This is a genomic window from Kitasatospora sp. NPDC004723, from assembly GCF_040609255.1.
In the GTDB taxonomy this organism is placed as follows: domain Bacteria; phylum Actinomycetota; class Actinomycetes; order Streptomycetales; family Streptomycetaceae; genus Kitasatospora.
In genome coordinates this window covers 225,649-340,991 of sequence record NZ_JBEXJT010000002.1, presented here as the reverse complement: position 1 = coordinate 340,991, position 115,343 = coordinate 225,649, and the positions used below count along the sequence as shown (strand labels likewise).

Annotated in this window: 53 protein-coding genes, 3 pseudogenes and 2 riboswitches (2 of these 58 only partly in view); of the genes and pseudogenes, 22 read left to right on the top strand and 34 right to left on the bottom strand. The window is 74.3% G+C overall.

Going from position 1 to position 115,343, the window contains the following annotated elements; translation table 11 throughout:
• The 16 genes from ABZW10_RS04335 to ABZW10_RS04260 form a co-directional block, all read right to left on the bottom strand.
• Positions 1-14,133 carry the 5' portion of a type I polyketide synthase gene (locus ABZW10_RS04335; protein WP_355359655.1) on the bottom strand. It extends 750 nt beyond the left edge of the window, so only the first 14,133 of its 14,883 coding nucleotides appear in the window; it begins with the start codon at positions 14,131-14,133; its stop codon lies beyond the left edge, outside the window.
• 65 nt (positions 14,134-14,198) lie between these two features.
• Positions 14,199-25,025 (bottom strand): type I polyketide synthase, encoded by a 10,827-nt coding sequence (locus ABZW10_RS04330; protein WP_355359652.1) that lies wholly within the window; start codon positions 25,023-25,025, stop codon positions 14,199-14,201.
• A gap of 90 nt (positions 25,026-25,115) precedes the next feature.
• Entirely contained in the window at positions 25,116-48,182 is a 23,067-nt protein-coding gene (locus ABZW10_RS04325; protein WP_355359649.1) for a type I polyketide synthase, read from the bottom strand.
• Positions 48,183-48,281: 99 nt separating this feature from the next.
• Complete coding sequence (locus tag ABZW10_RS04320) at positions 48,282-49,886, bottom strand: GMC oxidoreductase (RefSeq protein WP_355359925.1); 1,605 nt, start codon at positions 49,884-49,886, stop codon at positions 48,282-48,284.
• A gap of 120 nt (positions 49,887-50,006) precedes the next feature.
• Positions 50,007-50,207, bottom strand: coding sequence for a ferredoxin (locus ABZW10_RS04315; RefSeq protein ID WP_355359646.1), 201 nt, complete (start codon positions 50,205-50,207; stop codon positions 50,007-50,009).
• Between the two features lie 8 nt (positions 50,208-50,215).
• A complete protein-coding gene (locus ABZW10_RS04310; protein ID WP_355359643.1) occupies positions 50,216-51,310 on the bottom strand; it encodes a cytochrome P450 in 1,095 nt (364 codons plus the stop codon).
• A gap of 492 nt (positions 51,311-51,802) precedes the next feature.
• A complete protein-coding gene (locus ABZW10_RS04305) occupies positions 51,803-54,541 on the bottom strand; it encodes an AAA family ATPase (protein ID WP_355359640.1) in 2,739 nt (912 codons plus the stop codon).
• The gene (locus tag ABZW10_RS04300) at positions 54,513-57,452 is read right to left on the bottom strand and encodes an AAA family ATPase (protein ID WP_355359637.1); all 2,940 of its coding nucleotides are present in this window, start codon (positions 57,450-57,452) and stop codon (positions 54,513-54,515) included. The genes ABZW10_RS04305 and ABZW10_RS04300 overlap by 29 nt, the downstream gene beginning before the upstream one ends.
• Before the next feature lie 9 nt (positions 57,453-57,461).
• The gene (locus ABZW10_RS04295) at positions 57,462-60,338 is read right to left on the bottom strand and encodes a LuxR C-terminal-related transcriptional regulator (protein WP_355359923.1); all 2,877 of its coding nucleotides are present in this window, start codon (positions 60,336-60,338) and stop codon (positions 57,462-57,464) included.
• 447 nt (positions 60,339-60,785) lie between these two features.
• Positions 60,786-61,565 carry a GntR family transcriptional regulator gene (locus ABZW10_RS04290; protein WP_355359634.1) on the bottom strand — a complete coding sequence of 260 codons (780 nt, stop codon included), beginning with the start codon at positions 61,563-61,565 and terminating at the stop codon, positions 60,786-60,788.
• A gap of 180 nt (positions 61,566-61,745) precedes the next feature.
• The gene (locus ABZW10_RS04285; protein WP_355359631.1) at positions 61,746-62,543 is read right to left on the bottom strand and encodes a sulfite exporter TauE/SafE family protein; all 798 of its coding nucleotides are present in this window, start codon (positions 62,541-62,543) and stop codon (positions 61,746-61,748) included.
• Positions 62,540-63,964, bottom strand: a complete 1,425-nt coding sequence (locus ABZW10_RS04280) for an MBL fold metallo-hydrolase (protein WP_355359628.1) — start codon at positions 63,962-63,964, stop codon at positions 62,540-62,542. The genes ABZW10_RS04285 and ABZW10_RS04280 overlap by 4 nt, the downstream gene beginning before the upstream one ends.
• Positions 63,965-64,085: 121 nt before the next feature.
• A complete protein-coding gene (locus ABZW10_RS04275; RefSeq protein ID WP_355359625.1) occupies positions 64,086-65,285 on the bottom strand; it encodes an FAD/NAD(P)-binding oxidoreductase in 1,200 nt (399 codons plus the stop codon).
• A gap of 495 nt (positions 65,286-65,780) precedes the next feature.
• Positions 65,781-66,449, bottom strand: a complete 669-nt coding sequence (locus ABZW10_RS04270; protein ID WP_355359622.1) for a transglycosylase family protein — start codon at positions 66,447-66,449, stop codon at positions 65,781-65,783.
• 254 nt (positions 66,450-66,703) lie between these two features.
• Positions 66,704-69,547: an SdrD B-like domain-containing protein gene (locus tag ABZW10_RS04265; RefSeq protein ID WP_355359619.1), complete on the bottom strand. Its 2,844-nt coding sequence runs from the start codon at positions 69,545-69,547 to the stop codon at positions 66,704-66,706.
• A gap of 218 nt (positions 69,548-69,765) precedes the next feature.
• Positions 69,766-70,602: a helix-turn-helix transcriptional regulator gene (locus ABZW10_RS04260; RefSeq protein ID WP_355359616.1), complete on the bottom strand. Its 837-nt coding sequence runs from the start codon at positions 70,600-70,602 to the stop codon at positions 69,766-69,768.
• 112 nt (positions 70,603-70,714) lie between these two features.
• Here ABZW10_RS04260 and ABZW10_RS04255 point away from each other — a divergent pair, with 112 nt between their 5' ends.
• The 5 genes from ABZW10_RS04255 to ABZW10_RS04235 all read left to right on the top strand — a co-directional run bounded on the left by ABZW10_RS04255 (position 70,715) and on the right by ABZW10_RS04235 (position 76,028).
• Entirely contained in the window at positions 70,715-71,986 is a 1,272-nt protein-coding gene (locus tag ABZW10_RS04255; protein ID WP_355359613.1) for an MFS transporter, read from the top strand.
• Between the two features lie 61 nt (positions 71,987-72,047).
• Complete coding sequence (locus tag ABZW10_RS04250; protein WP_355359610.1) at positions 72,048-72,656, top strand: DUF2087 domain-containing protein; 609 nt, start codon at positions 72,048-72,050, stop codon at positions 72,654-72,656.
• A 117-nt stretch (positions 72,657-72,773) separates the two neighbouring features.
• Positions 72,774-73,565, top strand: a complete 792-nt coding sequence (locus ABZW10_RS04245) for a 3-hydroxybutyrate dehydrogenase (protein ID WP_355359607.1) — start codon at positions 72,774-72,776, stop codon at positions 73,563-73,565.
• 142 nt (positions 73,566-73,707) lie between these two features.
• Positions 73,708-74,988, top strand: a complete 1,281-nt coding sequence (locus ABZW10_RS04240; RefSeq protein ID WP_355359605.1) for a lipase — start codon at positions 73,708-73,710, stop codon at positions 74,986-74,988.
• A gap of 11 nt (positions 74,989-74,999) precedes the next feature.
• On the top strand, positions 75,000-76,028 hold the full coding sequence (locus ABZW10_RS04235; RefSeq protein WP_355359602.1) for an alpha/beta hydrolase: 1,029 nt from the start codon (positions 75,000-75,002) through the stop codon (positions 76,026-76,028).
• Positions 76,029-76,103: 75 nt separating this feature from the next.
• Here ABZW10_RS04235 and ABZW10_RS04230 read toward each other — a convergent pair whose 3' ends face one another.
• The 4 genes and pseudogenes from ABZW10_RS04230 to ABZW10_RS04215 all read right to left on the bottom strand — a co-directional run bounded on the left by ABZW10_RS04230 (position 76,104) and on the right by ABZW10_RS04215 (position 79,986).
• Positions 76,104-76,523, bottom strand: a complete 420-nt coding sequence (locus ABZW10_RS04230; RefSeq protein WP_355359600.1) for an SRPBCC family protein — start codon at positions 76,521-76,523, stop codon at positions 76,104-76,106.
• A gap of 58 nt (positions 76,524-76,581) precedes the next feature.
• On the bottom strand, positions 76,582-77,592 hold the full coding sequence (locus ABZW10_RS04225) for an aldo/keto reductase (protein WP_355359597.1): 1,011 nt from the start codon (positions 77,590-77,592) through the stop codon (positions 76,582-76,584).
• A gap of 245 nt (positions 77,593-77,837) precedes the next feature.
• Positions 77,838-77,971 (bottom strand): annotated as a pseudogene (locus ABZW10_RS04220) ((2Fe-2S) ferredoxin domain-containing protein); the annotation flags it as partial.
• Complete coding sequence (locus ABZW10_RS04215; protein ID WP_355359594.1) at positions 77,968-79,986, bottom strand: heavy metal translocating P-type ATPase; 2,019 nt, start codon at positions 79,984-79,986, stop codon at positions 77,968-77,970. The pseudogene ABZW10_RS04220 and the gene ABZW10_RS04215, both read right to left, overlap by 4 nt.
• A 104-nt stretch (positions 79,987-80,090) precedes the next feature.
• On the opposite strand from ABZW10_RS04215, the gene ABZW10_RS04210 reads away from it, so the two are divergent.
• From ABZW10_RS04210 to ABZW10_RS04200, 3 genes are all read left to right on the top strand, one after another.
• Positions 80,091-80,498, top strand: coding sequence for a metalloregulator ArsR/SmtB family transcription factor (locus ABZW10_RS04210; protein WP_355359591.1), 408 nt, complete (start codon positions 80,091-80,093; stop codon positions 80,496-80,498).
• A gap of 185 nt (positions 80,499-80,683) precedes the next feature.
• The gene (locus tag ABZW10_RS04205) at positions 80,684-81,253 is read left to right on the top strand and encodes a hypothetical protein (protein WP_355359588.1); all 570 of its coding nucleotides are present in this window, start codon (positions 80,684-80,686) and stop codon (positions 81,251-81,253) included.
• Positions 81,254-81,302: 49 nt separating this feature from the next.
• The gene (locus tag ABZW10_RS04200; protein ID WP_355359586.1) at positions 81,303-81,824 is read left to right on the top strand and encodes a DUF6529 family protein; all 522 of its coding nucleotides are present in this window, start codon (positions 81,303-81,305) and stop codon (positions 81,822-81,824) included.
• 123 nt (positions 81,825-81,947) lie between these two features.
• Here the strand turns inward: ABZW10_RS04200 and ABZW10_RS04195 are convergent, their stop codons facing one another.
• From ABZW10_RS04195 to ABZW10_RS04170, 6 genes are all read right to left on the bottom strand, one after another.
• A complete protein-coding gene (locus ABZW10_RS04195) occupies positions 81,948-82,496 on the bottom strand; it encodes a TetR family transcriptional regulator (RefSeq protein WP_355359583.1) in 549 nt (182 codons plus the stop codon).
• 104 nt (positions 82,497-82,600) lie between these two features.
• Complete coding sequence (locus ABZW10_RS04190) at positions 82,601-84,277, bottom strand: glycoside hydrolase family 13 protein (protein ID WP_355359580.1); 1,677 nt, start codon at positions 84,275-84,277, stop codon at positions 82,601-82,603.
• On the bottom strand, positions 84,274-85,710 hold the full coding sequence (locus ABZW10_RS04185) for a glycoside-pentoside-hexuronide (GPH):cation symporter (protein ID WP_355359577.1): 1,437 nt from the start codon (positions 85,708-85,710) through the stop codon (positions 84,274-84,276). The genes ABZW10_RS04190 and ABZW10_RS04185 overlap by 4 nt, the downstream gene beginning before the upstream one ends.
• 670 nt (positions 85,711-86,380) lie before the next feature.
• Positions 86,381-87,616 carry a condensation protein gene (locus ABZW10_RS04180; protein WP_355359574.1) on the bottom strand — a complete coding sequence of 412 codons (1,236 nt, stop codon included), beginning with the start codon at positions 87,614-87,616 and terminating at the stop codon, positions 86,381-86,383.
• Positions 87,617-88,248: 632 nt separating this feature from the next.
• Positions 88,249-88,575 carry a thioredoxin domain-containing protein gene (locus tag ABZW10_RS04175; RefSeq protein WP_355359571.1) on the bottom strand — a complete coding sequence of 109 codons (327 nt, stop codon included), beginning with the start codon at positions 88,573-88,575 and terminating at the stop codon, positions 88,249-88,251.
• 77 nt (positions 88,576-88,652) lie between these two features.
• Positions 88,653-90,656: an alkyl sulfatase dimerization domain-containing protein gene (locus ABZW10_RS04170; protein WP_355359568.1), complete on the bottom strand. Its 2,004-nt coding sequence runs from the start codon at positions 90,654-90,656 to the stop codon at positions 88,653-88,655.
• Positions 90,657-91,075: 419 nt separating this feature from the next.
• On the opposite strand from ABZW10_RS04170, the gene ABZW10_RS04165 reads away from it, so the two are divergent.
• A complete protein-coding gene (locus ABZW10_RS04165; RefSeq protein WP_355359565.1) occupies positions 91,076-91,276 on the top strand; it encodes a hypothetical protein in 201 nt (66 codons plus the stop codon).
• Positions 91,277-91,606: 330 nt separating this feature from the next.
• Here ABZW10_RS04165 and ABZW10_RS04160 read toward each other — a convergent pair whose 3' ends face one another.
• A complete protein-coding gene (locus ABZW10_RS04160) occupies positions 91,607-93,301 on the bottom strand; it encodes an alpha/beta fold hydrolase (protein WP_355359562.1) in 1,695 nt (564 codons plus the stop codon).
• A 309-nt stretch (positions 93,302-93,610) separates the two neighbouring features.
• Between ABZW10_RS04160 and ABZW10_RS04155 the strand changes: the two genes are divergently transcribed.
• The 3 genes from ABZW10_RS04155 (at position 93,611) to ABZW10_RS04145 (ending at position 94,773) form a co-directional block, all read left to right on the top strand.
• Complete coding sequence (locus ABZW10_RS04155) at positions 93,611-93,964, top strand: hypothetical protein (RefSeq protein WP_355359559.1); 354 nt, start codon at positions 93,611-93,613, stop codon at positions 93,962-93,964.
• Between the two features lie 97 nt (positions 93,965-94,061).
• The gene (locus ABZW10_RS04150; protein ID WP_355359556.1) at positions 94,062-94,394 is read left to right on the top strand and encodes a hypothetical protein; all 333 of its coding nucleotides are present in this window, start codon (positions 94,062-94,064) and stop codon (positions 94,392-94,394) included.
• Positions 94,395-94,455: 61 nt separating this feature from the next.
• A complete protein-coding gene (locus tag ABZW10_RS04145) occupies positions 94,456-94,773 on the top strand; it encodes a hypothetical protein (RefSeq protein WP_355359553.1) in 318 nt (105 codons plus the stop codon).
• An 80-nt stretch (positions 94,774-94,853) separates the two neighbouring features.
• Here the strand turns inward: ABZW10_RS04145 and ABZW10_RS04140 are convergent, their stop codons facing one another.
• The gene (locus ABZW10_RS04140; protein ID WP_355359550.1) at positions 94,854-95,735 is read right to left on the bottom strand and encodes a M4 family metallopeptidase; all 882 of its coding nucleotides are present in this window, start codon (positions 95,733-95,735) and stop codon (positions 94,854-94,856) included.
• A 197-nt stretch (positions 95,736-95,932) separates the two neighbouring features.
• On the opposite strand from ABZW10_RS04140, the gene ABZW10_RS04135 reads away from it, so the two are divergent.
• The 9 genes and pseudogenes from ABZW10_RS04135 to ABZW10_RS04095 all read left to right on the top strand — a co-directional run bounded on the left by ABZW10_RS04135 (position 95,933) and on the right by ABZW10_RS04095 (position 105,833).
• Positions 95,933-97,060 (top strand): RICIN domain-containing protein, encoded by a 1,128-nt coding sequence (locus tag ABZW10_RS04135; RefSeq protein ID WP_355359547.1) that lies wholly within the window; start codon positions 95,933-95,935, stop codon positions 97,058-97,060.
• Positions 97,061-97,153: 93 nt separating this feature from the next.
• A pseudogene (locus ABZW10_RS04130) lies at positions 97,154-97,300 on the top strand (NlpC/P60 family protein); the annotation flags it as partial.
• A gap of 353 nt (positions 97,301-97,653) precedes the next feature.
• Entirely contained in the window at positions 97,654-99,642 is a 1,989-nt protein-coding gene (locus tag ABZW10_RS04125; protein WP_355359544.1) for a LodA/GoxA family CTQ-dependent oxidase, read from the top strand.
• Complete coding sequence (locus ABZW10_RS04120; protein ID WP_355359540.1) at positions 99,639-100,787, top strand: tryptophan 7-halogenase; 1,149 nt, start codon at positions 99,639-99,641, stop codon at positions 100,785-100,787. The genes ABZW10_RS04125 and ABZW10_RS04120 overlap by 4 nt, the downstream gene beginning before the upstream one ends.
• Before the next feature lie 12 nt (positions 100,788-100,799).
• Positions 100,800-101,549, top strand: a complete 750-nt coding sequence (locus tag ABZW10_RS04115; protein ID WP_355359537.1) for a hypothetical protein — start codon at positions 100,800-100,802, stop codon at positions 101,547-101,549.
• A gap of 83 nt (positions 101,550-101,632) precedes the next feature.
• Positions 101,633-101,887, top strand: a complete 255-nt coding sequence (locus tag ABZW10_RS04110) for a hypothetical protein (protein ID WP_355359534.1) — start codon at positions 101,633-101,635, stop codon at positions 101,885-101,887.
• Positions 101,888-102,631: 744 nt separating this feature from the next.
• On the top strand, positions 102,632-103,696 hold the full coding sequence (locus ABZW10_RS04105; protein WP_355359531.1) for an acyl-CoA desaturase: 1,065 nt from the start codon (positions 102,632-102,634) through the stop codon (positions 103,694-103,696).
• A 62-nt stretch (positions 103,697-103,758) separates the two neighbouring features.
• Positions 103,759-104,904: a glycosyltransferase family 1 protein gene (locus ABZW10_RS04100; protein ID WP_355359920.1), complete on the top strand. Its 1,146-nt coding sequence runs from the start codon at positions 103,759-103,761 to the stop codon at positions 104,902-104,904.
• Positions 104,905-104,924: 20 nt separating this feature from the next.
• A complete protein-coding gene (locus ABZW10_RS04095) occupies positions 104,925-105,833 on the top strand; it encodes an alpha/beta hydrolase (protein ID WP_355359528.1) in 909 nt (302 codons plus the stop codon).
• A 250-nt stretch (positions 105,834-106,083) separates the two neighbouring features.
• Here the strand turns inward: ABZW10_RS04095 and ABZW10_RS04090 are convergent, their stop codons facing one another.
• From ABZW10_RS04090 to ABZW10_RS04065, 6 genes and pseudogenes are all read right to left on the bottom strand, one after another.
• On the bottom strand, positions 106,084-106,416 hold the full coding sequence (locus ABZW10_RS04090) for a hypothetical protein (protein WP_355359525.1): 333 nt from the start codon (positions 106,414-106,416) through the stop codon (positions 106,084-106,086).
• A gap of 18 nt (positions 106,417-106,434) precedes the next feature.
• Positions 106,435-107,256, bottom strand: a complete 822-nt coding sequence (locus tag ABZW10_RS04085; RefSeq protein ID WP_355359522.1) for an ECF transporter S component — start codon at positions 107,254-107,256, stop codon at positions 106,435-106,437.
• On the bottom strand, positions 107,253-108,896 hold the full coding sequence (locus tag ABZW10_RS04080) for an ATP-binding cassette domain-containing protein (RefSeq protein WP_355359519.1): 1,644 nt from the start codon (positions 108,894-108,896) through the stop codon (positions 107,253-107,255). Before ABZW10_RS04080 ends, ABZW10_RS04085 begins: the two co-directional genes overlap by 4 nt.
• Positions 108,893-110,122, bottom strand: a complete 1,230-nt coding sequence (locus tag ABZW10_RS04075; RefSeq protein ID WP_355359516.1) for a CbiQ family ECF transporter T component — start codon at positions 110,120-110,122, stop codon at positions 108,893-108,895. Before ABZW10_RS04075 ends, ABZW10_RS04080 begins: the two co-directional genes overlap by 4 nt.
• Positions 110,123-110,804: 682 nt before the next feature.
• Positions 110,805-111,284, bottom strand: a pseudogene (locus ABZW10_RS04070) (hypothetical protein); the annotation flags it as partial.
• A gap of 74 nt (positions 111,285-111,358) precedes the next feature.
• The gene (locus ABZW10_RS04065) at positions 111,359-114,244 is read right to left on the bottom strand and encodes a prenyltransferase/squalene oxidase repeat-containing protein (RefSeq protein WP_355359513.1); all 2,886 of its coding nucleotides are present in this window, start codon (positions 114,242-114,244) and stop codon (positions 111,359-111,361) included.
• 104 nt (positions 114,245-114,348) lie between these two features.
• A riboswitch (cobalamin riboswitch) is annotated at positions 114,349-114,488 on the bottom strand.
• An 82-nt stretch (positions 114,489-114,570) separates the two neighbouring features.
• Positions 114,571-114,648: riboswitch (cobalamin riboswitch) on the top strand.
• 127 nt (positions 114,649-114,775) lie between these two features.
• Between ABZW10_RS04065 and ABZW10_RS04060 the strand changes: the two genes are divergently transcribed.
• Positions 114,776-115,343, top strand: the 5' portion of a protein-coding gene (locus tag ABZW10_RS04060) for a hypothetical protein (protein ID WP_355359510.1). 860 nt of this gene lie beyond the right edge of the window; only the first 568 of its 1,428 coding nucleotides appear in the window; the start codon lies at positions 114,776-114,778; the stop codon falls past the right edge of the window.

The window sequence follows — 115,343 nt, the reverse complement described above, 5'->3', positions numbered from 1 at the left end:
CAGGCCGCGCCGGCGCAGGTGCTCGGCCGCGCCGTCCTCGGCGGCCATGCCGCCCTCGCCCCACGGGCCCCAGGCCACCGCCGTCGCGGCCAGGCCCCGGGCCCGGCGCCGCAGCGCCAGGGCGTCCAGGAAGGCGTTGCCCGCCGAGTAGGCGGCCTGGCTGCCGCTGCCCCAGACCCCGGAGACCGAGGAGAACAGCACGAAGGCGTCCAGGTCCCGGTCCGCCAGCAGCTCGTCCAGGTGCACGGCTCCCGCCACCTTGGCCGCGACCACGTCCGCCAGCTCGGTCAGGTCGGTCTCCATGACGGCGGTGAACTGCGGAAGACCGGCGGCGTGCACCACGGCGGTCAGCGGGCGTTCGGCCGGCAGGGAGTCCAGCAGCCCCGCCAGTGCCTCGCGGTCGGCCACGTCGCAGGCGGCGACGGTGACCGAGGTCCCCAACGCCTCCAGTTCCTCGCGCAGTTCGGCCGCGCCCTCGGCCGCCGCACCGCGCCGGCTGGTCAGCACCAGGTGCTCGGCGCCGTTGCGGGCCAGCCAGCGGGCGGCGTGTCCGCCGAGCGAGCCGGTGCCGCCGGTGATCAGCACCGTGCCGCGCGGGCGCCACTCGCGGCCCGGGGTGCTGCGCGCGGCCCGCGCCAGCCGGCGGACGAACACGCCCGAGTCGCGCACCGCCAGCTGGTCCTCGTCCCCGGAGCCGACGAGCACGTCGGCCAGCCGGCCCAGGGCACGCGCGTCCGACCCGGCGGACGGCGGGAGGTCGACCAACCCGCCCCAGCGGTCGGGGTGTTCGAGCGCGACCGCGCGGCCCAGACCCCACACCAGCCCCTGCAGCGGATGCTCGACGGGGTTGGAGCGGCCGACCGAGACGGCGGCGCGGGTGACGCACCACAGCGGCGCGTCCAGCTCGACGTCCCCGAGCGCCTGCACCAGGGTCATCGTCGCCGTGAGCCCGAGCGGCAGCGCCCGGTGGACCGGATGCGCGCGCTCGTCCAGCGCCAGCAGGGAGAGCACCCCGACGGTCGGGGTGTCCTGCGCCAGGGACTCGCGCAGCAGTTTGGCGAGCATCACGCGGTCGGTGCCGGCGTCGGCCACGATCAGCGTCGACGGCTCGGCACCGCGCTCCCGCAGCACGCGCGCGCAGGCGTCGGCGGTCCCGTCGTCGGCCGCGACGACCAGCCAGCCGCCCGTCAGCGGCCCGGACGGGAGGTCGGTCCAGGGCTTCCAGGTGGCCTGGTAGCGCCAGCTGTCCACGGTGCTCCGCGTCCTGGCCTCGCGGCGCCAGGAGGCCAGCGCGGCGAACACCGAGTCGAGCGGGGCGTCGGCGTCCAGACCGAGCCGCTCGGCCAGCGCCTGCGGCTGCCCACGCTCCACGGTGTCCCAGAACTCGGCCTCGGCCGGGTCGGCGGGAGCCGCCGCGCCGGGCCGCCCGGGTGCGCCCCGCAGCCAGTACCGCTGGTACTGGAAGGCGTAGGTGGGCAGGTCGACCCGCCGGGCGCCGGTTCCGGCGAGGACCGCGTCCCACGCCGGGGAGATGCCCCGCACATGCAGCTCGGCCAGGGCGGTGGTGAAGGAGTCGGATTCGGGGCGGTCGGCGCGCAGGGCCGGGACGGCGACGAAGTCCGCGTCGGCCAGGGTCTCCTGGACCATCGGGGTCAGGCCGCCCGGGCCGATCTCCAGGAAGGCCGTCACGCCCTTGGCGTCGAGCGTCCCGACGGCGTCGGCGAACCGGACGGCGTGCCGGACGTGCCGCACCCAGTACTCGGGGTCCGCCAACTCCTCGGCGGTGAGGGGATCCCCGGTGAGGGTGGAGACGATCGGCCGGGTCGGCTCGGCGAAGGTGACGCGCTCGACGACCTCGCGGAAGCGGGCGAGCATCGGCTCCATCAGCGGCGAGTGGAACGCGTGCGAGACGGCGAGCCGCTTCGTACGGCGGCCGTCGGCGGCGAGCAGGTCGACGACCTCCGTCACGGCGTCCTCGGCACCGGAAATGACCACCGATGTGGGCCCGTTGACCGCGGCGATGCCCACCAGGTCCTCGCGGCCGGCCAGCAGCGGCGCCACCTCGTCCTCGGAGGCCTGCACCGCCACCATCGCACCAACCGACGGCAGCTCTTGCATCAACCGGCCGCGCATGGCGACCAGTTCGGCAGCGTCGGCCAGCGAGAGGGCACCCGCGACATGGACGGCGGCCAGTTCGCCGATGGAGTGGCCGGCCAGCACGTCCGCCCGCACCCCCCACGACTCCACCAGCCGGAACAGGGCGACTTCTACCGCGAACAGCGCCGGCTGGGTGAACTCCGTGCGGTTCAGCAGTTCCGCGTCCTCGCCGAACACCACGTCGCGCAACGGCCGTTCGAGGTGGACGTCCAGGTGCGCGCAGACCTCGTCGAAGGCCTCCGCGAAGACCGGGAACGACGCCTCCAGCTCACGCCCCATCCCCAGCCGCTGGCTCCCCTGCCCCGAGAAGAGCAGGGCCAGCCGCCCCCGGGAGGGCGCGGCGGCCCCGCGCACCAGGCCGGCCGCCGACTCGCCCCGGCCCAGCGCGCCGAGTCCGGCGGCGAGGTCGGACCGGTCGCGTCCCACGACGACCGCCCGGTGGTCCATGGCGGTCCGCGCGACGGCCAGGGAGAGGGCCAGGTCGGCCGGCGCCGCCGCCGGGTCGGCGTCCAGGGCGGCGAGCAGCCGGTGCGCCTGCTCACGCAGCGCCGGTTCGTCCTTCGCCGACAGCGCCCAAGCCAGGCTCCGCGGCGCATCCGCGCCGGACGGGGCCGGCGCGGCGGCGTCCGTGGCGGCGTCGGCGGGCGCCTGCTCGATGATGGTGTGCGCGTTGGTGCCGCTGACGCCGAAGGAGGAGACGGCGGCGCGCCGCGGACGGTCGGCCGCCGGCCAGTCCACCGGCGCGGTCAGCAGCCGCACCGCGCCCGCCGACCAGTCCACGTGCGGCGTCGGCTCGTCCACGTGCAGGGTGCGCGGCAGCGAACCGTGCCGGATCGCCAGCACCGTCTTGATCACACTGGCGACGCCCGAGGCGGCCTGGGTGTGGCCGAGGTTCGACTTGATCGAGCCGAGCCAGAGCGGCCGGTCCTCGGGCCGGTCCTGCCCGTAGGTGGCGAGCAGCGCCTGCGCCTCGATCGGGTCACCGAGCGCGGTGCCCGTGCCGTGCGCCTCCACGGCGTCGATGTCGGCGGTGGAGAGCCGGGCGTTGGCCAGGGCCTGGCGGATCACCCGCTGCTGGGCGGGTCCGTTCGGCGCCGTCAGACCGTTGGAGGCGCCGTCCTGGTTCACCGCGCTGCCGCGCACCACCGCCAGCACCGGGTGCCCGTTGCGCTCGGCGTCCGAGAGCCGCTCGACCAGCAGCATGCCGACGCCCTCGCCCCAGCCGGTGCCGTCCGCCGCCGCCGCGAAGGGCTTGCAGCGGCCGTCGGCGGCGAGCCCGCGCTGACGGCTGAACTCGATGAAGGCGTTGGGGCTGGACATCACGGCCGCGCCGCCGACCAGGGCCAGCGAGCACTCACCCTGCCGCAGCGCCTGAGTCGCCAGGTGCAGGGCGACCAGCGAGGAGGAGCAGGCCGTGTCCACCGTCACCGCCGGGCCTTCCAGCCCCAGCGTGTAGGCGATCCGGCCGGACATCACGGAGGAGGAGCTGCCGGTCAGCAGGTGCCCCTCCACGCCCTCGGGCAGCTCGGCGAGCCCGGCGCCGTAGCCCTGGTAGCCGGAGCCGACGAAGACACCGGTCCGGCTGCCGCGCACCGAGACGGGGTCGAGCCGGGCCCGCTCCAGGGTCTCCCAGGCCACCTCCAGCAGGATGCGCTGCTGCGGGTCCATGGCCAGCGCCTCGCGCGGCGAGATCCCGAAGAACCGGGCGTCGAAGGAGGCGGCGTCGTGCAGGAAGCCGCCCTGGTTGACGTAGCTGGTCCCCGCCTTCTCCGGGTCCGGGTCGTAGAGGGCCTCGGTGTCCCAGCCCCGGTCGGCCGGGAACGGGCCGACCGCGTCCGCCTCGTCCGCGAGCAGCCGCCACAGGTCCTCGGGGGACCGCACACCGCCGGGGAAGCGGCAGCCCATCGCGACGATCGCGATCGGCTCCTCGCCCGTGGCCGCGGTCGCCGCCGCCACGGGGGCGTCTGCGGCGTCCGGTTGCGACCCGGACAGCTCGGTGGCCAGGAAGGCCGCGAGGTCCGCCGCGTTGGGGTGGTCGAACACCAGGGTGGTCGGCAGCCGCAGCCCCGTGCCGGCGTTCAGCCGGTTGCGCAGCTCGACGCCGGTGAGCGAGTCGAACCCCAGGTCCTTGAACGCCCGATCGGGCGCGACCGCCTCGGGACCGGAGTGGCCGAGCGCCCCGGCCACCTCGGTGCGGACCAGGTCGAGCAGGACGCGGTCGCGCTCCGCGCTCGGCAGCGCGGCCAACTCCTGGCCGAGGGAGGGCAGTCCGGCACCGGACCGGGCCTGCGCGTCCTCGGTTCCGGTCAACGCCTGCCACACCTCGGGCAGTTCGCCCAAGAACGGGCTCGGGCGGGTGACGGTGAAGGCGGGGGCGAAGCGCTCCCAGCGCACATCGGCCACCACGACCGCCGTCTCGTCCTGGTCCAGGGCCCGCTGGAGAGCGGCCACCGCGGGCTGCGGCGCCATGGCGGGCAGGCCGCGGCGGCGCAGATGGGCCTCGGCCTCCTCGCCGTCCACCATGCCGCCCTCCGCCCACGGGCCCCAGGCCACTGCGGTCGCGGCCAGGCCCCGGGCCCGGCGCCGCAGCGCCAGGGCGTCCAGGAAGGCGTTGGCGGCGGCGTAGCCGGCCTGGCTGCCGCTGCCCCACACACCGGCGACGGACGAGAACAGCACGAACGCGTCCAGCGGACCGTCCCCCAGCAGCTCGTCCAGGTGCACGGCGCCGGCCACCTTGGCGGCCACGACCTCGGCGAGGTCCGCGAGCGTCGTGCGCTCCACCGGGGCGAACTGGGGCATGCCGGCGGCGTGCACGACGGCGGTCGGCCGGTCGGCCTCGGGGAGGTCGGCGAGCAGCCGGGCCACCGCGTCACGGTCCGACACGTCGCAGGCCGCGATGGTCACCCGCACACCCAACGCCTCGATCTCGGCGGCGAGTTCGGCGGCCCCGGCGGTGGACGGGCCACGCCGGCCGGTGAGCACCAGGTGCTCGGCGCCGCGCTGCGCGAGGTGCCGGGCCACCTGGGTGCCCAGCGCGCCCAGTCCGCCGGTGACGAGCACCGTGCCCCGGGGGCGCCAGACACGCTCGGCGACGCCCGTGCCCGTCGTGGCGGCGGCGGCTCGATGGAGGCGGCGGACGAAGGTGCCGGAGGAGCGGACGGCGAGCTGGTCCTCCTCGCCCCCGCCGGCGAGCACGGCGACGAGCCGGCGCACCGAACGGTCGTCCAGCGTCTCCGGGAGGTCGACCAGCCCACCCCAGCGCTGCGGGTGCTCCAGCGCCACGGAGCGGCCCAGGCCCCAGATCATGCCCTGGGACGGGCTCTGGGCGCCGTCCGACCGGCCGACCGCCACCGCGCCCCGGGTGGCGCACCACAGCGGTGCGTCCACCCCGGCATCGCCCAGGGCCTGGACCAGCAGGGTGGTCAGCGCCAGCCCGAGGGGCAGCACCGGGTGACCGGGGTGCCGGTCCTCGCCGAGGGCGAGCAGCGACAGCACACCGGCGGGCGGGGCGTCGACCGTCTCGGCCAGCCGCCCGGCGAGCGCCGCACGGTCGTCGTCGCCCCTCGCGGAGAGCTCGACGACGTCGGCGCCGTGCGCGCCGAGCGCCGCCCGGACCGCCACGGCGACCGGGTGGTCCTGCTCACCGTCCGGGACCACGAGCAGCCAGTTGCCCGTCAGTCCGGCATCACCACGGACGGTCAGCGGCTTCCACTGGACCTGGTAGCGCCAGCCGTCCACCACCGAGTGCTCGCGCTGACGGCGGCGCCAGCTGGACAGCGCCGGGAGCACCGAGCTGAGCGGTGCCTCCCCGTCCACCTCCAGCCGCTCGGACAGCGAGGCCAGGTCCGCGCGCTCGACGACGTCCCAGAACTCCGCGTCGGCCGGGTCCGTCGCGACGGCTCCGCCGGCCGCCGGGGCGGACGCCTTGAGCCAGTAGGACGCGCGCTGGAAGGCGTAGGTCGGCAGGTCGTGGATGTGCCGGGCGTCGGTGCCGGTGAGGGCGGCGGTCCAGTCGAGGGTGATGCCGTGGGTGTGGAGGTGGGCGAGGGCGGTGGTGAAGGCCTCGGCCTCGGGGCGGTCGGCACGCAGGGCCGGGACGGCGACGAAGTCCGCGTCGGCCACGGTCTCCTGGACCATCGGGGTCAGGCCGCCGGGGCCGACCTCCAGGAAAGCCGTCACGCCGTTGGCCGCGAGCGTCTGGACGGCGTCGGCGAACCGGACGGCGTGCCGGACATGCCGCACCCAGTACTCCGGGTCGGCCAACTCCTCGGCGGTGACGAGCTGTCCGGTGAGCGTCGAGACGATCGGCCTCGTCGGCTCGGCGAACGTAATGCGCTCGGCGACCTCGCGGAAGCCCGCCAGCATCGGCTCCATCAGCGGCGAGTGGAACGCGTGCGAGACCGCCAGCCGCTTCGTACGACGACCGTCGGCGGCGAGCAGGCCGACGGCCTCCGCCACGGCCTCTTCCGCACCCGAAATGACCACCGACGTAGGACCGTTGACGGCCGCGATACCCACCAGGTCCTCACGGCCGACCAGCAGCGGCGCCACCTCGTCCTCGGAGGCCTGCACCGCCACCATCACGCCGCCGGGCGGCAGCTCCTGCATCAACCGACCACGCGCCACCACCAGTTCAGCGGCATCGGCCAGCGAGAGGACGTCGGCCACGTGGGCGGCGGCGAACTCACCGATCGAGTGACCCGCCAGGAAGTCCGCCCGCACGCCCCACGACTCCACCAACCGGAACAGCGCCACCTCCACCGCGAACAACGCCGGCTGCGTGAACTCCGTCCGACCCAGCAGCTCCGCATCCTCCCCGAACACCACCTCACGCAAAGGGCGTTCGAGGTGGACGTCGAGAGCGGCGCAGGCCTCGTCGAAGGCCTCCGCGAACACCGGGAACGAAGCGTGCAGCTCACGCCCCGTCCCCAGCCGCTGGCTCCCCTGCCCCGAGAAGAGCAGAGCGGCCTTCGCCCCCGGCACCGCGACACCACGGACCACCGCCCCGGACGACTCGCCGTTCGCCAGCGCACGCAGGCCCTCCAGCGCCCCCGCCACATCCGGCGCGACCACCGCCGCACGGTGCTCCAGCACCGCCCTGGACACGGCCAACGAGTACGCCACATCGGCCGCCACCAGATCCTCACGCCCCTGCGCGTACGCGAGCAGCCGCGCGGCCTGGTCCCGCAGCGCCTCGGGAGACTTCGCCGACAGCACCCACGGCCTCGCGGCCTGCCCACCCCGGTCCGCCTCACGACGCGGGACCGCCGCAGCCGGCGCCTGCTCGATGATGACGTGCGCATTGGTCCCGCTGACCCCGAACGAGGAGACACCGGCCCGGCGCGGACGATCGCCGGACGGCCACTCCACCGACTCGGCCAGCAGCCGCACCGCACCGCTCGACCAGTCCACGTGCGACGACGGCTCGTCCACGTGCAGGGTGGGCGGCAGCACCCCGTGCCGCATCGCCATCACCATCTTGATCACACCCGCCACCCCGGCCGCCGCCTGGGTGTGACCGATGTTGGACTTCACCGTCCCGAGCCAGAGCGGCCGCTCCTCGGGCCGGTCCTGGCCGTAGGCCTTGAGCAGGGCCTGCGCCTCGATCGGGTCGCCCAGCGTCGTCCCGGTGCCGTGCGCCTCCACCGCGTCGACATCGGCCGCTGACAGCCCGGCGTTGGCCAGCGCCTGCCGGATCACCCGCTGCTGCGCGGGGCCGTTGGGCGCCGTCAGGCCGTTGGACGCGCCGTCCTGGTTGATGGCGCTGCCGCGCACCACCGCCAGCACCGGGTGCCCGTTGCGCCGCGCGTCCGACAGCCGCTCGACCAGCAGCATGCCCAGGCCCTCCGCGAGGCCGGTGCCGTCGGCCCCGGCCCCGAAGGCCCGGCAGCGCCCGTCCTCGGACAGGCCGCGCTGTCGGCTGAAGGCGATGAGCGCGCCCGGGGTCGACATCACCGTGACACCGCCGGCCAGCGCCAGCGAGCACTCGCCCGAGCGCAGCGCCTGCGCCGCCAGGTGCAGGGCCACCAGCGACGAGGAGCACGCCGTGTCGACGGTCACCGCCGGCCCCTCCAGGCCGAAGGTGTAGGCGAGACGGCCGGAGACGACCGCCGCCGAGTTTCCGGTGAGCAGGTGGCCTTCGAGTCCCTCCGCGTCCGCCTCGCGCAGCCCGGCCGCGTAGTCCTGGCCGTTGGTGCCGGTGAAGACGCCGGTCCGGCTGCCGCGCAGGGCGGCCGGGTCGATGCCGGCCCGCTCGAACGCCTCCCAGGTGGTCTCCAGCAGCAGGCGCTGCTGCGGGTCCATGGCCAGCGCCTCGCGCGGCGAGATCCCGAAGAAGCCCGCGTCGAACTCGTCGGCGTCGTGCAGGAATCCTCCCTCGCGGGTGTAGCAGCGGCCCGGGGCGTCGGGGTCCGGGTCGTAGAGACCGTCCAGGTCCCAGCCGCGGTTCGCCGGGAGGCCGGTGATCGCGTCGGTCCCGTCGGCCACCAGCCGCCACAGCTCCTCGGGGTCGGCGACCCCGCCCGGGAAGCGGCAGCTCATCGCGACGATCGCGATCGGCTCGGCGTCGTCGCCGGAGCGGCCGGCGCGGACGGGGGCGGCGGCGACGAGGTCCTGCTCGGCGCCGAAGGCCTCCTCCAGCAGGTGCCCGGCCAGGGCGGCCGGGGTCGGGTGGTCGAAGACCGCGGTGACCGGCAGCCGCACGCCGGTCGCGGCGATCAGCCGGTTGCGCAGCTCCAGCGCGGCGAGGGAGTCGAAGCCCAGCTCGCGGAACGCCCGCCCGGGGTCGACCAGTTCGGCGGCGCTGTGGCCGAGTACGGCCGCGGCCTGGCCGCGGACCAGGGCGAGCAGCGCCTCCCGGCGCTCGGCCGGCGCGAGTGCGGCCAGCCGCCCCAGCTCGGCGGAGGCCTCACCGGCCGCCGCCCCGGCCGCCCGGCGGACCGGCGTCCTGATCAGGCCGCGCAGCAGGGCGGGCACGGTGCCGCCGGCCGCCTGGGCGCGCATCGCGGCGAGGTCCAGCCGCACCGGGGCGAGGGCCGGGTCGTCCAGCGTGCGGGCGAGGTCGAGCAGGCGGAGGCCTTCGTCGGCCGCGAGCGGCACCAGACCGGCGCGGGCCATCCGCCGGAGGTCGCCGTCCGCCAGCCGGGTCTGCGCGCCGCGTTCCTCCCAGACGCCCCAGGCCAGCGAGGAGGCGGCGAGCCCCTCGGCCGCGCGGTGGTGGGCCAGCGCGTCCAGGAACGCGTTGCCCGCCGCGTAGGCGCCCTGGCCGGCGCCGCCGAGAGTGCCGGCGAAGGAGGAGAAGAGGACGAAGGTGGCCAGGTCGGCGTCCCGGGTGAGTTCGTGCAGGTTGAGCGCCGCGTCGACCTTGGGGCGCAGGACCTGGTCGAGCTCCTCGGCGGTCAGCGCGTCGACCAGGCCGCCCGCGACCACGGCGGCCGCGTGGACGACGGCGGTCAGCGGCCGGTCCTCGGGGATGCCCGCCAGCAGGTCGGCCAGGGCGTCGCGGTCGGCCGCGTCGCAGGCGGCGACGGTGACGGACGCGCCGAGGGCCGTCAGCCGCGCGCGCAGCTCGGCCGCGCCCTCGGCGTCGGGTCCGCGCCGGCCGGTCAGCACGAGGTGGCGGATGCCGTGCTCGGTGACGAGGTGTTCGGCGACCAGCCCGCCCAGCGCGCCGGTGCCGCCGGTGATCAGGGCGGTGCCGTTCGGGTCGAGCGGGGCCGCGGTGAGGTCCCCGGCGGCGTCCGGCGCGGTGCGCAGCGGGACGCGGGCCAGCCGGGCGACGGCCACCGCCCCGGCGCGCAGGGCCAGTTGCGGCTCACCGGTGGCGATCGCGGCGGGCAGCAGCCGGAAGGACTCCGGGTGGTCGTCGATGTCCGCCAGGACCAGCCGGTCGGCGTGCTCGGACTGCGCCGAGCGGACCAGGCCCCAGACCGGCGCGTGGTCCAGGCCGGGGGTGTCGGCCCCGGCCTCGGTGGCCACCGCGCCGCTGGTCAGCAGCACCAGCCGGGAGCCGGCGAGGCGTTCCTCGGCCAGCCAGTCGTGCAGCAGCGCGAGGGTGTCGCGCGCCGTCGCCCGGACGGCCTGCGCACCGGCCCCGCCGGTGGGCAGGACGGCCACCACCACCTCGGGCAGCGGCGTGCCGCCCGTCGCCACGGCCTCGGTCAGCGCTGCCGGGGTGGCGAAGGCCTGCGGCGGCCGGGGGCTGTCGAGCAGTGCCCGGACGGCCGCCGAGGCGTCGTCGCCGAGCACCGCCCAGGGGCCCTCCGGTGCGGTGGCCGGCACCGGCAGCGCCGTCCAGTCCACCCGGTAGAGGGCGTCGTGGTGTCCGCCGCGGGCCGGGCGCAGCTGTTCGTCGCCGACCGTGCGGAAGGAGAGCGTGCCGACCCCGGCCACCGCCCGGCCGGTGCCGTCGGCGACGGTCACCGACACGGCGTCGGTGCCGGTGGGGGCCAGCCGCACGCGCAGTTCGGCGGCGCCGGTGGCGTGCAGGCGCACCCCCTCCCAGGAGAACGCCAGCCGTCCGGTGCCCATGTCGCCGAGCGGGCCGAACCCGACGGCGTGCAGCGCCGCGTCCAGCAGCGCCGGGTGCAGGCCGAACCGGGACGCGTCGGGCTGCGCCTCGGCGGGCAGGGCGACGCTGGCGAAGACCTCCTCGCCGCGCCGCCAGGCGGCCCGCAGGCCCTGGAAGACCGGGCCGTACTCGAAGGAGCGCTCGGCGAGGCGGTCGTAGAAGCCGGTGAGGTCGATCGCGGTGGCGTCGGCGGGCGGCCAGTGGGTGAGGTCCTCGCCCGCGTCGGCGGGGCCGGCGCCCAGTACGCCGGTGCCGTGGCGGGTCCACTCGTCCTCGGCGGGGGCGTCCTCGGGCCGCGAGTACAGGCCGAAGGAGCGCCGGCCGTTCCCGTCCGGGGGTCCGACCGAGACCTGCACCACCACGCCGCCGTGGTCGGGCAGCAGCAGCGGCGCTTCCAGGGTCAGTTCCTCCAGCAGGCCGCAGCCGACCTGGTCGCCGGCCCGGATCGCGAGCTCGACGAAGGCCGTGCCCGGCAGCAGCACCGTGCCCAGCACGACGTGGTCGGCGAGCCAGGGGTGGGTGTGCGCGGAGAGCCGGCCGGTGAGCAGCAGGCCGTCGGAGTCCGCCAGGGTGACGACGGCGCCCAGCAGCGGGTGGTCCGCCGGGCCGAGCCCGAGGCCGGCGGCGTCACCGGCGGTGTGCGGGGCGTCCAGCCAGTACCGCTGGTGCTGGAAGGCGTAGGTGGGCAGCGGGACGGTGCGGGCGCCGGTGCCGGCGAGGACGGCCGGCCAGTGGACGCCGGCCCCGTGTGCGTGGGCCTCGGCGACGGCGCGCAGCACCCGGGCCGGGCCGCCCTCGCCGCGGCGCAGGGTGCCCAGCGCCACGGCCTCGCCGCCCAGCGCGTCGACGGTCTCCTGCATGCCGATCGTCAGCACCGGGTGGGCGCTGACCTCGATCAGGACGCCGTGGCCGTGGGCCACCAGCGCGCGGGTGACCTCCTCGAACCGCACGGTCTGCCGCAGGCTCCGGTACCAGTAGTCCGCGTCCAGCTCGGCCGTGTCCAGGGCCGTGCCGGTCACGGTGGAGTAGAACGGCACGTCGCAGGAGCGCGGAACGATGTCCGCGAGTTCGGCCAGCACCCGCTCGCGCACCGCTTCGACCTGCGCCGAGTGCGAGGCGTAGTCGACGGCGATCATCCGGGCCCGGACGTCGTCGGCGACCAGGCTGTCGCGCAGTTCGGCCAGCGCGTGCGGGTCGCCGGACAGGACGATGGACGAGGGGCTGTTGACGGCGGCCACCGACAGCCGCTCGCCCCAGGGCGCGAGGCGCGGGGTCAGGCTCTCCAGCGGCAGGTTGACGGACATCATGCCGCCCAGCCCGGCCAGGACGGTCAGCGCGCGGCTGCGCAGCGCCACCACCTTCGCGGCGTCCTGCAGGGAGAGCGCGCCCACCACGCAGGCGGCGGCGATCTCGCCCTGGCTGTGCCCGGCCACCGCCTCGGGCCGCACCCCGTAGGAGTGCCACAGCTCGGCCAGCGAGACCATCACGGCGAACAGCACCGGCTGCACGACGTCGACCCGGTCCAGTCCGGGCGCGCCGTCCTCGCCGCGCAGCACGGCCGTCAGCGACCAGTCCACGTAGGGGGCGAGGGCTTCCTCGCACTGGCCGATCCGCTCGCGGAACACCGCGGAGGCGTCGAGCAGTTCGACGGCCATGCCGGTCCACTGCGAGCCCTGCCCGGGGAAGACCAGCGCGACCTGGCGGACGTCCTCGGCGACGCCGCGCACCAGGTCCGGCTCGGGTGAGCCGGCGGCCAGCGCGGCCAGCGCCCCGTCGAGCCCGGCCCGGTCGGCGGCGAGCAGCACGGCGCGGTGCTCGAAGGCCGAGCGGGAGGTGGCCAGGGAGAGGGCGACGTCGAGGGCGTCGAGTTCCGGCTCCGCCGCGAGGTGTGCGTGCAGGCGTCCGGCCTGGGCGACGAGAGCGGCCTGGTCCTTGCCGGACAGCACCCAGGGGATCAGCGGCAGCGCCTGCCCGGGCGCCGGCGGATCGCCGTCGGCCGGGTCGCCCTCCGTGTCCGGCTGGGGCTCCGGCTGTTCGAGGACGAGGTGCGCGTTGGTGCCGCTGACGCCGAAGGCCGACACGCCGGCCCGCCGGGGCGCGCCCGTCTCGGGCCAGGCGGTCGCCTCGGTCAGCAGCGTCACCGCGCCGGCCGACCAGTCGACGTGCGGCGAGGGCTCCGTGACGTGCAGCGTGGGCGGCAGCACCCCGTGCCGGATCGCCTGCACCATCTTGATCACACCGGCGACGCCGGCCGCGGCCTGGGTGTGGCCGATGTTCGACTTGATCGAGCCCAGCCGCAGCGGCCGGTCGGCGGGCCGGTCCTGACCGTAGGTCGCGAGCAGGGCCTGCGCCTCGATCGGGTCACCGAGCGCGGTGCCGGTGCCGTGCGCCTCCACCGCGTCCACCTCGGCGGGCGACAGCCGGGCATTGGCCAGCGCCTGCCGGATCACCCGCTGCTGGGACGGCCCGTTCGGCGCCGTCAGACCGTTGGACGCGCCGTCCTGGTTCACCGCGCTGCCGCGCACCACGGCCAGCACCGGGTGCCCGTTGCGCCGCGCGTCCGAGAGGCGCTCGACCAGCAGCACACCGACGCCCTCGCCCCAGCCCGTGCCGTCCGCCGAGGCGGAGAACGCCCGGCACCGGCCGTCGGGCGACAGGCCCCGCTGGCGGCTGAACTCGGTGAACGTGGTCGGCCCGGCCATCACGGTGACGCCGCCGGCCAGCGCCAGCGAGCACTCGCCCTGGCGCAGTGCCTGGACGGCGAGGTGCAGGGCGACCAGCGAGGACGAGCAGGCGGTGTCGATCGTCACCGCCGGGCCCTCCAGGCCCAGGGTGTAGGCGATCCGGCCGGAGACCACGCTGCCCGAGTTCCCGGTGCTCACGTAGCCCTCGATGCCCTCGGGCAGCTGCGGCAGCCGGGAGGCGTAGTCGTGGTACATGACGCCGGCGAAGACCCCGGTGTCGCTGCCGCGCAGCGAGCGCGGGTCGATCGAGGCCCGTTCCACCGCCTCCCAGGACGCCTCCAGCAGCAGCCGCTGCTGCGGGTCCATCGCCAGCGCCTCGCGCGGGCCGATGCCGAAGAATCCGGCGTCGAACTCGGCGGCGTCGTGCAGGAAGCCGCCCTCGCGGGTGTAGGTGGTGCCGGGGTTTCCGGGGTCCGGATGGTAGAGCGACTCCAGGTCCCAGCCGCGGTCGGTGGGGAAGCCGGAGATCGCGTCGCCGCCCTCCGCGACCAGCTGCCAGAGGTCCTCCGGCGAGCGGACCCCGCCGGGGAAGCGGCAGCTCATCGCCACGATCGCGATCGGCTCGTGGTTGCGGCTCTCGACCTCCCGCAGCCGCTGACGCGCATGGCGCAGGTCGACGGTGGCACGCTTGAGGTAGTCCCTGAGCTTGTTCTCGTCAGTCATCTGAATTCCGTTCCGCAACGCCGAGGGGAGTACGTGCCGGTCGGTTGCCGTCGATTGCCGGTCGATCAGGTGCCGAGCTCGTTGTCCAGCAGCTCGAAGAGTTCGTCGTCGGTGGCCGCTTCGACCGAGGAGGTGTCGTGGTCGGCGCCGCGCTGCCCGTCCTGCGCCCCGTTCCACTTCGCCAGCAGGACCTCCAGGCGCATGGTGACGGTGCTGCGCAGCCCGCGGTCGGACGGGGAGGCGGCCAGCGCGGCTTCGAGCCGGTCGATCTCCGCGAGCACGGACGGCGGCTCCGCCTCTCCCCCGGCCGGCAGCGAGGCGCCGAGGTGCTCCGCCAGGGCGGTCGGCGTCGGGTGGTCGAACAGCAGGCTCGCCGGCAGGCGCAGCCCGGTCACGGCGCCGAGGCGGTTGCGCAGTTCGACGGCCGTGAGCGAGTCGAAGCCGAGGTCGCGGAAGGCCTGGCCGGCGCCCACCGCCTCCGCGGAGGCGTGCCCCAGGACGGCGGCGACCTCACCGCGGACGGTGGCCAGCAGGATCCGCCGGCGCTTGTCCTGCGACGCCCCGGCCAGCTGCTCGGCCAGCTCGCCCGCGCCCGCGCCCGGCCGGTCCGGCCGACGGGCCGGGACCGGCACCAGGCCACGCAGCACGGCGGGCAGCGGATGGCTCCCGGCCCGGGCGCGCAGGGCGGCGAGGTTCAGCCGTACCGGGAGGAGGACTCCAAGGCCACCGGTGGTGGCCGCCGCGCGGGCCGTGTCGAAGAGGGCCAGGCCCTCGCGCCCCGACAGCGGCGCCACCCCGCCCCGGGCCATCCGCCCGAGCGCCTCGGCGCCCGCCTCGCCCAGCATCCCCTCGTCACCGGCCCACGGCCCCCAGGCGAGCGAGACGCCCGGCAGGCCCTGCGAGCGGCGGAGCTCCACCAGCGCGTCCAGGTAGGCGTTGGCGGCAGCGTAGTTGGCCTGTCCGGCGGTGCCGAGCGTGCCGGCGAGGGAGGAGAAGAGCACGAACGCGGTCGACGCGTGGTCCCGGGTCAGCTCGTGCAGGTGGAAGGCCGCGTCGACCTTCGGACGGAACACCCGGTCCAGCCGCTCCGGCGTCAACGAGTCCACCAGCGCGTCGTCCAGTACACCGGCGGCGTGCACGACGGCGGTCAGCGGGTGCTCGGCCGGCACCGAGTCGAGCAGCGCGGCGAGCGCGGCGCGGTCGGCCACGTCGCAGGCCACCGTCGTCACCCGGGCGCCCAGGGCGGCCAGTTCGGCCTCGAACCCGCCCGCGCCGTCGGCCTCCGGCCCGCGTCGGCTGGTCAGCAGCAGGTGCCGCGCACCGTGCACCGCGACCAGGTGCCGCGCCACCTGCCGGCCCAGCGCCCCGGTCGCGCCGGTCACCAGGACGGTGCCGGCGGGGTCCAGGGCCTCTGTCGTCGCCGTGCCGGCTGCCGGCGTGTCGACGGTCGTCGTGTCGGAGGCCGTCGTCGCGGAGGCCGTCGCGCGTGCCAGCCGGGGCACGAACGTCCGGCCCGCCCGCACCGCCAGCTGCGGTTCGTCCGCCGTCGCGGTGGCCGCCAGCAGGGCCGGCAGGGCGCGCGCGGACTGCTCGTCGTCGTCCAGGTCGACCAGGACGAAGCGGCCCGGGTGCTCGGACTGCGCGGAGCGGACCAGGCCCCAGACCGCGGCCTGGGCCGGATCCGGCCGCCCGGGTGCGCCGTCGCCCGGGACGTCGGGTGCGACGGCGCCCTGTGTCAGCACCACCAGCCGGGCGGAGTCGGAACCGGCCCGCTCCAGCCACTCGCGCACCAGCGCCAGCACGTACCCGGTCGCGGCCCGAGCCGCCTCCGGAGTACCCGCCGCCGCGCCGGGGGCCGGGGGCAGCAGTGCGACCACGGCGTCGGGGAGCGCCGGCCCGGCGAACAGGCCGGCGAGGTCGGCGTGGACCTCGGGGGTGCGGCCGGCGGCACGCAGGGCCGTGACCGGTCCGCTCGCCGTGCCGCCCACCAGCGCCCAAGGCGACGGTTCGACGGCGGTGTCGGCGGGTTCGGCGTGCGGGAGGGGCGCCCAGGTCACCCGGTAGAGCGAGTCCGGCTGCCCGGTGCGGGCGGCGGCCAACTGCTCCGCGGAGACCGGCCTCAGGACGAGCGAGTCGACCGAGGCGACGGGCCTCCCGGTCCCGTCCGCGGCCAGCAGGGACACCGCGTCCGCTCCGGCCGGGGCGATCCGCACCCGCAGGGCCGCCGCGCCGGACTCGTACCGGCGCACCCCGCTCCAGGAGAAGGGAACACGGGTCCGGCCGGTGTCGGGCAGCAGCCCGCCCAGGGCGACGGCGTGCAGCGCCGCGTCCAGCAGGGCGGGGTGCACACCGAACCCACCGGTCTGCGTGCCCTCGGGCAGCGCGACCTCCGCCAACACGGCGTCGCCCTGTTGCCAGGCCGCCCGCAGGCCCCGGAACACCGGGCCGTAGTCGAGCCCGGAACCCGCCAACCGCTCGTACAGCGCCTCCGTGTCGAGCACGCCCGCCCCCGGCGGTGGCCAAGCGGACAGCTCGAACTCCGCGCCCGGGCCGCCGGCGCCGAGCACACCCGTGGCATGGCCTGTCCACGGCTGGTCGGACGCGTCCCCGTGGGCCGCGCGGGAGTAGATCGTCAGCGTGCGGCGGCCGGCGCCGTCGGCGGGGGCCACGACAACCTGGAGCTGCACACCGGCCTGGTCGGGCAGGGCGAGCGGCGCCTGGATCGTCAGCTCCTCCAGGAGGTCGCACCCCACCTCGTCGGCGGCCCGCAGCGCGAGGTCCACCAGGGCGGTGCCGGGAAGCAGCACGGTGCCCAGCACCGCGTGATCGGCGAGCCAGGGATGGGTGGGCAGGGACAGCCGACCGGTGAGCAGCACGCCCTCGCCGCCGGCCAGTGTGACGGCGGCTCCCAGCAGGGGGTGCTCGGCCGCCGACAGGCCCGCCGAGGTGACGTCGCCGACCGCCGGACCCGGCTCCAGCCAGAAGCGGCGGCGCTGGAAGGCGTAGGTCGGCAGGTCGTCGACGCGTCGGGGGTCGGTGCCGGTGAGGGCGGCGGTCCAGTCGAGGGTGATGCCGTGGGTGTGGAGGTGGGCCAGGGCGGTGGTGAAGGCCTCGGCCTCCGGGCGGTCGGCGCGCAGGGCCGCGACGGTGACGGCGTCCGGCGATGTCTCCTGGACCATCGGGGTCAGGCCGCCGGGGCCGACCTCCAGGAAAGCCGTCACGCCGTTGGCCGCGAGCGTCTGGACGGCATCCGCGAACCGGACCGCGTGCCGGACATGCCGCACCCAGTACTCGGGGTCCGCCAGCTCCTCGACGGTGAGCGGCTCCCCGGTGAGCGTCGAGACGATCGGCCGGGTCGGCTCGCCGAACGTGACACGCTCGGCGACCTCACGGAAGCGGGCGAGCATCGGCTCCATCAGCGGCGAGTGGAACGCATGCGAGACCGCCAGCCGCTTCGTGCGGCGGCCCTCGGCGGCGAGCAGTTCGGCAACCTCTGCCACAGCCTCTTCGGCGCCCGAAATGACCACCGACGTGGGACCGTTGACGGCCGCGATGCCCACCACGTCCTCGCGGCCGGCCAACAGCGGCAGCACCTCGTCCTCGGAGGCCTGCACCGCCACCATCACGCCGCCGGGCGGCAGCTCCTGCATCAACCGGCCGCGCGCCACCACCAGTTCAGCGGCGTCCGCCAGCGAGAGGACGTCGGCGACGTGGGCGGCGGCGAACTCGCCTATCGAGTGACCCGCCAGGAAGTCCACGCGCACACCCCACGACTCCACCAACCGGAACAACGCCACCTCCACCGTGAACAACGCCGGCTGCGTGAACTCCGTCCGGTTGAGGAGTTCCGGGTCCTCCCCGAACACCACGTCGTGCAAAGGCCGTTCGAGGTGGGCGTCCACGGCGTCACACACCGCGTCGAAGGCCTCCGCGAACACCGGGAACGCCGCGTGCAGCTCACGCCCCATCCCCACCCGCTGACTCCCCTGCCCCGAGAAGAGCAGAGCGACCTTCGCCCCCGCCACCGCGACACCACGGACCACCGCCCCGGACGACTCGCCGTTCGCCAGCGCACGCAGGCCCTCCAGCGTCCCCGCCACATCCGGCGCGACCACGGCCGCACGGTGCTCCAGCACCGCCCTGGACATGGCCAGCGAGTACGCCACATCGGCCGCCACCAGGTCCTCACGCTCCCCGGCGTACGCGAGCAGCCGCGCGGCCTGGTCCCGCAGCGCCTCGGGAGACTTCGCCGACAGCACCCACGGCCTCGCGGCCTGGTCGCCCTGGTCCGTCTCACGACGCAGGGCCGACGCAGCCGGCGCCTGCTCGATGATGACGTGCGCATTGGTCCCGCTGAAGCCGAACGAGGAGACACCGGCCCGGCGCGGACGGTCACCGGAGGGCCATGCGACCGGTTCGGTCAGCAGCCGCACCGCACCGCTCGACCAGTCGATGTGCGGGGACGGCCGCTCCGCGTGCAGGGTCCTGGGCAGGACGCCGCGCTGGAGCGCCTGAACCATCTTGATCACGCCGCCGACCCCGGCCGCCGCCTGGGTATGACCGATGTTCGACTTCAACGAGCCCAGCCACAGCGGACGTTCGCGGTCCTGCCCGTACGTCGTCAGCAGCGCCTGCGCCTCGATCGGGTCACCGAGCCTGGTACCCGTGCCGTGCGCCTCCACCGCGTCGACATCGGCCGCCGACAGCCCGGCGTTGGCCAGCGCCTGCCGGATCACCCGCTGCTGCGCGGGGCCGTTCGGCGCCGTCAGGCCGTTGGACGCGCCGTCCTGGTTGATGGCGCTGCCGCGCACCACCGCCAGCACCGGGTGCCCGTTGCGCCGCGCGTCCGACAGCCGCTCGACCAGCAGCATGCCCACGCCCTCGCCCCAGCCCGTGCCGTCGGCCCCGGCGCCGAACGCCTTGCAGCGACCGTCGGCGGCGAGCCCGCGCTGCCGGCTGAACTCGACGAACGCCCCCGGTCCGGCCATCACGGTGACGCCGCCGGCCAGCGCCAGCGAGCACTCGCCCGAGCGCAGCGCCTGCACCGCCAGGTGCAGGGCCACCAGCGACGAGGAGCACGCCGTGTCCACCGTCACCGCCGGCCCCTCCAGACCGAAGGAGTAGGAGAGCCGGCCCGAGATGACGCTGCCCGAGTTTCCGGTGCCGAGAAAGCCCTCCACGCCCTCGGGGACCGTCTGCAGCGAGGAGGCGTAGTCGTGGTACATCACCCCGGCGAAGACGCCGGTGTCCGAGCCCTTCACCGAGGTCGGGTCGATGCCCGCCCGCTCGAACGCCTCCCAGGTCGTCTCCAGCAGCAGCCGCTGCTGCGGATCCATCGCCAGCGCCTCGCGCGGCGAGATCCCGAAGAACGCCGCGTCGAACTCGCCCGCGTCGTGCAGGAATCCTCCCTCACGGGTGTGACTGGTTCCGGCCTCGTCGGGACCGTCGGCGGAGAGCAGGCCGAGGTCCCAGCCCCGGTCGACGGGAAACCCGGAGATGGCGTCCGTACCCGAGGCCAGCAGCTGCCACAGCTCCTCCGGCGAGCTCACCCCGCCGGGATAGCGGCAGCTCATGGCGACGATCGCGATCGGCTCGTCCGCCCGGGCCGTGGTGACGGCGGCAGCGGCGGGGCGCGGTGCGTCGGCCAGCTGGTCCCGCAGGAAGCCGGCCAGCGCGGCGGGCGTCGGGTAGTCGAAGACCAGGCCGGCCGGCAGTCGCACACCGGTGGCGGCGCCGAGCCGGTTCCGGAGCTCCACGGCCGTCAGCGAGTCGAAGCCCAACTCGCGGAACGCCTGCCCCGATGGGATCGACTCGGCGCGGCCGTGGCCCAGGACCGCGGCGGCGTGGGTGCGCACCAGCTCCACCAGCAGCTCGTACTGCTGCGCTTCGGGCAGCCCGGCCAACCGGAGCGCCGTCGCCGCCGACGCCCCGGACTGCCCGGTCCCGGACGCGGCGACGCGACGCACCGAGGCGGGCACCAGGTTCCGCAGCACGACCGGCAGTTCCCCGGATCGGGCCGAATCCCGCAGGACCCGGGTGTCCCAACGCGTCGCCACCACGAACGGATCCGCTGAGCACATGGCGGCGTCGAAGAGCGCGAGGCCGTCCTCGGTCTCGATCGCGGTCATCCCGGACCGGGAGATCCGGCGCCGGTCCACCTCGCTCAACTCACCGCTGAGCGCACTGTCCTGAGCCCACAGCCCCCAGGCCATCGACACCGCCGGCAGCCCGGCCGCCCGCCGCCGCCGCGCGAGCGCGTCCAGGAACGCGTTCGCCGCCGCGTAGTTGCCCTGCCCCGCACTGCCGAACACCCCGGCGGCGGAGGAGAACAGGACGAACGCCGACAGCTCCAAGTCCCGCGTCAACTCGTCCAGATGCAGCGCCGCATCCACCTTCGGACGGAACACCCGATCGATCCGCTCCGGCGACAAGGACTCGACCAGCCCGTCGTCCGTCACACCCGCCGCGTGCACGACCCCCGTCAGCGGGTGCTCCGCAGGGACGGCCGCCAGCAGCCCGGCCAGCGCGTCACGGTCCGCGACGTCACAGGCCTCGACGGCGACCTCGGCACCCGCCGCCGTCAACTCCGCCACCAAGTCGGCCATACCCTCGGCACCCGCACCCGAACGGCTCGCCAGCAGCAGCCGGCGCACCCCGTGCCCGACGACCAGGTGCCGTGCCACCAGGCGCCCCAGCGTGCCCGAGGCACCCGTCACCAGCACCGTGCCACCCTCGACAAAGCGAACCGCAGGGCTCTCGACGGCGGCGACCCGCGCCAGACGCGGCACCAGCACCTCACCGCCGCGCACCGCGACCTGCGACTCACCCGACGCCACGGCCGCCGACACCGCCGCCCGGACGTCCCCGGCCCCCGGCTCCACATCCACCAGCACAAACCGGCCCGGATGCTCCGACTGCGCCGACCGCACCAGGCCCCACACCGCCGCCTGACCCTCGTCGACAGCACCCTCCGCCACCCCGCCACGGGTCACCACCACCAACCGCGAACCCTCGAAACGCTCTTCGCGCACCCACTCCTTCAGCAGCTCCAACACTCCGCCGACAACCGCGCGCACACCCTCGGCGCCGGACCCCGACGGCGGGCACACCACCGCCAGCAGCCCCGGCACCCCCGCATCGACCCCCGGAGCCTCCAAGCCCTCCCGGACCTCCACCTCCGCAGCCTCACCCACCGCCACCGACCCCGGCACCCACTCCACCCGGTGGAGCGCGTCACGCTGCTCGTCGCGCGCGGCGGCCAGCTGCTCCGCGGCCACCGGGCGCAGCATCAACGACTCGACCGACAGCACCGGCCGGCCGGTGCCGTCCGCAGCCGAGAGCGCTACCGTGCCCGTGCCGAGGCCGGAGCCGGCCGCCGGGGCCAGCCGGACCCGCAGCACGGTCGCTCCGGTGGCGGACACGCTCACCCCACTCCACGCGAACGGGATCCGCCCCTCGTCCGACTCCGCGACGAAGTCACCCAGGCCGACGGCGTGCAGGGCCGCGTCCAGCAGGGCGGGGTGCACACCGAAGCCCGTCGCCTCGATGCCCTCCGGCAGCGCGACCTCGGCGAAGACCTCGTCGCCGCGTCGCCACCCGGCCCGCACACCCCGGAACACCGGACCGTAGGCCAGGCCCAGTTCGGCGAGGCGGTCGTACAGCCCATCGACGTCGACCTCGGCGGCGCCGGCGGGCGGCCACGCGGACAGCTCGGGCTCCGCGTGCTCCGCCGTCGGCGGCTGGGCCGTCGCCAGCACACCGGTGGCGTGGCAGGTCCACGGCGCGGCGGCGGTGGCGTCGTCGAGCCGCGAGTAGAGCCGCACGGCGCGACGGCCCGACGGGTCGGCGCCGTCCACCTGCACCTGGACGTGGACGCCGCCCCGCTCGGGCAGCACCAGCGGCGACTCCAGGGTCAGTTCCTCGACGCGGTCACAGCCCACCTGGTCGCCGGCCCGGATCGCCAACTCCACCAGCGCCGTGCCGGGCAGCAGGACCGTTCCCCTCACGACGTGGTCCGCCAGCCAGGCGTGCGTGGCGAGGGACAGCCGGCCGGTCAGCAGCACACTGTCACGGTCGGCCAGCGTGACCGCCGCCGCCAGCAGCGGGTGCTCCGCCGACCACAGGCCCGAGCCGGTGAGGTCACCTTCGGCCGGGCGGGTGTCGAGCCAGTACCGCTCGTGCTGGAACGCGTAGGTCGGCAGGTCGACCCGCCGGGCGCCGGTGCCGCTGAACACGGCCTCCCAGTCGAGGGCGATGCCGTGGGTGTGGAGCCGGGCAAGGGCGGTGGTGAAGGACTCGACCTCGGGACGGTCGGCACGCAGAGCCGGGACGGCAACGGCGTCCGCCGACGTCTCCTGGACCATCGAGGTCAGGCCCCCGGGGCCGATCTCCAGGAACGCCGTCACACCGTTGGCCGCGAGCGTCTGGACGGCGTCGGCGAACCGGACCGCGTGCCGGACGTGCCGCACCCAGTACTCGGGGTCCGCCAACTCCTCGGCAATGAGCGGCCGTCCGGTGAGCGTCGAGACGATCGGCCGGGTCGGCTCGGCGAACGTGACACGCTCGGCGACCTCACGGAAGCGGGCGAGCATCGGCTCCATCAGCGGCGAGTGGAACGCATGCGAGACCGCCAGCCGCTTCGTGCGGCGGCCCTCGGCGGCGAGCAGTTCGGCAACCTCTGCCACAGCCTCTTCGGCACCCGAAATGACCACCGACGTCGGACCGTTGACCGCGGCGATGCCCACCAGGTCCTCACGGCCGGCCAGCAGCGGCGCCACCTCGTCCTCCGAGGCCTGCACCGCCACCATCGCACCACCCGACGGCAGCTCCTGCATCAACCGGCCACGCGCCACCACCAGTTCAGCCGCATCGGCCAGCGAGAACACGCCGGCCACGTGCGCGGCGGCCAGCTCACCGATCGAGTGACCCGCCAGGAAGTCCGCCCGCACCCCCCACGACTCCACCAACCGGAACAGCGCCACCTCCACCGCGAACAACGCCGGCTGCGTGAACTCCGTCCGACCCAGCAGCTCCGCATCCTCCCCGAACACCACCTCACGCAACGACCGGCCCAAGTGGACGTCGACCGCAGCGCAGACCTCGTCGAACGCCTCCGCGAACACCGGGAACGAAGCATGCAGCTCACGCCCCATCCCCACCCGCTGACTCCCCTGCCCCGAGAAGACCAGGGCGGCCAGGCTCCGAGGGGCCACCGCCCCGGTGACCACCCCCGCGGCGGGCTCGTCCCGCGCCAGCGCGCCCAGGGCCTGGCGCAGGTCCTCGCGGTCGGCCGCGACGATCACCGCCCGGTGGTCGAGAGCGGCCCGCGTCGTCGCGGCGGAGAAACCGAGGTCCGCCACCGTGAGCCCGGGGTCGGCGTCCGTACGGGCGAGGAGGCGTGCGGCCTGGTCGCGCAGGGCCGCCGGGCTCTTGGCCGCCAGCAGCACGGGAAGCGGCAGCCGGAGCGGCCCGGGGACCTGCGGGGCCTCGGCGGCCGGCTCGCCCTCCTCGGCCGACGGGGCCTGCTCGACGATGACGTGCGCGTTGGTCCCGCTGAAGCCGAAGGAGGAGACGGCTGCGCGGCGCGGTCGGTCGCCCGCCGGCCACGCCACCGGCTCGGTCAGCAGTTCCACCGCGCCCGCCGACCAGTCGACGTGCGGCGTCGGCTCGTCCACGTGCAGGGTCTTCGGCAGCAGCTCATGCCGCAGCGCCTGGACCATCTTGATGATGCCGCCCACCCCGGCCGCCGCCTGGGTGTGGCCGAGGTTGGACTTCAACGAGCCCAGCCACAGCGGCCGTTCGCGGTCCTGTCCGTACGTCGCCAGCAGCGCCTGCGCCTCGATCGGGTCGCCCAGCGTGGTCCCGGTGCCGTGCGCCTCCACCACGTCCACGTCCGCCGCCGACAGCCCGGCGTTCGCCAGCGCCTGCCGGATCACCCGCTGCTGCGACGGCCCGTTCGGCGCCGTCAGCCCGTTCGACGCACCGTCCTGGTTGATGGCGCTGCCCCGCACCACCGCCAGCACCCGGTGCCCGTTGCGCCGCGCGTCGGAGAGCCGCTCCAGCAGCAGCACACCGACACCCTCGGCCCACCCGGTGCCGTCCGCCGCCGCCGCGAAGGGCTTGCAGCGGCCGTCCGCGGCCAGCCCGCGCTGCCGGCTGAAGTCCACGAACGCCGTGGGGTTGGACATCGCGGTGACACCGCCGGCCAGCGCCAGCGTGCACTCCCCCTGCCGCAGCGCCTGCACCGCCAGGTGCAGGGCCACCAGCGAGGACGAGCACGCCGTGTCCACCGTCACCGCAGGCCCCTCCAGGCCGAAGGTGTAGGCCACCCGGCCCGAGACGACGCTGGCGGCGCTGCCCGTCCCGATGTATCCCTCGACGTCCTCGACCGCCTGCTGCAGAACGGCCGAGTGGTCGTGGTACATCACGCCGGCGAACACGCCGGTCCGGCTGCCCCGCAGCGAGGTCGGGTCGATCCCCGCCCGCTCGAAGGCCTCCCACGAGGTCTCCAGCAGCAGCCGCTGCTGCGGGTCCATGGTGAGGGCCTCACGGGGCGAGATCTCGAAGAGGCCGGCGTCGAAGAGGCCGATGCCGTCGAGGAAGCCGCCCTCCCGCACATGGCTGGTGCCCCGGGTGTCGGGGTCGGGATCGTAGAGCGCGTCCAGGTCCCAGCCGCGGTCGGCCGGGAACTCCGAGATCGCGTCGCCGCCGTCCGCCAGCAGGCGCCAGAGGTCCTCCGGCGACTCGACGCCGCCGGGATAGCGGCAGCTCATCGCCACGATCGCGATCGGCTCCTGCTGGGAATCGTCGATCTTCTGGAGCCGCTCGCGGGCCTCGTGCAGGTCCGCCGTCACTCGCCGGAGGAAGTAGCGGAGCTTATCCTCGTTGTTCACCTGAGGCCACCCTCTTGCAGATATCTCGTGGAGCCGGGGTCCGGCAGATTCGTTGTGGGGAACGGGAGTTGTCCGCCAACTCTCCGGGGGTCAGGAGATGCCGAACTCCTTGCCGATGAAGTCGTACATCTCGTCGTCGGTCGCGCCGCTGAGCTCGTCGGCGATTCCGGTCTGCTCCGCCGGGGCGGCGTCCGCCCACAGCGCCGCCAGCGCCCGCAGCCGCGAGGCGATGGCCGTCCGGCCCTCGCCGTCCGCTGCCGCCGCGCGCAACGTCGCCTCCAGGTCGTCGAGTTCGGCGAGCAGCGCGCCGACCCCGGGCGCCGCCGGTGCGGTCTCGGCGCGCAGGTACTCGGCGAGCTCGTTGGGCGTCGGGTAGTCGAAGATCAGCGTGGGCGGCAGCCGCAGTCCGCTCGCCGTGGCGAGGCGGTTGCGCAGGTCCACCGCGGTCAGCGAGTCGAACCCGAGTTCGCGCAACTGCCTTTCGGGGCGCACCGCCTGGGGCGAGGCGAGCCCGAGGACGGAGGCCACGTGCTCGCAGACCACGTCCAGCAGCAGCTTTTGCTGCTCGGCCTCGCCCAGGCCGGTCAGCCGGGCCGACAGCGTCACCGCCGCGTCCGGCGTCGCGCTCGCGGCGGCCCGCCGGGCCGGCATCCGCACCAGCCCCCGCAGCAGCGCGGGCAGCGAGCCCTCCGCGGCCTGGGCCCGCAGACCCGCGGCGTCCAGCCGCACCGGCACGACGGTCGTCCCGACCCGGCCGGAGGCGGCGGCGTCGAAGAGCGCCAGGCCTTCCTCGGTGGCGAGCGGCAGTACTCCGCCGCGGGCCATCCTGGCGCGGTCGGCCGCCGTCATCCGACCGGTGATCCCGCTGCCTTCGGCCCACAGGCCCCAGGCCAGCGAAACCGCCGGCAGTCCGGCCGCCCGCCGCTGCAACGCGAGCGCGTCCAGGAACGCGTTCGCCGCCGCGTAGTTGCCCTGCCCCGCACTGCCGAACACCCCGGCGGCGGAGGAGAACAGGACGAACGCCGACAGCTCCAAGTCCCGCGTCAACTCGTCCAGATGCAGCGCCGCATCCACCTTCGGACGGAACACCCGGTCGATCCGCTCCGGTGACAAGGACTCGATCAGCCCGTCGTCCGTCACACCCGCCGCGTGCACGACCCCCGTCAGCGGGTGCTCGGCCGGGACGGCCGCCAGCAACCCGGCCAGCGCGTCACGGTCCGCCACGTCACAGGCCTCGACGACGACCTCGGCACCCGCCGCCGTCAACTCCGCCACCAACTCGGCCATACCCTCGGCAGCCGCACCCGAACGGCTCACCAGCAACAACCGGCGCACACCCCGCTCGGCCACCAGATGCCGCGCCACCACACGTCCCAACGTGCCCGAGGCACCCGTCACCAGCACCGTGCCACCCTCGACAAAGGGGAGGGCAGGACCCTCGTCCGTCGCCTCGATCCGCGCGAGCCGGGGCACCAGCACCTGGCCGTCGCGCACCGCAACCTGCTCCTCACCCGCGTCGAGCAGTGCGGGCAGGGCGCGCACCGAGTCCGCGTCCCGGTCCAGGTCGACCAGGAGGAAACGGCCCGGGTGCTCCGACTGCGCGGAGCGCACCAGGCCCCGGACGGCGGCCTGGGCCGGGTCGACCTCCTTGTCGCCGTCCCGCGCGACCACGGCGTTGCCGGTCAGCACCACCAGCCGGGAGCCGGTGAGCCGTTCGTCGGACACCCAGCGCTGCAACAGCTCCAGCATCCGGTGGACGCTGCGGTGCACGTGCTCGGCGGGGTGGTCGCTGTCGACCTTGCCGCCCGCGGCGGCCAAAACCACCTCGGGCACCCGGCCACCGCGCTCCAGCCGCCGCAGCACGGCGGGCAGGTCGGGGTGGAAGTCGGCGCGTGCTCCGGTCTCCTCGACGGCGGCGCGCAGGCCGTCGTCCTCACCGATGACGGCCCACGACTCGCCCATCGACCGCCACTCGACGGGCAGCACCGTCCAGTCGACGCGGTGGAGCGAGTCCGGCCGGCCACCGCGGGCGGCGCTCAACTCCTCGCTGGAGAAGGGGCGCAGGAGGAGGGAGTCGACCGAGACGACGGGCCGGCCGGTGGCGTCGGCGACCAGCAGCGAGACGGCGTCCTGCCCGGCCGGGGCCAGCCGCACACGCAGCGCGTGCGCACCGGTCGCCGCGAGCCGCACGCCGCTCCAGGCGAACGGGATCCGCCCCTGACCGGTGTCGGGCAGCAACCCGCCCAGACCCACCGCGTGCAGGGCCGCGTCCAGCAGCGCCGGATGCACACCGAAGCCGCCGACCTCCGCGCCCTCCGGCAGCACGACCTCGGCGAACACCTCCTCCCCGCGCCGCCACACCTGACGCAGCCCCCGGAACACCGGGCCGTAGTCCAGGCCCAGTTCGGCGAGGCGGTCGTAGCAGCCTTCGGTCGCCACGTCCTCCGCCGCACTCGGCGGCCACTCCACGAGGTCGAACGCCTCGCCCCGCCCGGGTGCGACCGCTCCGGTCGCGTGGCAGATCCACGGCTCGGCGCCGTCGCCCGCCTCCGGCCGCGCATACACGCTCACCGTGCGGCGGCCGGACTCGTCGGCGCCGCCGACCGTGATCTGCACCTGCACCGCGCCCCGCTCGGGCAGGACCAGCGGCGCCCGGAGCGTCAGCTCCTCCAGGAGGTCGCAGCCCACCTCGTCACCGGCCCTCAGCACCAGGTCCACCAGCGCCGTCCCGGGCAGCAGGACCGCGCCCGCCACGACGTGGTCCGCCAGCCACGGCTGCGCCGCCGGCGACAAGCGGCCGGTCAGCAGCGCGCCCTCACCACCCGCGAGCGCGACCGCCGCTCCCAGCAGGGGGTGGTCGGCCGCCGTCAGGCCCGCCGCCGTGATGTCACCCGCCGGCCGGCCCGACTCCAGCCAGTACCGCTCGTGCTGGAAGGCGTACGTCGGCAGATCGACCCGCCGGGCGCCGCGACCGGCGAAGACGGCGTCCCAGTCGAGGGTGATGCCGTGGGTGTGGAGCTGAGCGAGGGCGGTGGTGAAGGCCTCGGCCTCGGGGCGGTCGGCGCGCAGGGCCGGGACGGCTACGGTCTCGGCCAGGGTCTCCTGGACCATCGGGGTCAGGCCGCCGGGGCCAACTTCCAGGAACGCCGTCACACCGTTGGCCGCGAGCGTCTGGACGGCGTCGGCGAACCGGACCGTGTGGCGAACGTGCCGCACCCAGTAGTCGGGGTCCGCCAACTCTTCGGCGGTGACCGGCTGTCCGGTGAGCGTCGAGACGATCGGGCGGCTCGGCTCGGCGAAGGTGACACGCTCGGCGACCTCGCGGAAGCGGGCCAGCATCGGCTCCATCAGCGGCGAGTGGAACGCGTGCGAGACGGCGAGCCGCTTCGTACGACGACCGTCGGCCGTCAGCAGGGTGACGATCTCCGCCACGGCATCCTCGGCTCCCGAAATGACCACCGACGTGGGCCCGTTGACGGCCGCGATGCCCACCAGGTCCGCACGTCCGGCCAGCAGCGGCACCACCTCGTCCTCCGAGGCCTGCACCGCCACCATCGCGCCGCCAGGCGGCAGCTCCTGCATCAACCGACCACGCGCCACCACCAGTTCAGCGGCATCGGCCAGCGAGAGGACTCCGGCGACGTGGGCGGCGGCGAACTCGCCGATCGAGTGGCCTGCCAGGAAGTCCGCCCGCACACCCCACGACTCCACCAGCCGGAACAGCGCCACCTCCACCGCGAACAACGCCGGCTGGGTGAACTCGGTCCGGTTGAGGAGTTCCGGGTCCTCGCCGAACACCACGTCATGCAAGGGCCGTTCGAGGTGGACGTCCAGGTGGGCGCAGGCCTCGTCGAAGGCCTCCGCGAACACCGGGAAGGACGCGTGCAGCTCACGCCCCATCCCCAACCGCTGACTCCCCTGCCCCGAGAACAGGACCGCGAGCCCGGCGTCCGGCGTAGCGGAGCCCCGCGCCGACCCGACGGGCTGCCGGTCCTCGGCTATCGCGGCCACGCTCCGGAGCAGTTCCTCCCGGTCCCGGCCCACCACCACCGCGCGGTGCTCCAGCGCGGCGCGCGAGGTGGCCAGCGAGTAGCCGAGGTCCACCGGGTCGAGCTCCGGGCGCTCGGTGACAAACGCGGCCAGGCGCCGCGCCTGCGCCCGCAGCGCGGGCTCGTCCTTGGCGAACAGCGTCCACGGCACGACGGCCGCGTCCCGAACCGGCGTGCTCGGCGGCCGTTCGTCGGTGACCGCCGCCGGGGGCTGCTCCAGCACGACGTGGGCGTTGGTGCCGCTGACGCCGAACGAGGAGACGCCGGCCCGGCGCGGACGATCGCCGGAAGGCCACTCCACCGACTCGGCCAGCAGCCGCACCGCGCCCGCTGACCAGTCCACGTGCGACGACGGCTCGTCCACGTGCAGGGTCCTCGGCAGCACCCCGTGCCGCATCGCCATCACCATCTTGATCACACCCGCCACACCCGCCGCGGCCTGGGTGTGACCGATGTTCGACTTGATCGACCCGAGCCACAAAGGCCGTTCGCGGTCCTTCCCGTAGGTGGCCAGCAGCGCCTGCGCCTCGATCGGGTCGCCCAGCGTGGTCCCGGTACCGTGCGCCTCCACCACGTCCACCTCGGCGGCCGACAGCCCGGCACTCGCCAGCGCCTGCCGGATCACCCGCTGCTGCGACGGCCCGTTCGGCGCCGTCAGCCCGTTCGACGCACCGTCCTGGTTCACCGCCGAGCCCCGCACCACGGCCAGTACCCGGTGCCCGTTGCGCTCCGCGTCCGACAGCCGCTCGACCAGCAGCATGCCCGCGCCCTCGGCCCACCCGGTGCCGTCCGCCCCAGCGCCGAACGCCTTGCAGCGGCCGTCCGCCGACAACCCGCGCTGCCGGCTGAACTCGATGAAGGTGTTCGGTGTCGCCATCACGGTGACGCCACCAACCAGCGCCAGCGAGCACTCGCCCGAGCGCAGCGCCTGCGCCGCCAGGTGCAGGGCGACCAGCGAGGACGAGCACGCCGTGTCCACCGTCACCGCCGGGCCCTCCAGACCGAAGGAGTAGGCCACCCGGCCGGACGCCACGCTGCCGGAGGTCCCCATGCCGAGGTGGCCTTCGAGGCCGTCCGGCACCTCCGCGAGCTGCGACGCGTAGTCGTGGTACATGACGCCGGCGAAGACGCCGGTCCGCGAACCCTTCACCGAGGTCGGATCGATCCCCGCCCGCTCGAACGCCTCCCAGGACGTCTCCAACAGCAACCGCTGCTGCGGATCCATCGCCAGCGCCTCACGCGGCGAGATCCCGAAGAACCCGGGGTCGAACTCCCCCGCCCCGTACAGGAACCCACCCTCACGCGTGTAACTCGTCCCGGCATGCTCCGGATCCGGGTGATACAACCCCTCCAGATCCCAGCCACGGTCCGCCGGGAACCCACCGATCGCGTCACCACCCTCCGCCACCAACCGCCACAACTCCTCCGGCGAGGCGACTCCGCCCGGGAAGCGGCAGCTCATCCCCACGATCGCGATCGGCTCGCCGTCCACCGAGGGCAGAGCCGGACCGGCGGCCTCCCGCTCGGCCGACGACGAACCCACCAGCTCGGCCAGCAGGTGGCGCGCCAGCGCCTCCGGCGTCGGATGGTCGAACACCAGCGTCGCCGGCAACCGCACCCCGCAGGCCACGTTCAACGCGTTCCGCAACTCCACCGCCGTCAGCGAGTCGAAGCCCAGCTCCCTGAACTGGCGGTCCACCGCGACGGTGGCCGCCGACTCGTGGCCCAGGACCGTGGCCGCCTGCTCGCGCACCAGGGCCTGGACGATGTCGAGCTGCTCGGCGGCGGGGCGGCCCGCCAGTCGCTGGATCAGCGACGAACCGGTCGCCGCCGTGGCGGAGCCGTCGAGCGTGCGCCGCAGCGGGGTGCGCACCAGGCCGCTGAGCACCGCCGGCAGCGCCCCGGAGCGGGCCTGGGCCGCCAGCGTGGCGGCCTCCAGCCGGGTGGGCACGACCACCGGATCGGCGCTGCGGAGGGCTGCGTCGAACAGCGCCAGGCCGTCCTCGGTCCCGATCGCGGTCATCCCGGACCGGGAGATCCGGCGCCGGTCCACCTCGCTCAACTCACCGCTGAGCGCGCTGTCCTGAGCCCACAGCCCCCAGGCCATCGACACCGCCGACAGCCCGGCCGCCCGGCGCCGCCGCGCGAGCGCGTCCACGAAGACGTTCGCCGCCGCGTAGTTGCCCTGCCCCGCACTGCCCAGCACGCCGGCGGCGGAGGAGAACAGGACGAACGCCGACAGCTCCAAGTCCCGCGTCAACTCGTCCAGATGCAGCGCCGCATCCACCTTCGGACGGAACACCCGATCGATCCGCTCCGGCGACAACGACTCGACCAGCCCGTCGTCCGTCACACCCGCCGCGTGCACGACCCCCGTCAGCGGGTGCTCGGCCGGGACGGCCGCCAGCAGCGCGGCCAGCGCGTCACGGTCCGCCACGTCGCACGCCGCCGTGACCGCCTCCGCGCCCAGCACGGCGAGTTCGGCCTCGAACTCCGCCGCGCCCGGCGCCAGCGCCCCACGGCGGCTCGCCAGCAGCAGCCGGCGCACCCCGTGCGCGACGACCAGGTGCCGCGCCACCAGACGCCCCAACGTGCCCGAAGCACCCGTCACCAGCACCGTGCCACCCTCGGCAAAGCGAACCGCAGGGCCCTCGACGGCGGCGACCCGCGCCAGACGCGGCACCAGCACCTCACCACCGCGCACCGCGACCTGCGACTCACCCGACGCCACGGCCGCTGACACCGCTGCCGACACCGCCGCCTGGACGTCCCCGGCCCCCGGCTCCACATCCACCAGCACGAACCGGCCCGGATGCTCCGACTGCGCCGACCGCACCAGGCCCCACACCGCCGCCTGACCCTCGTCGACAGCACCCTCCGCGACCCCGCCACGGGTCACCACGACCAACCGCGAACCCTCGAAGCGCTGCTCTCCCAGCCACTGCCCGAGCAGGCCCAGCACACCGAGCACGGCAACACGCGCACCCTCGGCACCCTCACCCGACGGCGGGCACACCACCGCCAGCAGCCCGGGCACCTCCGCATCGGCCCCCGGAGCCTCCAGGCCCTCCCGGACCTCCACCTCGGCAGCCTCACCCACCGCCACCGGCGCGGGCACCCAGTCCACCCGGTAGAGCCCGCCCGCCACCGCCGATCCGGCGGCGGCGAGCTGCTCGTCCGTCACCGACCGCAGGGCCAGCGCCTCCACCGAGGCCACCGGCTGGCCTTCGCCGTCCGCGATCGACAGCGACACGGCGTCCGCTCCGGCAGCGGAGCCGGCCGCCGGGGCCAGCCGGACCCGCAACGCGGTCGCGCCGGTGGCGGACACGCCCACCCCGGTCCACGAGAAGGGCAGCCGCCCCTCGGGGCCGTCGGCGAGGAACCCGCCCAGGGCCATCGCGTGCAGGGCGGAGTCGAGCAGGGCAGGGTGCAGCGCGAGGCCGGCCACCGGGACGTCCTCGGGCAGCGCGACCTCGGCCAGGAGCGCCGACCCGTGCCGCCACACGGCACGCAGGCCCCGGAACACCGGGCCGTAGCCGAAGCCGGCCTCCTCCAGTCGCTCGTAGCAGCCTTCGATGTCCACCGCCGTCGCACCGGCCGGCGGCCAGACGGCCGCGTCGACGGTGTCCGGCGAGGCCGCGTCCACGGCCCGCGCGAGGAGGCCGGTGGCGTGGCTCGTCCACGGGGCATCCGCCGCCGTGCCGTCCTCGGGGCGCGAGTGGATCTCCAGCGCCCGCCGCCCGGTCGTGTCGGCGGCTCCGACGGTCACCCGCAGCTGCACCGCGTCCCGCGCGGGGAGCACCAGCGGTGCGGCGAGGGTCAGTTCGTCCACCCGGTTACACCCGGCCTCGTCGCCGGCCCGGACGGCCATCTCCAGGAAGGCCGTGCCAGGCAACAGGGTCACACCGGAGACGGCGTGGTCCGCCAGCCAGGGGTGGGTGGGGAGCGACAGGCGGCCGGTGAGCAGAACGCCGCCGTCGGGCAGGCTCGCCGCCGCGCCCAGCAGGGCGTGCTCCGCGGCGGCCAGGCCGACGGAGGTCACGTTCCCGGCGGTCGCGGGCGCCTCCAGCCAGTAGTGGCGGCGCTGGAAGGCATAGGTCGGCAGATCGACCCGCCGGGCGCCGCGACCGGCGAAGACCGTGTCCCAGTCGAGGGTGGTGCCGTGGGTGTGGAGGTGGGCGAGGGCGGCGGTGAAGCCCTCGGCCTCGGGGCGGTCGGCACGCAGGGCCGCGACGGCGACGGTCTCGGCCAGGGTCTCCTGGACCATCGGGGTCAGGCCGCCAGGCCCGATCTCCAGGAAGGCCGTCGCCCCCTGGTCCTCCAGGGTCTTCACCGCGTCGGCGAACCGGACGGCGTGGCGGACGTGCCGCACCCAGTAGTCCGGGTCGGCCAACTCCTCGGCGGTGACGAGCCGTCCGGTGAGCGTCGAGACGATCGGCCGGCTCGGCTCGGCGAAGGTGACACGCTCGGCGACCTCGCGGAAGCGGGCCAGCATCGGCTCCATCAGCGGCGAGTGGAACGCGTGCGAGACGGCGAGCCGCTTCGTGCGGCGGCCCTCGGCGGCGAGCAGGCCGACGACCTCCGCCACGGCCTCTTCCGCACCCGAAATAACCACCGATGTGGGACCGTTGACGGCCGCGATACCCACCAGGTCCTCACGGCCGGCCAGCAGCGGCAGCACCTCGGCCTCCGAGGCCTGCACCGCCACCATCACGCCGCCGGGCGGCAGCTCCTGCATCAACCGACCACGCGCCACCACCAGTTCAGCGGCATCGGCCAGCGAGAACACTCCCGCGACATGAGCGGCGGCGAACTCGCCTATCGAGTGACCGGCCAGGAAGTCCGCCCGCACACCCCACGACTCCACCAACCGGAACAGCGCCACCTCCACCGCGAACAACGCCGGCTGCGTGAACTCCGTCCGACCCAGCAGCTCCGCATCCTCGCCGAACACCACGTCACGCAAGGGCCGTTCGAGGTGGGCGTCCAGGTGCGCGCAGACCTCGTCGAAGGCCTCCGCGAACACCGGGAACGAAGCATGCAGCTCACGCCCCATCCCCAGCCGCTGACTCCCCTGACCCGAGAACACGAACGCCGGCCGTCCGACCGAGGACCCCGCCTCGCCCGTCACGACGCCGGCGGCCGACCGCCGGTCCTCCGCCACCGCCGACAGGCCCAGGAGCAGTTCCTCCCGGTCACGGCCCACCACCACCGCGCGGTGCGTCAGCGCGGCGCGCGAGGTCGCCAACGACCGGCCGACCTCGGCGAGTCCCAGCTCCGGACGCTCGGCGAGGTGCGCGAGCAGGCGCTCCGCCTGGCCCCGCAGGGCGGCCGGATCCTTCGCCGACAGCGGCCAGGCGACGGCGAGGCCGGACGTCGGCTCGTCCTCCAGCCGCTGATCGACGACCGCCGCCGGGGGCTGCTCCAGCACGACGTGGGCGTTGGTGCCGCTGACCCCGAAGGAGGAGACGCCGGCCCGGCGCGGACGGCCGTTCACGGACCACTCCACCGGTTCCGACAGCAGCTCCACCGCGCCCGCCGACCAGTCGACGTGCGGCGAGGGCTCGTCCACGTGCAGAGTCTTCGGCAGCACCCCGTGCCGCATCGCCATCACCATCTTGATCACACCCGCCACACCCGCCGCGGCCTGGGTGTGACCGATGTTCGACTTCAACGACCCGAGCCACAGCGGCCGTTCACGGTCCTGCCCGTAGGTCGCCAGCAGCGCCTGCGCCTCGATCGGGTCGCCCAGCGTCGTCCCGGTACCGTGCGCCTCCACCACGTCCACGTCCGCCGCCGACAGCCCTGCACTCGCCAGCGCCTGCCGGATCACCCGCTGCTGCGACGGCCCGTTCGGCGCCGTCAGCCCGTTCGACGCACCGTCCTGGTTCACCGCCGAACCCCGCACCACCGCCAGCACCCGGTGCCCGTTGCGCTCCGCGTCCGACAGCCGCTCGACCAGCAGCATGCCCGCACCCTCGGCCCACCCGGTGCCGTCCGCCCCGGCCCCGAACGCCTTGCAGCGCCCGTCCACCGACAACCCGCGCTGCCGGCTGAACTCCACGAAGATGCTCGGCGTGGCCATCACGGTGACGCCGCCGACCAACGCCAGCGAGCACTCACCGGAGCGCAGCGCCTGCGCCGCCAGGTGCAGCGCGACCAGCGAGGACGAGCACGCCGTGTCCACCGTCACCGCAGGCCCCTCCAGGCCGAAGGTGTAGGCCACCCGGCCCGAAGCGATGCTCCCCGCACTGCCGTTGACCAGGTAGCCCTCGAACCCTTCGGGCGCGACGGGCAGGCGGGAACCGTAGTCGTGGTACATGACGCCGGCGAAGACGCCGGTCCGCGAACCCTTCACCGAGGTCGGATCGATCCCCGCCCGCTCGAACGCCTCCCAGGACGTCTCCAGCAGCAACCGCTGCTGCGGATCCATCGCCAGCGCCTCACGCGGCGAGATCCCGAAGAACGACGGGTCGAACTCCCCCGCCCCGTACAGGAACCCACCCTCACGCGTGTAACTCGTCCCGGCATGCTCCGGATCCGGGTGGTACAACCCCTCCAGATCCCAGCCACGGTCCGCCGGGAACCCACCGATCGCGTCACCACCCTCCGCCACCAGCCGCCACAGCTCCTCCGGCGAGCGCACCCCACCGGGGTACCGGCAGCTCATGCCGACGATCGCGATCGGCTCACCGTCCGCCGACGGCAGGACGGGAGCGGAAGGCTCCACCGCCGCCGCCGCCGACGAACCCACCAGCTCGGCCAGCAGGTGGCGCGCCAGCGCCTCCGGCGTCGGATGGTCGAACACCAGCGTCGCCGGCAACCGCACCCCGCAGGCCGCGTTCAACGCGTTCCGCAGCTCCACCGCCGTCAGCGAGTCGAAGCCCAGGTCCTTGAAGGCCCGTTCGGGATCGACCTGCTCCGGGGAGGCGTGGCCGAGCGCGGTCGCGATCTGCAGCCGGACCAGGTCCAGCAGGAGGCGCAGCCGCTCGGCCTCGGCCAGTGGGGCCAGCCGGCCGGCCAGCGTGCCGGAGTCGCCCGCGGCCGGGGCGTCGACGGCCCGGGTCCGTCGACTGCCGGCCCTGACCAGCCCGCGCAGCAGGGCCGGGACCTCCCCGTCCGCCGCCCGGACGCGCAGCCCGGCGGTGTCCAGCCGCACCGGGAAGAGCACGTCGCCGTCGGTCGCGCACGCGGCGTCGAACAGGGCGAGCGCGTCGGCGGAGTCCATCGCGGCCAGGCCCATCCGCCGGATCCGGGCCAGGTCGGCGGTGGCGAGCTTGCCGGTCATGCCGCTGCCCTCGGCCCACAGGCCCCAGGCCAGCGAGACGCCCGGCAGTCCGGCCGCCCGGCGCCGCTGCGCGAGCGCGTCCAGGAAGGCGTTCGCCGCCGCGTAGTTGCCCTGCCCGGCGCCGCCGAGCGTGGCGGAGACGGAGGAGAACAGCACGAACGCGGACAGGTCCAGGTGCCGGGTCAGCTCGTGGAGGTTGAGCGCCGCCGCCACCTTGGGGCGCAGCACCCGGTCCATCCGCTCGGGTGTCAGGGCGGAGACGACGCCGTCGTCCGTCACGCCGGCCGCGTGCACCACGGCCGACAGCGGGCGGTCGGCGGGGACGGTCGCGAGCAGCGCGGCGAGCGCGTCGCGGTCCGCGACGTCGCAGGCGGCGGTGACGGGCTCGGCGCCCAGGGCCGCGAGCTCGGCCTCGAACTGTTCCGCTCCCTCGGCCGTGAGTCCGCGGCGGCTCACCAGCAGGAGGTGCCGGACGCCGTGCTCGGTGACCAGGTGGCGCGCCACCAGCCGGCCGAGCGTGCCGGTCGCGCCGGTGATCAGCGTGGTGCCCTCGATCGGGAAGCTCCGGTCGGTGTCCGGTCCCGGGTCGGCGGTCTTCGCCAGGCGGGGCAGCAGGAGGCGGCCGGCCCGCACGGCGAGCTGCGGCTCACCGCTGCCCAGCACGGCGGGCAGCACCTCGGCCGCGTCGGTGTCCCGGTCCAGGTCGACCAGCACGAACCGGTCCGGGTGTTCCGACTGCGTCGAGCGCAGCAGGCCCCAGACGGCGGCCTCGGCCGGGTCGAGCGTTGCGGGCGGGCCGTCGGGTGCGGTGGCGTGACGGGTCACCACCACCAGACGTGCGGCGCCGAACCGTTCGTCGGCCAGCCAGCGCTGTACGAGCCGCAGCGCCCGGTGGCCGGCGGCGCGGACGGCGTCGGCCGAGCCCGCGACGTCCGGCGGTTCGGTCGGGTCGGGCGCCACGGAGACGACCGCCACGTAGGCGGGTACCGGCGCACCGCTGTCGACGGCCTGCGCGAGCACGGACAGCTCGGCCTCGGCGGTGGAGGCCTCCAGCGTCAGGACCGCCGGCGCGGGCACCGCTTCGCTCGGCGGCGCGCTCACCCAGTCGAGCCGGAACAGCGCGTCCTGGCGGGTCCCGGCCGCGACGCGCAGTTGCTCGGCGTCGACCGGGCGCAGCACCAGGCGGCCGACCGTGGCGACCGGCAGGCCCGCGCCGTCGGCGACGAGCACCGACACCGTGTCCGGTCCGGCCGGGGTCAGCTTGATGCGGAGGACGGCGGCGCCGCCGGCCCGCAGGTCCACCTCGCCCCAGGAGAAGGGCAGCAGGCCCTGTCCGGTCTCGGTGCCGGAGAGCAGGCCGAGCCAGGAGGCGTGCAGCGCGGAGTCGAGCAGGGCGGGGTGGAGGCCGAAGGCTCCCGCCTGCGCGGCGGCCACGGCGGGCAGGGCGGCCTCGGCGAACAGGTGCTCGCCCTGCCGCCAGGCCCCGCGCAGGCCGCGGAACACCGGGCCGTAGCCGAAGCCCAGCTCGTCCAGCCGGTCGTAGAGGTCGCCGGTGTCGACCGGGGTGGCACCCGGGGGTGGCCAGGCGCTCAGGTCGAACGGTTCGGTCGGTGCGGGCCCGCTCGCGAGCGTCCCGCCGGCGTGGCGGGTCCACTCGTGCTCGTCGAGCCGGTCCTCCGGCCGGGAGTGCAGGTCGAGCGGGCGCCGTCCGTCGTGGTCCTCGGGGCCGACGGTGAGCCGAAGTTGGACGCCGCCGTGTCCGGGCAGCACCAGCGGGGCCTCCAGGGTGAACTCCTCGACCCGCTCATGGCCGACCTGGCGGCCCGCGCGCACGGCGAGTTCGACGAAGGCCGTGCCGGGTACCAGTACCACGCCGGAGACCGCGTGGTCGGTCAGCCAGGGGTGGGTGGCCTGCGAGAGCCGCCCGGTCAGCACCGTGGTGCCGTCCGGAAGGCCCACCACGGCTCCCAGCATGGGGTGTTCGGCCTCGGCCTGGCCGATCGCGGCCGCGTCGGCGGCCGTCGGCATCCGGAGCCAGTAGTGGCGGCGCTGGAAGGCGTAGGTCGGCAGGTCGACGCGTCGGGCGCCCCGGCCGGCGAGGACCGCGTCCCAGTCGAGGGCGACACCGTTGGCGTACAGGTGGGCGAGGGCGGTGGTGAAGGCCTCGGACTCGGCGTGGTCCGCGCGCAGGGCGGGCACCAGGACGGCGGGGCCGTCCGCCGACGTCTCCCGGGCCATCGGGGTCAGCACGGCGGTGGGGCCGAGCTCCAGGAAGGCCGTCGCACCGCCGGCCGCCAGGGTTCCGACGGCGTCGGCGAACCGGACGGCGTGGCGGACGTGCCGCACCCAGTACTCGGGGTCGGCCAGCTCCTCGGCGGTGAGGAACTGTCCGGTGAGCGTGGAGACGATCGGCAGCGCGGGCGCGGCGAAGGCCACGCGCTGCGCGACCTCGCGGAAGCCCGCCAGCATCGGCTCCATCAGCGGCGAGTGGAAGGCGTGCGACACGGCGAGCCGCTTCGTACGACGACCGTCGGCCGCCAGCAGGGTGACGACCTCCGCCACGGCCTCGTCGGCGCCCGAAATGACCACCGACGTCGGACCGTTGACGGCCGCGATGCCCACCAACTCCTCACGGCCGGCCAGCAGCGGCAGCACCTCGTCCTCCGCGGCCTGCACCGCCACCATCGCACCACCCGACGGCAGCTCCTGCATCAACCGGCCACGTGCCACGACGAGTTCGGCCGCATCGGCCAGCGAGAACACGCCGGCCACGTGGGCGGCGGCGAACTCGCCGATCGAGTGGCCGGCGAGGAAGTCCGCCCGCACGCCCCACGACTCGACGAGCCGGAACAGCGCGACCTCCACCGCGAACAACGCCGGCTGGGTGAACTCCGTCCGGTTCAGCAGCTCCGCGTCCTCGCCGAACACCACCTCACGCAGCGGCCGTTCGAGGTGGGCGTCCACGGCGGCGCAGGCCTCGTCGAAGGCCTCCGCGAACACCGGGAACACCGCGGACAGTTCACGCCCCATCCCCAGCCGCTGGCTCCCCTGACCCGAGAAGAGCAGCGCCACCCGGGCGCCGTCCGGGCCGGCCGCGCCGCGCACCAGCCGCGGCGCCGGCTCCTCGTTCGCCAACGCGGCCAGTCCGGCCAGCAGTTCGTCCCGGTCCCGGCCCACGATCACCGCGCGCCGCTCCAGCGCGGCCCGGCCGGTGGACAGCGAGAACGCCAGGTCGGCGAGGTCCAGCTCGGGGTGCTCGTCGAGGTGGGCGGCGAGCCGCCGGGCCTGGGACGGCAGGGCGTCGGCGTCCTTGCCGGAAAGCACCCAGGGCAGTGGGAGGTCCACCGCCTCCCCGGGTTCGCCGTCCTCGACCACGGCCACGGCCGGAGCCGCTTCCAGGATGACGTGGGCGTTGGTTCCGCTGACCCCGAAGGCCGACACGCCGGCCCGCAGCGGGCGGTCGGCGTCCGACGAGGACCACGCCACCGGCTCGGTCAGCAGCCGCACCGCGCCCGCCGACCAGTCCACGTGCGGGGTCGGCTCGTCCACGTGCAGGGTCTTCGGCAGCAGCCCGTGCCGCAGGGCCAGCACCATCTTGATCACGCCGGCCACCCCGGCCGCCGCCTGGGTGTGCCCGATGTTCGACTTCAACGACCCGAGCCACAGCGGCCGTTCACGGTCCTTCCCGTACGTCGCCAGCAGCGCCTGCGCCTCGATCGGGTCGCCCAGCGTGGTCCCGGTGCCGTGCGCCTCCACCGCGTCCACGTCCGCCGCCGACAGCCCGGCGTTCGCCAGCGCCTGCCGGATCACCCGCTGCTGCGACGGCCCGTTCGGCGCCGTCAGCCCGTTCGACGCACCGTCCTGGTTGATCGCCGAACCCCGCACCACCGCCAGCACCGGATGCCCGTTGCGCTCCGCGTCCGACAGCCGCTCCAGCAGCAGCATGCCGACGCCCTCGCCCCAGCCGGTGCCGTCCGCCGCCGCGGCGAAGGCCTTGCAGCGGCCGTCCGCGGCCAGCCCGCGCTGCCGGCTGAACTCCACGAAGACGCCGGGGTCGGCCATCACGGTCGCGCCGCCGGCCAGCGCCAGTGTGCACTCCCCCTGCCGCAGTGCCTGCACCGCCAGGTGCAGGGCCACCAGCGAGGCGGAGCAGGCCGTGTCCACCGTCACCGCCGGCCCCTCCAGGCCGAAGACGTAGGCCAGCCGGCCGGACATGACGCTGGCGGCGCGTCCGGTGAGCAGGTAGCCCTCGACACCCTCCGGGGAGCGGCCCGGGCCGGAGGCGTACTCCTGGCCGTTGGAGCCGACGAAGACGGCGGACGGCGTCCCCCTGAGCGTGGCCGGGTCGATGCCGGCCCGCTCGAAGGCCTCCCAGGAGGTCTCCAGCAGCAGGCGCTGCTGCGGGTCCATGGCCAGCGCCTCGCGCGGCGAGATCCCGAAGAAGCCGGCGTCGAACGCGGCGGCGTCGTGCAGGAACCCGCCCTCGCGGGCGTAAGTGGTGCCGAGGTGTTCGGGGTCGGGGTGGTAGAGGGTGTCGAGGTCCCAGCCGCGGTCCTCCGGGAAGCCGCCCAGTGCGTCGGTGCCGTCGGCCAGCAGACGCCACAGCTGCTCGGGCGACTGGACCCCGCCGGGGAACCGGCAGCTCATCGCGACGATCGCGATCGGCTCCCCGTCGGTGCCCGGGGCCGCCGGGCGCACCGCCTCGCGGCCCTCCTCGCGCTGCCCGCCGGCCTCGGCGTGCAGGTAGTCGGCCAGGGCGGCGGGGGTGGGGTGGTCGAAGACGACGGTGGTCGGCAGCCGCAGGCCGGTCGCCGCGGACAGCCGGTTGCGCAGTTCGACGGCGGTCAGCGAGTCGAAGCCGACCTCGCGGAAGGCGCGTCCGGGCTGGACGGCGGACGGGCCGACGTGGCCGAGCACGGTGGCGGCCTGGGCCCGCACCAGGTCCAGGACCGTGCGCGCTCCTTCGGCCTCGGACAGGCCCGCCAGCCGCTGGGCGAGCCCCGGTGTGCCCGCGCCGCCCTCGGCCCCGGCGCCGCCGTCGGCGTCCGCCGCGGCCCGGCCGCCGTCCAGCAGCCGGCGCGCCTCGGGCAGGTCGTCCAGCAGCGGGTAGCGGCCGGTGACGGCGAAGGCCGCCACGAACCGGTCCCAGGCGATGTCGGCGAGGGTGACCGCGGTGTCGTCGTGCTCCATGGCCCGGCGCAGTGCCTCGATGCCGAGGTCGGCGCGCATCGGGACGATGCCGCGTCGGCTGAGGTGCTGTTCGACGGCGCCGCCCATCATGCCGCCGGTGCCCCAGGAGCCCCAGGAGACGGCGGTGGCGGGCAGGCCCTGGGCCCGGCGGTGGTGGGCGAGCGCGTCCAGGAAGGCGTTGGCCGCGGCGTAGCCGCCCTGGCCGGCGTTGCCGACGACGCCGGCGACGGAGGAGAACAGGACGAAGAAGTCCAGGTCGCGGTCGGCGGTGAGGTCGTGCAGGTTGACGGCGGCGTCCACCTTGGGGCGCAGGATCCGCTCCAGGCGCTCGACGGTCAGCGCGTCGAGCACGCCGTCGTCCAGCACGCCGGCGGCGTGCACGACGCCGGTGAGCGGCGGAACCGCCGGGTCCCCGTGTTCCCCCGGCTCCCCCGGGCCGCCCGGGTCGCCCGGCTCCGCGGACAGCGAGTCGAGCAGTTCGCGCAGCTGCTCCCGGTCGGCGACGTCGCAGGCGACGATCGTGGTGCGGGCACCGATGGCCTCCAGTTCGGCGCGCAGTTCGGCGGCGCCCGGCGCGGCCTGACCGGCGCGGCTGGTCAGCACCAGGTGTTCGGCCCCCTCGTGCGCCAGCCAGCGGGCCACGTGGGCGCCGAGGGTGCCGGTGCCGCCGGTGAGCAGGACGGTGCCGCGCGGGCGCAGTCCGGCGCGGGCGGGGGCGGCGCTCGCGGCGGCCCTGACCAGGCGCCGGCCGAGCGCGGCGCCGTCGCGGACCGCCAGCTCGTCCTCGCCGCGCGAGCCGCCCAGGGCGCCGGTCAGCACGGCGAGCGCCCGGTCGTCCAGGTCCTCCGGCAGGTCGATCAGGCCGCCCCAGCGGTGCGGGTACTCGGCCCCCACCACGCGCCCGAGGCCCCACAGCTGGGCCTGCAGCGGGCTGCGGAGCGGGTCGTCCGGTCCGGTGGAGACGGCGCCCGAGGTGAGGCACCAGAGCGGGGCGCCGAGGTCGGCGTCGCCGAGCGCCTGGACCAGGGCGACGGTCGCGGCGAGGCCGGCCGTCACCCGGTGGTCGGCCAGCTCGTGCTCCTCCTCCGCCAGTAGGCACAGCACTCCGGTGAAGCCGGCGGTGTCCAGCGCGCCCAGCCGGGCGGCCAGCTGCCCGCGGTCCTCGGTCGGCTCGACGGCCAGCAGGTGGCTGCGCGCGCCGTGCTCGGACAGCGCGCCGCGGATCGCGGTGAGCCGGGGCCGCTCGTCGGCGGACGCGGGGGCGACGACCAGCCAGTTCCCGGTCACCGCCGCCGGGGTGCGCGGCAGGCGCTGCCAGCCGATCCGGTAGCGCCAGCCGTCGACCGTGGCGGTCTCGTCGGCCTGCCGGCGCCAGGCGGCCAGGCCGCCGAGCAGGTCGGCGAGCGCGGCGTCGGCGTCCAGGGCCAGGGTGTCGGCCAGGGCCTGGAGGTCCTCGCTCTCGACGGCCTCCCAGAAGCGGGTCTCGGCCGCGTCGCGGACCGCCGGGGCCGCGGTGGCGGGCGCCTCGGGGTCCAGCCACAGGCGGCGGCGCTGGAAGGGGTAGGTGGGCAGGGCGGGGGTGCGCGCGGGACGGCCGGGGAAGACCGCCGGCCAGTCGACGTCCACCCCGCGGACGTGGGCCTCGCCCAGGGCCCGCAGGAAGCGGTCCGGGCCGCCCTGTCCGCGGTTGAGCGAGCCCACCACCTCGACGGGCGTCCCGGCGGCCTCGGCGCTCTCCTGGACGCCGATGGCGAGCACCGGGTGCGGGCTGATCTCGACGAACACCTGGTGGCCGTCGTCCAGCAGCCGCCGGGTGGCGGGCTCGAACCGCACGGTGCGGCGCAGGTTGCGGTACCAGTAGGCGGCGTCCAGCACCGCGCCCTCGACCGGCTCGCCGGTGACGGTGGAGTAGAACGGAACCTGCGGGGCGCGGGGCGTGATGCCCGCCAGCGCCTCGGCGAGTTCGTCCTCGATGGCCTCGACGTGGGCGCAGTGCGAGGCGTAGTCCACCGGCACCCGCCGGGCCCGTACGCCGTCGAGCTCGCAGCCGGCCATCAGTTCGTCCAGCGCGTCCGCGTCGCCGGACACCACGACCGAGCGGGGGCCGTTCACGGCGGCGACGCCGATCCGCCCCTCCCAGCGGGCCAGCCGCTCGGTGACCTCCGGCAGCGACTGCGGCAGGGCCACCATGCCGCCGAGTCCGGCGAGCCGGCCCAGCACCCGGCTGCGCAGCGCGACGACGCGGGCCGCGTCGTCGAGGTCCAGGGCGCCCGCCACGCAGGCGGCGGCGATCTCGCCCTGGGAGTGGCCGACGACGGCCGAGGGCCGGACGCCGCAGGAGGTCCACAGCTCCGCCAGCGACACCATGACGGCCCACAGCACGGGCTGCACGACGGCGGCGGCCTCCAGCGTCGGCGCGCCCGGCGCGCCGCGCAGCACGTCCTCCAGCGACCAGTCCACGTACGGGGCGAGCGCTGCGGCGCAGGCGCGCATCCGCTCGCGGAAGACCGCCGAGCCGTCCAGCAGGTCGACCGCCATGCCGGCCCACTGCGAACCCTGGCCGGGGAAGACGAAGACCACCCGCCGTCCCTCGACGGCCAGGCCCCGGGCGGTGTTCGGGGCGTCGCCGCCGTCGGCCAGCGCCCGCAGTCCGGCGGTCAGTTCGGCCTGGTCCGCGCCGACCACCACCGCCCGGTGCTCGAAGGCGGTGCGGGTGCGGGCCAGGGCGTGTCCGACCTCGTCGGGGCGCAGCCCGGGGTGGGCCTCGGCCAACGCGAGCAGGGCGCGGGCCTGGGCGGCGAGCGCCTCGGGGCCGCGGGCGGACAGCAGCCACGGCACGGGCTGCGCCGCGCTCCGCGGACCGTCCTCGGCCGAGGGCTCGTTGGGCTCGGCGGGCTCGGCGGGCTCGACGCGGTCGACGGGGTCGGCGGGCTCGGCGGGCTGGTTCGGCTCGTCCTGGTCGGCCGGCAGCGCCTGTTCGAGGATGGCGTGGGCGTTGGTGCCGCTGATGCCGAACGAGGAGACGCCGGCCCGGCGCGGGCGGTCGCCGGAGGGCCAGTCGACCGGCTCGGCCAGCAGCCGCACCGCGCCCGACGCCCAGTCGACCCGGGTGGAGGGCTCGGCCGCGTGCAGGCTCTTCGGCAGGACTCCGTGCTGCAGCGCGAGGACGGTCTTGATGACGCCGGCGACGCCGGCCGCGGCCTGGGTGTGGCCGATGTTCGACTTGAGCGAGCCGAGCCACAGCGGCCGGTCGGCGGGCCGGTCCTGACCGTAGGTCGCCAGGAGCGCCTGCGCCTCGATCGGGTCGCCGAGCGTGGTCCCGGTGCCGTGCGCCTCCACCGCGTCGACGTCGGCCGGGGTGAGCCCGGCGCCCGCCAGCGCCTGGCGGATGACGCGCTGCTGGGCGCTGCCGCTGGGGGCGGTCAGCCCGTTGCTGGCGCCGTCCTGGTTGATCGCGGTGCCGCGCAGCACCGCCAGCACGGGGTGGCCGTTGCGCCGGGCGTCGGACAGCCGCTCCAGCAGGACCATGCCGGTGCCCTCGGCGAGGCCGAAGCCGTCCGCCCGGTCCGAGAAGGCCTTGCAGCGGCCGTCGGGCGCGAGCGCCCGCTGGCGGCTGAACTCCAGGAACATGCCCACGGTGGGCATGACGGTGGCGCCGCCGGCCAGGGCCAGCGAGCACTCGCCCGAGCGCAGCGACTGCGCGGCCAGGTGCAGCGCCACCAGGGAGGACGAGCAGGCGGTGTCCACCGTGACCGCCGGCCCCTCCAGGCCGAAGGAGTAGGCGAGGCGTCCGGAGGCGACGCTGGCGGTGCTGCCGGTCAGCAGGTAGCCGCCGAGTTCCTCGTCGGCCAGGTGCAGGCGCGGGCCGTAGTCCGGGGTCATGACGCCGACGAAGGTGCCGGTGCGGCTGCCGCGCAGGCTCCGCGGCACGATGCCGGCCCGCTCGAACGCCTCCCAGGAGGTCTCCAGCAGCAGGCGCTGCTGCGGTTCCATGGCCAGCGCCTCGCGCGGCGAGATGCCGAAGAACTCGGGGTCGAAGTCGGCGGCGTCGTGCAGGAAGCCGCCCTCGCGCTGGTAGTAGTGCCCGGCCAGGCCCGGCTCGGGGTCGTAGAGCGCGTCGACGTCCCAGCCGCGGTCGCGCGGGAGGGCGGAGGCGGTGTCCTCGCCGGCGCTGAGCACCCGCCACAGCTCTTCGGGCGTGTCGATCCCGCCGGGCAGCCGGCAGCTCATCGCGACGATCGCGATCGGCTCGTCCCAGGCGGCCACCGTCTCGTCGTCGGCCGCCTGCCCGACCCCGCCGAGCGCCTCGGCCAGGAGGCGGCGCGCCAGGGAGCCGGGGGTGGGGTGCTCGAAGACCACGGTGTGCGGGAGGGCGAGTCCGGTGGCCTCGCCCAGCCGGTTGCGCAGTTCGACGGCGCCGACCGAGTCGAGGCCGAGGTCGCGGAAGGTCCGGTCGACGCCGGCCCCGCCGGTGCCGGCGCGGGCGAGCAGCGCGGCGGTCACGGCGTGGACCAGGTCGGTGGCGACGCGTTCGTGCTCGCTCGCGGGCAGGGCGAGCAGCCGCTCGCGCAGGCCCGGGCGCCCGGCCGCCGGGGCGGGTGCGTCGCCGGGCCGGCGGAAGGCGTAGGTGGGCAGCGGGACGTGACGCCGGGCCGGGGCGTCGAAGGCCGCCGTCCAGTCGACGGCCGCGCCCCGGACGTGCGCCTCGGCGAGCGCGGTGTGCAGGCGGCGCGGCCCGCCCTGGTCGCGGCGCAGCGAGCCGAGCGCGACGGCCGGGCTGTCGGCGAGGACGGCGCTCTCCTGCATCGCCGCGGTCAGCGAGGGGTGCGGGCCGATCTCGATCAGCAGGTCGTGGCCGTCGGCCAGCAGCGCGCCGGTGGTCCGCTCGAATCGGACGGGCCGGCGCAGCAGCGCGTACCAGTGGGCGGCGTCCGCCTCCCGGCCGTCGATGCGGGCGCCGTCCAGCGAGGAGTAGAGGGGGGTGTGGGCGGTGCGCGGGCGCAGGTCGGCGAGGCCGTCCAGCACCTGGTCGCGGATCTCCTCGATGTGGGGTGAGTGCGCGGCCACGTCCACGGCCACCTGCCGGGCGCGCACTCCGCCGGCGTTCAGCTCGGCGAGCAGGTCGAGGGCGGCGTCGGTGTCGCCGGAGACCACCACGGAGGTGGGACCGTTGGACGCGCTGACCACCACGCGGCCGTCGTAGGGTGCCAGCCGGGGCGCCAGTTGCGCCTCGGACAGCGGCACCACGACCATCGCGCCGCGGCCCGCCAGCGTCGCCTCCGCGCGGCTCCAGACGGCGACCACCCGGGCCGCTTCGGGCAGCGTGAGCGCGCCCGCGAGGTGGGCGGCGGCGACCTCGCCGAGGCTGTGGCCCGCGATGGCCTCGGCCCGCACTCCGCAGGCGCGCCAGGTCTCGGCGAGGGCCACCTGGAAGGTGAAGAGCGCGGGCTGGATGACGTCCACGCCCGCGAAGGGCCGCGCGCCGGGGGCGTCGCGCAGCACGTCGAGCACGTCGAAGTCCAGGTGGGGGGCGAGGGCTTCCCGGCACGCCTCGGCGGCCTCCCGGAACGGGGCGCAGGTGGCGAGGAGTCCGGCGCCCATGCCGACCCACTGCGCGCCCTGGGGCGGCAGCACGAAGGCGGTCCGGGCCGGGCCGGCGGTGCCCCGTACCAGGTTGGCGGCGAGGTCGCCGTGCGCCGTGGCCGCCAGTCCGGCGAGCAGTTCCGCGCGGTCCTCGCCGAGGACGACGGCGCGGTGGGCGAACCGGTGGCGGGTGGTGGCGAGGGCGTGGCCCACGTCGGCCGGGCGCAGGTCGGGACGGGCGGTCAGGTGCTCGTGGAGGCGCTGCGCCTGGGCGCGCAGTGCCTCGGGGTCCGCCGCGGAGACGACCCAGGCCACCGGGGCCGGGTCGGTCGCGGGTTCGGTCGCGGCCTCGGTCTCGGTGGCGTCGGTCTCGGTGGCGTCGGTCTCGGGCGTCACGAGGCGGCCGTCCCCGTGGAGCACCGCGTGGATCCGGTCGCCGTCGGCGAGCGCCCGGGCGAGCGGCTTGAGCAGGACGGCGCCGTGGCCGCCCGGCTCCGACGGCCCGTCGACCCCGTCCGGCCCGTCCGGCCCGGGGAGCAGCGGGTCCGGGCCGGCGACGAGCGCGAGGCCGCGCCCGCCGCCCCGCAGGCTCGCGCGGGCGGCGTCCACGGCCGCCCGCGCGGACCGCGTGACGGTGACGGCCGCGCCGCCGTCGGCCGGACGCAGCACGGCGCCCACCAGCTCGGCGAAGGCGAAGACCGAGGCGGCGTCGGAATCGGGGTCGAACTCGGGGTCGTCGGAGTCGGCGTCCGAGGTCCCGGGCCCGCCGTCCTCCGCCGCCTCCGGCGGCAGGGCGAGGAAGACACCGACGCCCTCGCCCGCCGCCGCCGCGGGGACGACACCGGCGTCCTCCAGGGCCTCCCAGAGCGGTTCCAGCAGCACGGCCCGGCCCGGGCCCGCCACGGCGGGCCCGGCGGACGGCAGACCGAAGAACTCCGCATCGATCTCGCTCGACGGCCGCGCCGGGCGACGGGCCGCACCGATGACCGCGATCGCTTCCTCGGTCGCCGTTCCGAACGCGGGCACAACCGAATCGAACTCGCTCATTACCATGCTCCATCGACCTGATGAATGACAGCCAGAACCGTGCTTTTCCGCGCGGACGCAGCGCCGCGTCCGGGAGGAAATCCGCCAGGGCCGGCCGGCCTAGGCGACCGTGATGTCCTGCTGGATGATGCGCTCGATATTGCGCTCGGCGAGCGCGGTGATGGTCACGAAAGGATTGACACCGATCGATCCCGGAATCAGCGAACCGTCGGTGACGTAGAGGTTCTGGTAACCGGCGACCCGGCCGTACGCGTCGGTCGCCTTTCCGAGCACGCAGCCGCCGAGCGGGTGGTAGCAGAAGTCGTCGGCGAAGCTCTTCGCCGAGCCGCCGAACAGGTCGTAGCGGTACATCGTGACGTTGGCCGCGTTGATCCGGTCGAACAGCGACTTGGCGGCGGCCACGGCGGGCGCGTTCTGGGCGCGGGTCCACTGGAGCTTCGCCCGGTCGGTGGCGGCGTCGTAGACGAAGGTGCCGCGCTGCGGGTTCTTGGTGATCGCCAGGTAGAGGCTGACCCAGGTCTCCAGGCCGGCCGGCATCGGCGCGATCTCCGCGAAGACCGGGGCGGCCGCGTTGTCCCAGTCGTCGATGCCCATCGCGGGGATCGACGACTGGCGGGCGCCGGTGGTGTCCCACAGGTGGTTGGCGCGCGCGGTCATGATGTTGCCGTTGGGGCCCCAGCCGGCCCCGATCTCGGCGTTGAGGTTCGGCAGCGTGCCGGTGTCGCGGGCGCGCAGCAGCAGTTCGGTGGAGCCGAGGCTGCCGGCGCCCAGGAAGAGGTGGCGACAGGAGATCCGCCGGGTCTCCAGGACCGTTCCGGCGGTGTCGATGCGGTCCACGCCGAGCAGGTAGGTGCCGTCGGCCTGCCGGGTGATCGTCCGCACCCGGTGCAGGGTCTGGATGGTGACCTTGCCGGTGCCGAGCGCGGCGGCCAGGTAGGTCTTGTCCAGGCTCTGCTTGCCGTGGTTGTTGCCGTAGATGACCTCGCCGGCCAGCGCGGACTTGGGCGCGGTGCCGGCCGCCTCGCGCTGCATGTGGCCGAAGTCGTAGACGTTGGGCACGAACACGGTGCCCAGCCCCGCCCTGGCGGCCGCCGCCCGCGAGACCCGGGCGTACTGGTACCACTCGGTCTGCTCGAACCAGTCCTGCGGGATGTGGTTCACCTTGAGCATGGTGTTGGCGCGCGGGAAGTACCGCGCGTACATCTCGGCGGCGTCGACCTGCGGGAGCACCTCCTCGAAGTAGCTGCGCCGCGGCTGCACGGCCATGCCGCCGTTCACCAGCGAACCGCCGCCGACGCCACGCCCCACGTAGACGGACATCTGGTCGTAGGCGACCCGGTCCAGCACGCCGGCGTAGGACTCGATGTCGCGGTTGACCACGTCGAGCCAGAGGAAGGAGCCCAGCGGGGCCTCGGTGCGGGTCTTGAACCAGCTGGAGCGCTTGTCCGGGCTGAGCATCCCGCTGTAGACGTTGCCGTCCGGGCCGGGCTGGTTCCACAGCTGGCCCATCTCCAGCATCAGCGTCTGGACACCGGCCTCGCCGAGGCGCAGCGCGGAGACCGCCGCGCCGTAGCCGGTACCGATCACCACCGCCGGAACGAAGGTGGCGTCGGTGCCGGAGGAGGCGGCCGAGGCGGCGAAGGCGCGCCGGCCGGTGGCGATCGTGGTGGTGCCGCCGAGGGCGGCGGCGCTCAGCGCGGCCATGCCGAGCAGGCGGCGGCGGGACAGGCTCTGGTTCTCGGACACGCTCGCGGTACCTGGCCTTCCGACCCGGGGGAACCGGGTCCTCGTGGAAACGGGGTCTGGGCGTACGGCCGGCGGGGTTCAGCCGTTCTCGTGCACCGTGATGGCCGTGCACGGGCAGCGGTGCGCGGCTTCGCGGACGGCGGGGTGGAGGGCGGCCGGCGGCTCGGGGTCGAGCAGGACGACGGTGCCGTCCGCGTCGTCCTGGTCGAACACCTCGGGCGCGGTCAGCGTGCACATGCCCGCGCTGCAGCAGAGTTCCTCGGAGATCTCGATCCGCATCGGACGGGCTACCAGGCCACCGGGAGCCGGTAGACGCCGTAGACCTGCATGTCGTGGCGGAGTCCGACCTCCTCGGCCGGCACCGCCAGGCGCAGCCCGGGGAAGCGCCGCAGCAGCGCGGTCAGCCCGGAGCGCAGCTCGATCCGGGCGAGCTGCTGGCCCAGACACTGGTGGACACCGTGGCCGAAGGCGAGGTGGTTGGCCATCTCCCGGGTGATGTCCAGGTCCTCGGGGTCGGTGTACCGCTCGGGGTCGCGGTTGGCGGCCGCCAGGGAGATCATGACCACCTCGCCGGCCTTGACCAGGGTGCCGTCGATCTCGACGTCCTCCAGCGCGGCGCGCGTCGGGCCGTGGTGCACGATGCTCAGGTAGCGCAGCAGTTCCTCCACCGCGCCCTCCACCAGCGAGGGGTCGGCGCGCAGGGCGGCCAGCTGCTCGGGGTGGTTGAGCAGCGCGAAGGTGCTCAGGCCGATCTGGTTGGCGGTGGTCTCGTGGCCGGCGACCAGCAGCAGGAAGGCGATCGAGGTGACTTCCTCGTCGGTGAGGTTGCCCTCGCCGGTGATCAGGCCGCTCAGCAGGTCGTCGCCGGGCTCGGCCCGCTTCGCCAGGACCAGGCCGTGCAGGTAGGAGCCGAGGCTGCCGAAGGCCGCCGTGACGTCCTCGATGGAGGCGCCGAAGCTGCTCCACACCTCGGCGTCGTGGTGGAACTTGGCGCGGTCCTCGTAGGGCACGCCGAGCAGTTCGGTGATCACCAGGGTGGGGATCGCCAGCGCGAAGTGCTCGAAGAGGTCGGCCGGGGAGCCGATCCGCTCCATCTCGTCCAGCCGCTCCTCGATGATCCGCTCGATCCACTCGGTGAGCAGGCGCATCCGGCGGACGGTGAACTGGCCGACGAGCAGCTTGCGGTAGCGCTGGTGCTCGGGGGCGTCGTGCTGGATGAACATGCCGGGCGGGGCCGCCGGTGCTTCCTCCAGCACCGCGGAGCGCGGAACCGGCGGGTGCTTGAGCTCGCCCCGGGCGCTGAACCGGGAATCGGCGAGCACCGCCCGGGCGGTGGAATATCCGGTCACCAGCCAGCCGAGGTGGCCGTCCGCGAATGCCATCCGGGATATCGGGGCCGTTTCCCGCAGTTTCCGGATCTCGGCCGGCGGATTGAAGAATCCCTCGCGGACCGTCGTGAAAGTCATGGGCCGTGCCGCGGTCATATTTCGCCTTCCAGGAGTTCCTGAGGATTCGCACGGACACGGGGGCCACCTCACCCCGTGCCGCAATGCGCCGTGCCAGCCGCGGTCATGACACTATGAAGGCGAAAGGAAGACTGTCAACGAAATCCAATACCCGCGGCACTAACCCTGTGGAGGCGGCGCGGGGGTTCGGTTACCCGGGGGTTCGGCGGGGACTTCGGTTCGGTTCGGTACGGTCGGCCGACGGTGTGATCTGGGCCGCTTCGGTTCGGTACGGTCGGCCGCGGGGCGGCCCGGCGGGCTCCGGTTCGGTACGGCCGCGGTACGGCCGCGGTCCGTGGACGGCCACCGACGGACCCGACGGACCCGGAACCGTCCCCGACGGCCCCGGCCACCCGGGGCCGTACCGGCTCAGGCCGGCGGCCCCGCGTCGCTCGGCAGCAGGTGCGCCACACCGGCGAGTTCGGCCCGCCCCGCGACGTCCAGCTTGCGGTAGGCCCGGGTCAGGTGCTTCTCGACCGCCCGCGTGCTCACCTCCAGCCTGCCGGCGATCTCCTTGTTGGACACCCCCTGCGCGGCGAGCGCGGCGACCCGGCGCTCGGCCCGGGTCAGCGTGGCCGGCCCCAGCGACTGGGCCAGCTCCCGCAGTTCACGCGCGGCCAGGTCCGCCAGCCGGGGCGCGCCACCGGCCAGCGCCTGCTCCCGGCCCCGGCGCAGGTGCGCCTCGGCCTCCGGCCGCCCCTGCGCCCGCAGCCGCCGGCCGAGCAGCACGCCGGTCCTGGCCCGTTCCATGCCGTTGACCGCCCCCTCCAGGGTGGTCAGCGAGGCCCTCAGCAGCTCGATGCCGCCCTCGCCCTCGGTCAGTTCGCCCTTGACCCGCTGAGCCCGTCCGATCGGCCCGGGCGCGCCCCAGGCCAGTGCCCGGGCCAGCTCCTCGTCGACCAGCTCGTGGGCCCGGGCGCCCTGGCCCATCCGCAGCCACAGGCAGGCCGCCCAGGTCCGCCAGGGGACCACCGCGGGGTTGCGCCAGTCGGCCCGCTCGACCGAACGTCCCCAGTCCAGCACGTACTCCAGCGCGGTCGGCAGGTCGCCGCGGGCCGCCGCGCCCGAGGCGCGCACCAGTTGCAGCATCGAGGGACTGTGGCCGTGGTCGATGCTCTCGCCGTAGGCCTCCAGCAGGCGCTCCGTCAGCTCTCCGTCGGTGGTCTCGATGGCGGCCCGGACCACGGCGGCCATCGACTGGATCGGTGCCCACCGCGCCGCCCCCAGGTCCAGCACCTCGCGTGCCTGCGCCCGGGCCCGGGCGAACAGGCCCTGGGCCAGCAGCAGCTGGGTGAGTTCCAGGCCGATCAGCGCCTGCGGCACGGGCGCCCGCTCACGGCGGGCCGCCTCCCCGGCGGCCTCCAGCCAGGGGCCGACGGTCTCGATCGAGTCCGTCGCGATCAGGGTGTCGGTCAGCAGCGGCAGGGTGGTGTACACATGGGCCGGCGAGGCGGGCTCGTAGCACAGGATCCGGTTCGCCAGCGGAGCGACCTCCGCGGCCGTCAGCCGCTGGGCCACGGTGGCGCCGTGCAGCAGGACGGTGACCAGCTCGCGCTCGGCCGCCGTCTCCAGCGGCGGCGTGGGGCCGAGCGTGCGCAGCCGCTCGGCGGATCCGGCGAGCAGTCCGGGGCCGGCCACCGTCACGTGCCGCAGCCGCGCCTCGATCCGCAGGGCCGGTTCACGGTCGTCGCCGGCCTGCGCGGGCGCCCCGGCCAGCTCCTCGGCCGCCTTCGCGACCAGTTCGACGCTGGGCGGCGGGCAGCCGCCGAGCAGCGCGGGGGGAAGCCACCGCACCGCCAGGGCCCGCTGCTCGGCCGACGGGAGCAGCAGCAGGGCCTGCACGACGTGCCGCATGGCCGCCGCCGGGTCGAAGGTCCGTTCGATGGCGGCCAGGTCCAGCAGCAGGGCGGCCCGCTCCGGTCCGGTCGCCGCCCCGTCCAGCAGCAGCCGCCGCAGGTAGCGCGCGGCGTCCGCCGGGGCCGCTCGGCGCACCGCCGCCACCGCGGCCGAGCGCAGGACCTCGGCCGCCCAGCCGTCCTGGCACCAGGTGGTGGCCAGCAGCTGGGCCGCCGCCTGCTCGACCGGGTAGCCCGCGTCGTGGAGCAGGACGGCGGCGCGGCGGCGGCTGTCCTCCTGCTCCGCCGGTGACATCGACTCCTCGACCGTCTCCCGGACGTACCGGTGGACGAAGTTCAGGGTCCGGCCGCAGCTCAGCAGGCCGAGGCGGCACAGCACCCCGACCGCCTCGGAGCAGCCGGTCCCGTCGAGCCCGGCCAGCCGGCCCACGAGTTCCGGGTCCGCGTCCTCCCCGAGCACGGCGAGCGCCTTCGCCACAGCCCTGACGGGTGCGGGCTGGGCCGCCAGCGCGGCGAGCAGCCGCTCGCGCACGGCCGGCAGCCGCAGCCCCGCGACCGCCTCCACCGGGTCGGCGAACACGCCGCCCGCCTCGACCAGTTCGGCCAGCACCGCGGTCAGCAGCATCGGGTTGCCGGCGCAGGCCTCGTGGCAGGCGGCGGCCAGCGCGGGGTCCGCCAGCCGGTCCAGCCGCTCGGCCACCAGCGCCGCCGTGTCCGCCGCGAGGAGCGGTTCCAGCCGCAGCACGCGCGAGGCGCTGTCGGACAGCGCGTGGATCCGCGGCTGCTCCGCGTCCGGATCGCCGTCGCGCACGGCGACGACGAGCAGGATGCCCAGGCTCGCCGGCCGCCGCGCGAGCCGGCCGAGCCAGCGCAGCGAGGCGGCGTCGGCCCACTGGAGGTCGTCCACCAGCAGCAGCAGCGGCTCGCGGGCGCTGAACTCGGCCACCGCAGCGGCCAGTTCCGCGAAGAACCGGGCGTCGTACGGTGGTTCGAGGGCCGCCCCGGGCAGCAGCGGCTCCAGCAACTGGTCCACCACCCCGAGGGTCAGCTCGCGTTCCAGGACGGCCCCGCTGGCGCTGAGCACCCGCAGGCCGCGCCGGCGCGCGAGCGGCGGCAGCGCCCTCAGCAGCGCCGTCCGGCCGGTCCCGATCCCGCCGGTGACGACGAACAGTGAGCCCCGGCCCCGCCCGGCCGCCTCCATCGCCGCGGTGAGTGCGGCGAGTTCACGCCGCCGGCCGAACAGGCGCGCCATCCTCGGTCCTTTCGTCACGTCCCGGCGCCGAGGCCAGCGCCGGGGCCAGCTCGGGTCGCCCGGAGATGCCCAACTTGCGGTACGCCTTGGTCAGATGCAGTTCGACGGTGCGCAGCGTCACCGACAGTTCGGTCGCGATGGCGCGGTTGGCCAGTCCTTCGGCGGCAAGCGCGGCGACGCGCCGCTCGGCGGTGGTCAGCGCCTGCCGGCCCGGCCGCGCCGCCGCCTCCGCATCCGTCGCTGCCCCGGGTCGCGGCCGGCCGGCTACCGAGGGCGCCACGGTCCCCGGCGCCGTTCGCCCCGGCGGCGCCGGCGGACCGGCCGGCGCGCGACCGGCCGGCGCGGGTCCGCTCCTCAGCAGGCCGTCGACGGCCCCCGGGCCGGACACCGCCGCCGTCCCCACCGCGACCAGCGCCTGCCGGTACTGCCAGCTCGCGGGTTCACCCCGGGCCGGGTGCCCGGCCCCGGGGTCCGCCGTACGCGCCCGGCCGGGCGCCGCCGGGCCCGGGCCCCGGCCCGGTTCCCGCTCGACGGCGCCCGCGGCCCGCAGCGCCCGCGCGAGCGTGCGCGGCGCGCCCCAGACCAGGGCGAGACGGCGCTCCTCGGCGATCAGTCCGGCCGCCCCGGCGTCGTCCGCGAGCAGTGCCCGGGCCCGCGCGGCGGCCGACCGCCAGGGCAGCAGGGCGGGGTTGGCCACCTGCCGGGCGAGCAGCAGCCGCCCGCACTCGTGCAGGTCGCCCAGCGCCCCCTCGGCGTCCGCGCCGGCCAGCCGCACCCGGCCCCGGGCATAGGCCAGGTAGGCGCGGGCCATGCCGCCCCCGGCCTCCTCCGGCCGCGCCGCCGCGGCCGAGCGCTCCGCCCCGGCCAGGTCGCCCCGCGCCAGGTGCGCCACCGTCCGCAGGGCCGGCAGTGCCGGGGCCAGCAGCGGGTGCGCGCAGCGCTCCGGCAGTACCTCCTCGGCCCGGTCCAGCAGCACCGCGGCCTCCTCGGCGCGGTCCTCGCCCAGCGTCGCCAGCGCCTTGATCAGCAGCGCCAGGGCGGCCACCGCCCGGGCGTTGGAGCGGTGCGCGCGGGCCAGCACGGCGTCCAGGCCCAGCTGCGCCTCGGCCACGTCCTCGGTGAGGACGAGCGCGTGGCAGGCCGCCACCTGGGCGGCCAGCGGCGTCCCGTCCAGCACCGCCGGGGCGAGCGCCGCGCGGGCCAGCTCCCTGGTCCGGGTGAGGTCCCGTCCGCGCAGCGCCGACAGCCAGGCGGCGGCCCCCGCCTCCGCGGGCTCGACGGGCCGGCGGGGCAGCTCGGCCACCGCCGGACGGTGCGGCTCCCGCGCCGCCCCGTCCTGGCCGTGCCGGGCGATCCAGAACAGCGCCCGCAGCGCGGCGCGGTCCCGGGCGTCGACACCCGGGACGGCGCAGACCCCGGCGATCAGCGGCACCGCCGAGGCGAAGTCGCCCCGCGCCACCAGCAGGTCGGCCGCGCGCACCCAGGCGGGCCCGGCGCTCGGGTCGACCGGGTCGAGCAGCGCCTGGTGCAGGAAGCGGTCGCTGCCCTCCGGCGAGGCGGGAAGCGCCAGGATGCTCAGCTCGGTGAGGATCTCCACCCGCAGGCGCGGGCTCACGGGTTCGCGCAGCGCGCGCCGCAGCAGCCGGACCGATGCCTCCTGATCGCCGGCGGCCCGCAGCCGCGCCGCCTCCCGGCGCAGCACCTCCACCGCCCAGGGCGCGCCGATCACCCGGGCGCCGAGCAGCATCCGGGCCGGCGTGCCGTCCGGGAGGGCCGCCCGGTTCGCCAACTCGGCCGCGCGGGCGAACAGTTCCTCGCGCTGCTCGGCGCCGAGGCCGGTCAGGGCGGCCTCGGCGGCCCGCTCGGACCGGAACGCCGGGCGCTCCCCCGGTGCCAGCAGGCCGGTCCCGGAGAGGAGTTCCAGGGCCCGCGCGGTGTCCACCGACCGAGGCCGCACCAGGGCGGCGATCATGTCCGGGGTGCCGTCGCTCCCGCACACCGCGATCGCCCGCAGCACGTCCAGCAGGGCCTCGGGCAGGACGCCCAGGGTACGGACCGCGCGGTCGCGGACCGCCTCCGCCGCGTACTCGCGCAGCCGCGCCGCCCGGTCGGGTGCCGCCGGCCGGTCCGGCCCGGCGTGGCGGTCGGGCCGGGCGAGGAGGTCGGCGACCACCCGCAGCACGGCGGGGTTGCCGTCCACGGCGAGCGCCGCGGCCTCGGCGAGCTCCGGCTCGACCGGCTCCCCGAGCGCCCCGGCCAGCAGTTCGCCCGCCCCGGCCGGCGACAGCGGGTCGAGCACGAGGGTGTGGGCGGCGACGGTCCCCGGGTCGGCGAGCGGGCACAGTTCGATCCGCTCGCCGGGCCCCGGCGCCAGCGCGTCGCTGCGCGCGGTCAGCAGCAGGAGCGGGGCACCGGCCAGCCGGCGCGCCAGCGCCTGGAGGAGGCGCAGCGACTCCACGTCGGCCCACTGCGCGTCGTCGACCACGACCAGCAACGGCCGGTCGCGGGCCGCCGCGAGGAAGGCGCGGCAGAGCCGCCCGGACAGGGCGGCGTCCGGTGCCGCGCCGGGCCGCAGCAGCTCCCGCGCCAGCGGCGAGTCCCGCGGCGCGATCGCCGCGTGCAGCTGGGCGGCCACCGCGTGGCGCACCCCCGTCTCCTCCCAGCACGCCTGAGCGGCGGCGACCCGTACCCCGGCCGCGGTGGCCAGCTCCTCGGCCCGGCGCAGCAGCGCGCTGCGTCCGGCACCGGGCACGCCCCGCACCTCGACCAGCGCCGAACGCCCGTCCCGCAGCGCGCGGAGCAGGTCGTCCAGCAGCCGCTGCTCCCGGTCCCGCTCGACCAGCCGTCCGCTCGGCCCGCAGGTGTCGTCCGGTGTCCGGCGTGCCGCTTCCTCGGTCCTCCCCTTGACCACTGCCCGCCCCTAGCGACTCGGTGCGTGGACGTGCTCCGCCTCGTTCCTCGGCCGGCGTCTGGGGGCCGCGCCTGATCCCCTCGCCGGGACCAGGTCGGTGCGGCCCCGCACGTCGAGCTTCCGGTAGATGTTGGTGAGGTGCATCTCCACCGTCCGGGGGGTGATGAACAGCTGTTCGGCGATCTCCCGGTTGCTGACGCCGGTCCTGACGAGGGTGGCGATCCGCCGCTCGCTGCGGGTGAGCGTGTCGAGCGGGGAGACGGCGATCTGCGGCATCCGGCCGCCCGCGTCGGCGAGCAGCCCGCGCGCGGCGGCGCTGAGCAGGTGGTAGCCGCACCGGGTGGCCGTCTCGATCGCCTGCCGCAGGTGCCGGCGGGCGCCCGGCAGGTCGTCGCGCAGCAGCAGCTCGCGGCCGAGCCGGTAGCGCGCCTCGGCCTGCGCGAGGCGGGCCGGGGACTGTTCGAGCACCTCCACGGCCTCGGCGAGCCGTTCGGTGCGGGCCGCGCCGGTGGCGATCACGCCCGCGGCCACCAGGCCGAGCCCGCGGGCGCGCGCGGTGCCCCAGCCGTCCACCGCCTCCTGGACCTGGGCGACGATCCCCGCCGCCGCCGCGGTACGGCCCTGGCCGGCCAGCGTGGTCGCGGCGGCCAGCCACCACGGCGCCAGCACCGGATTGGCCACCCCAGCCTCCGCCAGGCTGCGGCCGCACCGCCGCCACAGCTCCACCGCGCCGTCGAGGTCGCCCAGCGCGCGCCGCAGTCGGCCCCCGACGTAGAGGTACTGGTGCCACTCCCAGATCTGCTGGTCCAGGCCGGCCGGGCGGATCCGGTCGAGCACGGCGGCGGCCTCCGCCACCTCGCCGCGCGAGAGCAGCACACTGCCCAGCTCGACGGCGGGCAGCGGCCAGACCGTGGCCCGGTCGTCCCGCTCCGCGAGGGCGACCGCCGTGCGGGCGACCGTCTGCGCCCCGGCGAGGTCGCCCACCCCGTGCAGGGTGTGGGCGCGCCCGGCCAGGACGGACAGCCGCATCCAGGGCTCGTGCAACGCGATGCCGTTGGACAGCGAGCGGGGCAGCGCCCCCAGGGCCTCCTCGACCTCGTCCGCCAGGCCGAGGACCAGCGAGGAGGCGAGCGCCTCCCACCCGGCGGGCACGGTCTCCTCCACCCGCAGGGCCCGCCGGGCCAGCGCCACGGCCTGCCGGGCCGGACGGCCCGTCAGCGCGGCGAACACGCTCATGCCGGAGAGCAGCTGACGCTCGGCCGGACTGTCGCCCCGGGGCACCGGCCAGCCGCCGACCAGCGCCCCGACCGGCGCCATCGTCGACTTCCCGTTGACGGCGGCCACCAGCAGGGCGGACTCCAGCGAGGTGCGCAGCTCCCGGTCGGCCGGGAGCGGGTCGGCGCCCAACTGCCGGCGCAGGTCGACGAGCGCCGCGCCGAGCACCCGGACCGCCTCGGGGACGTCGCGCGAACCGAGGGCGGCCCGCCCGTACTCCAGGGCGATCGACGCCCGCTCCCGCACCCCGTCGCTCTCCCGCAGGGCGTGGCGCAGCTGCTCCAGGGCGGCGGCGGGCGCCACCCGGGCCGAGGCCCTGGCCAGTTCGATCCGCACGTTCCGGCGCTCGGTCCCGCCGAGCTCGGCGGCCAGCGCCCCGCGCAGGTAGCGTGCCGCCGCCCGGGCGGTCGCCCCGCCGGGCGACTGGGCCGCCGCCTCGCGCAGCACGGTGAGCATCCACGGCTCCGGCAGTTCGGACAGCAGGGCCAGCTGGTCCGCCACCTCGGCCGCCGGGCGCCCGGCGTCGTTGAGCACCCGGGCCGCGCGCAGGCGCAGCCGTTCCAGCTCCGGGCCCGGCAGCTCGGCCAGCACCGCGGCCCGCACCGCCTCGGCCATCGGCGCCCCCGGACCGGGCCCGATCACCCCGAGGCGCCGCAGCCCGTCCAGTGCGAGGGCCGGCCGGCTGCCGCCGACCCCGCAGAGCGACCCGAGCAGATCGGGGTCGGCGCAGCCGAGGACGGCCAGCGCCACGGCCACCTGGCGCACCTGGCGCGGTTCGGCGGCCAGCGCGGTGCGGGCCGCGTCGGCGCCGACGGCCTCGCCGAGCACCCGCAGCCGGTGCAGCCCGCGCTCGTCAGGGTGCACCCCGGCCGCGCGCAGCCTGCCGAGCAGCCGTTCCAGCAGCAGCGGGTTCCCGCCGCAGAGCGCCCGGCAGCGCCGTACGAACCGCTCGTCCGGCAGGCCGCCCAGGGCGCGGGCCACCGCCCGGCCGGTCTCGGCCTCGCTCAGCGGGCCGAGTTCCAGGAGCGCGCAGCAGCCCTCGGCCAGGATCTCGGTGAGCATCGCCGTGCCCGGGCCCTCGACGGCGGTGCGCTGGGAGAGCAGCACCAGCAGCGGACGTCCGGCCGCGCGGCGCAGCAGGAAGTGCACGCATCGCAGCGACTCCTCGTCGCACCACTGCGCGTCGTCCAGGACGAGCGCCAGCGGGCCGGCGGCCAGCAGCTCCACGGCGTGCCCGTAGACCTCGCGCTGGACCGCGAAGGCGGCCCTCGCCGCGGTGGCCCCGGCGGGGTCCGGCCGCACGCCGAACAGTTCGCGAACGGACCGGTACCCGCGCCCGCTCCGCTCCCCTTCTCCCCCCTCGTTCCCCCCGGCCCCGTTCCCCTCGTTCCCCCCGGTCCCCGGCGCCGGGCCCGCCGACCGACGCACCGTCGTACCGGCCTCCGACACCCGCCCGGCCACCGCGTCCAGCAGCCGGCTGCGCCCGATCCCGGCCGGTCCGCGGACCAGCACCGCCCGTGCGACGCCCCCGCGCGCCTCTTCCGCCAGTCGGAGCAGCCCCGCCGGTTCAGCGACTCGATCGATCTCGCGTATCCCGGTTCGCCGGCCCATGGCGTTGTGCACGCCCATGACGTCTCCCATCCCCGAAACCCTGCATCCCCGCCCCCGGTTTGATCGACGCGATCCGGTCGGCTTCGGCTTTCCCGACGAAGCCGACCAAACCCGATCGGAATCGATGTTAGCCTCACCGCCGGTGACTGATGATCAACTTTGAGCTAAGAGACGGCCGAAGCCCGCCCTACGGCGCGCGGCCCGCCCGGACCGCCACCCCGGCCGTTCACCCCGGCCAGGACCTCGGCCGCGGCCCCGGCGGCCAGCCCAACGGTGCTGGTTCGTGAACGACCCTCCTTCGCGGGGCCCCATGGCCGGTACCGGCAAGCGCATCGGACACAACGGCGTGAACTGCACTATGCATGTCATGCCAACGAGCCGAACCCGCTACCCTCCGCCCCCGACCGTCTCCGCCCGCGTTCCCCTGCCGTTCCCGCCGCGTTCCCGTCAGGGTGTCTGGACCGGGGCGCCCAGCCGGTAGTCGTGCGCGGTGAACGCGGCCGCGACGGCGAAGCGGTCCGCGCGGACCAGGGTCTGCCGCCATTCGATCAGGCGCCCCTCGGCGTCCCGGCCGAGCCGGTCGATCGCGAGCAGCGCGGTGGTCGGCGGGCAGTCGAGCAGGATCCGCTCCCCGCGGCCGGGGACCACGGCGCGGATGCGCTCCCAGCCGCCGCCGATCCGGCTGCCGCAGTGACGTTCCAGCTCGTCGTAGAGCGAGGTGCGGGTGAAGTCCACGTCCAGCAGCGGGCGGGCCACGTCGGCCGGCAGCCAGACCCGGTCCACGGCGAGCGGCTCCTCGTCGGCCAGGCGGACACGTTCGAGGTAGACCAGCGGCGTGGACTCCTCGAGCCCCAGGCGGGCGGCGATGACGCCGTCGGCTCGCTGGTCGAGCGCGCGCACGACGCTGCGCTGGACGGCTCCGACCTCCTCCACCGCGCGGAACAGGCTGTACGCCTCGCCGACGTCCTGCTCCAGCGGGCGACTCGCGGTGAACCGGGAGGCCCGGCCGCGCTGAGCACTGACCACGCCCTCCTCCCGGAGCGTGCGCAGGGCCTCGCGCACGGTGTGCCGGCTGACCCGGTACTCGGCGACGAGGTCGTGCTCACCGGGGAAGACGTCGCGGAACTCGCCCTCGTCGAGCCGGCGTTGCAGGTCGGCGCGCAGTTGCGCCCAGAGCGGATTGCCCGCCGATCGGGTCAGCGGCCTGGGGCCCGGCTCGGAGGTCACGGCGCCGTCCTGGGGGTCAGGGATCGGATGGGTGGTGCGGGATCGGGTGGTGCGGGACACGCCTTGAATGTTCGTACCTCGACGGGGAGAGCACAAAATCGGCGCCCGCCGGGACCGGCGGGCGCCGACGGGGTGGCCGCCGCCCGGGCGGGGTGTCCCGGGCGGCGGTCGTGGGAGCCGTCAGACGAGGACGCCGACCAGCATCGACCCGGCCACCGCGAGCAGCACGGCGGCGAAGGCCCGCTGCAGCGCGGCGCCGGACAGCTTGGCGGCCAGTCGCTTGCCGTCCCAGGCCCCGAGGACCGCGGCGCCCACGAACGGTCCGAAGACCGCCGGGTCGAGCGAGATGCCGGTGACCGTCAGCCGGGTGGCGAGGGAGACCAGCGAGTTGACGAGGACGACCACCAGGCTGGTGGCCACCGCCTTGCGCATCGGCAGCCGGAGCACGGACACCAGCGCGGGCACCGCGAGGAAGCCTCCGCCGACTCCCAGCAGCCCGGTCACCGCCCCCAGGCCGGCCCCGGCCGCGAGCGTGCCCAGCTGGCTGCCGCCCGGGCGCCGGTCGCCCTCAAGCCCTTCCTCGGACCGGCCGTCCTCGGCCGGCGTGCGCCGCGCGGCCCGGGTGCCGCGCAGCATCGCCGCGGCGGCCAGTGCGGCGAGGAGCGCGAACGCGCAGGTCAGCACCGGCTGCGGGATGCGGTGGGCGAGCCCGGCCGCCCCGGCGGCCGGGAGCACGCCGGCCGCGGCGAACAGCCCGCCGGTGCGCCAGCTGATGGTGCCGGTACCGGCGTGCCGGGCGAGCGCGGTGACGGACGTGGCGGTGACGATGACCAGGCTGGTGGTCCCTGCCTCGGCGGGCGAGACGCCCAACAGGTAGACCAGCGCCGGGACGGCGAGCACTCCCCCGCCGCCGCCGAGCGCGCCGAGGGCCACGCCGACCACGGCTCCGCAGAGCAGAGCGGTGATCAGGACGCTCACGCCGTGACGCCGTCCGGAGCCCGGTCCGCGGCGTGGACGACCTCACCGTTCCAGGCGGCGAAGCCGCCGCGCAGGTCGACCGCCTCGAATCCGCGGGCCCGCAGCACGGACGCGGCCACCGAGGAGCGGTTGCCGCCCGCGCAGATCACGGTCAGCGGCTGCTCGGTCGGCAGCTCGGCCAGCCGGGCGAGCAGTTCCGGCAGGGGGACGAGCCGGGCGCCGGGGATGCCGCCCTTCTCCCGCACCTCGCCCGGGCCGCGCACGTCCAGCAGCTCGAACCCGCCCGTACCCTCGGCCAGTTGCGCGGCCAGGGTGTCGGCGTCCACCCGTCCGGCGGCGGTGAGGTGCTCCGCGCCGACGGCGTCCACCGGACCGGCCAGGGCGCCCAGGACGCGGTCGAAGCCGATCCGGGCCAGCCGGTTGCGGGCCTCGACGACGGTGTCCGGGTCGCCGCACAGGATGATGGCGTCCTGGGCGTCGAGCACCTGGCCGGCCAGTTCGGCGAACCGGCCGCCGAGCGGGATGTTGACCGCGCCGTGCAGGTGGGCCGCGGCGAACGCCTCCGGCTCCCGGGTGTCCAGCACGGTGGCGCCGCCGGCCCTGGCCGCGACGAACTCCTCTGCGGCGAGCGCGGGGACGGGGGTGTCCTCGTCCAGGACCGGACGGGCCTGGCGGTTGCGCACCGAGGTGAACGCGAAGTAGGCGGGCGCGGCGGGCTGACCGGCGGTCACCACGGCGACGAACGCGTCCTCGGCCATCTCGGCGAGCGCGTAGTTGCCGCGGCGCTGGTTGCCGATCGTGCAGCTCAGCTCGGTGGAGAGGTTCTTGCCGCAGGCCGAGCCGGCGCCGTGCGCGGGGTAGACGCGGGTGTCGTCCGGCAGGGTGAGCAGGGCGCGGGTGGACCGGTACAGGTGGCGGGCCATCTCCTCGGCGGACCGGCCGCGCGAGCTGAGCAGGTCGGGGCGGCCGACGTCGCCGATGAACAACGTGTCGCCGGTGAGCACGCCGAACGGGACGTCGTCACCGGCGTGTTCGCGCACGACGACGCAGATCGACTCCGGCGTGTGCCCCGGGGTGTGCAGGATCTCCAGGTCGACCTCGCCGAGGCTGAGGCGCTCGCCGTCGCCCACCGGGTCGGTGTCGAAGTCGAGCGCGGCGGCGGAGCCGTAGGAGATGCGCGCGCCGGTGCGCTCGGCCAGCTCCAGGTGGCCGGAGAGGAAGTCCGCGTGGATGTGGGTCTCGATGACCCGCTCGATGGTCAGGCCGTGCTGTTCGGCGGTGGCGAGGTACTCGTGCACATCGCGCTGGGGGTCGACCACGACGGCCCGGCCCGTGGTGCGGTCACCGACGAGGTACGAGGCGTGGGAGAGGCAGTCCAGGTAGAACTGCACGAAGACCAGCGGTCCGGCGGGCTTCGACATCGCAAGCTCCTGAAGGTGGACGGTGGGTGCGCCCCGCGGCTTTCGGACGGGGCACGGGTGGGCTGGCCGCACGGCCCGGACGGCGGGCTGCGGCGGGGGATCCGGGGTGTGCCCGGCAGGGTCAGGCGAGTCCGCGGAGCATGAGGTTCCAGTAGAGGAACGGCAGGCCGCGCCGCTTGAGGTGCCACATGTCGGTGCGCTCGCGGATGGTGTTGATCACCGGGATCGACGGAGTGGGCCGGCCGCTGTAGTCGAACTCGGCGAGCAGCATCTTGTTGCGCGCGGTGGTCAGCGGGCAGGACGCGTAGCCGTCGTAGGAGGCCTTCGGCTCCCGGCCGTTGAGCACGGCGAGGAGGTTCTCGACGAGCACGGGCGCCTGCTTGCGCACCGCGGCGCCGGTCTTGGAGTTCGGGGACGAGCCGGCGTCACCGAGCGCCCACACCGTGGGGTAGCGGACGTGCCGCATGGTGTGCTTGTCGATCTCGACGTAGCCGGCCGGGTCGTCGGCACCGGCGAGCGGGCTGCGCTTGATCCAGTCCGGGGCGCTCTGCGGCGGCACCAGGTGGGCGACGTCGTACGGCAGGGTCGTCGTGCGCCCGGTCCCGAGGTCGGTGACGACCACCTCGCGGGCCTCGGGACGCACCTCGGAGACCTCGCTCCCGTAGTGGACCTTGATCCCGTAGCGGCGCACCACGTCGTCGAGCACCCGGGCGAACTCCGGGACGCCGAAGATGGCGGCGCCGGGGATCACCAGATGGACGTCCATCCGGCCGAGCACGCCCTCCTTGCGCCAGTGGTCGGCCGCCAGGTAGGCGATCTTCTGCGGGGCGCCGCCGCACTTGATGGCCCCGGTCGGCATGCTGAACACCGCGCTGCCGGAGCGGGCCTCACGGATGAAGCGCCAGGTCGCGGGGGCGTACTGCGGCAGGTAGTTGCTGGACAGCCCGTCCCTGCCGAGCCCGGCCTCCAGGCCCGGCACCCGGTCCCAGTCGAGCTGGATGCCGGGGCAGACGACGAGGTGCTCGTAGGAGACCGTGCCGCCGTCGTCCAGCGCCACCTCCCGCGCCTCGGGATCGATGGCGACGGCGGCCCGGCGGATCCACGCCACACCCTTCGGCATGACGGACGCCTGGGGCCGGATGCTCTCCGCCAGCGGTGCCCGTCCGCCGCCGACCAGCGTCCACAGCGGCTGGTAGTAGTGGTGCTCGCTCGGATCGAGCACCGCGACGTCCTGCTCGCCGGCCCGACGGAGCCGGGCCGCGACCGAGATCCCCGCGGTCCCGCCGCCGATGATCACGATCCGGTGATGCTTGGTTATCAAGGGGCCTCCCCGGCCTGACCAAATGTACGGACATTAAAGTAGGACCGAGCCGTCATGGCTCGCAAGATTTGTCCGTACATTTTGCCTCCGGGGCACGGCCCGCCCACGGCAAGGGCGCCGGTCGGCCCTCATGGCTCATGAGGGCGACCGGCGCCCGGTGCGGCGCGCGCCTAGAGCGCGCCGGTCTGCACGGTCCGGTCCGCACGAAGCGCGAACATGCTCACCGGGCGCCACCGGGCCCACCCTGCGGCGCAGTCCGGCCCGGTCTCCACCGCCGACCCGTGCACGGTGCGGAGTCACCTGTCCGACCACTCGAACGGCGTAGCGCCCCGGCTAACGCGGCCGGTGGCGCGCCCGCCGTGGAACGGTCGGACATCCACGACCGCAGAGGTCGTGGGCGTCCCGCCCGCGAGGACCGCGCGCGAAGCGGGCCGACGCCGATCCCGACTCCCGCCGAGCTGCTCAGCGCCCTGCCGCGCCGACCGCGCTTTCCCTCTACGGCTCCAGGACGAGGACCTGGCCGGGCAGCAGCAGGTCGGGGTCCTCGCCGACGGCGTCGCGGTTGAGCTCGTACAGCGCCGGCCAGCCACCGGCGATCCCGGACGCCTCCGCGATGTCACTCAGGGTGTCGCCGTCACGCACCGTCCACGAGCCCTCGGCGACCGCCTCCACCTGGCGTTCCGCCGCACCGGTGCGGGGGGACGCGGGCACGGGGGGCGTCTGCGGCCGGGTCCGCGCGGGCCGGTCGCCGCGCTCCCGGGTCTCGGCCCGGGCGGCGGAAGGCTCGCCCCCACGGGCGATCCGCGCACCGCACGCCGCCCACGGCGCCAGGCCCCGACGGCCGGCCAGGCGCTCGGCCACCGCGATCTGCTGCTCCCTGGTCGCCCGGTCCGCACGCGGCGCGTACGCCGGCCCACCGTTGGCACGCCAGGTCGCCGCGTCGAACTGAAGACCCCCGTAGTAGCCGTTCCCGGTGTTCGCGCTCCAGCGCCCTCCGCTCTCGCAACGGGCCAGCGCGTCCCAGTCCACCCCGGTACCCGCCCCCGTGCGCACCGACGCCGCGTCGGCCGGCGACGTACCCGGCCCTGCGAGCACGGCGAGGAGGACGAGCAGCGGGAGCAGCAGGACCGGCAGACGGCGCACCGGCGCGGGTACGAACGGCATGAGAACTCCACACCTCGGGAACAGGGACCGGGCAGCGAAGCGCCCGCGTCATCCGTCCCCAGGCGATCCGTCCCGCCGTCAGGACGCCCGGTCACCTCCTCCGGGCGGCGGCCCCGGACCACTCCAAGGGCCGCCGCGCCTCCGTCCAGGAGGGACGGCGGCCGTCGGCCTGGGCGGCGTAGGTCTGAACACGCGCAGGCCCTCTCCCGGTCCGCGGACCGGGAGAGGGCCTGCCACCGCCACAGGGTCGGACGCTAGTGGCGCCGGGCCCTGCGCCGGCGGAGCTCCACGAGGGCCCAGCCGAGGACCGTGAACGCCACGGCCGCGACCGCCGCCGGTACGACCCCGTCCTGGCCGGTGTCGGCCAGGCGCGAGCCGGGCGCGGCACGCGGCGCGGCCGGTGCGGCCGGCGACGTGGCCGGCGTGACCGCTGCCGCCGGAACCGCCGGTGCCGGCGCCTCGGGCGCGGCCGTCGGCGCGGGCGTCGGCGCGGCCTCCGGGGTGCTCACCGGCACGGTCGGGGCCACCGTCGCCGTCGCGGTCACCGTCGGCGTCGGCGTCGGCGTCGGGGCGGGCAGCAGCCGGTTGACCACGGTCGCCGAGACCCCGGCGTCGAGGTTCTCGGAGTTCAGCACCAGCGCGCCGGACACCGGGTTGTCCGGAACCGCGTAGCCCTCCGGCGGGCTGATCTCCTGCCAGTAGTACGTTCCCGGTTCGACCGTGGACGTGCAGAGTCCGTCGGCCCCGGTCGTACAGGGGTCACCGACCCGGGTGTCGGGCGCGTCCCCGGAGGTCTGCGGCCCGTCGGTGCCGTTCGTCTCCCGCCACAGCGCGAACCGCGCCCCCGCCAGCGGCTTTCCGTCCTGGTCCTGCTTGACCAGCCGGACCGCGCCTTCCTGGCGGCGGAAGCCGAGGTCGAAGGTGTGGTCGTTCTCGCCCGGTCCGCCGGTGGTGAGCGTCCGTTCCGGGTAGCGGGCGCCCTCCGGGACGGTGCCCTTGGAGTCCACGAAGCGGTTGTCGCCGACGCCCGCCTCGGTCGGCACCCACCGGTACAGCGGCCCGCCCGACGCGTAGTCCGCCGGGTTGTCCATCCTGATCGTGTACGTGGTCCTGGGCTTCAGGCCGCCGGGCACGTTGGAGTCGTCGAAGTAGTACTCGCCGCGCGGTGTCGTGGTCGTCGACGCGACCAGCTTGCCGGACTCGTCGTAGAGGTTGACGGTGGCGCCGGGGACCGGGCTCTGGCTCGGGCTCTGGACGCCCTTGCGCTCGGGGTCGTACCAGACCCGGTTGCCGATCTGCAGCGGCGCCTGGTCGCAGAGCACCTCCAGGTCGCCCATCGAGGCGCCCTTCCCGAAGGCGGGCCTGGCGGTCGAGGCGTTCAGGCCCAGGCCGGAACCGGCGGCCCTCGTCCCGTCGCGGTTGGTGAACATCGTGCCGATGCGCCACGCGGTGTCGGTGGGGTCCACGGCCGAGATCGCGATGGAGTCCTCCACCTTGGACAGCGCCATGCCGGCGTAGGCCGCGTTCGGGTGGTAGCCCTGGAAGGTGCCCACGCTGAAGAACCTGGTCCCCCGCGTGGTCGTCCCGCAGCCGAGGTTGGTGTCCATCACGTACATGCCGTCGGAGAGGCACGCCTTGTTCAGGTCACCGCCGGCCGCGAAGCTGTGGTACGTCGTGGGGTCGCCGGTCCGCGGGAACGCCGTCGCCTTGTCGGCGAGCCGATCGCGGAACGCCAGCAGCATGGACCCGTCGGTCTCGAAGGCGATCTCGGCCAGCTCGGGCTCGGGGTTGGCGTAGAAGCCGGTGCCGGTGCACGCCTTGCCGTCCTGCTCGGCGGGGATCGTGTCCGTCCACGGGAACCAGCCCGCCCCGGGGCAGAGGCCCTTGGCCGAGACCGCGCGCGGGTAGTCCAGGGGCTGGTTCAGCACCGCCCGGCCGAAGGCTCCGGTCGCCGGGTCGAAGGGCAGGACGACCGCGCGCAGGTCCGAGGCCTTCCCGGTCGACTCGCCCGAGCAGACACCGCCGAGGTAACCGACGCCGTCCTGCACGCCCAGGCCGAACGGACGCCAGTCCGCCGGCGAGGGGCAGCCCGGGTCCGGAATCGGGTAGGAGGCCTTCGGCGCCGACGCGGTCGCCCCGGTCGCGTCGTAGCGGTACAGCCTGCGGTTGTCGAGGTTGACCACGAACAGGTCGCGGCCGTCCTCGGAGAGCTTCAGGGCGCCCAGGCTCTCCTTGCCCGGCGCGGCGAGGAAGGCGTCGTCGGCGGCGCCGACACCGTGCACCGACGCCCCCGCGTCCGGGACGGTGGTGAACAGCGAGGTCGTCCGGTTCGCCGGGTCGGTGACGTAGATCGCGCCGGCGCCCCCGGGGCCGTACGTGGTGTCCCGCTTGGCCAGCGCCGAACTGAACAGCCGCTTGCCGGACTTGCTCCACCCGATGCCGTAGACGGTGCCGGTCTCGGCGTTGGTGGCCAGATTCGTCGTGTCCGTGTTCTCGCCGCGCGCGCCGTAGGGGAAGCTCACCAGCGTGCGCGGGTTCTGCGCCTCGCTCGTCGCGGGCTGGCAGGCCGTGACCAGCGTCGCGTTCTTCTGGCAGTAGTCGCCGGGGTTCCACAGTCCCGTCGTGTACGTGACGTTCCGACCGCCGGCGAGGTCGACGAACTCCTCGTTGCTGCTCAACTGGTTCGGCGCGCCGTCCAGGCCCTGTCGCGACGCGAAGGCCGGGAACAGCAGGCCCGGTTTCGGGTTCACGACCTGGACCCGGTACTTCCCTCCGGCGGACCGGGCCGTGCCCGGCGCCAGGGTGACCGTGCCGTCGGCGGCCGTCACCCCGGTGACCTCGGCGCCGTCGTCACCGCTGAGGACCACCGTGACCCCGCCGATGCCGGGCTCCAGGACCGGGCTCCACACACCGGTGGCGTCGACCGCCCGCACCACCCGCACCGTCACCGAGCCGTCGGCCTCCTGCGGATACGCCGCCGGAGCCGCCAGCATCGAGCAGCTCCCGATCCCCAGGGCGAGCACCGCGACCCGGCCCACCGCGCGGCGGCCGAGCGATCCCGGCCGTCGCCGCCCCGGCCCGCGCGCGGCACCGGTCATCTCTTCACTTGTAGGTGTCATTCCCGCTCTCAGTGTTCAGGCGAAGATCCGCCTCGTGGCCCGAATCCTAGAGGAGGTTCGACAATCCCTTGATCAGCCAGGCGAATTGACTTCAAATCACCCCTATCCCGCCCAGCCCGGACATCTTCTCGACGGGACACCGACACACCGACACACCGTCGCCCCTGGGCGCCGCTCCGGCGCCCCTTGACCCCGGATCAGGAAATGGTCCGCAGACGGCCCGGCGAGCGGCGCCGGAGCCGGTCCAGGCTCTCGGCCGTGGCGTCGTCCTCGGGGAGGAAGACCACGAGCTGCTGGGAGTCGCCGGGCAGTTCGAGGGTCTCGCGGAGCAGCCGGAGGCGGTGCCCTTCGGGGTGGTCGAGCCGCAGGACGCCGCGGGGCGGCACCTTGGCCAGGTTCAGCCGGCGGGTGAACTCCTCGCCCGCGACGGGTGTCAGCTCGGCGGTGAGCCATTCCAGGTTCTCCAGGGAAGGCGTCCGCCAGAGGTCGAAGGTCTGCTCGTCCGCGACGGCGTCCCAGTCGGTGAAGAAGGTCCGGGCCCGGGGGTCGGTGAACAGGTAGTGGTTGAGGTTGGGACGCTCCGCGTCGAACAGGCCGGCCCCGCCGGTGACCGCCCGGTAGCCGGAGGTGTGGGCGAGCACGTCGCCCAGCCGGTTGGTCACGATCGCCACGCCCGGTTCGAGGAGTTCGAGGGTGCGCAGCACGGACGCGCGCACCCGCCGGGAGGGTGGCACGGGCCGGATGTCGACGGTGCAGGCGTCGCCGGTGATCTTGGCGAGGTACCGCAGGTGGGTGCGCTCCGACGCGTCCAGGCACAGCGCGTCGGCGAGCGCGTTGACCACCGCCGGCGAGGGGTTGCGGTCCCGGCCCTGTTCGATCCGGGCGAGGTACTCCACACTGACGTCGGCCCGGTTGGCGAGGTCCAGTCGGCGCAGCCCGGGCGAGCGGCGGCGGTGACGCTCCGGCAGTCCGAGGAGTTCCGGTTGGACGGCGTCGCGCTTGGCCCGGATGAAGTTGCCCAATGGCGTGCCCACGTTTCGAGCATAGGGGCGCCGCCGCCGCGCGCGAGGGTCGGAGGGTGGCCCTCCGGGGGCCAGGCTGAGGAGGGCCTCGCTGCCCGCCCGCCCACCGGCCGATGCTGACGGCATGGAAAACACGTCGACGCGACGCACCGGTCAGGTGCTGCTGGTGTGGGGACTGCTGGTGGTGGCCGCGAACCTGCGGGCGAGCCTGACCGGTGTCGGGCCGCTCCTGGACCGCGTGCAGTCCGACCTGGGCCTGGCTCCGGCCGTCGCGGGTCTGCTGAACACGCTGCCGCTGCTGGCCTTCGCCGGCCTGGCGCCGCTGGTGCCCGGACTGGCCGCGCGGTGGGGGGCGGAACGACTCCTGGGCGGCGCGCTGGTGGTGCTGGCGCTCGGTGTCGCGGTCCGCTGGATTCCCACGACGGCCGGCCTGTTCCTCGGCACCGCGCTGATCGGTGCGGGGATCGCGGTGGGCAACGTCCTGCTGCCGAGCCTGATCAGGCGTGACTTCCCGACCAGGGTGGGCCTGCTGACCAGTGCCTACGCCACGGTGATGGGCGGGGTGGCGGCGGTGGCCTCCGGGGTGGCGGTGCCGATCGCCCAGGCCGCTCCCGGCGGTTGGCGCACCGCGTTGGGCTGCTGGGTGGTCCTCGCGCTGGTGGCGGTGCTGGTGTGGCTGCCGCAGTTGCGGACTCCCGGGCCGAGCGGTTCGAGCGGTCCGGGCGGTCCGGGCGGTCCGGGCAAGCCGGCGCGCGGCGGGCAGCGGCTGCCCTGGAGTTCCGGACTGGCCTGGGCGGTCACCGCCTTCATGGGGCTGCAGTCGCTGGGCTTCTACGTCATCGTGACCTGGCTGCCGCAGGTGTTCCAGGACAACGGGGTCGACCCGGCGACGGCCGGTTGGCTGCTCTTCGTCTTCCAGGTGATCGCCGTACTGGCGAGCCTGGCGGTTCCCCGGGCGATGCGCCGGGCGCGCGACCAACGGGGGTTGGCCGCGGTCTGCTCCGCCGTCCTGCTGGTCGGCTACGCCGGCCTCTTCGCGGCGCCGGGGTGGGCGCTGCTGTGGAGTGCGGTCCTCGGCCTCGGCGGCGGCGCCTGTCTGGTGCTCGCCCTGGTGTTCATCGGCCTGCGGGCCCCGGACGCGGCCTCGGCCGGCGCGTTGTCGGCGATGGCGCAGTCGGTCGGCTACCTGCTGGCGGCCGTCGGGCCGGTGGTCTTCGGCCTCCTGCATTCGCTGGGCTCCGGCTGGCGGGCCCCGCTCCTGCTGATGGTCGCCGCGGCGGCCGCCCAGACGGCGGTGGCACTGGTGGCCGGGCGCGGCACGGTGCTCCCCGCGCGCGGGCCCCGGCCCGAACCCGCCGTTCCAGCGGCGAAGAGTGGTGTGTCGAACGGACGGTGATCCGTGTACCTTCCACCGGAAAGCACGGCGCTGAGCACGTCGGAAAGGATGTTCTCCCCCCATGACACCCGAAATGACGCCCGAAGTGACGCCCGAACAACTCGCCGTCCAGCTCGCCGATCCGGTGCGGCGCCGGGTGTTCTCGGCGGTCGCCCTGGGCGCGTCGACCTCCTCCGAGGTCCTGACCGTCTCGGGGCTCGCCGCGCCGGACGCCGCCCCGGCGATCGGACGGCTCGTCCGCGCCGGGCTGCTCGTCCAGGGGCGTGGCTCGGTGGCCCTGAACGACGGGGCCCTCGCCGCCGCCGCGGACACCGCCGCCCGACGGGTGGCGGACCAGGCGGCGAACGACCAGCCCGACCCGCGGCTGCGCGGCCACCTCCGCGGCGGCGTCCTGGTGAACCTGCCGGACCCGGACCCGGACCCGGAGCAAGAACCGGAGCAGGAGCAGGAGCAGGACACCCGGCGCGCGGTCCTCGGGCACATCACCGCACGCACCTTCGCGCCCGGCGACGAGTACGACGAGCGGACGGTGACCGACCGCCTGCGGCCGTGGTGCGAGGGCGGCGCACTGGACGCCGTCGCGCTGCGGCGCGTCCTCGTCGACGAGGGACTCCTGGCCCGGGCCGCCGGACGCTACCGGGTCACCGCCCCGGTGGGCACCGCCGGCTGAAGGCCGGCCGAGGGCCCATGAGGCGACGCACTGTGGTGGTGGCCACCACCATCCGGGCCGCAACTGTGGTACCGGGGGACGTGTGCCCGACCCCGCCGGGTTCCTAGCGTGGCGGCCATGGAAAACACCGAGAGCACCGGCGGCCGGGCCGCCGCCCCGGCCGGCCGCTTCCTGACCGGGCGGAAGGCCCTGGTGACGGGCGCGGCGAGCGGCATCGGCCGGGCGTGCGCCACCGCCTTCGCCGAGGCGGGCGCGCACGTCTACGTCGTCGACCTGGCGCGGGACGCCGCCGAGGCCGTGGCGGCGGAGATCGGCGGCACGGCCCACGTGGTCGACCTGGCGGACCCGGAGGCGGTGGACACCCTCCCGGACGACGCCGACGTCGTGGTGAACAACGCCGGGCTCCAGTACGTGGCGCCGATCCAGGACTTCCCGGTCGAACGCTTCGTGCTGATCCAGCGCGTGATGGTCGAGGCGCCGTTCCGGATCGTCCGGCGCACCCTGCCCCACATGTACGGGCGCGGGTGGGGGCGCATCGTCAACATCTCCTCCGTGCACGGGCTGCGGGCGAGTGCCTTCAAGTCGGCCTACGTGACGGCCAAGCACGCCCTGGAGGGGTTCAGCAAGGTCGCCGCCCTGGAGGGCGCGCCGCACGGCGTCACCAGCAACTGCATCAACCCCGGGTACGTGCGCACGCCCCTGGTGGAGAACCAGATCGCCGCGCAGGCCGCCGCGCACGGCATCCCGGCCGAGGAGGTGGTGGAGCGGATCATGCTCGACCGCACCGCGATCAAGCGGCTCATCGAGCCCGAGGAGGTCGCGCGGGCCGCGCTCTTCCTCTGCGGTCCGGACGCGGGCTTCGTCACCGGTGCGTCCATCCCGCTGGACGGGGGCTGGACCGCCCGCTGACCGACCGGCACTCCGCCCCCTGGCCAGGTGGCCGACGCCCACACCGTGCCGCCCGAGGTATGCGCCGCCGACATAGGGCGCACGCCGCGGCGTCCCTAGGGTGTCACGCACTGGACCCTCGGTGTGGAGGAGTGAACGCGGTATGTGGAGAAGCGGACGTGGCAGGCGCAGAGGCTTCGGCTGGCTGCTGGCGAGCGTGCTGGCGCTGATCGGCGCGGTCGTCCCGGCGGTGCCGGCCTCGGCGGCGGTGCCCTCCAACCTGACGCTGGAGGCGACCTACAACAGCGTCGCCAACGGCTGGGACCGCGTCGAGCGGTACCTCGACACCACCCCCGGCTTCCAGCAGGAGCAGTATCCGCCGGACGGCCGCGGCAACCAGGACGGCCAGCGGCTCACCTTCTTCGGCGGCGTCAAGCAGCCCTTCTCGGGCCGCTTCCTGCTCTACTCGGCCCCGGGCTGGAACACCGGCTCGCACCAGGTCCCGGTGCTGCTGGTGCACGGCGCCAACGACAACCCGGACCGGGCCTGGGCCAATCCCGGTGAGTCCGGCGGCTACGGCTGCGGATCCGTCTCCTGTCCGGGCACCGGTCTGATGCAGTACCTGTCCGGGCGGGGCTACCGGGTCTTCGCGGTCGGCTTCGCGCACAAGCAGGGCGACAACCTGATGCAGGCCCAGGCGGTCGGCGACGCCGTCGCGCTGATCCGCGCCAAGCTCGGCGTCCCCCAGGTGGACGTGGTGGGCTGGAGCAAGGGCGAGATGTCCGCACGTTCCTACGTGTCCTCGGTCAAGCCCTCCTGGGGCCGCCCGTACGCGGGCGACGTGCGCAAGCTGATCACCATGGGCGGCCCGAACGGCGGCTACGACTACCCGTTCGCCCACGGGTGGGCGCACGACTTCTCCATCTGGCCGCAGTGCGGCGGCCAGGTCAACGCCCCGGCACCGCACCTGCGGATGACCTGCTACGGCACCTACACCGCGCACCCGGAGTTCTCCTTCGCCCCCTCGGGCGGCTACGACGTCTATCCCGGGCAGCGGCAGATGCTGGCCCGCTGGGACTCGGTCTTCGGCATCGACCAGACCCAGCAGGACTGGTACACCACCTACTACGGCGGGCAGGGCTTCTACACCGACGGCGGCGGCATCCAGGCCGCGATCAACGCCGGCTCGCTGATCGCCCCGCTGCACCAGGCCGGGGTGCCCGCCTCGGTGACGACCTACCTCCTGGCGGGCGGCGCGCCCAGCGTCGTCGGCATCTTCAACGAGAACCGCGCCCCCAGCGACGGCGTGGTCTTCGTGGCCAGCGCCCTGGACACCACCGGCATCGCCACCGTCGGCGGCACCGCGCTGATCTCCCTCGCCAACCACCTGCAACTCGGCTGGGACGGCGCGGCGAGCGCTCAGGTCGCCGGCTGGCTGAACTGAGGACACGCCCGATGATCACCGATCGACTGATCACCACCGAGCGGCTGACCGTGAACCACGCCGAGATCGAGGGCCGCACCGGCGAGCCGGTGGTCCTGGTCCACGGCAACGTCTCCTCCGGCGTGTTCTGGCACCCGACCATGGCCGACCTGCCCGAGCGCTACCGCCCGCTGGCGCCCGACCTGCGCGGCTTCGGCGGCACCGAGCCGCTGCCGGTGGACGCCACCCGGGGCCTGCGCGACCACAGCGAGGACCTGCTCTCCTACCTCCAGGAACTGTCCCTCGGCCCGGTGCACCTGGTCGGCTGGAGCATGGGCGCCGGGGTGGCGCTGCAACTGCTGCGCGACCACCCGGAGCTGGTCCGCTCGCTCACCCTGGTCAACCCGGTCTCCCCGTACGGCTTCGGCGGCACCCACGGGGTGGACGGAAAGCTCAACTCGCCCGACGGCGCGGGTTCCGGCGCCGGCACCGCGGCCGCGGAGTTCGTCCGGCTGCTGGGCGAGGGCGAGTCGGGCGCCGGGTCGCCGTTCGCGCCGCGTTCGGTGCTGGACACCGCCTACGTCAGCGCGCCGCTGGCCGAGCCGGAGCGCTATGTGGCCGCCATGCTGACCACCCGGACCGGGGAGGACCACTACCCCGGCGACAGCCGGCCGAGCGACACCTGGCCGGGCGTCGCGCCCGGCGAGCGGGGCGTACTCAACTCCATGGCGCCGGTCCACTTCCGGATCGACGACCTGGAACTGGTCGAGCCGAAGCCGCCCGTCCTGTGGATCCGCGGTTCGGCCGACGTGATCGTCTCCGACACCTCGCTGTTCGACCTCGCCCACCTCGGGGCGATCGGCGCGGTCCCCGGCTGGCCCGGCGCGGACGTCTGCCCGGCGCAGCCGATGGTGGCGCAGACCCGCGCCGTCCTCGACCGCTACGCCGCCGCCGGCGGGCGGGTGCGCGAGGTGGTCGTCGAGGGCGCCGGGCACAGCGTGCACCTGGAGCGGCCGAAGGAATTCCTGGCCGCGCTGGTGGAGGTGCTGGACGGGGCCTGACGACGCGGCCGTCACAGCCCCGTGGCCCCGGTCCGCCGCTGTGCGGGCCGGGGCCACGGGGCTGTGCGGTGCCGTTCAGCCGGCGAGGGTCCGGTGGAGGGCGTCGAGGCCGTCGGCGTAGATGCCGGTGAAGAGGTCGACGACCTCCTGCTCGGTGGCGTTCACCGGGTTGAACCGGCCGGACCACTGGACCTCGGCGAGGTCGTCGCGGCCGGGGACGGTGTGGACGCGGATGGTGGAGACGTAGCCGTCGACCGGGAAGGGGGCCTGGAGGATGGCGTAGCTGTACTGGCGCTCGGTCTCGTTGAAGTCGACGAGGCGCTCGACGATGACCTCGCCCTCGGGGTTCTTGAGGCTGCGGACGCGGCCGCCCTGGGAGGCGACGCTCTCGGGGATGTAGGGGAGCCAGTCGGGGAGGGCGTCGAAGCCGCCGATGAGGTTCCAGACCTTCTCGGGGGCGGCGGGGACGGTGCGGCTGACGGAGGTGGAGGCCATGGTGACTTCTCCTGGTGGGGGCGTGTGAGGGGTGTGGGGGTGCAGGGGCTGGGGGTGCTCAGGCGCCGTTGGGCAGCGGGGCGGCCGGGCTGACCAGGCCGGCGGCGCGCAGGTCGGTCCAGAACGCGGCCGGGACGGTCTCGTTCAGCGCGGCGACGTCCTCGGCGATGCGGCTGGGCTTGGTCGCGCCGGGGATGACGGCGGCGGTGGCGGGGTGGGCGAGAGAGAACTGGAGGGCGGCGGCCTTGATGGAGACGCCGTGCGCGGCGGCGAGGTCCTTGAGCCGGCCGACGCGCTCGATGATCTGCGGCGGGGCGGCCTGGTACTCGAAGTGGGTGCCGCCGGCCAGGATGCCGGAGCTGTAGGGGCCGCCGACGACCATGTCGACGTTCTGCTCCTGGGCCATCGGCAGCAGGCGCTGCAGGGCGTGGTCGTGGTCGAGGAGGGTGTAGCGGCCGGCGAGCAGGAAGCCGTCGGGCTGCGGCTCGTCGAGGGCGAGGGTCAGCTCGATGGGCTCGGTCTTGTTGACGCCCAGGCCCCAGGCCTTGATGACGCCCTCGTCGCGCAGGCGGGACAGGACGCGGAAGGCGCCGGTGCGGGCCTCCTCGAACTTCTGGAGCCAGGCGTCGCCGTGGAAGTCCTGGGCGATGTCGTGCACCCAGACGATGTCCAGGCGGTCGGTGCCCAGGCGCTTGAGGCTGTCCTCGATGGAGCGCTCGGCGGCGTCGGCCGTCCACACGTGGAGCATCTTGTTGGGGTTGCCGTGCTCGAACAGGCCGCCCTTCTCGCCGAGGTCGCGGGCGCCCTCCTCCTTCTCGTCGAGGATGACGCGGCCGACCTTGGTGGACAGCACGTAGGCGTCACGGGGCTTGGTGGACAGGACCTCGCCCAGGCGCTCCTCGGCGAGGCCGGCGCCGTAGAACGGGGCGGTGTCGTAGTAGCGGACACCCTGCTCCCAGGCGGCCTCGACGGTGGCGGCAGCCTCCTCGTCGGGGATCGCGCGGAACATGTTGCCGAGCGGGGCGGTGCCGAAGCCGAGCTTGCCGGGAAGGATCTTCTTCAGGGACATGACAGTACCTTTTCGATCAGCATGGCCGAGGACGCGGCGGCGTCCCGGGCGCAGGGGGTGAGACATGAAGGGGTGGATGCCTCAAGGGGCGGACGCAGGGCGTTCCAGATAGATGCGGAAGCGCCTTACATGTGAAGACAATAGTTGCAGACGCTCACTATTGCAAATGCTCAACCGCCACCGGGTTCCGGTGGCGGTCGCCCGGGGCAACCCCCGACGCCGGCCAGTAGCCGGCCGCCCAGCCCGGCGGGCTGGGCGGCGTGATCGAGGCCGGGAGCCTTCGGCGTACCGCGGCAGCAGCCCCGGCAGACGGTCACGGTGCAGCGGGCCGCCGCCCCGGGGCGGGAGCCGAGGCCTTCTCGCGCGCACGGCGGCTCACCGGCGGCCCTCGGCGGCGGCCCGCTTCCAGGCGGCGTCGCGCAGCAGGCGCAAGCCGTTCAGGCCGACGATCACGGTGGAGCCCTCGTGGCCGAGCACGCCCAGCGGCAGCGGCAGGGTGGCGACCAGGTCCCACACCACCAGCACGCCGATGAACACCGAGGCGATCACCAGGTTCTGCACCACGAAGGAGCGGGCCCGGCGGGAGAGCGCGACGACGGCGGGGACGGTGGCGAGTTCGTCGCGGACGATCACCGCGTCGGCGGTCTCCAGGGCGAGGTCCGACCCGGCCCGGCCCATCGCGAGGCCGGTGTGCGCGGCCGCGAGCGCGGGGGCGTCGTTGACACCGTCGCCAAGCACCAGCACCTTGCGCCCGGCCGCCTCCCACTCCTTCACCGCGGCGACCTTGTCCTGCGGCAGCAGCCCCGCCCGGATGTCCGTGATGCCCACCTCGCCGGCCAGGCGCTTCGCGGCGCGCGGGTTGTCGCCGGTCAGCAGGACCGGAGCGGTCCCGGTCAGCGCGGTCAGCGCGCCGACGGTTGCGGGGGCGTCCGGACGCAGGCGGTCCGCGATGCCGAGGACACCGGCCGGGACGCCGTCGACCTCGACGAGGACCGCGGTGCGACCGCCGTCCTCCAGCTCGGCCGCGATGGCGGCGGCCCGGGCGCGGATGCCACTGTCGGTGCCTCCCCCGCCCTCCGGCCGGCAGACGCCTCCCCGCAGCCGGGCCGGGGCACCGACGGCGACGACGCGGCCCTCGACGGTGGCGGTCACACCGATGCCGGGGGCGGAGGAGAAGTCCTCCGCCGCGGCCGGGGTGAGCCCGCGGGTGCGGGCGGCCTCCACGATCGCGCGGGCGAGCGGGTGCTCGCTGGGGTGCTCGGCCGCCGCTGCGAGTGCCAGCAGCTCCTCCGCGGTGAAGCCGGTCCCGACCAGGGGACGGATGTCGGTGACGCGCGGAGTGCCCTCGGTGAGCGTGCCGGTCTTGTCCAGAGCGACCGCATCGACCTGGCCCAGGCGCTCCATCACCACGGCCGACTTGACCAGCACACCGTGCCGTCCGGCGTTGGCGATCGCGGAGAGCAGCGGCGGCATGGTGGCCAGCACCACGGCGCAGGGGGAAGCGACGATCATGAACGTCATCGCCCGCAGCAGCGAGCCGGTGAAAGCGGCGCCGAAGGCCAGCGGGACGGCGAAGACCGCAAGGGTGGCGACGACCATGCCGATCGAGTACCGCTGCTCGACCTTCTCGATGAACAGCTGCGTCGGCGCCTTGGTCTCGGACGCCTCCTCGACCATCGTCACGATGCGGGCGATCACCGAGTCGGAGGCGTCCCGCTCGACCTTCACCCGCAGCGCGCCGGTGCCGTTGAGGGTGCCGGCGAACACCTCGTCGCCGGTCGTCCTGGCGACCGGAAGCGGCTCGCCGGTGATGGTGGCCTGGTCGACGTCGCTCGCGCCGTCCAGCACCCGCCCGTCGGCGCCGATCCGCTCGCCCGGCCGGACCAGGATCGTGTCGCCGACGGCCAGGTGACCGGTCGGCACGGTCTCCTCGGTGCCGCCGTCGAGCAGCCGGGTCGCCGTCGTGGGGGCGAGGTCGAGCAGTCCGCGCACCGAGTCGGCGGTGCGGGCGGTGGCGATCGCCTCCAGCGCACCGGAGGTGGCGAAGATGACGATCAGCAGCGCGCCGTCCATCACCTGCCCGACCGCCGCCGCGCCCAGCGCCGCGACGATCATCAGCAGGTCGACGTCGAGCGTCTTCTCCCGCAGTGCCTGAAGGCCCGCCCAGGCCGGCTCCCACCCCCCGGTCGCGTAGGCGAGCGCGTACAGCGGCCCCCACGCCCAGGCCGGGGCGCCGGTCAGCTGCAGCGGCAACGCGATCAGGAACAGCACCAGCGAGGCGGCGGCCCACCGGGCCTCCGGCAGGGCGAAGATCCGCGTGCGCCGCCGGGGCGCGACAGTCTCGGGCGCCGCGGCAACCGCGGAAGCGGAGCGCTCGGTCAGGGTGGAGGACATGGCAGGCAGGACCCTTCGCACAGGCCATGGGCAGGATCAACGACTCAACTCACAATACAGGAACATATGAACAGCTCTTCATTTATGGTCTGTAGTATTGGCCCATGGGTCATGGAGCCGCTCCCCCGAAGAACGCCGTCCCGCGCACACGCCTGGACGCGTCCAACGCCGCCCGGGTGGCCAACACTCTCCAGGCCCTGGCCACACCGTCCCGACTGCTGATCCTCGCCCGCCTGCGCGAAGGCCCCTGCGCCGCCACCGAACTCGCCCACGAGGCCGGCATGGAACAGTCCGCCTGCTCCCACCAGCTTCGTCTGCTGCGCAACCTCGGCCTGGTCGTCGGCCGGCGCCAGGGCCGCTCGGTCGTCTACGCGCTGCACGACAGCCACGTCGCCGAACTCCTCGACCAGGCCGTCTACCACACCGAGCACCTGCGCCTCGGCCTGAGCGACGCTGCCGAGGCCGAGGCCGAGGCTGACGGATCGGACCCGGCGCTCGACCCCACGACCTGACCGGCCCTCCCCGCACCCCTCACCGCCACCGACCCGGCGGCGATCACCCATCCGGCGCCGCGCCTTCGTCCGATCGGCTTCACCCGCGTCCCCCGACGCGCTGACTGTCCGGCGCGCCGCCGGGGCCGCGTCGGGCCGCTCTGGCCGTAGTGGTGCCCAGAGTCCTCGACCCGCCGGAGAGCCCCATGAACCAGCGCCGCCTCGCGGCCGTCTCGCTCGCCGCCGTCACCCTGCTCACCGCGGTGTGCGGCGGTTGCTCCAGCAGCAAATCGACCACCAGCCAGTCAAGCCCCTCCCCCGCCGCGACGCAGCCGACCAGCACCGCCACCAGCACCGCGACGAGTACCGCCACGAGTACCGCCACGAGCAGCCCGACCGGTGCGGTCGGCGCCGCGATCGTCGCGACAGCACCCATCGGCCAGTTCGGCGACATCCTGGTCGACTCCCAGGGCATGACCCTCTATCTCTTCGAGAAGGACACCTCCACCGCCTCCACCTGTTACGGCGACTGCGCCGCGGCCTGGCCGCCGGCCCTCACCGAGGGCGCCCCCACCGCCGCCCACGGCGCCGACCAGACCAAGCTGTCCACGAGCACCCGCACCGACGGCAAGACCCAGATCGTCTACAACGGCCACCCGCTCTACCACTTCCAGGGCGACAAGGCCCAGGGCGACACCAACGGCCAGGAGTCCACCGCCTTCGGCGCCAAGTGGTACGTCGTGAACCCGGCCGGCAACAAGGTCGAGAGCAGCTGATCCGGTGACCGGCGACGAGCGCCCGGCGTCCGGACGAACGCTACGGGCCGTGCTCTGGGCGCTCCCGCCGGTCGCGGTCGTGGTCGGCGTGTTCTGGTTCGGCCGCGCCCACACTCCCGCCTACGCCACCGCCCTGTTCGGCGCCCGATTCGGTGACGCCCAGCAGCTGAAGGCCGAGCTCGGCACCGCCCTGCTCGGCCTCGCCCTGATCCAACTGCTGCTCGCTCTCTGGCTGTACGGGCGACTCCCCGGCCTGGGAGCGGCACCACGACCGGTCGGCCGGATCCACCGGCTCGGCGGCCTCGCCGCCTTCCTGCTCTCCCTGCCGATCGCCCGGCACTGCCTGGTCGCCTACGGGGTGCAACTGACCGACGCCCGCATCAGCCTGCACTCACTGAGCGGCTGCTTCCTCTACGGAGCCTTCGTCGCCAAAGTGATCGTCGTCCGCCACCGACGGCTGCCCGGCTGGGCCCTGCCCACCGCCGGCGGCGCCCTCGTCCTCACCATCGCACTGCTCTGGTACTCCGCGGCGCTCTGGTACCTCAACGGCTACCATGCCCCGGGCTTCTAGCCACAACAACGGCCCGCGCGAGGAGACGGTGGCCACGCTCGCCGAGGCCGTCTCCGTCCGGAGCGTGAACCCGACGTATCCGCATCGACGGCACGGTGAGCCGCGGTACCGAACGCCCAGGGTTCAGCGGGCGCCGAGTCCGGCCAGTCGCTGGAGGGCGTGGCGCATCTGATCGACGGTCTGCGGGCGTGTGTCCAGGGTGAGGTGCGTGGACGCGCCCTCGATGTACGTGTTGATCGCTCGGGCTGTTTCCTCGTCGAAGTGCGCCCGGAGTGCGGTGAATCCGGCGTCGATCATCTCGTGGACCAGCGGGCGGAATTCGGCGCGGCGAGAGGCGATGGCGTACAGCTCGTACGTGAGATGGTAGATGTTCTGGTCCTCGCCGAAGTCGTCGTAGATGAGCGAGATCACCGCATCGATGGCGTCGGCGGGTCCTTCGGTGTGCTGGAACCTCTTCCGGACGATGTCGCGGATCCGCTGGGTGAAGCGGTGGAACGCCTCGTAGAGGAGTTCGTCGATGCCGGAGAAGTGATACGTCATCGAGCCGAGCGGGACTCCGGTGCGCTTGGCGACCGCTCGGTGGGACGTTCCCGCCACGCCCTGTTCCGCGATGCAGTCGACGGCGGCGTCAATGATGCGGTCCCGACGTCCCGCGTCGACTTGCCTGGCCATTCGGTTCCGCCTCCGGACTGCGTATGGGCTGCGCGTTGTACGGGGACGATCGTACGCGAGCCGACACGGCGGGTGGCCGCCCCGTCGGGCGACCACCCGCTGGTCTAGTCCGTCAACCAGACGGCGCAGTCGGCGGGAAGGAGGTCCGTCACGCCGTCCGCGCTCGCCACGAGCACTCGCGCGCTCGCGGGAATCGGCCAGGGCTCGGAGCCGAGGTTGAGCACGATCCGGGTGGTTCCCCGATCGTTGGTGACGTCCAGTGCCACGACGTCCGCTCGGAGGTCGACGAGCGCGAGCGACCCGTTCCCCAGCTGTCGCTGCCGCCGTACGGCGAGCAGGCTCCGGTAGAGCTCCAGCGTGGAGCCGTCGCGGCCGCGTTGCCGGTCCACGGCGTAGTCGCCGAAGTCGGCGGGCTGCGGAAGCCACGAGGCGCCGGTGTCGTTGAAGCCGAACGCCGGGGCGTCCTTCTTCCAGGGGATCGGCACCCGGCATCCGTCGCGGCCGAGGCGGTGCCCGCCCCCACGAAGGAAGTCGGGGTCGGTGCGGGCCTCGGCGGGGAGCTCGATCACCTCTCGAAGGCCGAGTTCCTCACCTTGGTACAGATACGAGCTGCCGGGGAGGGCGAGCATGAGCGCCGTCGCCGCCCGCGCCCTGCGCAGCCCGAGTCCGGTGTCCGGCCGGGGCTCGGTGGCCTTGAGGATCCACGGCGCCATCGTCGGGTCGGCCCGCACGAGCCGGGTCGCATGACGAATGACGTCGTGGTTCGAGAGCACCCAGGTCGCCGGCGCGCCGACGGAGTCCGCGTTCCGCAGCGTGGTCCTGATCTGCGCCCGCAGGGCATCGGCGTCCCAGGTCGCGCGCATGTAGTCGAAGTTGAACGCCTGCTGGAACTCGTCCGCTCGCACATACAGGGCGAGCCGGTCGTGGGGCGTCACCCAGGCCTCCGCGACCATCGCCCGCTCCCCGGGGTAGCTGTCGAGGATCGCCCGCCACTGCTGGTAGATGTCGTGGACGCCGTCCTGGTCGGCGAACGGCACGGCGTTGGTGGGGAGCGCGCCCCTGTTGTACGCGTCCCAGTCGGCATCGAAGTCCAGAAGGCCCGGCGCCTTGACCAGGTGGTGCGCGACGTCGATCCGGAAGCCGTCGACGCCCCGGTCCAGCCAGAACCTCAGTGTCCCCGCGAACATCTCCCGTACTTCGGGATTCTCCCAGTTGAGATCGGGCTGCTTTCGGTCGAAGAGGTGCAGGTACCACTCCCCGTCCGCCACCTGCGTCCACGCCGGTCCACCGAACTCGCTGGGCCAGTTGTTCGGCACCCCGGGCGAGTCGACGAACCAGTACCGGTCACGCTCGGGAGAACCCGGACCGGCTGCGAGTGCCGCCTGGAACCAGGGATGCTCGTCACTGGTGTGATTGGGCACGATGTCGATGATCACCCGGATACCGAGCGCGTGTGCGGTCGCGATCAGGTCATCGGCATCGGCGAGAGTTCCGTACATCGGATCGACGTCGCGGTAGTCGGCGACATCGTAGCCGCCGTCCGCCTGCGGGGAAGGATAGAAGGGGGAGATCCAGATCGCGTCGACACCGAGGTCGTGAAGGTAGGCGAGGCGGTTCTTGATGCCGCCGAGATCGCCGTTCCCGTCGCCGTCCGAGTCGGCGAACGAGCGCGGGTACACCTGGTAGATCACCGCGGTGCGCCACCATTCCGCGGTACCGAAGGCGTCATGTATGTGTTCGACGGCGGAATCGGGTGTCGCGTGGTGCGTTCGCGGGCTCATGCCGCGCCCTCCGGAGCGGGAGAAACGGACTCGGCGCGGCGCTTGCGCAGGTCCGCGAGGATCTGCGGGTGCTCCTTGTCGAGGTGGTAGAAGGCCAGGACGGCGGCCATCGCGATGGCGAAGATCAGGGGCAGCCATATGAAGACGAAGTCGATCGCACCGAGGGCGGATGCCGGCTGGTTCGCGCCGCCGCCCTCCCGGAAACCGCCGAATCCGAGCATCCAGCCGATGGCGACACCGCCGAGGGCGCCGCCGATCTTCTGCCCGATGGTCGCGCCCGCGAAGACGAGCCCTTCCGCGCGAATACCGCTGCGCCACTCCTCGTACTCGATCGTGTCGGCGACCATGCCGAACAGAACCGCGAACATGCTGCCCACGCCGACGCCGCCGATCGAGAGGCCGGTGAGGACGACCGGAAGCGCCGTGGGGGCCGTCGCGATGACCAGTTGCCCCACGACCATCGCGGCGCATCCGAGCAGCGAGATGTTGCGCTTGCCGATCCGCCTCACCAGGGGGATGGCGAGGAACACACCGGCGAATTCGACGATCGTGCGGAACGTGAAGAGCATCGTCGCGAGGTTCTCGTCACCGAGCGCGTACTGGGCGTAGTACGGGTAGACCCCGACAAGGCCGTACGCCGACAGCAGCAGGATCCCGAGGAGTGTGAGCTGGAGCCAGTACTTGTTGCGCAGCAGCGACGCGAGACCCTCACGGGTCGTGAACGGACGGCCCGCCGCCACGGCGGGGGTGGCCGCGTCGGACGAACCGGCCTCGTCCGGCGCGCGATGCGAACCGATGCGCTCCTTGCAGAACACGAACACGATGGAAAAGAGGACGACGGCAAGTCCGCCGTACAGGGAGAAGGTCAGCGTCCACGCGCCGGCGCCTCCCCCGAACGCGTCGACGAGGGGCATGGTGAGCGCGGCGACGATGAGCGTCCCCACATACGCGCCGACCATGCGGAACGTGCTCAACAGGCCGCGTTCCCCGGAGTCTTCGGTCATCAGAGCGCTGAGAGCCCCGTAGGGGATGTTCATCGCGGTATAGATGACGACACCGGAGAGCATGTAGGTCGCGAATGCGTAGACTATCTTCCCGGTCTCGCCGAGGTCCGGCGCCGAGAACAGAAGTGCCGCACTCACGCCATAAGGAACGGCGAGGAAGAGCAGCCACGGCCGGGCTTTTCCGAACCGCGAGGTGAGCTTCTCCATCAGGACGCCGACGGCAAGGTCCCAGACTCCGTCAAGCAGGCGGGCCACCAGGAACATCGTGCCGACGGTAGCTGCCGGAATTCCGACGACCTCGGTGTAGAAGAACATGAGGTATGTGCCCGTGGCGACATACACGAGGTTGAACGCGAGGTCGCCGGTCGAGTAAGCGACTTTCTCCGGAAATGGGACACGGCCTGTCGCCGAGCCGCCGATTCTTGACATCACAAACGGTCCTTTCGAGGCTCCGGAAGAGCGCCTCGTCGCTGAGGTGAGGAAAGGCATGCGTTGCGCACACGCACCCCGCTTCATGGGCGGTACGCGGAGTCGCTGTCGGCGGCCGTTCACGCCGAGATGATGTACGACCGTACATCATCGATGTGTACGACCGTACATCAAGCGTTCGTCCCGCGCTAGCCTGGTATTTCGTGAGCCGATGCGGCTTTCGTCCAGCGCCTCGACCCGACGGCCGGAGGTCGTCGGCCACCCCTGCGGCCTACCAGGACCGCCGCGGGTGGCCTGTCCTCACCCGCCCGCGCAACCAGGTCCCCGCGCGGGCACCGGGACTCGCCCACGCCCTGGTCGTCCGCAGTGAGCGCGCCCACCTAGACGGCGCGGACGACAGCGACGCGCCGAACCGAGCAGTTCGACACCACGCCACCCCGACGACCAGACCTGAGTCGGCTCATTCCGCGCCCGGCCCTGACCCGTCGTTTCCGGCGTCGGGTGCGGGGTGGAAGCCGCGGCCGCAGCGGGGGTGGGAGATCGGCCACTGCGCAGCGTCATCAACGGTGGTCAGGGTCCGGGCGGCCTTGTCGGGGTCGGGGTGGCTGGACGGTCTACTGGGAGTGGCGCAGCAGGTCGCGGCCCTGTGCGGCCGGCGTCGCCGGTGCCGTCATCCGGCCGCCGCCTGCAGGGTGGCGCGGGCGGTACGGGCCACTTCGTCGATCTGGAGGTCGGTGTACCAGGCCCTGCTGTAGACCAGGTCGACGGTCAGGCGGCCGCGGTAGCGGCTGACGACCGCGAAGAGCATCGGCACGTGGCCCAGCGGGGCCAGCCGTACGTCGCCGATCCGCAGTCCTGCGGGCAGAACCGGTTCGGCAATGGTTCCGACGTTGGTGATGACCAGGCTGGGCGGGTGCTGGTCGAGCATGTAGGGGAAGGCCGCCAGCTCCATCGCCGCGGCCCCGCTCTCCAGGTCCGCGCGCAGTCGGGCGTCCAGGTCGCGTCCGACGTCGACCGGGTGGGCGTGGTCGTCGACCATGAGGCGGATGGAGGTCGTGGTGGCCGCCGACTGCAGGACCTCGGTCGGGATCGGTGGGGAGAGTCTGCGGCGCATGTCCACGGCCGTGGTGCACAGCAGCCGCATCGGTCCGCGGGCGGGGAACAGGGTGCGCAGGCTGGTCAGCAGGATGCCGCTGACCAGCGCGTTGACCGTGAGATCGGCGTCGTGGGCACGCTGTACGAGCCGTTCGCAGCGGTCGGCGTCGACGTCGATGCCGATGACGCGGAAGCTCGGATCGGTGCCGGGGCCGCCGTTGAGGGAGGCGTGGGCGGGCAGGAGCGCGGGCGGGGACTCGGTATCCACCCGGGCCCGCTCGGCGACGAAGTCGCGCAGTTCCCGCGCGGGGAAGCGGGCCGCGAGCAGATCGTCGAGCGCCGGGCCCAGGACCGGCTGGACGGGGGCGGCGGCCACGTGTCGGCCGGCGGCCAGGTCAGCGTAGAAGGACCACAGGCGCCGATGGAGGGCCTGATAGCTCATCGCGTCGGCGAACGCCCGCGGCAGCGTCATTACCAGCCTGCTGCGGCCCTGACGGTTCGGCTCGCGCAGCAGCGTGACCCGCAGCAGTGGGCCCTGCTCCCAGGTGAGGGGCGCGTTGATCTCCTCCTGCAGATCAACGCCGCACCCCAGGACCGGCCCAGGATCGGCCGGGTGAATACGGACCAGCCGCCGACCCCGCTCGTCCGGGGCGGTGATCGCGCCGGCCAGGAGCGGATAGCAGGCCACCAGCCGGGCCAGCGCCCGCGACAGGACCCCCTCGTCCAGTTCTCCGATGACCTCACAGTGCAGGACCAGGCGAACCCCGGCCGCGGCGATGGCCGCCTCGTGCGGCGCCAGAGGACGCTCCACCACACTCCCCCTCTGTCTGCCCGACTGACAAGAGCACCCTCACTTCTGACGGCAACCGCAGACTCGAAATCGGCCCCGCTTCACCCGGACGAGCGACAGCGGCGACCTACGGACCCGCCCCTTCTGCGCCCGCGACCACAAGCCGATCCTCCGCCCGACGTTTGGACGAGGATCTGATCGGCCCACTCTTCCAGTTCCGCGACATCGGGGTGCCGGCGGGCAACCGCTGGACCACCCAGCATGACGGTGCCCGGTTCGGCACCGACTACCGCTCCCGCACAGCCATGGCCAAGGCCGACATCTTCGTCAACTCCCCCAACGAGACCGCCTACTTCTACCTCGACCTCGACCAGGCGGGCGAGCGCCGGCACCTGAGGGACCACCGCGGGCCGCAGGGCCGGGGCGCCGTCGAAGGCCGCCCCGGCCACCGGCCGCGCACAGGTGTCGGGCATCCGGCTCAGCACCGCCTTCTCGGGCTCGGTGGCGCTGAGGCCGTAGACGTACTTGGCGTCGGTCCACGCACCGGAGTAGGTGCACCAGCACGCCGTGGCCGACGGACACCAGGTGTCCGGGTTCCTGCCGCCTTTCGAGCGGTTGGAGCCGGCGGAGCGCACCAGCCGGCCGGGCTCGGCTCAGATGTTGCTGTTGAGCCATTCGGTGAGCTGTCCCTTGGAGAACGGGCCGACCCGGGTGGCGACGACCTTGCCGTTCTTGAAGAGCAGGTGGGTCGGAACGGCGTTGACGTTGTACTTCGGCGGTGTGGCGGGGCCGTTGTCGATGTCGTGGTTGGCGACGGTCAGGCGCCCGCCGAACTCGGCGGCGATCTGCGCGAGGACCTGCTGGGCCTGCTTGCTGGGCGCGGACCACTCCGCGAGGAAGGAGGCCAGGGCCGGGCCGGACGCCTTGACGACCGTGGCGTCGAAGGTGGCATCGGTGACCTGGACGACGGTGCCGCTCATGAAGCTCTCCCGAAGGTGTCGGCGCGGGCCCTGTCCCTTCCCCGCATTCGGGGAAGGGACAGGGCCCGCGGGTGGGGTCAGGGGGTGGTGAGGCCGAACCAGTACTCGAAGGTGTCGAGGAGGGTGTTGAGCGTGTCGAGCGGGTCGATGGTGCCGCTGGTGACGGTGAGGGAGCCGTCGGCGAGCAGCTGGTCGGGGGTGGCGGCAGCGATGGCGAGCCGGTTGAGGCCGTCGCGGGTGATGTCGTAGACGGCGTCGGCGGTGGCCGCGTCGAGGGTGCCGGGGTACTGGACGAGGACACCGTTGCGCACCCGCAGGGTGTAGGTGGTGGGGTCGTCCGGGATGCCGTCGGTGACGGTGAGACCGATGGTCAGGGGCTGGTCGGCGGCGTTGGGTCCGTTGAGGCGGATGCCGAGGTAGTCGAAGAGCATGTCCAGCGGCATCGCGGCGAGGACCGGCGGGGTGATGATCTGCGGGGAGGGCAGCGTGACGGGGCTGTCCACCGGGCGGACACGCAGTTCGTTGGCGGCGGCGAGGTAGAAGTTGCGCCACGGCCCGCTCTCGGCCTGGTAGCCGAGCTGTTCGAGGATGTCGGCCTGGAGGCCGCGGGCGCCGGTGTTCGTCGGGTCGGCGAAGACCACGTGGGTGAGGAGTTCGGCGGCGAACCGGTAGTCCTGGGCGGTCTTGGCGTTGTCGAAGGTCGACCGGGCGATGTCCACGACCTTGTCCGCGCCGCCGAAGGCGTCGACGTAGCGGGCTCCGGCCTCCTCGGGCGGCAGGGTGTGCAGGTGTGCGGCGTTGCCGTCGTACCAGCCGAGGTAGCGCTGGTAGACGGCCTTGGAGTCGTGGTTGACGGTGCCGTAGTAGCCCCGGTTGAACCACTGCCCGGCCAGCGACTCGGGTACGGCGCCGTCGAGCTCCTCGCCGATCTCCGCCATGGTCAGGCCCTGGTTGGCCAGGCGCAGCGACTGGTCGTGCAGGTAGCGGTACAGGTCGGCCTGGGAGGTGAGGAAGGAGCGGACCGTCTGCGGCTGCTCCTCGCTGTTCCAGCGGGGCCAGAAGTGGGAGGCGAACAGGGAGTCGGAGCGGTCGGCGTACCAGTCGGTGGACTGGATCAGGAACTGCGACCACGCCTTGGCGTCGCGGACCTGGGCGCCGCGCAGGCTGTAGAGGTTGTGGAGGGTGGGCGTGGCGTTCTCGGCCATGCACAGGGAGCGGATGTCGGGGAGGTAGAAGTTGAGTTCGGCCGGGGCCTCGGTGCCGGGGGTGAGCTGGAACTCGATGTTCACCGGCCCGAAGGCGTGGACGACGCCGGGGGCGGCGAGGTCGGAGGTGACGGTGAAGGTCGGGGCGAGCAGTCCCGAGGTGCCCAGGGAGTTGGCCTTGCCGAGGCCGGCGTCCACCTGGCCCTGCGCGGAGCGCTCCAGCAGGGAGCCGTACATGAACTGGGCGCGGCGCTGCATGGCGTTGCCCGCGTAGACGTTCTCGCTGACGGCGTGCTCCAGGAAGCCGTCGGGGGCGATGATCTCGACACCGTCCGGCAGAGCCCGGTCGTCCCACAGGCCCAGCACGCCGCCGTAGTGGTCGAGGTGGGAGTGGGTGAAGATCACCGCGCGGATCACCCGGTCGTCGCCCCGGTGCTCGCGGTAGAGCGCGAGCGCGGCGGCGGCGGTCTCCTCGCTGATGAGAGGGTCGACGACGACGATCTCCCGGGAGGTTCCGGTGGGGTCCTCCAGGAAGGTGATGTTGGACAGGTCCAGGCCCCGGACCTGGTAGACGGCGTTCTCGACGACCTCGAACAGGCCCGCGTTCATGTTGAGCAACGCATTGCGCCACAGGCTGGGGTTGACGGTGTCCGGGGCCTGGCCGGTGAGGAACTGGAACGGTTCCAGCGACCAGGCGGGCACCGGACCGCCGCCCTCCTTCTCGACGGTGAAGTCGGCGGGCAGCGCGGCGATCAGGCCCCGGGAGGCGAACGCGGCCTCCGCGTCGGTGTCCGGGTCGGGCACCACGACGGCGGCGTTCAGGTCCCTCGTCAGGGAGGTGGCGGGCTGGGTCTGGGCACGGTCGGGAAGAGCCACGGGCTTTCCACACCTTTCGTCGGCGGTCGGGGTGGCCGGTACGGCGCGCGGGGAGGAGGTGAGGGGCAGGCAGTTCGACGTCGTGGCACGGCGGCCGAACCGGCCTCACCTCCAACCAGGAAGCACGTTGCGTAGCGGCACGGACACACACGGTACGGGTGCGGTGTCGGGCTCCTGAAGTCCTGTTCCGGACAACCGGCCGACGAAATCGGCCGTCCGCCCGCCGCTCCGACGGGAACCTCCGCACCGCCGCCCCGGCGTGGCACTCCGGCCCCCCGGCCGCCCCAGGTCGGTCGGACCGTTCGGGCCCGGCGGCCACGAGCCGGGCCGTGGGCCACCGCCGTCGCTGGTCGGACGAGAGGACGTCGAGAATGCGGGTGCCGGTGTTCGCCTTGGCGGAACAGGCCGAAGGTCGTCCCGTGACCACCCGGGCACAGGATCCCTCCCGGCGGCGCTACCACCGGGGACTCACCTCCGAGGAAGCCGACCGGTTCCAGGGACTCGGCCACCGGTTCAGCGACCGGCGCGACCTCCTCGAACTCGCTGCCCGCTTCACCGGCGTCGACCGCCTGCCCGACATCCCACACCCCGAGCCCGGACCGGTCAACGCCGGTCAGTGACGCGCCTGCACCCTGCCTGACCCCGGCACCCGGAACGCCGGTGTCAGCGGCCGGCGGCGCTCGCCCGCACCGGCCTGTCCTACGATCCGAACGACCTGGGCACGACGAAAGCAGCCCGGATCGATCATCGGCAGGAGCCGGACCAGAGCGCGGCGTCCATGGCCCTGCCCGCCGACCGGCGTCGAAGCCCGGGCATCGCGGAACTGCCCGCGACCGAGGCCTGTGGAAGGTGAGCGGCCCGGCCCGGGTCGCGGAGTTGCTCCGCGGCCCGGGCCGGGCCGTCGACCGGTCGCGTTCGGGCGGCCCTCTACCGATGCACCCCCGGGTGGGTCAGTGGAGGTGGTGCAGCGGGAGGTCGAGGTAGGACTCGGCGCCCTTCGGGGAGGTGAGGTCGATGGTGGAGACCGGGGTGGCGGTAGCGGCCGAGGCGAAGAAGGGGTCGTGGGTGTCGATGACCAGCTGGAGCCGGTGGCCCCTGGGCACCACGTACTCGGCGGGCTGGAGGGGGAAGGTCACGGTGGTGGCCCGGCCCGCCTGTTCGGCCGTGAAGGTGTAGGGGGCGTGGGTGACGATGTGCGCCGTTCCGGTCACGGGGTTGTGGTCGAGCAGGTAGGCGACGATCGTGGCGTCCGCCTGCTGCGGCTTCACCGTCACCCGTAGTTCCGCACCACCGCGGACGCGCATGCTCTGCGGCAGCGGCACGGTGGCGAAGACGGCGGCCAGGCCCCGGTCGATCTCGGCGGTCCGGTAGGCGTGCGGCCGGCCCAGGCGCTCGGCCAGGCCGGTCCGGACGAGTTTCGGAGCGACGACGATGTCGGTGCCCTGGCCGGTGGCCTTCACCGAACGGGTCCAGCCCGCCGACGCGCTCCCCTGGACCAGTTGCCCGTCGCCGTTCCCGTCGGCCGCGTCGGCGAGGTGGAACCGGATCGCGGGCAGGGCGTAGTCCTCCCAGGAGGGGTGGCGGAGGTCGGAGAGGGGGTTGAACATGAACTCCGAACGGACGTCGAACCGCGGGGGCTCCCCGTCGCCGGCGCTGCCGCCCAGGTGGTGGTCCATCCATCGGTAGGCCATGTCGGTGGGCTTGGCGGGAAGTCCGACCAGGCCGGGGAGTTCGGCGTTGCCGTGGTCGCCGACCTGCACGAGAAGCGTCTTGGGGCCGGTCAGGCCGTTGTGGAAGTCGATGACGGCGGGCACGGAGAAGATGGTCTCGTGCCAGCTGGTGGTCAGCAGGACGGGCGTCGCGGCCTGGTTGTACGCCTCCAGGTAGGCGCTGGGCGACCGTACCGCGGCGAACTCCCTCACCTGGTCGTCGATGGTGTTGGCGCGGATCTTCTGGATGATCTCGCGGAACTCCGGCGAGCACCGGTCCTCGCCGAAGAGCTGGACGAGCGCCTCGAACGCCTTGAGGTGACGCGTGCCGTTCTCGTACAGCGAGGTGAAGAGGTCGGCCCAGGCGCTGGTGCCCGCGACGGCCCTGATCCGCCGGTCCTTCGCGGCGGCGAGCAGGCTCGTGCCGGCGCCGTACGAGGAGCCGAAGAAGCCGATCCGCTCCGGGTCGACGCCGTCGGTCCGGAGCAGCCAGTCGATGACCGCGGCGGCGTCGGCGACGTCCTGCGGTCCGGCGACGTGGATCTCGCCCGTGGACTTGGCGAGACCGCGCTGGCTGTAGGCCAGGACGACGTAGCCGCCCCGCGCCCAGTGGGTGATCATGCCGAGGTAGGCCCGGTGTCCGATGTCGACCAGCGGGGCGGGCAGGACGACCGCGGGGCAGGTCTGCCCGGCGGCGAGGTCGCGCGGAACGCTGAGCGAGGCGTCGAGCTGCGTGCCGTCCGCCAGGGGGATCGCGGTCTCCGAGTACCGGGCGATCGCCGCGTACTCCTCGTGGTCGTCAGCCAGGCCCCACTGGTCCAGTCGGCCGATCCGGCTCGGCGACGGGTCCAGCAGCGCCTCGCGGATCGCTTCCAGCCTGGCGAGATCATCGGCGCCGAGCGCGAACAGGGTCTCCGGGGCTGTGTCAAAGGACATGGCTGTACCGGCCTTCTGCGAAAGAGATACGACGAAGTGTCAGACCACATGCTCACCCGACCGAGATCTCCGAGCGGAAACGTTCCCCTTCGATCACTCGAAGGGATGAACTTCGCCGACTACGCCTGCAGGCGGACAGCAGATCGGAAGCCGTGCTGACGCACGTCGTTTCCGTCGCTCCATCGCGGCACGCCGGCTTCCGGGCCGTGGCAAGCGGCGGCCAACGCTTTCGCCGGACGGAACCGGGCAGACGTGGCCGGCGGTCCGGTCCGGGGTGACCGCATCCCCCACGTGATCGTTGGTACAAGCATGACCATTGCGAAGTCCCGTTTCGTCGCGGGCCTGGCCCTTGCCGCCGTCGTGCTCCTCTCCCTCGCGGGCCCCGCTGCGGCGACCGGCTCCGGCGCCGGAGCGGCCACCGGCACGCACGGCCGTGCCGGGAGCACAGACGCGTACGGCGGGCAGAACCGCCAAATGGACCTTTCCGCGGCCACGTTGGTCCGGCAGTGCCAGAGCATCGGCAGGGCCCAGGTCCAGTCCCTCATCACCCTGGTGAACGTCGGCCTGCCGGATGCCCCCGCCCAACCGGCGCAGCCCTGTGCCGATGGCGAGAGCGCCCAGTCGCAGACCCAGGAAGAGATCGTGGTCAGCGGCGACCACTGATCCGCCGTCGCCTGGCGAGGCGGCCGGTCCGCATCCCCGCACCCCCGTGCCGGGCTACCGGTGGCGGGCATCCACCGAGAACCAGAGGAGTACCGACATGAGCGGCGAGTCCGCTTCCGAGAACCTTCCCCCGCGTCTGCGCATCGACCGGGTCCTCTCCCTCCCCGAGCGCGGAGTGGTCCTCTACGGGACGGTCGAACAGGGCGTCATCACGGCGGGGGCCCACGTCACCGTCACCCGTGAAGGAGCCTCGGTGCTGACCACCGAGCTCCTGTCCGTCACGACCAAGAACGAGGGGCAGCCCGCGGACGGGAAGCCCGGCGACATCGTGGGCCTGCGACTCAAGGCGCCGCAGGACGACGACGGCGACACCGTCGACCTGTTCACGACGGTCAGGATCGGGGACTCCATCGGCCCCCGCGCCGACTGAGCCACCCCCACCGCCCGGCCCCGGGCGGACCACCACCGCCGACACCACCGGAGGACAGCCCATGAACAGACGACGCGTGACCGCCACCGCCCTCGCCGTGATCTTCGCGGTGGGCCTGCTCACCGCCCCCGCTCAGGCCGAGCCCCGCCCCTCGGCGCACCGGACGGACGTCCAGCGCGCGGAGGCCGGCGAGGAGGAGGACGGGGGGCGGTGGCTGGAGTGCCACCCGCACAGCTTCCGGGACTGGTGCCCGCTGCTGGGTCCCGAATGGCATCAGAAGTTCTGGCAGTACTGCGACAGCGTCTTCGGCAAGCAGGAGTACTGCGTCAAGACCCCGCCCCCCACCCCCGCGGACGCCGCCCTGGCCCCCGGCGACTGATCGCCGCTGCCCCACCGGACAGCCTGCGCCCCGCCACGTCCAGGTGGTGGGGCACAGGCCGTCCGGTGGGGCGGGTGGGTTCAGAGCACGCCGACGGTCTTCCAGGCGTTGTTGACGGCGTCCAGTTCGTCGCCGGTGCCGTAGAGCTCTTCGGCGGCGGTCGCGGTGAGCTTGGCGAAGTCGGCGAACGTGGCGTCATCGGAGAGCTTGCCGCCGGTGGCGGCGTGGTACCAGATCCGGCCGGCCTTCTCCCAGGCGTTGCCGCCGATGGCGGTGGCGGTGAGGTGGAAGGCGCGGTTGGGGATGCCCGAGTTGACGTGCACTCCGCCGTTGTCGCGGTGGATCGGCATGTCACGGTAGTCGTCCGTGTGGGCCGGCTGCGGGTCCTTGCCGAGCCTGGGGTCGTCGTAGGCCGTGCCGGGTGCGGCCAGCGAGCGCAGGGCCTTGCCCTTGACGCCCGAGGCGAGCATCCCGGCGCCGAGGAGCCAGTCGGCCCGGTCGGCGCTCTGGCCGAGCGCGTGCTGCTTGACGAGGGAGGCGAAGACGTCGGCGAGGGAGACGGCGAGCGCGCCGGGTTCCTTGGAGGACAGGAGCAGCGGTTCCACGATCTGCTGGGCCAGGCCGGCCGCGACCACGTCGAGGATCTCGCGCGGGCGCAGTTGGAAGGTCTCGCCGTCGCCGTCACCGAGGACGAACCGCTCGCCGTCCCAGAAGGCGTTCGGGAACTTCTCGCGGTAGTGGACGGTCGCCCGCAGCGGGCCGCCCTTTCCGTCCATGGAGTTCCGGCCGTAGGCGGTGAGGAAGAAGTCGAAGGTGGTGCCGAGCGCGTCGTAGACGCTGTTGACCAGGTTGTCCTCGCTCGCGCCGTCGCCCTCGGAGCGCACCAGGGTGCCCGGGAGGGTGTCCTTGGTCCCGGCGTCGTAGACCTCGCGGCGGGGCGTGGGGGTGTCTTCGGTTTCCATGCGACCCAGTGTGGGCGTCGGCGGTGCCGGTCGGCGTGCTTTCGACGGCTTCCGGTCCCGTGTCCTGGTTCCCGCAGCAGGGAGTGGAAGTGACACGCCCGCCGACATCCGGTGCCCCCCTGGCGCGACCGCGTCGAATCAAGTGATCATATCTGTGACGCCATGTCACATTCCGTTGTCGAGAGGGTGATCGAGAGATGCTGGTCGACTGGCCCACCGAGACGTTCTTACTGCGCCTGCATCGCGTTCCCGGTCTGGTGGCGGGCGTCGCGCCGGGAAGCCCCGAGGGCACCCCCGTGCTCCTCGGACCGGAGACCGGAGGCGAGGGCGAGCGGTGGGTGGCCGAGCGGTTCCGGGTGCACCAGCACCGGATCCGGCACGTCGCCACCGGCCTCTACCTGACCGCCGAGGGCACGGGCACCGGCGCCGCGGTCACCCTGCGGGCCAAGTACCCCGACACCGGCGGTGATTCCTCGTACTGGCGGCAGGCCTGGCGGTCCTTCGTCCAGAGCGGCACCGGCCGACTGATGGCCATCAACGACCTCTCCGACCGCCTTCTCGGCCTGGCCGAGCCGGCCGCCGACCGCCCGGATGTGCCGCTGGTGCTGGAGAAGGGTGCCGGCGCCGAGGACCGGTCCTGCACCGCCTGGGCGCCCACGCCCGTACCGTCCCCGAAGCCCGCACCAGCTCCGGCACCGAAGGCCACCGACTTGCCGGAAGGAACCGGCCGGGTCCGGGTGCCGGCCCGCCGCTTCGAGCGGTACGGGCGGATCATCGAGGAGATCTTCGGGGAGACCATCTTCCGGGAGGTGCCCGGTGAACTCCTCACCCCGGGTACGCGCATCGAGACCTTCGACTTCGACCAGTACGCCCAGGGCGACTGGTACGTGGAGGGCCGGGTGGGCAGCCTCGTGACCTTCACGGACAGCTACGAGCTCGGCGCCGGCGCCGCGCGCAGGGCCTTCCACCGGCTGCCGGGCGAGCCCGCCCGCTACGTGAGCTCCGACGAGGTCGACGTCCACTACGTCCCGCCCAAGCTCGTCGCCCGCACCAACTTCCCCGCCCCGCTCTACGACCGCGTCGGCGGCAGCGACGCCCTCGTCCGCACGCCGCACCGGCTCTCCAACGGGCACGGCTTCTACAACCGCCCCGAACGCCGCGAGGGCCTCTACTTCCCCACCCGTGACGGCGCAGGCACCGTCGTGCAGTGGAACAAGACCTGGATGAGCGACAACGACACCGACTCCAAGGTCTTCCTCTGCTTCGACGGCCGCTACTTCATCGACGAGCTCTACCTCACCTGGGCCGACGACGAGAACCACTGACCCGGGCCGAGGCCGGGCCGCCACCCCGAGCACCGTCTCCACGCCGTCGGGCATGCTGCGGTTGACCCGCACTGCGCCGCCCTCGTCGATCAGCTCATGCAGATGGCCCACCGGGCGGCCGGGGTCACGTTGACCCGGACGACCTACACGCAGGTCAGCGAGGGCACGGCCGTGTCGGCCGGCACCCTGAAGCCCGGCGATCTCCTGTTCACCCGGGGCAACGCCCTGCCGCCCGAGCATGACTGGCGATCGGCCTCGACGGCCGACCGGAGAGTCTCCGCCACCGGCCGCACTCCGGAAAGCGAAGCGGGGAACGATGCGGACGGAGCTCGCGGGTGACGGAGCTGACCGGCTTCGGCCGAGCAGCCACACGTTCGGTCGTACACGATGGGACGCTCGGCCGGTTCCACCCGCACCATGGATGAAGAACGCCCCTGCGGCAAGGTTCCGCCCGTCCGTGACGAGGGCGAGGACGAGGGCGCTCCTATCCACTCCGAGCCCGGTCGCTGCTGGGTCCGGTCCCGCGCGCGGGCGTCCGCGTCCATCACTCCGCGTTCCAACCGGCGGCCAGGCGCACCAGAGAGGTACCGAGTGTGACCACGATTGCCTATGTGAAGATCCACCCCGCGATCGGCATCGCGCGGGTCGGCAACGGCGCGGAGTTCTTCTACGGGCCGGAGACACCGGACGAGGATCCCAAGCCCCCGGGCTCCTTCAAGGAGGGCACCGGCAAGATCAAGCGGCAGGCGGCGCGCTTCCGAGCCTACGGCTACGACCAGGACGGCAACGTCGTCAAGGAGATCCTGCACGGGCAGGGCAACGCCAACATCGAGTGGACGGTCCAGCTGGCCAACCACAAGGCGGCCTGGTACAAGTTCTCGCTCGCGCTGGACATCCCCGAGGCCCAGAATCTGGCGCAGGACCAGTACGGCCGGCGCAATGCCACCTACAAGGGCAAGGACAGGGACAAGCTGCGGATCGACCCTGGGCCCCGGACGATCTCGGGTGTGAAGAAGAACGGCCAGAAGTTCGACACCGGGAAGATCGACGGCACACCCGTCGACCTGGGCGAGCTGAGGACCGACGAGCAGGGTCGTCTGGTCGTCCTGGGCGGGCGGGGCAGCTCGGCTTCGTTCACCAAGCCCCCGTCCGAGCTCACCACCTTCGGCAACAACGAGGGCTGGCACGACGACATCTCCGACGGACCGGTGACCGCCACCGTCACGATCGACGGCAAGGCGGTCGAGGTGAAGCCGGCCTGGGTGGTGGTCGGGCCGCCCAACTACGCACCGGACGTGAAGGGCATCGTGACCCTCTACGACCTGCTGTACGACCTCTTCGCCCAGGGCGGGTACCCGGCCGTCCCCCTCCCCTCCACCGTCGTCTTCGACGAACACATCAAGCCCTTGCTCCAGCGGTTCACCGGTCACCAGTGGGTCAACCAGGGCTTCGCCGCGGAGTTCGGCTGGCAGGGCCCCAACGACTTCACCTCGCCCCGACTGCTCGCCGTCCTCGGCAGCAAGAAGGAGCAGTACCGGGAGCTTCGGCAACGCGTGTACTACCAGATGCGCAGCTACGACCGGGACGGCCTGTCCCCGCTGCCCTGGCCCTGGCTCTACGGAGACGCGATGGCTGTCCCCGCGCAGTCCCCGCGCCAGTACGGCGTCCTGACCAGGACCCAGGAGCAGATGCTGGAACAGTGGGTGCAGGGGAACTTCGACGACAAGACCACGTACACCGCCTACAAGTCCCTGGACAAAGCGCCCGTCGCACAGCAGCCCGGGCTGCTGGACCGCGCCGCCCTGGACTACTGCCTCGCCGACGCCTTCCACCCCGGCTGCGAGGTCACCTGGCCGATCCGCCACGACACCCTGTACGCCGAGCCGTTCCGCATCCGCCATCGCGCGAACAATGAGACCGAACACGACTACGGCGACCACCTCACACCGCAGCTCGCGCTGTCGGCCAACGGCCCCCTGCGCGGCCAGGGCCCCGGCGGCCTCACCCGCTGGATGGGTGTCCCCTGGCAGACCGACACCGCCAGCTGCCGCTCCGGCTACGAGCTGCGCGCCAACATCGGCCCCCGCTACAGCCCCTACCTGCCCTCCTTCTGGCCGGCCCGGGTGCCCAACCACGTGCTGAAGAAGACCGACTTCGACACGGTCAACCAGAAGCCCAACAGCACCGTCACCGACGACCAGCGCGCCGAGGCCTTCGAGAGACGCGCCGTATGGCTGCGGTTCCTGTCCCCGGACAAGCAGACCGGCCTGAAGGACATGGTCGCCGGCTGGTCCAAGTTCGGCGTCGTCGAGACCAACGCCTACACGGTGAAGGACGACAAGTTCCCGGCCGCGATCCTGGTGGAGTCCACTCCCGACCCCTCGCTCCCCAAGGTCGACGACCACCAGAACCGCGTCAACATCCACGTGCGCGAGTCCGGCCACCCCCAGCTCTCCGAGACCCAGCGCGCCGCGGTCGACGAGCGGGCCGCCAACGAGACCGCCCGGTCCACCGGGTTCCGGCCCGAGGAGATCTCGGCCGGCTACATCGCCAAGGTCGACCCCTTCCGGGACGCCGGATGACCACGGCGGCGCCCCCCGACAACCACGCCGCACGGCAGCACGCGAGGTACGACGCCGTCGTCGCGGGCGGCGGCCCGGCGGGCGCCGCCGCCGCCCTCACCTTGGCCCGGGCAGGCCGCACGGTGCTGCTCGCCGACGCCGGCAGCGGCCCCCCGAAGACCGGCGAATCCCTCGTCCCCGCCGCCCGGTTGCTCCTCCAGGACCTCGGCGTCGACATCCGGTCCCTCGACGCGGACCACCGCCAGTGCCACGCCACGCTCTCCGCCTGGGGCTCACCCCAGCTGCACTGCACGGACTTCCTCACCGACCCGCACGGACACGGCTGGCACCTCGACCGGCCCGTCTTCGACCGCCTGCTGCGCACCCGTGCCGCGGCCGACGGGGTACGCGTCGCCGAACGGACCACGGTGAGCCACCCCGTGCCGCAGCCGGACAGCGGGTGGCAGGTGACGCTCCGAGCCGACGGCACGGAGCGCACCGTGCGGTGCCGCTGGCTGGTCGACACCACCGGCCGCCGAGCCTCGCTCGCCGCCCGCTGCGGGGCCCGCCACCGCCGCTACGACAAGCTGATCGCCGTCCACCTGAGACTGGCCCACGACACCTCCGACATCGAGCAGGCCTCGCTGGTCGAGTCCGTCCCCGACGGATGGTGGTACACCGCGCCGCACTCCCCCGCCCACCGCCTGGTCACCTACTTCACCGACACGGACCTCTCGCCTCCCGGCCTCCGCACGACCCGGACGTTCCTCGACCGGCTTGCGACCACCCGGCACACGGCCGAACGCGCCCGCGGCCGCCAGGCCCTCGCCGGGGCGGCCCCGCGCCGGTGCGCCGCGCACACCGCGCGGCTGGAACCGCCGGCGGGCGAGGGCTGGATCGCGGCCGGCGACGCGGCGATCGCCCTCGACCCGCTCTCCTCGCAGGGCGTCCTCACCGCCCTCTACTCGGGCCTGTGCGCCGGCCAGGCGGTCGAGGCCCTGTTGCGCGGTGAAGCCGACGCGCTCGACACCTACACCGCACAGCTCGGCGAGACCTTCGAGGCCTACGCGTACGGCCACCGCGAGATCCACGTCCACGAGGACCGCTGGTCCGACCGCCCGTTCTGGCAGCGCCGCCGATCACCACTGGCGCTCAACGCACCGTAGAGGGAAGGCACCATGAACGGTCCCCTGAACACCGATCCCCTGAGCGCCGACCACCGGTTCATCCTGCTCGGGCGGACCGCGTTCCTCGCCTATCACCTGTCCATGTTCCACGTCCCCGCGCACGCCTTCCAGATGGTGCTCAAGGTGGAGCTCGACGAGGCGGCGCGAACCGCGTACCTGGAGGACCTCAAGAAGCCGGTGCCCCCGGGCAAGAGGCGCTACCACTCACTCCGCTCGAGCCCGCAGGCCCCGTTCCCGCTCAGCAAGATCAAGTCGGGCGCCTTGACAGGCTTCACCGGCGAGGTCGAACGCGTGCTGGCCGACACGACCGGGGAGCGCGCGTTCGAGAAGCTGGCGGACGTCACGGTGAAGGTCCTCACCTCCGGAGTGCTGTACTTCGAGCCGATCGGCACCTCCGACTACCCGGCCCACTTCACCGGGCTGCTCTTCGGCACCCCCACCGAGACCTTCCTCGGGCACCGACTCGCCAAGCCCGACCACTGGGACGAGGTCCGCGAGGTCACCACGGTCACCCCGCAGCCGTCCCAGAGCACACTCGATGGCGTCCCTCAGGTCACCGTCCCCTCCCTCCGCGACACCCTGGAGACGGGAGTCGACCTGAAGAAGCAGCAGAGCCCCTTCACCGAGAAGACGACCTACCAGGCCGAACTCACGCCCCACAACGGCGGATCGGCCTCCACCCTGTCCTTCACCACGGCTGAACAGCGCTGGTGGAACAGCACCAGCCTCAACAAGAAGTAGCAGAGCACGGGAGGCGGCTTCCGCTGCTTGCCGTACTGAGCGCCCGTCCGCACGGGTGCCCACTCACGAGAGGAAGAACGGACATGGCAGATGATCTCGAACTGTGGACCACACCCGACCAACTGGGTGACACCTTCTCGGTGAAGACACCGGGCGGGGACGGACGGGTGACGCTGAACGAGCCGCTCACGGCCTACGGCGCGACCAACAACTCCAACCACGATGTCGAGCTCTACGCGACGAACGACCAGACAGGTGAGCCGGTGCAGTCCATCGGCGGCGGGCAGACCGCGCCGTTTCTCCAGCGGCAGTCCGTCCAGTCAGTGAAGTTCGTGTAGAACTGAGCGCCGTTCGGTTGGCGCCGATGACCCCGCCGACCACGCCGTGGACATACTGCGTCGGTCTGGCCCCGGAGGAGGGCCAACGTCGCACGTCGACGGGGCGAGTTCACCGGCCGAGCTGAGGCGGCCCGCGAGATGGCCGCGGTTCTGGACGGTGAGCTGCGCGGGGCGGTCGGCACTTGCGCTCGCCGGCGACATTTCGCGGGATGGCCTTCGTCCACCTCTACGTCGAGGCCCTGATGCGCACGTCGGCCGTAGCCTGGCAGGCACTCGACAGGGGCGAGCCCGTGCCACCGCCCCTGCCCGTCCCGGAGAACCCGCCGGCCGGCCGCCTCCACGTGATCTGCGGCGACTCGTGTTGGCCCACGAAGGTCGAGGTGCACCAGCGCAACGCCGCGATCGACCGGGTGAGGTACCCGCTGGTGGGCGGGTCCACGGGATCCATCTGCCGGGTCCGTGGACCCCGCCCCGCCGTCGTCGGCGACGAACGCCCGAGCCGAATCGGGCCCATGGCCTGCGGCGGAGCCCGCGCCTCCCGGCGGGACCCGGCGACGGGGTCGTGCGGGCCATCGACCATCGAACAGCGGATCGGGGACCGGCAGCAGCGGCTCACCCGATCGGGTCGCTCTCGCCCGCAGTGCGGAACGGTGGCGATTCGCGCGCGGAAGAATCGGATCCTCCCCGCCCGGGCGACGGTGTGCGACCCCGGGCGGCCGGGGCGCGCCGAGGCCAGGGGGTGGCATGACCGTTCAGGACCCTTCGCAGGACGGGACCGTCCGGCGTGGTGAGTTCGCCGAGCTCCACCGGCGGGTGGCGGGGGCCGGTCTGCTGCGTCGGCGCCCGCTGTACTACGCGTGCCGCGGTGCAGCGCTCGTCGCGGCGCTGGCGGGGCTGCTGGTCTGCTTCGTGGCGCTCGGCGCGAGCTGGTGGCAGCTCGGCCTGGCGCCGCTGTTCGCCCTGCTGTTCGGCCAGTTGGCGCTGCTCGGCCACGATGTCGCGCACCGCGCGGTGTTCGCCGACCGCCGGACGACCGACCTGGTCGGCATCGTGCTGGGCAACCTGGTGGTCGGCATGAGCTACGGCTGGTGGGTCGACGACCACAACCGGCACCACGCCCACCCGAACCGGGTGGGCCACGACCCGGCCGCCGACTCCCTGCTCTTCATCCGCACCGCCGAACAGGCCCGGCAGACCAAGGGGTTGCGGCGGTTCGTGGCGCGGCACCAGGCGGAGCTGTTCTTCCCGCTGCTGTCCCTGCAGGCGCTCGGCCTGCTGGTCGCCACCGGCGTGACCCTCGTCCGCGGCACCGTGCGCCACCCGTTCCTGGAACGCACCCTCACCGGCCTGCACTACGCGCTCGCCGCCGCCCTCACCGCCGTCGTCCTCACTCCGCTCCAGGCGCTCGCCTTCACCGTGCTGTTCGGGGCCCTGCTCGGTGTCTACCTCGGCTGCGTCTTCGCCCCCAACCACAAGGGCATGCCGCTGACCGGCCCGGACGCCGAGCCCGCCGACTTCCTCCGGCGACAGGTGCTACCCTCCCGCAACCTGCGGGCCGGCCGGCTCGTCCACACCCTCTTCGGCGGCCTCGGCCACCAGATCGAGCACCACCTCTTCCCCACCATGCCGGCGGCGGCACTTCGCCCGGCCTCGCACCTGGTGCGCGCCTACTGCGCGGAGGTCGGCGTGCCGTACGCCGAAACCGGGCTGACGGCCTGCTTCCGGGAGATCCTGCGGGACCTGCGCACGGCCGGCCGCTCCACCCCGGCCGGCTCGGGCGTCGCAGCCGCGGCGGCGGCCGCCCGGTGAGCGGGGTCCTGCCCAGGCCGGCGGAGCCCGCCGCGCACGGCCCGGCACCCGACGACGAGCGCCTGCGGGTGGTGATCGTCACCGAGTCCTTCGCCCCACAGCTCAACGGCGTGGCCCACAGCGTGCTGCGGACCGCCGAACACCTCCTGGCCCGTGGGCACCTCCCGCTCGTGGTGACCCCGGCAACACGCCCACGCGACGGCGGGCACCGCTCCGCGGCGTACGGCTACGAGGTGGTCCGGGTCCCGTCCCTCCCGCTGCCCGGCTACCCGGAGGTGCGGATCGCCCTGCCCGGGCATCAGGTGGCCGAGGCCATCGGACGGCACCGCCCGCACGTGGTCCACCTGGCCGGCCCGTTCGTGCTCGGGGCGGCCGGAGCCGCGGAGGCCCGGCGAGCGGGCGTCCCCGTCGTGGCGGTGTACCAGACCGACCTCGCCGCCTACGCCCGGACCTACCTGCCCTTCGCCGGGGCGGCCGGGGCCCGGCTGGCCTGGCACCGGCTGCGGCAGATCCACGCGGGGGCCGCGCGGACCCTCGCGCCGTCCCGGTCCGCCCTCGACGCCCTGACGGCCCACGGCGTCCCCCGGGTCCACCTGTGGCCGCGCGGCGTCGACTGCGTACGGTTCCACCCCGGCCACCGCGACGAGGTCCTGCGCCACCGACTCGGCCGGCCCGGAGAGGTCCTGGTCGGCTACGTCGGACGGCTGGCGGTGGAGAAGCAGGTCGACCGGCTGGCCGAGGTATCACGGCTCCCGGGCGTCCGGCTGGTGGTGGTCGGCGACGGCCCCTGCCGCGCCCGGCTGGCCGCCGCACTGCCGGACGCGCTCTTCCTGGGCCACCGCACCGGGCACGAACTCGCCCGGCTCTACGCCTCGTTCGACCTCTTCGCGCACCCCGGGCCGTTCGAGACCTTCGGCCAGACCCTCCAGGAGGCGATGGCCAGCGGCCTGCCCGTGGTCGCCCCGGCGGCCGGTGGGCCGCTCGACCTCGTCCGTCCCGGACGCACCGGCTTCCTCGTCCCGCCCGGCGCGGGCTCCGGCTTCCGGGAGGCCGTGGAACGGCTCGCCCGGGACCCGGAGCTGCGCCGCGCGCTCGGCCGGGCGGGCCGGACCGCGGTGGCCGGACACAGCTGGGCGGCGATCGGAGACCGGCTGGTCGACCACTACCGGCTGGCGGTCGCGGAGTCCGCCAGAGCCGGGCGCACCTGACACCACGGAACGGACCCGTCATGCACCAGCCGCTCGCCGCCGCGTACGCACCCGGCATCCGCCCGGACGCCGAGACCGCCGTCCTTCTGCACGGGCTGGGCGGCTGGACCCACAACTGGGCCGCCCTGGTCGAGCGCCTCCGGCCGTCGGTGCACTGCCTGGCGCTCGACCTCCCCGGCTTCGGCCGCTCCGCTCCCCCGCCCGACGGCCTCGTCACCGTCCGGGGCCAGGCCCTGGCCGTCGCCGGTCACCTCGATCGCACCGGGCACCGACGGGTCCACCTGGTCGGCAACTCCCTCGGCGCTCTGACCGCCCTCCACCTGGCCGCCCACCGCCCGGAGCTGGTCGCCACACTGACCCTCATCTCCCCGGTCCTGCCCGCCCTCCCGCCGCCCCCGGCCCTGCGCATCTCCCTGCTCGGCCTGCCGGGCGCCTCCCGCCTGCACGCCCGGCTGCTGTCCGCGCGCGGCCCCGAGCGGGACCTCGACGACCTCTACCGCCTGATCTACGCCGACCCCTCCCGCGTCGGCGCCGCCCAGCGGGCCACCGAGTCGCGCGAACGGCTGCGCCGGGCCGCGCTCCCCCACACCCGGGACATGCTGGCCGAGGGCGTGCGCGCGGTCGTCCGCACCCACCTGCGGCCCGGCGCGGCCTCACCCTGGCGCCAGGCCGCCCGCGTCACCGCCCCCACCCTGCTCGTCTACGGCCGCGACGACCGCCTCGTCCCCTTCCGCACGGCCACCCGGGCCTACGCAGCCTTCCGCGACGCCCGGCTCCTCGCCCTGCCCGGAGTCGGCCACGTCGCCATGCAGGAGTGCCCCGACGCCGTGGCCACGGCCTTCCGCGGCCTGCTCTCGGAGCCCGGCCGCGCCCGCACGGCACACCGTTCCCGCAGCGGCACACCGCACCCGGCTCCTCCGAGCGTGTGACCTGCCGCAGGCCGGCACTGCCCGGGAGAAGGGAAGGTTCGCAGTTCACCGGCGGCGGCCCGCTCGTCCGGTTGCGGGGCGCCCCGAGCCGGTGCCCCGAGACCCGCACGACTCGTCGACCGTTCCGGGGTGGGCAAGCCGCAGCCCGTCCGTAAAGACCGCCGTCCGGCAGTACCACGTGCGACAGCCGTATCACCGGTGGTCAACGCAGTCCCGGCCGCTCCGGCTCGGACAGCGGGGCCACGCGGCGTCACTCCCCGCGCACGTCGGAACCTCCGGACGACGCGGCGCCGGCCGGCAGTGCCGCACGGACGTCGTCGAGCAGCTCGGAGAGCCCGCGACCCGGATCCATCCGATCCTCCAGGTCTGCGAGCAGCTCGGCGGGAAGCTCCGCCAGCAGCTGCTCCACCTCGCTCAGCAGCCTGCGCCCGTGGCGCAGCTCCTGTTTCATCCGGGCGACCAGGGTCTGCAGGCCTCCGACCCGCCGCCGGTTGGCCTCCAGCCCGTCGTACTGCTCCGGGGACAGGACGACGACCTGCACCCCGTCCACTGTTGCCGTCCGGGGCTTCCCGGCCTTCGGCATGGTGATGACCCTTTCCGGTTAGCGGACTGGTTCCGCGGCCGGCCGGCCGGTGGCCTCCGGCTTCTCGAAGCGCACGGTGGGTTCGAAGTTGGCGCGGCGGGCGGCGCGGCGGAAGACGGTGAGGACGGCGGGGCCGACGACGAGGACTGCGGTGAAGGTGGTGACGGCGCGACCGGTGTCCCAGCCGAGGGAGGTGGCGAGGTCGAAGAGCAGGTAGCGGTGCCACTGCTCGGTGAAGGGGAGACCGGGGAGGTAGGCGATGGAGCTGTTCGGGTCGGTGGAGAACGGCCAGAAGGAGAGGTTCAGCAGGAACCCGAAGAGGTAGCCGGAGAAGGCCCCGTAGGCGGCCAGCATCGGGACCTCCCAGCGCCGCCTGGTTCGCGGGAGCAGCCCGGCGAGCAGGCCGACGAAGGCGCAGCCGAACATCTGGTAGGGCATCCACGGCCCGACGCCCCCGGTGAGGAGGGCCGAGGCGAACAGGGAGGTGCAGCCGAGAGTGAAGCCGAAGCCGGGACCGAAGACGCGTCCGGCGAGGACGAGGACGAAGAAGACCGTCTCGACTCCGGCGGTGCCGGCGCCGAGCGGTCGGAGTCCGGCGTTGACGGCGGAGAGGACACCGAGCATGGCGAGGGCCTTGGCGTCGATGCCGCCGGAGGCGATCTCGGCGATCACGACGGCGAGGACCAGGACCAGCAGGGCGCCGAAGATCAGCGGTGGGGCGTAGTTGGAGCCGAACTTCCCGGGGGCGACGACGAACGGCCAGGTGAAGGCGACCAGGCCGATGAAGGCGGCGAGGGCGACGACGACGCGGGCCCGGCCGGGGATCCGGACAGCGGTCATCGGGCGGCCTCCGCGGGCTCCAGGGCCTCCGCCACCTGGGCGACCGTCAGGTAGGGCAGTGGCGCCAGGATCTTGGCGGTCTGCGGGGCGAAGGTGGGTGAGGCGACGATGACGTCGGCGGTGGGGCCGTCGGCGACGATCTCGCCTTCGGCCATCACCACCACCCGGTCGGCGGCGGAGGCGACGAACTCGACGTCGTGGGTGGAGACCATGACCGTGCGTCCCTCGGCGGCCAGGGCGTCGACGATGCCGACGAGCGCCTCCTTGGCATGGTAGTCGAGCCCTCGGGTGGGTTCGTCCAGCAGCACCACCCGGGGTGCCGCGGCCAGCTGGATCGCCAGGACGAGGGCGAGTTTCTGGCCTTCGGAGAGGTCGCGGGGATGGCTCTCGTCGGGGATTCCGGGGGCAAGACGGTCGAGGATCTGCCGTGCGGTCGCCCCGGCGGCACGGCCGGACTCGCGGTCGCCCTGGCCGAGTTCCTCGGCGACCGTCTCCAGATACAGCAGGTCGGTGGGGGTTTGCGGAACGAGTCCCACCAGCCGGCGGGCCTCCGCCGCGGAGCCCCGCTTGGGGTCCTTGGGCTCTTCTCCGTCGGTCCGCGCGACCCGCACGCTGCCGCCCTGCCGGGGCCCGGAGCCCTGGAGGGCCCAGAGGAGGGACGACTTGCCGGAGCCGTTGCGCCCCATCAGGGCGGTGACCTCGCCGGCCCGCAGCTCCAGTCCGGCCTCCCGGACGGCGGTCACCGGACCGTGGCGGACGACCACCTTGCGGGCCTCCAGCACGGTCTCCCCCGTCGTGACCGCCGGGCGCGGCGGGGGGACGCGCACCTCGGTGAGCCGCTCGCGCAGCGGTGCGGCGGCGCGGCGGGCGTCGCGGACGGAGAGCGGCAGCGGCTGCCAGCCGGCCAGGCGGCCGAGGTCGACGACGGGCGGCGCGACCGTCGTGCCCCGGAAGACCTCGGCGGGCGGGCCGTGCACGAGGGTGCCGTCACCGGGCAGGTAGGCGACCCGGTCGGCGTACTGGACGACGCGCTCCAGACGGTGTTCGGCGAGCAGCACGGTGACGCCGAGGTCGTGGACCAGGCGGGTGATCGCGGCGAGCACCTCCTCTGCGGCCGTCGGGTCGAGCGCGGAGGTCGGCTCGTCCAGGACCAGGACCCGGGGGTGTGCGGTGAGTACGGAGCCGATGGCGACCCGCTGTTGCTGGCCGCCGGAGAGCTCGTGAAGCGCGCGGTGGCGCAGGTCGGCGAGGCCCAGCAGGTCGAGGGTCTCCTCGACGCGCTTGCGCATCACCTCCGGCGGGACCGCCAGCTGCTCCATGACATAGGCGAGTTCCTCCTCCACCGTGTCGGTGACGAAGCCGGCCAGCGGGTCCTGGCCCACCACGCCCACCACGTCGGCCAGTTCGCGTGGCGGATGGTGCGCGGTGTCCCGGCCGTCGACGGTCACCCGGCCGCGCAGCGTGCCGCCGGTGAAGTGCGGCACCAGGCCGTTGACGGCGCCCAGCAGGGTGGACTTGCCGACGCCGGTGCGGCCTACCACCAGGCAGAGTTCGCCCTCGGGGACGCACAGGTCGACGTCGCGCAGGACCGGAGCGGTCGCACCGTCGTACACCACGCCGACCTGGTCGAAACGGATCACTTGGTCACCTCGGTGGACGAGCGGTCGGTGCTGTCGGTGCGGGCGGGCGCGGCCGTCCCGGCACGCGGACGGGGCACGGCGCCGGGCACCGGCGGGCGGCCGGGTGGCGGTGCGATCACGCCGGCGGCGCCGGCCAGCAGCAGGGCGAGCACCGGCACGAGCGGCAGCGTCGGCCAGCTCAGCGGGTAGAGGGAGGGGTTGAGATCGGTCACGTCGTAGCCGACCGTGGCGAACAGCAGGACGGCGGCGGCCACACCGCAGCCGGCGACCCCGAACTCGGCGGCACGCCAGCGGTCCGGGCGGTAGGTGGTGCGCCGTACCCGCCGTCCCCCGAGCAGCAGCCCGGCCACGCACAGCCCGGCACCCGCCACGAAGGCGGGCAGTCCGAGCGCGGCCGGAGCGGTTCCGTCCAACAGCCCGTACACCCCTCCGCACAGGCCGCACATGCCGAGCAGCATCAGGGCTCCGGTGGTCCGGCGGGAGCGGCGGGTGGCGGTTCCCGAGCGTCCGTAGCCGCGCGAGTCCATCGCGGCGGCCAGGTGCAGCGAGCGTTCCAGGGCGTCCTCCAGGACCGGGACGACGATGCTGCGCAGCGCGCGCACGCCCTTGGCCCGGCCCGCCCGCAACCGCCGCGCCCGCGCGACCCGTTGGACGCTCTGCACGAGCTGCGGGGCGACGCTGAGCGAGACCGTCACGGCGACGCCGAGTTCGTACAGGGCTCCAGGCAGGACGCGCAGGGCGCGCTTGGGGTTGGCCAGGGTGTTGGCGGCGCCGATGCAGCAGATCAGACAGGCGAGGCGCAGTCCGTCGAAGGCCGCCGAGAGGGTGGCCTCCAGCGAGACCGGGCCGCCGATCCGGATGCCCGCGTACCAGGCGGGGGTCGGGATGTGGGGCAGCGAGAAGAGCAGGTGGTCGTGCGGGGTGATGCCGGTGGCGAAGACGCAGCGGAACACCACCCGGATCGCCACCACCGTGAGCGCCAGCGCCAGGTAGTACTTGAAGCCCCGGGCCCACGGAGCCTCCGTGCGGCGGGCGGTGACGACGTAGCCGAGGACGGCGAGGACGAGCAGGAGCAGCAGCGGGTTGGTGGTGCGGCTCGCGGCGGTCGCCAGGGCCAGGGCCCAGGTCCACCAGGCCAGGGGGTGGAGGTCGCGCGGGCTGCGCCGGCCTCCCCCGGTGCGCCCGGAGGCGGGTCGGGGGAGGCCGGTGTCGGGTGTGCCGGGCATGGTCACCCGGTCACTCGGCCCGGCGGCGTCGGCGCGCGACGCCGAAGGTGACCAGCCCCAGGAGCACCAGGAGGGCACCGCCGACGACGGCGGGGACCATCGACCCGGCATCGTGCGGAGCCTCGGCCGCCGGGGCCGCGTCCACCACCAGCGGACCTGCGGCGTTCACGGACGCCGACGGGGCCGGTGTCTCGGTCGGGGACTCCGGCGCGGGAGCGGTCTCGACGGCCGCAGGCGTCTCCGACGGCGCCGGAGCGGGCGGCTCGGTGCTCTCGCCGCTCGGGGCCGGGGGCTCCATGGTCTCCGGTAGCGGCACCACTGCGGTCGGCACCTCGGCCGGCGGGGTCGTCGGCCGGGGAGGAGCGGCGCCGGAGGTGGCGCTCGGGGCCGCGGTCGGCCGCTTCGGCGCCGTGCCTCCACCGCTTGCACTGCCGCCGCCGGAGGATCCGCCCGGTCCGGTGCCACCGCCGGAGGACGTCGAGCCGCCGGTGGAACCGGTGCCTCCGGTGGATCCGGTGCCACCGGACGGGTTGCCACCGCCGGACGGGTTGCCACCGCCGGACGAGCCGCTCCCGCCGGACGAGGTACCACCGCCGGCCGCCGCACCGCTGGTGGAACCGCCGGTGCTGCCGCTTCCGGGGTCGGTCGATGGCGAGGGCTGGGCGGGGGTGGTGGCCGTTCCACCGCCGGGCACCGTGTTGTGGGCACGCACGGTGTCCGGCGAGAAGGTGGGCCGCCCCTCCGTGCCCTCGATGTTCGTGCCGCCGAAGATCCACAGGTCGACACTGCCCGGTTTCGGCTGGTAGCTCATCGCGCCCAGTTGGCTGTACGACCACTCGTTCTGGCCCGGGTCCGCGTGCCAGTACGACCAGTAGGCCGTGGCCGGGGGCGTCAGGACGCACTTCTCCTGGTCCGGGGCGGGGAACTGCTTGCCACCCTGGAACCCGCTGTAGCCGATCCGGCAGATGAACGCCGGACCGTCGTGCCCGGTGCCGGTGGTCTTCCAGCCGCCCTGGTTGAGCAAGGTGTAGCCGGTGGTGGGGGTCGTGCCGCAGGAGCGCAGCAGCGGCCCGCCCCACTTGCCGAAGTCCACGGCGAGCACCACGCCGGAGCTGGTGGTGCACTGCTCGATGGGCAGTGGCGCCGCAGTCGCCGGGGTCACGGCCGTGCCGAGCCCGCCGGACGCGAGGGCGAGCGTCACGCCGGCGGCTCCGAACAGCCGGCCGAGCCGCCGGGTCACCGGTGACGCCCCGGGGTCGATCCCGCGCGGCGGCGGGCGATCAGGACCGCGCCCGCTCCGACGGCGGCCAGCAGGGCCGCGGCGGTCGCCAGACCCAGCGTCTCGGCTCCGGTGCGTGCCAGGCTTCCGGTGTCCGTCCCGGCCCGCGTGGCATCGATCGGCGCGCCGCCGCGTCCTGCGTCACCTCCGCCACCTCCGTCACCCGGGACCGGAGCACTGGTGGGCACATCCCCGGGGGTGGTGGCGGCTGCGGATGTTCCGGTCGGTGCCGGGGAGGCGGTGACCGTCGGGGAAGCCGAAGGGCTGCCGCTCGCGGTCGGGGTCGAGGTCGCCGTGGGGGTCGGAGAACCGGTCGGCGTCGCGGTGGTGGTGGAGGTCGGGGTGGGGGTAGGGGAACCGCCGAGGTCCCGGCGCAGGGTGCCGAAGGAGATCCCGGTGGCGCCTCCCACCGCCTGGGCGGAGGCCCGCACGTCCGAGCCCCGCTGGCCCTCGGAGGCGACGTTGAAGCCGCCGTCGCCGTTCTGCTGCCCGGCGAGGAAGTCGAGCGCCTTCGCGATCCGGGGGGCGTACGCGGACTGGCGCAGACTCATGCCCTGGACGGCGAGCGCGGCCGAGTTGGTGGAGTTGCCGGCCGCGCCGGGGAAGCCCCCGTCCGGCAGTTGCCGCCCCGCCAGCCAGGAGATGCCCTTGTCGACCGCCTGAGCGGCCTCGGTGCCGGGGACGAGCGCGAGCGCCATGGCCGCCATCGCGGTGCTGTCCACGTCGGAGTCGCCGGTGGCGGGGATCAGGCTCGGCCAGGAGCCGTCGGCGTGCTGGAGGCTCTTCAGGTAGGCGACCGCGGAGTCGGCGTTGGCGGAGTCGCCGGCGCGCAGTTGCGCCATGATGCCGAGCGCCTGGGAGAACACCGAGGTGGCATAGGTGTAGTTGCCGGGGCCGGCGCAGCCGGTGGCCGCGTCGGCCTTGGCGCAGACGGCCGCGGCGAGCGCGGCGATCAGGTCGTGTCCGCCGAAGGCGCGCGGGTCGCGGCCGACGGCCTCGGCGAGCAGCGCCTCCTTGGCGATGGAGCCGCCTCCGGCGAACTCGGTGCCGATCGCGGTCCAGTCGTTGACGGTGCGCTCGCCGCCGTCCTTGCCCTGCTGGTCGAGGAAGTCCACGATCCGGTGCAGGGCCGGGTCGTCCGTACCGGTGGCGGCGAGCGCGAAGGCTCCGTCGATGGTGAGGCCGAAGTCCGCGAAGTCCGGGAAGCCCTCGTAGTAGTGGCCGCCGATCAGGTTCGCCGGGGCGGTGAGGTACGTGCTGCCCTTGGTCAGGTCGGGAGTCCGGCCGGTGGGCGTGGTCGGCGCGGTGGTGGCGCCGTTCGGGTTGTGGCGGACCGTGGTCGGGTCGGTGCCGGTCAGGGCCAGAATGGCCTGTTCGGTGGAGGCCGGGTCGGACTCGGTGGTCGACTCGTCGGGGCCGAAGCCGCCGTCCTCGTTCTGCCGGACGCTCACCCATGCCTTGGCGGCCGTCTCCTTGGCCCCTTGGCCGGTGGCCCGCAGGACCTGGGCCGCAGCAGCGGTGCTCACGGTGTCCCCGGCGGCCCCGACGTAGGGGAGGTAGGAGCCGTCGGCCTGCTGGCTCGCCGCGAGCCAGTCCGATGCCTTCTGCGCGACGGCTTCGCCCCCGACCGTGCCACGGAGCGCGAGGACGGTGAGGCCGGTGGCCACCGGGTCCGACTCGCAGGAGCCCCCGGCCACGATCATCGAACCGGCGGTCCCGCCGTCGGCGCACTGGAGGACGGCGAAGCGGGCTAGTGACCGGGGAGGCGGCGTGACGCCGGCACCTCGCAGGGCGATCACGGCCCATGCCTGCGCCCAGGAGGACGCGGCGCCGTGGAAGTCCCCGGCGGCCGTGCACTTCCCGTTCTCGCCCTGCCCGGTGCACACGTGGTCGGTGAGGGCGGCGATCAGGTCGCGGCCGCCGAAGTCCCGAGGATCGCCCTCGGTGCTCTCGGCGACCAGCGCCAGCAGGGCGGCGGCCTTGGCGTCGGGCTTCCCGGCGGGTCCGTCCGGGTACAGGAAGGCGTCGGCGTGCGCCGCGAGGTAGGCGACGATCTTGCGCAGAGCCGGGTCCTGGGTGCCGGCAGCCGCCAGGGCGATCGCGGTGAGGGAGGTCCGGGGGAAGTCGGGGCCCTCGAAGGCCCAGTTGCCCATGTACTCGCCGTCGACCAGCTGCCCGGCCAGCCACGACGCCGCAGCCTTCGGATCGCCGGCGGGGGACGACGGCACGGTCGGGCTCGGGGAAGCGGTCGGGGTCGCCGTGGGCGACGGTCCGCCGTTCTTCGCACGTACGGAGTCCGGGGTGAAGGCGGGCTTCCCGCTGGTACCGCCGATGTCGGTGCCGCCGTACACCCAGGCCTCGACCTCGCCGGGCTTGGGCTTCTGGGTGGCAGCGCCGAACCGGCTGTAGGACCAGGTGTCCTGACCGGGCTCGGCGATCCAGTACGACCAATAGGCCGTCGCCTGCGGGGTGTTGGTGCAGGGCTCCTCGGCGGGTGTCGGGTACTGGGTACCGCCGTTGAAGCCTCCGTTGCCGAGCCGGCAGATGAAGGCCGGTCCGTCGTGCTCGGTACCGGCGGTGCTGAAGCCCGCGTTGTGCAGCAGGTTCATCCCGGTCGTGGGACGGGCGTCGCAGCCCCGCACGACTCCGCCGCCCCAGTGACCGAAGTCGACGGCGACGATCGCGCCGGTGGTGGCCGTGCATTCCTCGATCGGGTCGGCGGCGGCCCGGCCGGGGTGGGCCAGCAGGAGAGTGCCGCCCGCGGCAACCGCGACGGCGCCGGTGGCGAGAAGGGACGTGAGCCCTCTGAATCCGCGGCTCGTACGGCTGTTCCTGGCCCTCACTGGCGACTCCCCGATTCGGTCATCGGGTCCGCACGGCGCAGCCGACGGCTCCCCCCATGAGGAACCGCCCCGACCGCGTCGCAGTCCACGACGACGCAAGCACTTCTGTGACAAGGCCTCGGTGCAGGCATTCCGGCTCATCCGCCGCTGGGGCGGATCTACGGTTGCGGGTCAGCGCCGGAATCGGACCGGCTTCCCCTGATACCGAGGATGAAAAACCGGTTCATCAGACCACGTCTGCGGATCGGGAGTCAACGGTGCGTCATGTCGCCTTCCCCACCTCGTCGACCGTCCGACGGTGCGGTAGCGTCCGCGGTGGCCGAGCGGGGGAACCCGGTGCGAATCCGGGGCTGACGCGCAGCGGTGTGGGGTGGTGTCCTACGGCACCCCGAGCCCGAATGCCCGCCCGGCCGAGCACCACGGCGAAAGCCTGCCCACGCGATCCGGGCGGCGGCCGCTCCGGCCGTCGCGCTCCCCGGGAGCGCCGGGGTCGGGGCCGGGTCGGCGCCCGCCACCCCAAGGAGCCGTTCCGTGACCTTCCTCACGACGCCCCGCACCACCTCCTCCCGCCTCACCTCCGCCGTGACCGTGTCACTGGCGGCCGGGGCGCTGCTGTTGTCGGCCGTTCCGGCCCACGCGACCGCCACCCCCGCCCAGATAGCCACCTCGAAGAGCACCGGCGTCACCTACCTGAGGTCTCTCCAGGCCGCCGACGGCAGCTACGTCACCGGTGGCGGGCTCTCCAACGAGTGGGCCTTCAGCGCGCTGGCCGCGGCCGGCACGGCGGCGGCCGACGTGACTCCCGGCGGCGACGTCACCAAGAACGCCCGCCTCGTCTACCGCAACCAGCTCGCGGCCGCCGGCTGGCCGGGCACCTCGCCGGTCGCCACCGACTACCAGCGGGGCATCCTGAACGCCTACGCCGCCGGCATCGACCCGGCCCGCGTCGGCCCGGGCCGCAACCTGATCGCCGACGCGGTCTCGTACTGGCAGACCGCCGAACCCGGTTACTGGGGCCCGTCCGCCAACTTCAACGGCACCGTCTTCGGTCTCCTCGCCCTCGGCGGCGCCAGGACCCAGAGCGGTTCCCAGCGCGTCC

What these genes read in the sequence shown, in the direction of transcription:
- ABZW10_RS04325 (WP_355359649.1), bottom strand. Translation starts at nt 48,182, where the DNA reads ATGAGCGAGTTCGATTCGGTTGTGCCCGCGTTCGGAACGGCGACCGAG.
- ABZW10_RS04320 (WP_355359925.1), bottom strand. Translation starts at nt 49,886, where the DNA reads ATGGCCGCGCTGAGCGCCGCCGCCCTCGGCGGCACCACCACGATCGCC.
- ABZW10_RS04315 (WP_355359646.1), bottom strand. Translation starts at nt 50,207, where the DNA reads ATGCGGATCGAGATCTCCGAGGAACTCTGCTGCAGCGCGGGCATGTGC.
- ABZW10_RS04310 (WP_355359643.1), bottom strand. Translation starts at nt 51,310, where the DNA reads ATGGCATTCGCGGACGGCCACCTCGGCTGGCTGGTGACCGGATATTCC.
- ABZW10_RS04305 (WP_355359640.1), bottom strand. Translation starts at nt 54,541, where the DNA reads ATGGCGCGCCTGTTCGGCCGGCGGCGTGAACTCGCCGCACTCACCGCG.
- ABZW10_RS04295 (WP_355359923.1), bottom strand. Translation starts at nt 60,338, where the DNA reads ATGGGCCGGCGAACCGGGATACGCGAGATCGATCGAGTCGCTGAACCG.
- ABZW10_RS04280 (WP_355359628.1), bottom strand. Translation starts at nt 63,964, where the DNA reads ATGTCGAAGCCCGCCGGACCGCTGGTCTTCGTGCAGTTCTACCTGGAC.
- ABZW10_RS04270 (WP_355359622.1), bottom strand. Translation starts at nt 66,449, where the DNA reads ATGCCGTTCGTACCCGCGCCGGTGCGCCGTCTGCCGGTCCTGCTGCTC.
- ABZW10_RS04265 (WP_355359619.1), bottom strand. Translation starts at nt 69,547, where the DNA reads ATGACCGGTGCCGCGCGCGGGCCGGGGCGGCGACGGCCGGGATCGCTC.
- ABZW10_RS04255 (WP_355359613.1), top strand. Translation starts at nt 70,715, where the DNA reads ATGGAAAACACGTCGACGCGACGCACCGGTCAGGTGCTGCTGGTGTGG.
- ABZW10_RS04250 (WP_355359610.1), top strand. Translation starts at nt 72,048, where the DNA reads ATGACACCCGAAATGACGCCCGAAGTGACGCCCGAACAACTCGCCGTC.
- ABZW10_RS04245 (WP_355359607.1), top strand. Translation starts at nt 72,774, where the DNA reads ATGGAAAACACCGAGAGCACCGGCGGCCGGGCCGCCGCCCCGGCCGGC.
- ABZW10_RS04240 (WP_355359605.1), top strand. Translation starts at nt 73,708, where the DNA reads ATGTGGAGAAGCGGACGTGGCAGGCGCAGAGGCTTCGGCTGGCTGCTG.
- ABZW10_RS04235 (WP_355359602.1), top strand. Translation starts at nt 75,000, where the DNA reads ATGATCACCGATCGACTGATCACCACCGAGCGGCTGACCGTGAACCAC.
- ABZW10_RS04230 (WP_355359600.1), bottom strand. Translation starts at nt 76,523, where the DNA reads ATGGCCTCCACCTCCGTCAGCCGCACCGTCCCCGCCGCCCCCGAGAAG.
- ABZW10_RS04225 (WP_355359597.1), bottom strand. Translation starts at nt 77,592, where the DNA reads ATGTCCCTGAAGAAGATCCTTCCCGGCAAGCTCGGCTTCGGCACCGCC.
- ABZW10_RS04215 (WP_355359594.1), bottom strand. Translation starts at nt 79,986, where the DNA reads ATGTCCTCCACCCTGACCGAGCGCTCCGCTTCCGCGGTTGCCGCGGCG.
- ABZW10_RS04210 (WP_355359591.1), top strand. Translation starts at nt 80,091, where the DNA reads ATGGGTCATGGAGCCGCTCCCCCGAAGAACGCCGTCCCGCGCACACGC.
- ABZW10_RS04205 (WP_355359588.1), top strand. Translation starts at nt 80,684, where the DNA reads ATGAACCAGCGCCGCCTCGCGGCCGTCTCGCTCGCCGCCGTCACCCTG.
- ABZW10_RS04195 (WP_355359583.1), bottom strand. Translation starts at nt 82,496, where the DNA reads ATGGCCAGGCAAGTCGACGCGGGACGTCGGGACCGCATCATTGACGCC.
- ABZW10_RS04190 (WP_355359580.1), bottom strand. Translation starts at nt 84,277, where the DNA reads ATGAGCCCGCGAACGCACCACGCGACACCCGATTCCGCCGTCGAACAC.
- ABZW10_RS04185 (WP_355359577.1), bottom strand. Translation starts at nt 85,710, where the DNA reads ATGTCAAGAATCGGCGGCTCGGCGACAGGCCGTGTCCCATTTCCGGAG.
- ABZW10_RS04175 (WP_355359571.1), bottom strand. Translation starts at nt 88,575, where the DNA reads ATGAGCGGCACCGTCGTCCAGGTCACCGATGCCACCTTCGACGCCACG.
- ABZW10_RS04160 (WP_355359562.1), bottom strand. Translation starts at nt 93,301, where the DNA reads ATGTCCTTTGACACAGCCCCGGAGACCCTGTTCGCGCTCGGCGCCGAT.
- ABZW10_RS04155 (WP_355359559.1), top strand. Translation starts at nt 93,611, where the DNA reads ATGACCATTGCGAAGTCCCGTTTCGTCGCGGGCCTGGCCCTTGCCGCC.
- ABZW10_RS04150 (WP_355359556.1), top strand. Translation starts at nt 94,062, where the DNA reads ATGAGCGGCGAGTCCGCTTCCGAGAACCTTCCCCCGCGTCTGCGCATC.
- ABZW10_RS04145 (WP_355359553.1), top strand. Translation starts at nt 94,456, where the DNA reads ATGAACAGACGACGCGTGACCGCCACCGCCCTCGCCGTGATCTTCGCG.
- ABZW10_RS04140 (WP_355359550.1), bottom strand. Translation starts at nt 95,735, where the DNA reads ATGGAAACCGAAGACACCCCCACGCCCCGCCGCGAGGTCTACGACGCC.
- ABZW10_RS04135 (WP_355359547.1), top strand. Translation starts at nt 95,933, where the DNA reads ATGCTGGTCGACTGGCCCACCGAGACGTTCTTACTGCGCCTGCATCGC.
- ABZW10_RS04120 (WP_355359540.1), top strand. Translation starts at nt 99,639, where the DNA reads ATGACCACGGCGGCGCCCCCCGACAACCACGCCGCACGGCAGCACGCG.
- ABZW10_RS04115 (WP_355359537.1), top strand. Translation starts at nt 100,800, where the DNA reads ATGAACGGTCCCCTGAACACCGATCCCCTGAGCGCCGACCACCGGTTC.
- ABZW10_RS04110 (WP_355359534.1), top strand. Translation starts at nt 101,633, where the DNA reads ATGGCAGATGATCTCGAACTGTGGACCACACCCGACCAACTGGGTGAC.
- ABZW10_RS04105 (WP_355359531.1), top strand. Translation starts at nt 102,632, where the DNA reads ATGACCGTTCAGGACCCTTCGCAGGACGGGACCGTCCGGCGTGGTGAG.
- ABZW10_RS04095 (WP_355359528.1), top strand. Translation starts at nt 104,925, where the DNA reads ATGCACCAGCCGCTCGCCGCCGCGTACGCACCCGGCATCCGCCCGGAC.
- ABZW10_RS04090 (WP_355359525.1), bottom strand. Translation starts at nt 106,416, where the DNA reads ATGCCGAAGGCCGGGAAGCCCCGGACGGCAACAGTGGACGGGGTGCAG.
- ABZW10_RS04085 (WP_355359522.1), bottom strand. Translation starts at nt 107,256, where the DNA reads ATGACCGCTGTCCGGATCCCCGGCCGGGCCCGCGTCGTCGTCGCCCTC.
- ABZW10_RS04075 (WP_355359516.1), bottom strand. Translation starts at nt 110,122, where the DNA reads ATGCCCGGCACACCCGACACCGGCCTCCCCCGACCCGCCTCCGGGCGC.